The sequence below is a fragment of the Pseudomonas huaxiensis genome (assembly GCF_003231275.1).
Taxonomy (GTDB): domain Bacteria; phylum Pseudomonadota; class Gammaproteobacteria; order Pseudomonadales; family Pseudomonadaceae; genus Aquipseudomonas; species Aquipseudomonas huaxiensis.
The window spans coordinates 1-100,283 of the sequence record NZ_QKVL01000023.1 but is presented as its reverse complement, the minus strand read 5'-3'; the positions used below and the strand labels follow the sequence as shown (position 1 = coordinate 100,283).

Sequence of the window (100,283 nt, the reverse complement as noted above, 5' to 3'; positions counted from 1 at the left end):
ATGGCCCGCCGATATGGATCTGGAATCAAGAACGGCACCATGACAACCGCAACGTGCTCCAGCTCTCACCACGGCCGCGCCCAACCCCACCTCACAGCATCTTCTCCAACCCGACAGCCTTGGTGATCCATGCATTGAATCGCCGCCACAGGCCGCCGGGTTCGGTGGTCAGCACGCGCTGCTGGCCGTTGTCCTCGGTGACCCACACCAGCTTGCCGTCCTGCAATTTCACCTGATACGCCACCGCTGGCGCCGTGCCCTGGATCGCCAGGTCGCGGGTGTATTGCGCGAGCTCCGGGCTGTCCACCAGCACGCCGACTTCGGTGTTCCACAGCACCGAGCGCGGGTCGAAGTTGAACGAGCCGATGAAGGTCTTCTGGCGGTCGAAGACGATGGCTTTGCTGTGCAGGCTCGAATCCGAGCCGCCCCTGACGCTGTAGCGCGGTTGCCCAGGATCACCGGGCTGGCGCCGCAGTTCGAAGAGCTTCACGCCATGTTCCAGCAACGCCTTGCGATAAGGCGCGTAGCCACCGTGCACGGCGGGTACATCGGTGGCTTCCAGGGAGTTGGTCAGAAGGCTGACCGAGACGCCGGCGTCGGCGCGGCCGGTCAGGTACAGCAGGCCCGGCTCGCGGGGCACGAAGTACGCCGAGATGAGGATCAGCTCATGGCGCACGTTGTTGAGGTCCGGCGCCAGTTGCTGGCTCATCAGCAACTGCGGGTCCGGCTCGTCGTCGGCCAGCACCTTGCTCGGCGCATCCCACAGGGCCTTGCTGTGGGCCCAGATCAGTTCATTGCGCCAAAGGTCGAGGCGCGGCTGGGTCTGGTAGGCCATCAGCCGGTCGTAGAGTTGTTTGTGCTGCAGCCGCGCTTCGGCGAGTGACTGTTCCAGGCGCTGGCGGCTGGCGCGCAGGTCGTCGGCGTCCGGCTGGCGGTAGAGGAAGTCACCAATGGGCTGGCTCAGGGCACTGTTCCAGTATTGATCGAAGCTGTGCCCCAGTTGCTCGGCGACCGGGCCGACGCCCAGCAGGTCGATGTCGGTGAAGTTCAGGTTCGGCTCGGCGTCGAAATAGGCGTCGCCCAGGTTGCGTCCGCCGACGATGGCCATGCTGTTGTCCACCAGCCACAGCTTGTTGTGCATTCGCCGGTGCTGGCGCGAGAGGTTGAACAGCCGGCCCATGGCGCGGGTGACGCCGGTGCTGCGGCCCAGTTGCAGCGGGTTGAACACGCGGATCTGGATGTTCGGATGGGCGGCCAGTACGCCCATCTGGGTGTCCTGGCCATCGCTGGTGGTGTCGTCGAGCAGGATGCGCACCCGCACGCCGCGATCGGCGGCGGCCAGCAGTTCGTGCACCAGCGCGCGGGTGCTGAGGCCGTCGTTGACGATGTAGTACTGCAGGTCGATGCTGCTTTGCGCGTTGCGGACCAACTCGGCGCGGGCGCGGAAGGCTTCGTTGCTGTTGGGCAGCAGGCGGAAGCCGGAGCGCCCGTCATAGGCGGCGGCCTGGCGCTGCACCGAACGGCCGAACGGCGAGTCGCTGGCCGGCAGGGCCTGGCTGACATCGCGCGGCACGCTGACGCTGGCGCAGCCACTGAGGGCCAGTAGCAGGGTGAGCAGAAAGGGCAGGAGCCGATGACTGGTCAAATGAGGATTCCGTGGTCGCGGGGCAGTTGAACTGTAGACCGCGCGAAGCAGCGCAACGTTACCCGGCGATTACCTCCTCGGCCAGTAGACGAATGGCGGTTTCGCCGACGGTGCGCACCGCAGCTTCGATCGCCGGGCTCGGCCGGGCGGCGTAGTTCATGCGCAGGCAATTGCGGTATTTGCCGGAGGCGGAAAAGATGCTGCCCATGGCGATCTGTACGCCTTGCCCGAGCAAAGCGCGATTCAGGCGCAGGGTGTCGAAGTGCTCCGGCAATTCGACCCAGAGCAGGAAGCTGCCCTGTGGCCGGCTGACCCGCGTGCCTTTTGGGAAGTAGCGGGTGACCCAGTCGATCATCTGGTCACGGCCACGCTGGTACTGGCTGCGCATGCGCCGCAAGTGGGGCTGGTAGTGGCCGGCCTCGATGAAGTCGGCGATCGCCAGTTGCGGCTGCGGCGCGGTGCTGCCGGTGCTGATGTACTTCATGTGCAGCACCCGCTCGAAGTAGCGCCCCGGCGCGACCCAGCCGATGCGCAGGCCGGGGGCGAGGGTCTTGGAGAAGGAACTGCACAGCAACACGCGTCCGTCATCGTCGAAGGACTTGATGGTCCGCGGTCGTGGGTAGGTGTAGGCCAGGTCGCCATACACATCGTCTTCGAGGATCGCCACGTCGAAGCGCTGTGCCAGGCTCAACAGGGCGCGCTTGCGGGCCTCGGGCATGATGTAGCCGAGCGGGTTGTTGCAGCTTGGCGTTACCTGGATCAGCTTGATCGGCCATTGTTCCAGCGCCAGTTCGAGGGCTTCGAGGCTGATGCCGGTGAGCGGGTCGGTGGGGATTTCCATGGCCTTCATGCCCAGGCCCTTCAGGGTCTGCATGGCACCGTGGAAGCTCGGTGAATCCACCGCGACGATGTCGCCTGGTTCACACACGGCGCGGATGCTTGCCGACAACGCTTCGTGGCAGCCGGTGGTGATCACCAGATCAGCCGCGTTCACCGTGCAGCCGGAGTCGAGCATCAGCCGCGCCACTTGCTCGCGCAGGGCCAGGTTGCCGCTGATGGTGTCGTAGTAGAGGCCCGGCATGTCCTGGCGACGGCTGAGCTGGGCCAGGCTGCGCAGCAGCGGTTTCAGGGTCGGGCTGTCGACATCCGGCATGCCGCGCCCCAGTTGCACCACATCCTTGCGCGGCACGCTGCGCACCAGCTCCACCACGTGTTCCCACTGGGAGATATCCACAGGCCTTTGCGCCGGGCGACCGATCGCCGGCAGTGCCGGGAGGTTGCGATGTTGTGGCACGAAGTAGCCGGACTTGGGCCGCGGTGCCACCAGGCCGTTGTCTTCCAGCAGTCGATAGGCCTGCTGCACGGTGCTCAGGCTGACCCCGTGCTCAAGGCTCAGGGCGCGTATTGACGGCAGGCGATCACCCGGGCGGTACAGGCCCTGTTCAATGCGGGCGCCCAGCAGTTCGGCGAGGTTCAGGTAGAGGGTCATGAGCGTACTCCAGACAGATCTGTAGGACATAACCAGTACAGATGTCGGAAAAATACAGCATTCAGAGCGAATTTGGCGAAATCTGTATGGGAATAATAGTCGTTGGTTGGATCTGTAATGCTTTTCCCCGGACGCGCATCCTTTCTCTACGGTTTCCCACCCTGAACGGAGTGACGCGATGAACGGCCTGAGTGATGTGCGATTGAAGTTGTATGGCTGCGAGCTGGAGCAAGGCCAGCGCAAATCACTGATCAAGACGCCGACCGGCATGGGCCGCCTGGGTCTGATGCTACATCGCTGGCGCACCCGCCGGGCGTTGCTCGACCTGACGCCCGATCAGTTGAAAGACATCGGCCTGAGCCGCGAGGCTGCACAGGAAGAAGGGCTCAAGCCGTTCTGGCGCTCCTGATACGGATCAGGCCAGTGCCTTGAGCCGGTGCCAGAGCATGCCCAGCGCCAGCAATGGCGAGCGCAGGTGTTTGCCGCCAGGGAAGGTGATGTGTGGCACCCGGTCGAACAGATCGAAGCGCCCGCTCTGCTGGCCGCTGATTGCTTCCCCAAGTATCCGCCCGGCCAGGTGCGTGGCATTCAGTCCATGCCCGGCATACGCCTGCGCGTAATACACATTGGGCTGCTCACGCAGTCGCCCGATCTGTGGCAGGCGGTTGGCGCCGATCCCGATCATGCCGCCCCACTGGAAGTCGATGCGCACGTCTGCCAGTTGCGGGAATACCTTGAGCATTTTCGGCCGCATGTAGGCGCCGATGTCCTTCGGGTCACGGCCGGAATAGTGGCAGGCACCGCCGAACAGCAGCCGGTTATCGGCGGACAGGCGGAAGTAATCCACCGTTACCCGTTGGTCGCACACGGCCATGTTCTGCGGCAGCAGTTGTCGCGCCCGTTCTTCGCCCAGCGGTTCGGTGGCGATGATGTAGCTACCGGCGGGAAGAACCTTGCCGCCCAGTTCGCGGTTGAGGTCGTTGAGGTAGGCGTTGCAGCACAGCACCAGGGTGCTGGCGCGGACGCTGCCGTGCTCGGTGTGCACCGTTACCTGCGGGCCGTAGTCGATGCGGGTGACCGCGGATTCTTCGAAAATCTGTACACCCAGTTGCGTCGCCGCCGCCGCCTCGCCGAGGGCGAGATTCAGCGGGTGCAGATGGCCGGAACCCATGTCGATCAGGCCGCCGGCGTAGCGGTCCGAGCCGATTACGCTGTGCATCTGCCCGGGCGGGACCAGGCGCAGTTCGTGGCGATAGCCAAGGTCGCGCAGGGCCTGGGCTTCTTCGGCGAAATCGTCGAATTCGCCGGGCTTGTTCGCGAGGTCACAGTAGCCCCAGGTCAGGTCGCAGGGGATAGCGTGGCGCTCGACGCGCTGGCGGACGATTTCCACTGCTTCCAGGCCCATCAGCTTCATCTGGCGCACGCCGTCTTCGCCGATCACCGAGTGAAACTGTTCAAGGCCGTGGCCGACACCACGGATCAGTTGTCCGCCGTTGCGCCCACTGGCGCCCCAGCCGACCTTGCGGGCTTCCAGCAGGATCACGCTGAAACCGCGGTCGGCCAGCTCGAGGGCGGTGTTCAGCCCCGAGTAACCGCCGCCGACCACACAGACGTCGCAGCGCAGTTCGCCGGTCAGGCGCGGGTAATCCGGCCGTGGGACGCTGCTGGCGGCGTAGTAGGAAGCGGTGTGCGAGGTTGGCTGCTGAACGCGGGCGTTCATGGGGGTTATCCTGAGTCTGGATTCATATAAAGTCGACGCAGCATATGCCGCGCTTTCGTGGCCGGGCAACCGTCAGGCAAAATGGCCGGGTTTTTCCTTGCCCGTCCTTTCCGGTGCCCCCTTCGATGTCCTGTAACAGCCACAAGATCCGCTTCCTGCGCGACCAGATTCCTTCCTTCGACTGCGTCCCGGGTTGCCACGATTGCTGTGGGCCGGTGACCACCTCCAGCGAGGAGATGGCACGCCTGCCGCGCAAGAGCGCCGAGGAGCAGGAAGCCGCACTGGCCGAGCTCAACTGCGTGCACCTCGGGCCCCAGGGCTGCACGGTGTACGAGGAACGGCCGCTGATCTGCCGGCTGTTTGGCACCACCCCGCGTTTGCCGTGCCCACGGGGGCGCGGCCCGCAAGAGATGATCGATGCGGGAGCCGAGCACCTGGTTCATCAGTTCATCGCCAGCACCCGTCAGGTGCTGGTGTAGGAATCAGTCAGGAATCGGCAGGTTCAGGCTTTCCTTCACTTCTTCCATGACGATGTAGCTCTTCGACTCGCGCACGTGCGGCAGCTTCAGCAGGATGTCGCCGAGCAGCTTGCGGTACGAAGCCATTTCGGAAATCCGCGCCTTCACCAGATAGTCGAAATCACCCGAGACCAGATGGCATTCCAGCACGTGCGGCAGCTTGAGCACGGCGCGGCGGAATTCCTCGAAGGTGTCGCCGGACTTGTAGTCCAGGCTGATCTCCACGAACACCAGCAGGCTGCCCTTGAGGTGCTGCGGATTGAGGCGGGCGTTGTAGCCCATGATGATGCCTTCGCGCTCCAGGCGGCGGACCCGCTCGGTGCACGGTGTGGTCGAAAGCCCGACCTTTTCGCCCAGCTCGGTGAAGGAAATACGCCCGTCGGTCTGCAGGATGCGCAGGATATTCCGGTCGATCTTGTCCAGTTCACGCTTGCTTTGGTGCTGGGTTCTCATAGTGGATGCCCCTTTGTAAAAGCCGACTTTGCCGAGAATTCTCGCCAAATATAGGTTTTTATATAGTGAAATGCACTGCCTCGAGTTTTTTACACTGCGCGCATTCATGCCTTTCACAATAAATGTCGGCGGTGCGCCGCTTCGAGGGATACAACATGCGCGTTCTGGTACTTGGTAGCGGTGTGATCGGAACCGCCAGTGCCTACTATCTGGCCCGGCAAGGTTTCGAGGTCGTGGTGGTCGATCGCCAGCCGGCGGTGGCCATGGAAACCAGTTTCGCCAACGCCGGTCAGGTGTCGCCAGGTTATGCCTCGCCGTGGGCCGCGCCGGGCGTTCCGCTGAAAGCCATCAAGTGGCTGCTGGAGCGCCACGCGCCATTGGCCATCAAGGCTACGGGCGACGTCGATCAGTACCTGTGGATGGCCCAGATGCTGCGCAACTGCACCGCCAATCGCTACGCGGTGAACAAGGAGCGCATGGTGCGTCTGTCCGAGTACAGCCGCGACTGCCTCGATGAACTGCGCGCCGAAACCGGCATCGCCTACGAAGGCCGCTCCCTCGGCACCACCCAACTGTTCCGCACCCAGGCGCAACTGGACAACGCGGCCAAGGACATCGCCGTCCTCGAACAGGCCGGCGTGCCTTACGAACTGCTGGACCGCGAAGGCATTGCTCGCGTCGAGCCGGCCCTGGCCAATGTTTCCGATATCCTCGCCGGTGCCCTGCGTCTGCCGAATGACCAGACCGGCGACTGCCAACTGTTCACCACCCGCCTGGCGGAAATGGCGATCAAGCTGGGCGTCGAGTTCCGCTTCGGCCAGAACATCCAGCGCCTGGACTTCGCTGGCGACCGTATCAATGGCGTGTGGATCGACGGCAAGCTGGAAACCGCCGACCGCTACGTGCTGGCGCTCGGCAGCTACTCGCCGCAATTGCTCAAGCCGCTGGGCATCAAGGCGCCGGTGTATCCGCTCAAGGGTTACTCTCTGACCGTGCCGATCACCAACCCGGACATGGCACCGACCTCCACCATCCTCGACGAGACCTACAAGGTCGCGATCACCCGTTTCGACAACCGCATCCGTGTTGGCGGCATGGCTGAAATTGCCGGTTTTGACCTGTCGCTGAACCCGCGTCGGCGCGAAACGCTGGAGATGATCGTCAACGATCTCTATCCTCTTGGCGGCAACCTGCGCGAGGCCGAATTCTGGACCGGTCTGCGCCCGACCACGCCGGACGGTACGCCGATCGTGGGTGCCACACCGTTCCGCAACCTGTTCCTCAACACCGGTCACGGCACGCTCGGCTGGACTATGGCTTGCGGTTCCGGCCGCCTGCTGGCTGACCTGATTGCACGGAAAAAGCCGCAGATCAGTGCCGAAGGCCTCGATATTTCACGCTACGGACAACACCAGGAGACCGCCAAGCATGGCAATCCAGCGCCAGCTCACCAATGAGCGTATGAGTCAGATCGTCACCCACAACGGCACCCTGTATCTGGCGGGCCAGGTGGGCAACGACATGAACGCCGGGATCGAACAACAGACCCGTGAAACGCTGGGCAATATCGAACGCCTGCTGGACCTGGCAGGTACCGACAAGAACCGTCTGCTTTCGGTGACCATTTACCTGAAAGACATCGATGCCGACTTCCAGGGCATGAACGCGGTGTGGGACAAGTGGCTGCCCAAAGGCGTCGCGCCGGCCCGTGCCACGGTCGAAGCCAAGCTTTGCGAACCGGAAATCCTGGTTGAAATGTCGGTGGTCGCCGCACTTCCGTAAGACTCTCTCGTCCTCACCCGGTGCCGTTCAGGCGCCGGGTCTTTTTTCCTCAAACAGACTGCCAGAAGGCTGCCGTCATGCGTCCCGCCCGTGCCCTGATCGACCTGCAAGCACTCCGCCACAACTTCCAGATTGCCCGTCAACTCTCCGGGGCCCGCGCCCTGGCGGTGATCAAGGCCGATGCCTACGGGCATGGCGCGGTGCGCTGCGCCCAGGCGCTGGAAGCCGAGGCCGATGGTTTTGCCGTGGCCTGCATCGAAGAGGCGCTGGCGCTGCGCGAGGCGGGGATCAAGGCACCGGTGCTGCTGCTGGAAGGCTTCTTCGAGGCCGACGAACTGCCGTTGATCGTCCAGCACGACTTCTGGTGTGTGGTGCATTCGCTGTGGCAACTGGAGGCGATCGAGAAGGCCGCGCTGGCCAAGCCGATTCAGGTCTGGCTCAAGCTCGACTCGGGCATGCACCGGGTGGGTCTGCATCCGAAGGACTATCAGCCTGCGTACCAGCGCCTGCAGGCCAGCGGCAAGGTGTCGAAGATCGTGCTGATGAGCCACTTCGCCCGCGCCGACGAACTGGACAGTCAGGCCAGCAACGACCAGGTGGCCGTGTTCCAGGCCGCACGTCAGGGCCTGGATGCCGAAGTCAGCCTGCGCAACTCGCCGGGCGTGCTTGGCTGGCCACAGATTCCGAGTGACTGGGTGCGTCCGGGCATCATGCTCTATGGCGCCACCCCGTTCGAAACCTCGCACGCCCAAGCGGACCTTTTAAAGCCGGTGATGACCCTCAAATCCCGCGTCATCAGCGTGCGTGAATTGCCCGCCGGTGAGCCGGTGGGCTACGGCGCGCGCTTTGTCAGCCAGCGCCCTACGCGGGTTGGTGTGGTCGCCATGGGCTACGCCGACGGCTACCCGCGTCACGCCCCAACCGGCACGCCGGTGGTGGTCGCCGGCCAGCGCAGCCAGCTGATTGGGCGGGTTTCCATGGACATGTTGTGCATCGACCTCACCGACGTGCCACAAGCCGGTCTCGGCAGTCCGGTGGAGTTGTGGGGCAAGCGGGTACTGGCCAGCGAGGTGGCGGCGAAGGCCGATACCATTCCCTATCAAATCTTTTGCAACCTGCGCCGGGTACCGCTGATCTATACCGGAGAGTGACGCGCCATCACTGACGAGCTGCGGGTCGAAGTGTTGTAAATACTGAACGCTGTTGCGATGATGGCGCACATTTCGACCCCATACGTTCGTCAGGAGGGCTCCAGCATTGGACGTCGGTGAACGACTACAAGCCATTCGCAAGCTCAAGGGCCTGTCTCAGCGGGAACTCGCCAAGCGCGCGGGCGTGACCAACAGCACCATCTCGATGATCGAGAAAAACAGCGTGAGCCCGTCCATCAGCTCGCTGCGCAAGGTGCTGGGCGGTATTCCGATGTCGATGATGGAGTTTTTCTCCGAAGACCTGCTGCCGGAAAACCCGAAGCAGATCGTCTACAAGGCCCACGAACTGATCGACATTTCGGACGGCGCCGTGACCATGAAGCTGGTCGGCAAGGGCCATCCAAGCCGCGCCATCGCCTTTCTCAACGAGATCTACCCGCCAGGCGCCGACACCGGCGAAGAAATGCTCACCCATGACGGCGAAGAGACCGGCATTTTGCTCGAAGGTCGGCTGGAACTGGTGGTGGGCATGGAAACCTTCATCCTCGAGGCGGGCGACAGCTATTATTTCGAAAGCACCAAGCCGCACCGCTTCCGCAATCCCTACGATGAGCCGGCACGGCTGATCAGCGCAGCCACCCCGGCGAACTTCTGAAAAGAGGCTTGCGAACAGAGCGTGGCGCGGCTGATTGTCGCGGCTAAACCCCTTTAGTCTGTAGGGCTGTTTCGGTGCGGCGGGGTTCCCGCTATACTTGCGCCGCCTGCGAATCCGTGGCCGCGGGCGTGACTAGCCACCATGAGGGTGTACGTGTGAACCTAATCAAGAAAATGCTGGCCGTACCAGCTACCGTAGTGGCCCTTTGGGCAGTCAGTGCTCAGGCTACGACCAACGACGAGATCGCCAAGCGACTGGAACCCGTCGGCCAGGTCTGCGTCCAGGGTCAGGAATGCAAGGGAATGGAAGTGGCTGCCTCCGCTGCTGGCGGCGGTGCCAAAACCGCGGATGAAATCATCGCCAAGCACTGCAATGCCTGCCATGGCACCGGTCTGCTGGGCGCGCCGAAAGTTGGCGATACCGCAGCCTGGAAAGAGCGTGCCGACCACCAGGGTGGTCTCGATGGCATCCTCGCCAAGGCGATCACCGGCATCAACGCCATGCCGCCGAAAGGCACCTGCGCCGACTGCTCGGATGACGACCTGAAAGGCGCCATCAAGAAGATGTCCGGCCTGTAAGCCTCGCGAACCCCGCAACGAAGCCCGCCTTGTGCGGGCTTCGTCGTTTCTGGCTACCGTGCAGTAATTCGGACAGCCGCCCGGTCCAAGCTGTACTCACGGGCGCCACGGGGAGACGGCACAGTGCACAGGTATTCGATCGAGAACGCGGTGGAGCAGGTGCTGGCGCAATTGCCGGCGCATATTCACATGGGCTTGCCGCTGGGGCTGGGCAAGCCCAACCGGTTCGTCAACGCGCTGTATGCACGGGTGCGGGAACTGCCGGAGCGGCGCTTGACCATCTACACCGCGCTGACCCTCGGCCGCCCCGATCTTGGCGACGGCCTGCAGCGGCGCTTTCTCGAACCCTTCGTCGAGCGGGTGTTCGCCGATTACCAGGAGCTGGACTACCTCACCGACCTGCGCGCCAGCCGGTTGCCGGCGAACATCCGCGTCGAGCAGTTCTTCCTCCAGCCCGGCAGCCTGCTGCACAGCCCGCAGGCGCAGCAGGACTACGTCAGCAGCAACTACAGCCATGCCGCCCGTGACATCAATGCCAAGGGCCTGAACCTCATCGCGCAACTGGTGGCCGAGGACGACACCCGCCCCGATCACCTGAGCCTGAGCTGCAACCCCGACATCACCCTCGACCTGCTGCCGATGATCGCGCGCCGCCGCGCCGCCGGCGAAACCATCCTGCTGCTCGGGCAGGTGCACGCCGAGCTGCCGTACATGCCCGGCACGGCGGAGCTGGCGCGGGATGACTTCGACCTGCTGATCGACGCCCCGGAGCAGTGCCGGCTGTTTTCCACACCGAACATGCCGGTCAGCACCCAGGACCATCTGATCGGCGTGCACGCCAGCACCCTGGTGCGCGACGGCGGCACGCTGCAGATCGGCATCGGCGCCATGGGCGATGCACTGACCGCAGCGCTGCTGGCGCGACAGGCGGACACACCGGGGTATCAGGCGCTGCTGGGCGAGCTGGATCTGTCGCCGTGGCAAGGGCTGATCGAGCGGGAAGGCGGGGTCATGCCCTTTGTCCACGGGCTCTACGGTTGCAGCGAAATGTTCGTCAACGGTTTGCTGGCATTGCTCGAAGCGGGCATCGTCCGGCGTCCGGTGTATGCCGATGAAACGCGCCAGCAGGCGGCCAACGCTGGCGCGGCGGCGGACAGCGACGGCGTGTTGGTGCATGGCGGCTTTTTCCTCGGGCCGCGGGCGTTCTACCAGCGCCTACGCGAGCTGCCGATGGAGAGGCGCGCCCGGATCGCCATGGGTGCCATCAGCTTCATCAACGAACTGTACGGCCAGGAAGCGCTCAAGCGGTTGCAGCGCCGCGATGCCCGCTTCATCAACACGGTGTTCACCATGACCCTGATGGGCGCCGGTGTTGCCGACCAACTGGAAGACGGCCGCGTGCTCAGCGGCGTGGGCGGGCAATACAACTTCGTGGTCCAGGGCCATGCGCTGGAAGGCGCGCGTTCGATCCTGCTGCTGCGCTCCTGGCGCGAGGCGGGCGGTGAGGTGAATTCCAATATCGTCTGGGAGTACGGCCACTGCACCATTCCCCGGCACCTACGGGATGTGGTGATTACCGAATACGGCATCGCCGATCTGCGTGGTCAGACCGACGCCGAAGTCATCGCCCGCCTGCTGGCGATCAGCGACTCGCGCTTCCAGCCGCAGTTGCAGGCCCAGGCGCAGAAGGCCGGCAAGCTGGCGGAGGATTTCGTCCTCGATGCGCGCTTTACCGACAACACGCCGCAACGCCTGGAAGCGCTGCGCGCGCGGCATGGGCGGCTGTTCCCGGAGTATCCGCTGGGCTGTGATTTCACTGCCGAGGAGCGGGATCTGTTGCGGGCGCTGAACTGGCTGAAGAGCAAGTTCAAGCTGAGCGAGGCGCTGGAGCTGGGCAAGGCAGCACTGGATGCACCGGCGCCGGAGGCGTATCCGGCGCAATTGGCGCGGATGGGGCTGGAGAAGCCGGAGGGGTTGAAGGAGGAGGTGTATCAGCGGTTGTTGTTGGCGGGGTTGCAGGCGACGGCCGGGAGTTTTTCCGGGTGAGAGCAGGCCCATTTGGGGTTCATCGCGAGCAAGCTCGCTCCTACAGAGCACCGTAGGTGCGGGCCCCAAAAACCCGAATATTCTTATTCACTAAAGGTATTTAAATAATTTTTCTTATGCCTTTATAGTCAGTCCCCTGCGTACCCGCCGACCAATCGGCGCGCCGCACGAACACGAACCAACACGGCAAACCCGTGAGTTTCTTGATCGATGCGCGCACCTGTTGGGCGCGCTCTGTGTGGGAGTGAATCATGTCAGCGGCCTCTAACGTCTTGTCGTCCATCGACGGCGCGCAGCAACAAACCTTCGTAATACAGCCTTTCGACGGCGCAGTCGGCGCCGAGATCATCGGCCTCGACCTGTCCCTTCCGGTCAACGGTGAAGACTTCGCCCGCATCCACCGGGCTCACCTCGACCACCATGTCCTGGTCTTTCGCGACCAGCGCATAACCCCCGAACAACAGATCGCATTCAGCCGTCGTTTCGGCGTGCTGCAGATCCATGTGCTCAAGCAGTTCCTGCTGGCCAATCACCCGGAAATCCTCATCGTCTCCAACATTGTCGAGAACGGCCAGAACGTCGGCCTGGGCGATGCCGGCAAGTTCTGGCATTCGGACCTGTCGTACAAGGAGCTGCCGAGCCTGGGCTCGATGTTGCACGCCCAGGAACTGCCCAGCGAAGGCGGCGACACCCTGTTCGCCGACATGCACAAAGCCTGGGAAAACCTGCCGGAACACCTGCGCAAAGCGGTCGAAGGCCGCAGTGCGGCGCACTCCTACACTGCGCGCTACAGCGAAACCAAATTCGAAGGCAACTGGCGCCCGACCCTGACCGCCGAGCAACTGGCGCAGGTTCAGGAAGTCATCCATCCGGTCGTCCGCACCCACCCGGAAAACGGCCGCAAGGCGCTGTTCGTCAGCGAAGGCTTCACCACCCGTATCGTCGGCCTGCCCGAAGACGAAAGCCGGCAGATCCTCGCCGAGCTCTACGCCCACAGCGTGCTGGAGCAGAACATCTACCGCCATCAATGGCGCCCCCACGACCTTGTTTTCTGGGACAACCGCTCGTTGATCCACCTGGCCGCCGGCTGCCCGGCGCACCTGCGCCGCAAGCTGTACCGCACCACCATCCAGGGCGACGCCCCGTTCTGACCTGTCGAGGAATTCACCATGCGTAACTCATTCAGCCGCCTCGCGGCCAGTATCGGCCTGGGCGCCAGCCTGATCGCCGGCAGCCTTGTCGCACCGAGCGTGGCCCAGGCCGAAGGCGAAATCCGCATCGCCGAACAGTTCGGCATCGTTTACCTGCTGCTCAACGTCGTTCGCGACCAGGGCCTCATCGAGAAGCACGGCAAGGAGCAGGGCCTCGACATCAAGGTCGACTGGACCCAACTGTCCGGCGGCGCCGCGACCAACGACGCGCTGTTGTCCGGCTCGGTGGACATCGTCGGTGCCGGCGTCGGTCCGCTGCTGACCATCTGGGACCGCACCTACGGCCGGCAGAACGTCAAGGCCGTGGCGTCGCTCGGCAACTTCCCGTACTACCTGCTGAGCAGCAACCCGAACGTGAAGACCATCGCCGACTTCACCGAAAAAGACCGCATCGCCCTGCCGGCGGTGGGTGTCTCGGTGCAGTCGCGCTTCCTGCAATACGCCGCCGCCAAGCAGTGGGGCGACAAGGAATACAACCGTCTCGACAAGTACAGCCTGGCTGTCCCGCATCCAGACGCCACTGCGGCACTGCTGGCCGGTGGCACCGAGCTGAACGCGCACTTCTCCAATCCGCCGTTCCAGGACCAGGCGCTGGCCAACAAGGACGTCCACGTCGTGCTCGACACCTACGAGCTGCTCGGCCCGAACTCGCCGACGGTGCTGTTCACCACCGAGAAATTCCGCGCGGACAACCCCAAGACCTACAAGGCCTTCGTCGACGCGCTCGCCGAAGCGGCGGACTTCGCCCAACACGACAAGGCTGCGGCGGCAGACACCTATATCCGCGTGACCAAGGCCAAGATCAGCCGCGACGAACTGTTGAAAATCATCGACAACCCGAAGTACGAATTCAGCATCACGCCGAAGAACACCTATCCGCTGGCCGAGTTCCTGTACCGGGTCGGCGCCATCAAGCACAAGCCGGAATCGTGGAAGGACTACTTCTTCCAGGACGACAAGCCGTTGCAGGGGAGCTGAGTTAATGACCGCCCAATTGCAAGGCCACACGGCCAGCAAGCTGAGCCGCGTAGACACCCCACCGTTGTTGCAGGTGGATTCTCTCAGCCTGGAATACCGCACCGCGCAGCGCGTGGTGCGGGCCACCCACCAGGTCAGTTTCGACGTGGACAAGGGCGACCGCTTCGTCCTGCTCGGGCCGTCTGGCTGTGGCAAGTCGACCTTGCTCAAGGCCGTGGCCGGCTTCATCGAACCGAGCGAAGGCAGCATCCGCCTGCAAGGCCAGGCGGTGCATGGCCCCGGCCCTGATCGCATCGTGGTGTTCCAGGAGTTCGACCAGTTGCCGCCCTGGAAAACCGTGAAGCAGAACGTGATGTTCCCGCTGCTGGTGTCCGGCACCCTCAAGCGCGCCGAGGCCGAGCAGCGGGCGTTGCACTACCTGGAAAAAGTCGGCCTGGCAGCGTTCGCCGACGCCTATCCGCACACCTTGTCCGGCGGCATGAAAGCGCGGGTTTCGATTGCCCGGGCATTGGCCATGCAGCCGAAGGTCCTGCTCATGGACGAACCCTTCGCCGCGCTCGATGCGCTGACCCGGCGCAAGATGCAGGAAGAGCTGCTGGCGTTGTGGGAGGAGGTGCGGTTCACCCTGCTGTTCGTCACTCACTCCATCGAGGAAGCGCTGGTGGTGGGCAACCGTATTCTGCTGTTGTCGCCGCATCCGGGACGGGTGCGTGCCGAGATTCACAGCCATCAATACGACCTGCACAGCCTCGGCGGCACCGACTTCCAGGCCAGCGCCCGGCGCATCCACAACCTGTTGTTCGAAGACGGCCAGGCGCCGGCCGATGAGGTTGACCTGGGCTTCAACGACATTCGTATCGCCTACTGACCGGGAGCTTTCTCATGACTACTTCATCTTCCCCGCGTCAGGAATACGAGATCGCCCTGCAGCCTTGGGACGGCATCGCCCTGGAGCGCGAACTGCCGCTGGCCCAGCGCCTGTGGCAGCACCGTTGGCTGCGCAAGAGCGTGATCCTGATCGTGCTGGCGATCCTCTGGGAAGCCGCAGCCCGTTATCAGGGCAACGACCTTTTGCTACCAACCTTCCTGCAAACTGCCCATGCGCTGTACGACGGCCTGATCAGCGGCGAGCTGCTGGAGAAAGTCGGCGTGTCGCTGGTGGTGCTGCTCAAGGGCTATGTGCTGGGCATCGTCCTGGCGTTCGGCCTGACCAGCCTGGCGGTGTCCACGCAGATCGGCCGCGACCTGCTCGACACGCTGACCTCGATGTTCAACCCGTTGCCGGCCATCGCCCTGTTGCCGCTGGCGCTGCTGTGGTTCGGACTGGGCGAGAACAGCCTGATTTTCGTGCTGGTGCACTCGGTGCTCTGGGCCCTGGCGCTGAACACCTACGCGGGTTTTCTCGGCGTCAACGAAACCCTGCGCATGGCCGGGCGCAACTACGGTCTGCGCGGTTTGCGGCTGGTGGTGCACATCCTGGTGCCGGCGGCGCTGCCGTCGATCCTCTCGGGCCTGAAGATTGGCTGGGCCTTCGCCTGGCGCACACTGATCGCCGCCGAACTGGTGTTTGGCGCCACCAGCGGCAAAGGCGGGCTGGGCTGGTACATCTTCCAGAATCGCAACGAGCTGTACACCGACAAGGTGTTCGCTGGCCTTGCGGTGGTGATCCTGATCGGTCTGCTGGTGGAGAGTCTGGTGTTCAATGTGCTGGAGCGGGTGACGGTGCGGCGCTGGGGGATGCAGCGCTGAATCACTCGTCCTGATATTGCGCCGCCGCGCTGCTCAGGGTCTTGGCGATCAACTGGCGCAGCGCCGTTGGCTGTTCGACGATCAGTTCATCGCCCTGGCTGAGCAGCCACCAGCGCAGGCTCCAACTGTTGCTGACCGTGGCCTGGAGCCGGTGGCCATGTTCCAGGTCAGTCAGGGTCATGTCCGCTGACAGCGGCGTCTCGCGCACCAGCCGCGCGAGGTTGCTGCTAACCCAGGCGTGCAATTCAATCTTCTCGGCACTGCCGAACTGCAGGGCGTCGCTGCGCAGGTAGCTTTGCAGGTCGAAGGCGTCCAGGCCCTGGGCCGGACTGTCCAGCATGCTCAACTGGCGGAAGCGGTGCACCGCGAACTGACGGGTGTCGGTGAACGGTTGGGCGGTGGCGATCAGGTAGGCGACCTGGCCGCGCTGGATCAGCGCCAGCGGGTTGAGGGTCAGTTCGACGGTGCGGTCGGTGTGCGCCGAGTAGTACTGGCACTGCAACTGATATTCCTCAAGCAGGGCCTTTTGCACCGTTTCCAGAATGGCATCGGAGACCTCCGGGGCCTGCATGTTCATGTCCGGCCGCACGCTGGCGACCTTGTCGAGCCAGCGCGCTGCCTTGTTCTCCGACGAAAGGTGTTCCAGCTTTTGCCGGGCATGGCTGAAGCGCGCATCCAGCCCTTTGAGCATGCTGCCGGGGAGCAGGGGCCGCACCGCGTCTTCCACCAGCGCCAGGCTCAGCGCCTCGCCCACGCTGAGGCCGCGCAAGTCCACGTAGGCGTTCGCCGCCCAGTACCAACCGTAGGGAATACTGCGGTCGTTGCGCTCCAGCGGGAAGATCAGCGACAGCTCGTTGAGGTCGCGTTCGATGCTGCGCTTGCTGATGCTGAAGCCCGCGTCCTTGAGGCGCAGGACCAGCTCCGCGCTGGTGATGCCGGGGGAGCGGCTGGGGAGCTGGCGCAGCAATTCCCATTGACGGCTGAGGGTGGCGCGGGTGGTGGCGGAGGGCAAAACGGTCAGTCCTTGTCTAGGCTTGCGGCGAAAGCATGATGTCCAGCAGAAGGCATGGCAGTTTGCCATTAATTTACCCATTCAGGGATGAACCGTTGAATTGCCCCGACCAACGTGTCCGCGACAGGTTTTGTCGTGACGCCCAGCAGAATCACGCCTCAACGCCCGCGCAGAAACCAGGGAGGGCGGTTCAGTGAGGATGAACATGTCTGCTGCCAGCAATATCTACTCTCTGCTCGGGCGCCTCTTGCCCGAGCGTGTCGTGCCCGCGCCTGGCCGTCTGCGCGTGAGGCGGCTGTACACCGGCGTCGGCCTGCCGGCGCAGCGGGCGGCGCTGGGGGAGCGCTTCAGCCTGGTCAGCCTGCTGGATGAGGCTCCGGACTTGCTGGCGGTCTATGGCGATCTGCGTCGGCAGGCGCTGGAAGGCAGTATCACGGCGCTCAACGACCTGGGCTGGATCTGGCTCAACGGCCGCTACTGGCGCGCCGACCCGACGCTCGCCGGACACCTGCTGCGCATGGCGGCGTTACAGGGCAGTGCGGTGGCCTGGTTCAACCTTGGCCAGCAGCACTACTTCGGCAAGGGCGTGGAGATTTCCTATCTCAACGCCGCCGAGTATTACCGGCATGCCTTCGAGGCCGGGCTGGCCGAGGCTGCCGCAGCATTGGGCGATTTGTATGAAGAAGAGGTCTGCGATGGCGGCGGCAATCTCTGGTCGGTAGATCTGCAACAAGCCTACGAATGGTTTTTCCGTGGCGCCCAGCGTGGCGATGCGCGCTGCCGTTTCGAGGCGGGTTATCGCTTGCTGCACGGTCAGCAGGTCGCCGCCGACAGCCGTGCCGGGGTGTATTGGCTGGAGCTGGCGGCGGTGGCCGGGGTCGCGCAGGCGGCGGAAGAGCTGGCGTTGCACTTCAACACCAGCGGCAACGATCTACGTTATCTGTTCTGGCGCGACCAGGCCATCAGCCTCGGCAGCCCGCTGGCGCTGGCGATGAAACTGGAGGCCCAGTTGCGCATCTGATGTGGGGTCTGCGGCGCTCGACCGGCGCCGTGCCGAAAGGCTATTGACGCTCGGGGGCGTGATCGAAGAATATTGATAGTTAGCAAACTATGAATATGGTCACTACCGTTCCCATGAAACTCGACGCACTGCAAATGAACACCAGCAGCGGCATGGTCGCGGCCAGCCGCAACTGGCGGCGCATCTGCCAGACCACGCTGGCGCGCTTTGGCATTTCCGAAGCCTGCGCGGTGCCGCTGCTGATGATCCTGCGTCTGGGCGACGGCGTGCATCAGGTCGCGGTGGCGCAGGCGGTGGGGGTGGAAAGCCCGTCGCTGGTGCGCCTGTTGGACCAGTTGTGCGGCGCCGGTTTCGTCTGCCGCAGCGAAGACCCGGGCGACCGCCGGGCCAAGGCTCTGAGTCTGACGGACAAGGGCCGGGAACTGGCCGAGGCCATTGAAGGCGAACTGGTGCGTTTGCGCCGCGACGTGCTCAAAGACATTCCCGCCGCCGACCTCGAAGCCGCACTGCGCGTGATCAAGGCCTTCGAAGAGGCGGCCCAGCGCTCGCCGGGCCTGCCCCTGTGAAAGACTTCTTCAGCTCCATGCCTCCGGCGCGGGACTGGTTCTACGGCGTGCGCACCTTCGCCGCGTCGATGATCGCGCTGTACATCGCTCTGCTGCTGCAACTGCCGCGGCCTTACTGGGCGATGGCCACGGTGTACATCGTCTCCAGCCCGTTCGTCGGACCCACCAGTTCCAAAGCCTTGTACCGCGCCGTCGGCACGCTGATCGGCGCGGCCGGCGCGGTGTTCCTGGTGCCGATGCTGGTGCAGGCGCCGGTGCTGCTGACGATCGCTGTCGCGCTGTGGACCGCCACGCTGTTGTTCCTTTCGCTGCACCTGCGCACCGCCAACAGTTACACCCTGATGCTGGCCGGCTACACCTTGCCGATGATTGCGCTGCCGGTGGTCGACAACCCGCTGGCGGTGTTTGATATCGCTTCGTCGCGGGCCCAGGAAATCTGCCTCGGCATCGTCTGCGCGGCGGTGGTCGGCGCGGTGTTCTGGCCGCGCCGGCTGACCCCGGTGTTCGTCGGCGCCACCGGCAACTGGTTCGCCGAGGCGATCCGCTACAGCGACACCTTCCTTGCCCGCGACACCGCCGCCGACACGGTCGGCAGCCTGCGCGCCTCGATGGTCACCACCTTCAACTCGCTGGAAATGATGATCGGCCAGCTTTCCCATGAAGGCGCTCGTCCGCAGACGGTGAAGAACGCCCGCGAATTGCGCGGGCGGATGATCCACCTGCTGCCGGTGATCGATGCGCTGGACGACGCCTTGCTCGCCCTCGAAGCCCGCGCACCACAGCAGGCGCAAGCGTTGCAACCGCTGCTGGCGAGCACCCGCGAATGGCTGCGCGCCAGCGCCGATGACGCCTCGGTGGAACGCTGGTCGGCCCTGCGCGAACAGCTCGAGCGCCTGCAACCCAGCGTCGCCGAACTGGATGACCGCCCCGGCTTGCTGCTGTCCAACGCGCTGTATCGGCTCGGCGAGTGGATCGACCTGTGGCAGGACTGTTGCAGCTTGAAACACGCCATCGCCCGCGAAGACCTCTCGCCCTGGCGTGCCGTGTACCGGCACTGGCGACTGGGTCGGCTGACGCCGTTCCTCGACCGCGGCCTGATGCTCTATTCGGTGTTCTCCACCTTCACCGCGATCCTCGCCGCCACCGCCCTGTGGATCCTGACGGGCTGGGCCGATGGCGCCAGCGCAGTGATCCTCGCGGCGGTGGCGTGCAGCTTCTTCGCGGCGATGGACGACCCGGCGCCACAGATTTACCGGTTCTTCTTCTGGACCACGCTGTCGGTGGTGTTCGCCAGCCTCTACCTGTTCCTGGTGCTGCCGAACCTGCATGACTTCCCGATGCTGGTACTGGCCTTCGCCATCCCGTTCATCTGCGTCGGCACCCTGACCGTGCAGCCGCGTTTCTACCTCGGCACGCTGCTGACCATCGTCAACACCGCGTCGTTCATCAGCATTCAGGGCGCCTACGACGCCGACTTCCTGGCCTTCGTCAACGCCAACATCGCCGGGCCTGTCGGGCTGCTGTTCGCCTTCCTCTGGACCCTGGTGATGCGCCCGTTTGGCGTCGAGCTGGCGGCCAAGCGCCTGACCCGCTTCAGTTGGCACGACATCGTCGGCATGACCCGGCCAGCGACCCTCGCCGAACATCGCCGCCTCGGCGTGCAGATGCTTGACCGCCTGATGCAGCACTTGCCGCGCCTGAACCAGACCGGCCAGGACAGCGGCAGCGCCCTGCGTGACCTGCGCGTCGGCCTCAACCTGCTCGACCTGCTGGCGTACCTGCCGCGGGCGTCGGCGCAGCCTCGGGCGGCGCTGGAAAAGGTCATCGCGGAAGTCGGTGCGCACTTCCAGGCCTGCCTCGACGCCCGCGAGCGCCTGCACGCGCCGCCCGCGCTGCTGGGCAGCATGGAACTGGCACGCCGCGCCCTGAATATTGCGGCCATGGACGGCCACGGCGATGCCCGCCTGCACTTGCTGCACGCGCTCAGTGGTCTGCGCCTGGCGCTGCTGCCGGGTGTGGAAGTGGTGCTGGAGCCCGCCGACCGTCAACCGCAACTGCCTTATGGCATCGATGGAGCGCCCCTGTGATCGGTGAACTGGATATCAGCGGGGTGTTCCTGCCCACGCTGCTGGTGATGATGCTGCTGACCTATGTGCTGTTCCTCGCACTGCATGCCGTACTCAACCGCGTGCATTTCTATCGCCTGGTCTGGCACCGGGCACTCTTCAACGTTGCGCTCTACGCCGTGCTGCTCGGCACGGTGGACCACTTTTGCCGAAGCCTGATGCTGCCATGAAAAAACCTTTGTTGACCCTGGGCCGCGTGGTCCTGACGCTGCTGGTAGTGACCCTGGCGACCGTGCTGGTCTGGCAGATGGTCCTGTATTACATGTTCGCCCCCTGGACCCGCGACGGGCATATCCGCGCCGACGTGATCCAGATCGCCCCGGACGTCTCCGGCCTGATCCAGCAGGTCGAGGTCCGTGACAACCAATTGATCAAGCGCGGCGACGTGCTGTTCACCATCGACCAGGACCGCTTCCACCTGGCGTTGCGCCAGGCACAGGCGACCCTCGCCGAGCGCAAGGAAACCCTGGCCCAGGCGCAGCGCGAGACCAAGCGCAACAAGGGCCTCGGCAACCTGGTGGCGGCCGAGCAACTGGAAGAGAGCCAGTCACGCCAGGCCCGCGCCCAGTCGGCGCTGGATGAAGCCCAGGTGGCGGTGGACGCGGCGCAGCTCAACCTCGACCGTTCGGTGGTGCGCAGCCCGGTCAACGGCTACCTCAACGACCGCGCGCCGCGGGCCCATGAGTTTGTCAGTGTTGGCCGTCCGGTGCTGTCGGTGGTGGACAGCGAGTCGTACCACGTCGATGGCTACTTCGAGGAAACCAAGCTGTCCGGTATCCAGATCGGCCAGTCCGTGGACATCCGCGTGATGGGCGACAGCACCCGCCTGCGCGGCCATGTGCAGAGCATCGCCGCCGGCATCGAAGACCGCGATCGCAGCAGCGGCGCCAATCTGCTGCCCAACGTCAACCCGGCGTTCAGCTGGGTGCGGCTGGCGCAGCGGATTCCGGTGCGGATCGCCTTCGACGACGTGCCAGCGGACTTCCGCCTGATCGCCGGGCGGACCGCCACGGTGTCGATCATCGAGGACGCGCATCAATGAAAACGCTGTCGGTGCTGGGCGTCAGCCTGATGCTCTCGGCCTGCCAGATGGTCGGGCCGGATTACCACCTGCCGGAGAATGCGGCGGTCAACCGTGGCGACCTGCAAGGTGCGTTGCGCGCCGATGCCGACAGCGTGGTGTCGGCGCCGGTGCCGGGTGACTGGTGGCGGCTGTACCGTGACGGGCGGCTGGATACGCTGGTCAATCAGGCGCTGGCGGCCAACAGCGAGCTGCGCGTGGCCGCGGCCAACATCGCCCGCGCTCGCGCTCAGGTCGAGGAAGCCGAGGCCCAGGGTGGTTTCAATGGCGGCGTGAAGCTGGGGGCGCAGCGCTTGCAGGAGTCGGGGGAAGCGTTCCTGCTGCCGGAGAAAGTGCCGGTGGCGAATATCGGCGAGGCGATTCTCAGCGCGTCCTATCAATTCGACCTATGGGGCACCCTCAAGCGTGGTGTCGAGGCGGTCCAGGCCAATGCCGACGCCGCCCAGGCCGCGGCGGACACCGCGCGCATCACCGTGGTCGCCGACGTGGTTCGCGCCTACACCCAGGTGTGCGCGGCCAACGAGGAACTGCACATCGCCCGCGAGTCGCTGGATCTGCAAGAGCAGGGCGTCAGCCTGACCCAGCGCCTGCGCGATGCCGGCCGTGGCGACGAAACCCAGGTGACCCGCTCGGAAACCCGCTTCAAATCCCTGCGCGCCGAGCTGCCGCGCTACCAGGCAGCCCGCGAGGCTGGCCTGTACACCTTGTCGATGCTGCTGGCCAAACCGGTCGACCAGTTGCCTGTCGGAACCGCCGACTGCGCCGAGCTGCCGCACATCGCCCAACTGATTCCGGTGGGCGATGGCGCCGCGTTGCTCAAGCGCCGCCCCGATGTGCGGCGGGCCGAGCGCCAGTTGGCAGCAGCCACCGCGACCATCGGCGTGGCCACTGGTCAGTTGTACCCGGATATCAGCATCGGCGCGCAGGTCGGCACCATCGGCATCCTGGAAAACCTCGGCAAACCGGCGACCAACCGTTGGGGCTTTGGTCCGCTGCTGACCTGGACTGTACCGACAAACGGCTCGCGGGCGCGGATTCGTGAAGCAGAAGCCAGCACCCAAGCCGCGCTGGCGAACTTCGACGGCGTGGTGCTCAACGCCATTCGCGAAACCCAGACCAGCCTGGCCCAGTACAGCGCCTTGCTGGACCGTCGTGATGCATTGCAAGACGCGGAGCGCTCGGCGCGGCTGGCGGCGGATCAGACCCACCGCTTCTACCAGGCTGGCCGGGCGTCCTTCCTCGCCGACCTCGAAGCGACCCGCACCTACACCGACATGCGCGCGCAATTGGCGACGGCCAATACCCAGGTGGCGATGGGGCAGATCGGGTTGTTCCTGGCTTTGGGCGGAGGCTGGTAGTCCGCAATCGCTGGCAAGCCAGCTCCCACAGTAGGAGTGAACTGTGCAGAATCCTGTGGGAGCCGGCTTGCCGGCGATGAGGCTTAAAAGAACACCTAAACTTTCACTCCCCAAGGCGATCAATCCCTTAACCCCCCAGCCCAAGGAGTGCCCCATGGAATTGACCAATCATGAGTTTCACGAGCTGTTCAAGCAGCTTGGCCTGCCCGATGACCCCAAGGGCATCGACCAGTTCATCACCAGTCACTCGCCGCTGAAGAACGAAATCAAGCTGGTCGACGCGCCATTCTGGACGCCGTCGCAGCGGGAATTCCTCAAGGAACAGTTCATTCAGGACTCCGATTGGATCGTTATGGTCGACCAACTCAACGAGGCGCTGAGGCGTGAACGGCCACGCCAGAAATAAACGCTGAGCGGCACCCTATGTCCCCGGTTGGCGTTGCTATGCTCAGAAAAAAACAACAAGGGGACAGCGCCAATGAAAGACCCCTACGCCGTTGGCTTCTGGGCTGCCGTGACAGCCTTGGGCCTGCTGACCGCCGGTTATTTCTACGGAGTCAGGGAAGTCCACCAGCTCGATCAGGCCCGGCAGTTCCTCTACGGATCCGCCGGTCTGATTGCGGCCCTCGCCTTGAGCGCGCTGGCCTGGATTCGCTGGCAACTGCTCAAGGTGCGCCGACGCCAGTTGGAGCAGGGCCGGACGATGGTTGCCATCTGGAACACCAAGGTGGCGCTGCGTCGGGTCGAAACCGTGTTCGATCGCTATTTCTGGGGGAGTTATTGGCAACCTGGGCGGACCTTCCAGGAAGTCATGGGCGAACTCGAAGGCACGCCGCTCGAACGCAGCCTGGAAGCCCTCAAGGCGCAGTGCCAGGAGCTCGATCAGGAAATCCACGACCACCACCGTCACTGGCTGAACAACGCCCGCGAGCTGTCCAGTGTGGCAGCGGCCATGGCCCGCGAGCGCTACCAGCTCGACCTGTGCGATTCGCAACAGAGCCAGCGGCGCGGCGGTGCGGTGCTCAACCGCGACCTGGAAGTGCTGGTGTACACCTGGTCGGCGCGGTTGCGCAGCTTCGACCACCAGCTCGACGAGCTGGAGGGCGAATACCGCTGAAGGGCGCTCACTCGCCGCGGATGTACTGCTCCAACTGACGAATCAGGTCGGCCTGTTCGGCGATGGCTTCCTTCACCAGGTCGCCGATCGACAGCAGGCCGAGCAGCTCGCCGTTCTCGACCACCGGCAAGTGCCGCAGGTGACTGTCGGTCATCATGTTCATGCAGGTGTCGACATTCTGGTGGGAATCCACGGTGATCACCGGCGAACTCATGATATCCCTGACCTCTGTGCCGACCGAGGACCGGCCCTTGAGCACCATCTTGCGCGCATAGTCGCGCTCACTGACGATCCCCACCACGTTGCCGCCCTCGACCACCGGCAGCGCGCCGACGTTCTTCTCGGCCATCAGCATCAGCGCTTCCAGCACCGTCTGGTGAGGCTTGATGGTGTAGACCTGTTGAACGTGCTGGGACTTCAACTTCAATAGCTGTGCCACGGTTTTCATTGCGCGCCCTCTGCATGGGGGTTGGGTGTAGGAACGCCAGATACCCTCAAGAATCGTGCACGCGGGGCAAGGGGGCAAGGCCGAAAACGGCATGAACCCGATTGAAAAGCGTCATCGCCGGGTTTTTTGTCGCCTTACCCCCGCTGGATCAACTTTTCTGCACGATCACCTGGCTGCCCAGGTCATGAATCATCGCTTCCAGCGTCGGTTGCAAGGCGCGGAACATCTCCGGCGAGCAGACCGCTCCCGGGTTATGGAAGTCCAGGCGCCGGGTGACCACCACGGTGTTGCCCTCGCGGCGGTAATCGGCGCTGTAGTCGACATACTCGGCCTTGAGCGACACCGGCTTGGGCGTGGCAATGATTTCCACCTGAGCCGGGAATTCGAAACGGGCGACTTCCTCGGTCACCCCCGAAATGCAGGTGAACGCCTGGTTCCGTTCCTTCTCGGTGACGAAGCCGAACACGTTCTGCGCGATGCCGCCGGTAAAGCTGCTAAGGGTCGGCATGCCGATCGGGCCGGGCAGGTTGACCAGGTTGCGGGTATGACCGTTGATCGTCAGGGCGAAGTTGTAGCCCTGCTTGTCCAGTTTCTTGCCCTCGACGGTGCCGCTGCCGGACTGGCCGTAGGCGCTGAGGATGCGCTGCATGAGCATGTCGCGCTCGGCTGCCGGCATGTTGCGCAGGCCGTAGCGGTTCAGCTCGGCGGCCCAGCCCTGGATGGTCGAGTCATGCTTGAAGTCTGCCGCGCCACTGTCGTTGATGCTGAAGGTGGTGGTGCTTTTTACCAGGCTCGGTTGCACCGCCGGGGTGTGGCCGAGGGTGGCAGGGCCGGTCAGCACGGTTGGCTTGTCGAGCACCGGCACGGGCAGGAAACCGGCGGCGATGGCTTTCATCGTCGGGTCCAGGTACAGGTCCAGGCTCGGCACGTAGGTGATGCTGTGGTTGATCACCCCGAGGGTCGGTACTTTCGGCAACACGTAGGCGGTGCCGAGGTTCACCAGCGCCGGCGTGCCGTGGATATCCACCGCCTCCAGCAGGGCCAGCAGCAGCGCGACGTGGTCCTTGCAGTCGCCATAGCGATTGCTCAGTACGGTATCGGCGGCATGCGGCACCACGCCGCCGGCCCCGATATAGACGGCGACGTAGCGGATGTTCTTGCGCACCCAGTCACTCAGCACCAGGGCCTTGGCCCGCGGCTCGCTGACGTTGGCGGTGAGCGATTTGGCCAGTTCGGCGATGGCCGGGGTCACCTCCACCTTGGCTCGCGCCGCGTAGGCCCGGGCGAAGTCGGCGTAATCCTTGAAGGTCGACACCGCCAGGTACTGGCCGTAGTCGGCGTAAGCCACTGAGCCGATCTCCCGGCGCGGTTGCTTCGCGGGCTGATAGTCCCAGCGGTAGACCTTGCGCCCGGCCTCGGCTTTCGGGCTCGACGCCTTGAAGCCCTTGGCTTCGGCGTTCAGCGCGAGCCCGGCGGGGAGGTCGTAGATCAGGGTCAGTTGCTGGGTCGGGCTCAGTTCTGGGAACACCAGTTCCTCGAACTGGTCGGGGAACAGCGCCGTGTTGCGCTGGCGCGTGTAGGTCAGCACCAGCCGGTCGCCCACCGCCACCTCGGGGAAAATCACCACTTTGACCAGGCTGTCGAAGAACATCGGCGCATCGACTGAGGCCTGCTCCTGTTGTTCCTTGATCTGCTCGGCGCTGACCGCGACTTTGCGGCCATCGGGCTTCTGGGTGTACGCCTCGACCACATCGAGGGATTCCAGGGTGCGGTTGTAGGACAGCGACTGCTGGGCACGGGCCTTGATCGCACGCTCTTCGTTGATCAGGTAAACCTGCTCATGGCGCACCTCGAAACGGCCATCGGCTTCCACCCGCGTGGTGCGGATGTCTTTCTCCACGGTGATCGAGGTGTCGTTGCCGTCTTCGGCAGCGTGGGCCAGGTTCAAGGTGAACAGGCAAACCAGCATGCCCAGCCACTGTGCCGGGCGTGAAACGAACCACTTCATAGAGATCCTTCTTGCAAAAATTCCAGGGCTGACAGACGAAATGCGAATCAGTTGTAGGAGATTTTGCCTGAGAAGGCGGCCGTGATGAAATGTTGTCCCTCGTGGCTCAGGTGTCACGAGGCAATGACCGCATTCGCCACGTACCCTTCGCGCTTGCGCGCATCGCAGGTTAAATTGCCAGTATTTCCCGGCCGCCACCCGTGCCGCGGCACACCGAGCAAGGAGCAACAACCATGAGTCTGTGGGACGACCTGAAGAAAAAAGCCATCGACGCCAATCCGGAACTCGCCGCCAAGGCCGCACAGGCGCTGGAAAAGGCCAAGGAAATGGCGGTGGAAGCCGGTCAAAAGGCGGCGCCGATCCTCAAGGAGGCCGGCGGCAAGGCTGCGGCCTACGCCCAGGAAAAGACCCCGATCCTCAAGGCCCAGGCGCTCAAGGCGATAGACGATGCCAAGGTCAAGCGCGCCGAGCTGCGCGAGCAGGCCAAGCGTGACAAGGCGGCTCGCGCGGAAATGATCCGCACCATGTACGACATCACCCTGAGCCCGGGTGACGTCAACTTCATCGAAGAGCCTTTCCATCACTTCGATCGCCAGTTCGGCTTTTTCATGATCACCGGCCAGGTGCTCGACACCGAGAAACGCACCAGCACCCAGCTCAACGCCAGCCACCATCACAGCGGCGGTGGCGGCTATGTTTCCAATGGCTCCGGCTACATCAGCGGCAGTTCGTCGTCCATGCACATCAGCTCAAGCCGCCTGCAGGAGCATGAGTTCTGGGTGCGCCGGGACGACACCGGCAAAGAGTCGTGCTACCAGATCAACAACGCCGGCCTGCGGCTGCGCGAAGGCCAACAGGTGAGCATGGTCTTCATGCACCCGGCGGGCACCCAGACCGGGCAGATGATCGGGCTTTACAACCACAACGCCGAAGAGCACTTCGTCATCCACGACCCGGTGCAGATCAATCAGTTGTTCGGCATCTACCTGGAAGAACCGGGCTTCTTCAACCAGAACGAAGTCACCACCACCCGCAATCGCCTGTTGCAGGCGCTGGACGTTCGGCTAGGCCAGTTCGCCAGCTACATGGCGCTGCACGGCAAAGGCCCGGAGCGGCTGATCGAAGGCGAGCGGGTCGAGTGAACTACAGCGCTGCGTGCCACAGATGATTTCAAACCAGAAGGACCACCCTGTGTTTTACCCTGCGACCCTGAAAAAACTCATCGGCCTGCCGGCCGCGCTGCTGCTTGCGACGGTCTGCGCCAACGCGCAGGCGGGCGGCCTGATCGACCTCAAAGAGGGAGCGGGCAAAGACGTCGCGGCACGGCTGGGGATCACCAGCCATCGCTACATGCTCAGCACCGATTTCAGCGCGGCTCGACCGTACAGCTCCGTGGTGCTCAGCAATAGCGAGGGCATGGGCAAAGACACGGTGGTCCACAACGCCCTGGTCCACAGCTCGGAAGACGGCGCCCGCATACTGTTCAGCCGCTTCGCCGCGTGCGGCAAACCGCGGGTCGTGGAGAACGCCGTGATCGAGGTGAACAGCCAGCCCATCAGCGCGCTGTACGAATGCCGGATCGACGAGAAAGGCAATCCAGTGTCCATTTACCTGCCGACCTCGCCGGCGGCTCAGCAATTCATCGTTAAAGCCTTCATGACCCTCAAGCTGGTGCCGGTGGTGCTGGACAAGTACACCGTGGCGTTCGGCACCCAAGGGTTTGTTGAGGTGTGGCAGCAGAAGAGCAAGGCGGTGCTTTGATGTTTTGCGCAATAAAAAAATCGTGATTGCTCACGGGGCTTTTTAAAAGATGGCGCACTCGGCGAGATTCAAACCCAGGATACCTGCCGTCGGGATCTTAAAAATTGATCTTTAGAATCAACGTGTTATCGGAAAATTTCCGAAAAATCAGTGTGTTGTGTTAGCGGGTGTTAGTGAGCTTTCGCGCCGGTTGGGGAGGCGAGTGGGCCAGAATTGTGGCATCCTGCCTTTCTGTTGTTGACGCTCACTTAATAATTGCCTCGTTCGTGACCAAGAGTCTATCTAAGGGGTTGAAGTGTAAGAAGCGCAATATTAAAAAGCATAGGCTATTGGGAATGTTTAAGCGTTATTCAGTCACGGACGAGTCATTCTAAAAATGACACTAGAAATTTCCTATGCGGATAAAAAAATTCGCAACATTTGCGATAGTGAAGCTGTAGCTATTCGTAGACTTCCGGCAAATGTCGTCAAGGCTTTAATGCGCCGCCTCACGGATCTAAATTCGGCTTCTAATATCATGGATGTTCCCTTAGGGAATCCTCGGGAAATATCTGGCGATCCTCCTGGAGAATATCGACTAGACTTAGTCGATGGGTATTATTTGATGTTTTGCGCCGTTGATCTAAAAATGCCCATAAATGATAAAGATAAAGTAGACTGGCTGAAGGTGAGTCGTCTTAAATTGTTAAGGATTATCAAAGATGATGCTTGAAAATCATGTTTTTAAGCCTAGTCAGTTAATTCCGCCAGGCGAAACAATATCTGAGATTTTAGAAGAGCGCAAAATCACGACAAGTGACTTTGCACAGGGTATTGGAGTGCCTTATGAAGTTGCCAATAAGCTCCTCGTTGGTGATTTTATTATTAGCAAAGAGCTTGCAATTTCCCTGTCGGGGGTTTTGGGAGCATCACCTTCGTTTTGGTTAAGTCGAGAGGAAATTTATCGCTCCCAACTTAGCGAGATTAAAGCTCCACTTACCAGTGAAGAAGATAGCTGGTTAAAAGAACTCCCTGTATCGACGATGCAAAAAAATGGATGGATACCAAAGGTAGCCTATCCGGCGCAAAATCTACGGAACTGTTTACGATTTTTTGATGTTCCGGATGTTGGTAGTTGGAAGAAAATTTATGCGTCTGGTTCGGAGTTAGCTGCATTCAGAACATCACCTGCCTTTGATCCAAAGCTCGGAGCTGTAGCCGCATGGTTGAGGCAGGGAGAAATAGAGGCAGATTTTATAGATTGTAGCCCGTGGGACAAAGATAGGTTTTGTGCAGCATTAGAAGAAGCAAGATTTTTAACAACTCAGGCAGATCCCAATATTTTTATTCCTGAATTGCAGAAGATTTTTGCAAAATGTGGCGTTGCTGTTGCAATTGCTCGAACTCCAGATGGTTGCCAGGCCAGCGGTGCAACAAAATTTATTAGTGACGAAAAAGCGATGTTGATGCTCAGTTTTAGGCATCTATCGGATGATCATTTTTGGTTCACCCTTTTTCATGAGGCTGCACATCTCATACTTCATGGGGATGTGCTTTTTGTGGAAGTTGAGAACTGTTCTGATAGTGTGCAAGAACAAGAAGCTAATACATTTTCGGCCGATTTCTTGATACCGGTCGAATATAAGAGTGAGCTTAGGTCTCTAGGAAATGATATGCGTAAAATTATTAAATTTTCTAAAAGACTTGGTGTTTCCCCAGGCATTGTAGTCGGCCAACTACAACACCTAGGAATAGTGAAGCACTACCACTTGCAAAAACTCAAGGTAAGATACAAATGGGCCTGATTATTCATCCTCTGAATGCCTTGAACTTGCTTGGTGATTTTTGCCAATTACAAAGCGAGTCCTCAAGCACCTGCATTCCGACCTGAAGGTGTGAGTCTAAATCTAATAGCCATTTATCAAGGTCGTTTCGAGAAATTTGTGCAGTAGAAACTCCGGTGAATAGAAGTCTTGCACCATCAACGGGACCTGTTGCGGCGCCCATATATGCCGAGTCGGCTTCTATTTTTACGAGCCCGATTTTTGCCAGCATCGTTAAGTAATCGAATTTAGCCGTTCTGCCAAATCGGAATACTTTCATTGACTTATATAAGTGGCGAAAGGTTAGGCGAGGGTCACTGTTTGAATTTTTCAATGCATTTATGAATAGGTCCTTGTGTGAGCCACTGTCTAAAACCCAGTTAACGTAGCTTTTGATAACTAGGCCTGTAAAGTTGCTTTTTGTGGGGTTGATTGATTCGTACTTCCGGTGATTGCCAAAGCGATAGTTCGTATTGTTGAAATTTTGGTAGTTGTTTGCTAACCAGTCCGTAAATGCGTCTGGGTTGAAGCTAATGCGTTTCCAGTTCCAGAGGTATCCCTCGCCAAGAGCGTTGTACACGTCTCTGACGAAGCCCCAGCCTCCCGCGCTGCTTTTGCCGAAGTGAATAGCCAGAAATATCAACCAGCAAGCTTCCTCAGTATCGCCATTAGTCGCGTGAACTATTGCAGCTCTAATAGGATCAAACAAGTTTGAAGAAGAATCTGCTCTTAAACTACTAATTCTTCTTTGTCTGATTGCTTCTACGAATTTTATCCTCCGGATGCTATCAATCATTTGTTCAATAAGAGACTCTCTGTTTTCTGAAGGAGTAATTCCAGGCAGTTTTCTGTGCTTGTTACTATAAGCGTCAAGTTTTTTTCTTAAGTCGTCCGCCATTGCTTTATCGCGTGCTCTCAATTTTTTTGCTCCTGAATACACAGTGTTATCCATTCTTGGATAGATTTTCTGACCTCAGTAGTTACGCCAAAGCTACTTTGGATATTATGATTGAAGCCCAATATCTCGATGCTTCGCCCCAGATCTATACCGGAAACACTATTTATACACCCGCGGTATGCAAGTCCTGCGACCATTTTCCCGGTACTCCTTGGGAGAGACCACTGGGGAATAGATGTGACTTCAAATGCCGCGTCTGATATGCGAATTAAAGTGTCTACAACTGTTCTACCGTTCAGCACTACTGTTTTAATCGGTGAGTCTCTTAGTAGCTCGCCAAGGGCGCTCCCAGACACTTGTAGTAGTGCTGATTTTTGCCTAGAAGACAAGTTTGCCCATTTGCGGTATGTAGCATAAGGGACTAGATCTAAATGGCATGCGGGGAACAGAGGGCTATAGTACGATGAGTTGGTTCCGCTTATCAAAATATCTAGGGATTTAAACCACCCGTCATAAGGGTTATTTTGAAAATAGTTCGTACATTTTTTCCAGATTTTTTCAAGATGAGGTTCTGTAATTTCTGTCCATCTATTAATTTCGAGCGAGTTTAAGGAGTGAAACCTTCTCTGCCTCCCGATTAGTTCAGTTCCATCGGAGGTCATGAATTCACGATTGCTGGGGTTAAGCCCTAAAGTAGCGATAGTCGAGTTTTTTAGTTCTCCAAATACTGGGATGGGGCTACCCCACTCGATAATTTCAGAATTAATTAGTTCTTGACTGTGTATCAGTGAAATTAGTTTGCTCAAAGTCTCGTGCATCTCTTCTTCCTAGTTATTATTCGAATATTTCTAGTTGAGATGGATGCGGCTCAGTCGTAATTGCTTTTTCCGCCTTTCTCTTGAGTAAATATGATTTATAAACGTCGCTGATTATTTTTTCTAGCACGGAGTCGACTTTACTGTTCTCGCCTTCGTATTTTGTGAATCTGAAAAACTGCAATACTCGTATTAAATCCTTCCAGTATTCATCTAAAGCTAAAGCGTCAGGGTCTACACTTTCACCAAGTCTAATTTTTTGCTCGCAGTCGAGAAGTAAACTAAGGCTTTGCATTGGGTCACACAATGGCATTGGAGGCATTTCAGTTTGCTTTTGCCATCCACCATCAAGATAGCTCTTGGCTTGAAGAAAGTGAACTTCGTAAAGGTGTAAGCTGCCTACGTAGTGTTTATATTCCCCGATTTGACAATTTATCGAGTTAGCTACAAGCTCCTGTATCATAGTAAAAGCGAAAATATCATGAGGCAATCCCAGGAATGCGTCATTTGAGCGCATGGATGTGAACATATCCAGTTTTCGGTCTCTAACTATGAACTGCAAGGTGCAAGTGCAGGGTATGTCTTTGTGTGGTTTCAAAATGTCTTTTGCATCGAAAAGCTGAATAACCGCCTGCCGAGTTGTAGAGCGAGCTTTGAGTGTATTAATAACATTTAATAGTTGAGCATTTCGACCTTTACCACAGAGTCTTGGGCCATAAGCACCATATATAGTTTTTCGGTCATCTGAGCTTTTTTTATAATTTGGGATGTAATAGCTAATAAATTTTAGATCTTTAGATCCGGCCAAATACCAAGTTAGCTCACCTAAACAGCTAAAAAGCTTGCCCTTGCCTTCAGCTCTACTCAATCGGGCTCTGGGCTTTTTGAGGTGAAGTAAGATACCTGTGATTTCTTTGAAGCTGCCTTTGCTTGCTACTATCTTATTCCGCTTTTTTAGCAGTTTGGTATAGATTTTATTTAAGAGGTCGTCGAGCGTTTCCTCGCGTATATACATTGCTCCTCCTTGATCCGACGCTGCAGTTGCTCTAAAGGCCTAAATTTATATATGGTTAAGATTTGTCATAAGCATTGTTTTCGAAAAAAAGTGAAAGCTGTTGGGGAGCAGGCTTGTGCAATAGAGCTATTTGTTCGGCCTTCATGGCTTTGGCACAGCTGATTATTGTTCTCCGACAGCCTTGATGTGCGCCCAGATACAATGCTTTTTGTCGTACCTCTATAGTAACGTCATAATGTGGATAAGAGGCGGAAGCCTGGAACCATGAACGTTTCAGCCCAAGAGTACGTGCAAAGCCATGTAATTCTTCTAGAGAATCAGCAACTAGATGACACCATTCTCTTCCCTGCCATTTTATTTTTACGTTATCTACGTAAATAGCCATTTTCGATTTTCCATCCGAAATGCTTAAAAGCCTGATTTAAGTGCTTATGTATTGGATGAATTACTCAAGCAGAGTGTTCAGCCGATTGGGTATCAAACGTTTGCCCGGTAGTTAGCTAAGGAGCATTCTGTAAATGCCCCGTCGTTGATAATAAATAAACCTCTCTTCATCAGGGGCTCTCCCCGTCAGAAATAACCTTTTCTTAGACTTTTGGGAAGGTCGTGAGGTCAGTCTGGAGGAGGATACAGAGGCGACAGGTTGTACGATGTCTAACCGGCTGGCTACTCTCTCTAACGTCGCTCGTAAATGACGGCGGTTGGCCAAGGTCGCAGACCACTGTGCTTGAGTCATGCCCGCATACCTAGGGATTCTCCGAACGAGTCAGTGCAGACCATCTGAGCTGTGCTGAAATAGCCCACCCGTCAATTACCCTCCACAAGCCCTCCATCCCATGAGTCAGATGAGCCTCTCCGATTTCGAGTACGCCGGTAAGCGCAAGCAAACCCGTCGCGAGCGTTTCTTGGCCGAGATGGAGCAGGTGGTGCCGTGGAGCGGTTTGGTGGCATTGATCGAGCCGCACTACCCAAAGGCCGGCGGTGGTCGCAAGCCGTAGCCACTGGAAACCATGCTGCGTGCTCACCTGCTGCAGAACTGGTTCTCTTTGAGCGACCCAGCCATGGAAGAGGCGCTGTACGAGATCACTTCGATGCGCCAGTTTGCGCGACTGACGCTCAGCGCTCCGATCCCCGAAGACACGACGATCATGAATTTCCGGCACCTGCTGGAGAAACATCAGCTCGCGGCAGGGATTCTGGAAACCATCAACAACTACCTTTGAGACAAAGGCCTGTCGTTGCGCAAAGGCACGATTGTCGATGCCACCATCATCCACGCGCCCAGTTCGACCAAGAACAAGGAAGGCAAACGCGATCCGGAAATGCATCAGACGAAGAAGGGTAACCAGTATTTCTTCGGCATGAAGGCGCATATCGGTGCCGATGCTGAGTCGGGCCTGGTCCACCACGTCCACGGCACAGCGGCGAATGTGGCTGATGTAACGGAGGTCGCTCACCTGTTGCGTGGCGAAGAAAATGTTATCTGTGCTGATGCGCGTTATACCGGCGTGGAGAAACGGCCGGAGCATGGCGGCCGGCCGGTGATCTGGCAGATTGCGGCTCGTCGTAGCACCTACAAGCACTTGAGCAAGCGCAGCGTGCTTTACAAAGCCAGACGCAAGATCGAGAAGGTCAAAGCGCAGGCGCGAGCGAAAGTCGAACATCCCTTTCGCGTGATCAAGCGTCAGTTCGGTTATGTGAAAACCCGCTTTCCGTGGCTTGGCCAAGAACACGGCGCAATTGACCACGCTGCTTGCCCTGTCGAATCTGTGGATGGTGCGCCGGCAATTAGTACCTGCTGCGGGAGAGGTGCGCCCGTGAGGGCAGATAACCAAGGCTTTGCCTTGGTTATCCAATAATCGGCGGCTGAAAATTGGGCTTTTCGGCATCCCCAAGCCGCCCATTTTCGGCTGATGGGCAACTTGTTCGGAGTTTCCCTAGAGAGGCGCTGCCAAGTCATATCTGCGTTTTAAGATATCTGATTCACCGCATTGCCCTTGCACATATTCATGTGCTCGTCAGGGTAGCGGGCAATGCCGGAGGAGGTGAGGGTAGCGACGATACGCGTTGCCAGCGAATGACGTCTGAGCGCTTCGAGTCGTTTGATTTCCGAGCACGCCCTCCGTGTTTCAGGGCAATCTCGGAAATGGGGCGTTCAATGGGTTGATGACAAGCGGTACGTTCAGTCTCGACCCGAGAGGCGAAGATGCCTTGGCCGATTTCGCTTTCGATCATGCATGTCCAGGCTAGGGGCAACGGATTCGGTTTCAAAGGGTTGGCGCTGGGCAGATAGCCCTTACGACGGATTTGCGCTTCCACGGATGCTCGTCACAGTTTCTGACTGTCGCCATTTCGACCACATATAAGTGTGGCCAATTTGTGGCAAAAACGACTTTTAGGACTAGGACAGGTTTTCGGCAGAAGCGCCAACCCCTTGGAGCCAAGGGGAAAGAAGATGGCGCACTCGGCGGGATTCGAACCCACGACCCCTGCCTTCGGAGGGCAGTACTCTATCCAGCTGAGCTACGAGTGCAACGCGGGCGCCATGATACCCATCTGCCGGGGCGCCGTCCATCGCCAGAACCGCTGTGCTGTATTTCCAACGGAATGAAGGTTCTCTCTGGCGGTCTGTTTAATAAGAACGACACGCCTCGTCGCATTTTGTTCTTTTTTTCGAACGCCCTATTGTCCTTTTTCCTCGTTACTCCTAGGATTCGTTCGAGATTTCAAACGCTCTTGTCTGGTGCTGATACACACGAGCTGTTCTCTGTGGCTTGTGTCGTGCTTCGGCCCGGTGTGTGAATTCCTGACGGCAGCCCTCTCCGGGCTCCTTTTTCAAATCCAATAATTCGCTCCGTGCCAGCACGGTGCTGTTAAGGAAGCCGACATGCAGCTTAAAGACGCCCAATTGTTCCGCCAGCAAGCCTATATCAACGGTGAGTGGCTGGATGCGGACAACGGCCAGACCATCAAGGTGACCAACCCGGCCACCGGTGAAGTCATCGGTACCGTGCCGAAAATGGGCGCCGCCGAAACCCGTCGCGCCATCGAAGCGGCCGACAAGGCCCTGCCAGCCTGGCGTGCACTGACCGCCAAAGAGCGCGCTGGCAAGCTGCGCCGCTGGTTCGAACTGATGATCGAGAACCAGGACGACCTGGCTCGCCTGATGACCACCGAACAAGGCAAGCCGCTGGCCGAAGCCAAGGGCGAAATCGCCTACGCCGCTTCCTTCATCGAGTGGTTCGCCGAAGAAGCCAAGCGCGTCTACGGTGACGTCATTCCTGGTCACCAGCCAGACAAACGCCTGATCGTTATCAAGCAGCCAATCGGTGTTACCGCGGCCATCACCCCGTGGAACTTCCCGGCAGCGATGATCACCCGTAAAGCCGGCCCGGCCCTGGCCGCTGGCTGCACCATGGTCCTCAAGCCTGCTTCGCAGACGCCTTACTCCGCTCTGGCTCTGGTCGAGCTGGCTACCCGTGCCGGTATCCCGGCTGGCGTGCTGAGCGTGATCACCGGCAGCGCTGGCGAAGTCGGTTCCGAGCTGACCGGCAACTCGCTGGTGCGCAAGCTGTCCTTCACAGGTTCGACCGAAATCGGTCGTCAACTGATGCAGGAATGCGCCAAGGACATCAAAAAGGTTTCCCTGGAACTGGGCGGCAACGCGCCGTTCATCGTGTTCGACGACGCGGACCTGGATAAGGCCGTCGAAGGCGCGATCATTTCCAAGTACCGCAACAACGGTCAGACCTGCGTCTGCGCCAACCGCATCTACGTGCAGGACGGTGTCTACGAGGCCTTCGCCGAGAAGCTGAAAGCCGCGGTCGCCAAGCTGAAGATCGGTAACGGTCTGGAAGAAGGCACCACCACCGGCCCGCTGATCGACGGCAAGGCTGTTGCCAAGGTTCAGGAACACATCGAAGACGCCGTTTCCAAAGGTGCCAAGGTGCTGTCCGGCGGCAAACTGATCGAAGGCAACTTCTTCGAGCCGACCATCCTGATCGACGTACCGAAGACCGCTGCTGTCGCCAAGGAAGAGACCTTCGGCCCACTGGCGCCGCTGTTCCGCTTCAAGGACGAGGCCGAAGTCATCGCCATGTCCAACGACACCGAATTCGGTCTGGCTTCGTACTTCTACGCCCGTGACATGAGCCGCGTGTTCCGTGTTGCTGAAGCGCTGGAATACGGCATGGTCGGCATCAACACTGGCCTGATCTCCAACGAAGTCGCGCCATTCGGCGGGATCAAGGCGTCGGGCCTGGGCCGTGAAGGTTCCAAGTACGGCATCGAGGACTACCTCGAAATCAAATACCTGTGCATCAGCGTCTGATCCACGGTTAAGGCTTTACCTCTGCCAGCGGGGCGCGAGAGCGACGTCTCGCTGGCCTTTTTTACATAGATGCATCCGGCTACCGGGCCCCTGCACCAGTCGATCAACGAATGCTGACTGCAGTTGAATACCGGCGCCATCTTGAATCTCGCCACCACGCTGGCGAATTGAGGACTTTATGAGCAAGACCAACGAATCCCTGATGCAACGTCGTGTCGCCGCTGTTCCACGCGGTGTTGGCCAGATCCACCCGATCTTCGCCGAAAGCGCGAAGAACGCCACCGTTACCGACGTTGAAGGCCGCGAGTTCATCGACTTCGCCGGCGGCATCGCGGTACTGAACACCGGTCACCTGCACCCGAAAGTCATCGCTGCCGTTGAAGCTCAGCTGAAAAAGCTGACTCACACCTGCTTCCAGGTACTGGCCTACGAGCCGTACGTCGAGCTGTGCGAGAAAATCAACGCCCGCGTTCCAGGCGACTTCGACAAGAAGACCCTGCTGGTCACCACCGGCTCCGAAGCCGTTGAAAACGCCGTGAAGATCGCCCGTGCCGCCACTGGCCGCGCTGGCATCATCGCCTTCACCGGCGGCTACCACGGTCGCACCATGATGACCCTGGGCCTGACCGGTAAAGTCGTGCCTTACTCCGCAGGCATGGGCCTGATGCCAGGCGGCATCTTCCGCGCCCAGTTCCCGAACGAGCTGCACGGCGTGAGCATCGACGAGTCGATCGCTTCCATCGAGCGCATCTTCAAGAACGACGCCGAGCCACGTGACATCGCCGCGATCATCATCGAGCCAGTTCAGGGCGAAGGTGGTTTCCTGCCTGCTCCGAAAGAGCTGATGAAGCGTCTGCGTGCCCTGTGCGACCAGCACGGCATCCTGCTGATCGCCGACGAAGTACAAACCGGCGCTGGCCGTACCGGCACCTTCTTCGCCATGGAACAGATGGGCGTTGCGCCTGACCTGACCACCTTCGCCAAATCCATCGCTGGCGGCTTCCCGCTGGCCGGTGTGTGCGGCAAGGCCGAATACATGGACGCCATTGCCCCGGGCGGCCTGGGCGGCACCTACGCCGGTTCGCCGGTTGCGTGCGCCGCGGCCCTGGCCGTTCTGGAAGTGTTCGAAGAAGAGAAACTGCTGGAGCGCAGCCAGGCTGTTGGCGAGCGTCTGGTTGCCGGTCTGAAGCAGATCCAGGCCAAGCAGCCGATCATCGGTGACGTCCGTGCCCTGGGCTCGATGATCGCTGTTGAAGTCTTCGAGAAAGGCACTCACACCCCGAACGCCGCTGCCGTTTCCCAGGTTGTGGCCAAGGCGCGTGACAAGGGTCTGATTCTGCTGTCCTGCGGCACCTACGGTAACGTCCTGCGTATCCTGGTTCCGCTGACCGCTGAAGACGCACTGCTGGACAAAGGTCTGGCGATCATCGAAGAGTGCTTCGCTGAACTCGCGTAAACTGTGATCCGCTAGAAAAAAACCCGCTTCGGCGGGTTTTTTTTCGTCCCGGGGAACAGGTTGAGCGCTAAGGTTTCCATAGGAGACACCTTGGAAGGTGCGCCGGACTGCGTGCGATAGCTGTAAGGAGAACCTGATGACTGCTGTAGATCCACCCGCTGCTGCACCGAAGGTCTTGATTGCCGAAGGTGATCCGTGGGTGCGCGACATGCTCACGCAAATGCTGCTGAGCGTGCGCTGTGACGCCAAGGTGAAGGTCTGCGCCAATGGCAATGAAGCGCTGGAAGGACTGACCGGGCAACCGGACCTGATCATCGCTGCGCGTGAACTGCCGGGCCTCGACGGCCTCGACCTGCTGCGCAAGGTCCGATCGCGGCCGCGGACACCGGCACTGCCGTTCATCCTCATCAGTAGCCGTGCCGACGTGGCCAGCGTGCGCGAAGTCCTGCCGCTGGCACCCACGGCTTACCTGAGCAAACCGCTGAACCTCGACTCGCTGCGCCAGCGCCTGGAAGAGCAATTGCTCAAGCTTGGCGAGGCGGTCTCCTGCGAAGTGCCGCCGCTGCGCGCGGGGCTGACGCTGGCGCGCTTTATCGAAGAGCACCGCGCTACCGCCGATGGCGGGCCGTTGTTCGCCGACGTGCAGCAGGCGATCAAGCGTGCGCTGAACCCGCAGGGGCTGGACCTGCGCGTGCTGGAAGAAGAAGTGCGTTCCGATCCGCAAATCACCGCCGTGCTGATCGCCGCTGCCAACAGCGCCGCGCTGCACCGCGAGGGCGCCGTGCAGACCCTGCTGCAGGCGCTGAACAAGCTGGGCAGCACCCAGAGCATGAACCTCATCCTCGGCCTCGCGCTCAAGCGCAGCGCCCGTCTCAGCGACCCGGTGCTGGCGCGTTATGCCGAGCAGTACTGGAACCTGTCGCTGCGCACGGCGGAGTACGGCCGGACCCTGGCACAAATGCTCGAACTCGACCAGGAGCGCTGCTATTGCGCCGGGTTACTGCATTGCCTGGGCGACCTGGCGCTGCTGCGTTGCTTGCAGGAGTGGCGTCTGGCGGGTGGCGAGCTGGACGAAAATGAAATCGAACTGTCGCTGAGCCAATCCGGCGCGGGCTACGGCTCGGCGCTGCGTACGCGCTGGCGTTTGCCGCTGGAACTGCGTGAGTTGATCGCTGCGGTGTACCAGTTGGGCGGCGGGGTGTATTCCCGCGAAGACCTGGTGATGAACCTGGCCGGGCAACTGGCGCGGCTGGCGCCGGAAGAGGGGCTGGACGAGCTGGCGGCGGGGAAGACGGCGCGGTTGCTGAAAGTGGGGCGGGCGGAGTTGGAGCGGTTGCGCAAGGTGTGAGGTTTTTAGGGCCTCATAGCTGGGGTTCGGCGCCCCGACAAGCCAGCTCCCAGAGCGTCAGGTCATCGCAAACTGTGGGAGCGGATTCACCGGACGCCGGACCGCCGCGAAGGGCCGGCGTCCGGTGAATCCGCTCCCACAGGATCGCAAGGGGCTGACGGATTGCGATTGCCTGCGAGATGTGTAGATAGCGATGCAGCGATGAGGCCATTGAAATCACCCCAAAACAATCTGATTCTTGCCCTTGCGCTTGGCCTCATACATCGCCGCATCCGCCCGGGCAAACAGGTTATCGAGCACCTCATCGTCCTCGACCATGCCAGTCAGGCCCTGGCTGACGGTCACGCCATAGGTGTGCCCTTCATGGCTGAAGCTCAGCCGCTGAATCTCCCGCTGCAGCCGCTGTGCCACCTGCATCGCCATCTCTGGCGTGCAACCCGGAAACACTGCGGCAAATTCCTCGCCACCAATCCGCCCGAACAGGTCGCCCCGGCGTAGCGCCGCCTTGCCGCTGTCGGCGATGCGCTGCAATACCAGATCGCCCTCGGGATGGCCGTAGGTGTCGTTGACCTGCTTGAAGTCATCGATGTCCAGCAGCAGGAACGACAGCGGTGCGCCCTCCTGACGGGCTTTGTCGAAGGCCTGGCTGGCGCAGTCGAAGAAGTGCCGGCGGTTGCTGCTCTGGGTCAGCACGTCGGTGGTAGCCAGGCGTTGCAGCTCGCCTTCAAGCAGTTTCTTCTCGGTGATGTCTTCGGCCATGCCCACCACGATCAGCCGCTGGCCGTCGGCCTGCTGGTTGATGAAGCATTTGTCGCTGAGCCAGCGCACCTGGCCGTCGGCGGCGATGATGCGGTACTCGCGATCTTCCACCGCGCCTTTGACCAGCACTTCGGCAAGGCTGCGCTCGGCGTAGTCCAGGTCGTCGGGGTAAATGCTGTCGCGCCACTGGTTGTAGTCAGCCAGCAGCAGGTTCGCCGGGCGGCCGAAGATGCGCTCGTAGGCCGGGCTGACGTAAAGCATCTGCCGCGACTCCCAATCGAACGCCCAGAGCACGGCGTTGACGCTGTCGAGCAGGGAGCTGATCAGTTGTTCGCGCTCGCTCAGGCGGGCAACTTCGCCCTGAGCGTGCATGAGTGCCAGCAAAACCTGAGCTGCCTCGGGAGGCGGATTGAACGGTGGGGTGTTCTTGAGCATGTTCGCAGTACTTCTTGTAAGGCGGGGACGTGCGGCCACGACCCGACCCGCCAGGCGGGCGACATGCAGTTAAGAGCGGAATGCAGGGGGGAAGTTCCAGTCGGAGCGCCCGGCGGTGGGGCGCTCCGATCAATGGCCATCAAGCCAGGGCAGGGCGCAGCGAGTAGGTCTTCAATTGCGCGGCGAACTCACGCAGCGAGTGGATACCGCTGGCCTCGGCTTCGTGGACCCAGTCCTTGATCGCCGCGAGCATGTCGTGCCCGTTGGCGCTGGTGCGGGCCCAGATCTGCTGCAGCGCCAGGCGCTTTTCGTAGATGGTCTTGAGTGCCTGGCTGTGCTCGAGCATGGTCTGGATGCGCTGGTGATGACGATCTTCCAGCAGGCTGGTCTCACGCGAGAGCAGACGCTTGGCGCGGCGGAACTGATGGCGCACCGAGTCATCGACCCGCGCCAGTTCCTGCTTGACCAGCGGGCCGATCACCAACTTGCGGTACTGGGCCATGATCTGGAAGCGGTTGTTGAGGATCGCCATGGCGGTGTCCATGTCCAACTGGCCCTTGCCTTCGACCCGGTGGGCGATCGGCGCGACGCGTTGCACCTTGGCCAGACGCAGCCAGGTGAACAGCTTGATCCAGGCCCAGCCCATGTCGAACTCCCAGCGCTTGACCGACAGCTTGGCCGAGTTGGGGTAGGTGTGATGGTTGTTGTGCAGCTCTTCGCCGCCAATCACGATGCCCCACGGCACCAGGTTGGTCGCGGCGTCGCGGCATTCGAAGTTGCGGTAGCCCACCGCGTGGCCAAGGCCGTTGACCACGCCGGCAGCCCAGAACGGAATCCACATCATCTGGATCGCCCAGATGGTGATGCCGATGGTGCCGAACAGCAGCAGGTCGATCACCGCCATCAGCGCGATGCCGCCGAGCTTGTAGCGCGAGTAGAGGTTGCGCTCGATCCAGTCTTCGGGGCAGTTCTTGCCGTAGATGCGCAGGGTTTCCGGGTTCTGTGCTTCGGCGCGGTACAGCTCGGCGCCCTTGCGCAGCACCGTGGACAGGCCCTTGATCACCGGGCTGTGTGGATCATCCACGGTTTCGCATTTGGCGTGGTGCTTGCGGTGGATGGCGGTCCACTCACGGGTGTTCTGCGCCGTGGTCAGCCATAGCCAGAAACGGAAGAAATGCTTGAGGCCGGCATTCAGTTCCAGGGAACGGTGCGCCGAATAGCGGTGCAGGTAGACCGTCACCGCAACGATGGTCACGTGAGTCATCAGCAGGGTGACCGCCAGCAGTTGCCAGGCCGACAGGTCGAGTAAACCGTAGTACCACATAGGTGGATATGCCCTCTTAGAGCGGAAAAACAGCGATGAGTATTATCACTGGCATGTTAAATAAAACCAGTCGGCCTTTTTGATAGGAGGTCAACGAGGAATTCTGCCCTATAATGCCCCATCTTTTGATGTGGGCATCTGTGACCCTATGTCTGTTTCTGCACGAGACGCCCTGAGAATGGCCGCGTTTTACCTGGTGCTGTCAATTCTCTGGCTGGTGGTTTCTGATCAAATATTAAGCAGTGTTTTCGATGATCCGGCCCAGATGGCGCGCTGGCAGCTTATCAATGCCTACACGTGGGCCGCGTGCAGCGCCTTGTTGATCTTCGTTTCCCGTGTGCGTTTGCTCAATTTCATCGGCCTTGGTGCGCGCCTGCGCCGCGAAGACCGCGAACGCCTGCGCATGGCCGCGGCGGTGTTCGACAGCACCCTCGAAGGCGTGCTGGTCAGTAACGCCGACGGCATCATCGTCCATGTGAACCGCGCCTTCATGCGCATCACCGGTTATCAGAAGGACGAAGTTATCGGTCAGCGACCGAACAAGTTCAAGTCCGGCCGGCACGACCAGAAGTTCTACCAGCAGATGTACCAGACCCTGCACGACAAGGGCGAGTGGAGCGGTGAAGTCTGGAACCGGCGCAAAAGCGGCGAGGTGTACCCGCAGTGGCAGACCATTTGCGCGATCCGCGACGATGGCGGGATGTTGACCCACTATGTTGCGGTGTTCAGCGACATCAGCGTGATCAAGCACACCGAACGTGAGTTGGCCTATCTGGTCCACCACGACCCCCTGACCGACCTGCCCAACCGTTTGCTTTTCAACGACCGCGCCCAGCAGGCGCTGGCCACGGCGCAGGCCAACAAGCGTGGCTGCGCCTTGCTGCTGCTCGACCTGGACCACTTCCAGAGCATCAACGACAGCCTTGGCCACAACATCGGCGACCAGTTGCTCAAGGCCGTGGCCGACCGTCTCAAACTGGTGATCGATCCCGGTGTCACCCTCGCGCGCCTCGGCGGTGATGAATTCGCCATCCTCAGCGAAAACTGCCCTCAGGTCGGCCAGGCTGCGGACCTTGCGCAACTGATCGTCGACGTGCTCAAAGAACCCTACGAACTGGAAAATCACCGCCTGTTCAGCAGCGCGAGTATCGGCATCAGCCTGTTCCCCAGCGATGCGCAAAGCGCCGAGCAATTGCTGCGCAACGCCGATGCCGCGTTGTTCAAGGCCAAGAGCAACGGCCGTTCCGGCTATGCCTTGTACACCGAAGAACTTACCGCCCATGCCCAGCAGCGGGTCGAAACCGCCATCGAACTGCGTCGCGCGCTGGAGCAGGGCGAGCTGCGGGTCTACTACCAGCCGGTGCATGACCTGTTCAGTGGCCGGATGATCGGCCTGGAATCGCTGGTGCGCTGGCAGCATCCCGAACGCGGGCTGGTGCCGCCGGGGGAGTTCATCCCGATTGCCGAGCGCACCGGGCTGATCGCCGATATCGACACCTGGGTCATGCGCCAGGCCTGTTCGCAGATGGTGGAGTGGCTGGCGCAAGGGCGGGCGCTGGAGTTCGTCGCGGTGAACGTTTCCAGCCGGCTGTTCGCCAACCGCGACATGTACCAGCAGGTCGCCCGGGTGCTGGACGAAACCGGGCTGGAGCCGTCGCGGCTGGAGGTCGAAGTGACCGAAAGCGCGGTGATGGAAGACCCGGAAGTCGCCCTCGAACAACTGCATCGCCTGCGTGAACTGGGCTTGCGCCTGGCCATCGACGACTTCGGCACCGGCTACTCGTCGCTGCTGCGGCTCAAGCGCTTGCCGGTGCAGAAACTGAAGATCGACCAGGGCTTCGTCGCCGGGTTGCCCAATGATGACGATGACGTGGCGATTGTCCGGGTCATCATCGCCCTGGCGCGCAGCATGGGGATGCAGATCCATGCCGAGGGTATCGAGCAGTCCGAGCAGGCGCGCTTCCTGCTGGAGCACCAGTGCGACATGGGCCAGGGCTACTGGTACGGGCGGCCGGTGCCGCCACAAGACCTTCGTTTTTGAGCTTCAAGCGGCAAGTTACGCGCTGCAAGTAACAGCAGATCCCCGCCGTTGCCGCCGCTTTTTCTTGCCGCTTGCCGCTTCAAGCTCACAACTGATTTTTCAGTTATATAAACATTCTTAAATAGTATTTTTAAGAATATTCAGCCCTCTCTAAGATTGCTCCTACACCAGGCGCAGTCACCTTCCTAAACGCTGCTCCCGGGCCCCCTTATTCACAGGAGCACGAGCATGAGCGCATCTCTGCGTAGCGTTGACGGTCAGGACGAAGCCACCATCCTGCGTGAAATCCAGAGCGCATTGCGTGACCTGCGATTCGGCGCGGTGGAAATCACTGTGCACAACGCCCAAGTTGTACAGATCGAACGCAAGGAAAAATTCCGCCTGCAGAACTCCAGCAACAAACCAAGCTGAAGCGCTGCCAGCCGCACCAACACATTAGAAAAAAATGCCAATCGGGAGCTTCACCATGTCTATCCGCCGTTATGCCCTGGCTGCACTCGCCAGCGCCGTTTTTGCCGGTTCCGCCATCGCCAAGGACTACGAGCTGTTGAACGTGTCCTATGACCCGACCCGCGAGCTGTATCAGCAGTACAACGCCGAGTTCATCAAGCACTGGCAGCAGGCTCACCCGGACGACAAAGTGAAGATCCAGCAGTCCCACGGTGGTTCGGGCAAACAGGCCCGTGCCGTGATCGACGGCCTGCGCGCCGACGTGGTGACCCTGGCCCTGGCCGGCGACATCGACGAAGTCGCCAAGCTCGGCAAGACCCTGCCGGAGAACTGGCAGACCCGCCTGCCGGACGCCAGCACCCCGTACACCTCGACCATCGTGTTCCTGGTGCGCAAGGGCAACCCTAAAGCCATCAAGGACTGGGGCGACCTGATCAAGAAAGACGTTTCCGTCATCACCCCGAACCCGAAAACCTCCGGCGGCGCCCGCTGGAACTTCCTCGCCGCCTGGGCCTACGGCCTGAAAGCCGGCGGCAGCGAAGCCAAGGCGCAGGAATACGTGAAAGAGCTGTTCAAGCACGTACCAGTGCTGGATACCGGCGCCCGTGGCTCGACCATCACCTTCGTCAACAACGGTCAGGGTGACGTGTTGCTGGCCTGGGAAAACGAAGCGTTCCTGGCGCTGAAAGAAGACGGCGGTGCCGACAAGTTCGAAATCGTTGTGCCGTCCCTGTCGATCCTCGCCGAGCCGCCAGTGGCCGTGGTCGACAAGAACGCCGAGAAGAAAGGCAACGAGCAGATCGCCGAGGAATACCTCAAGCACCTGTACAGCCCGGCTGGCCAGAAGATCGCCGCCGACAACTTCTACCGTCCGCGTGACGCCAAGGTGGCCGCTGAATACGCCAAGCAGTTCCCGAAACTGGACCTGGTGACTATCGACAAAGACTTCGGCGGCTGGAAAACTGCCCAACCCAAGTTCTTCAATGACGGTGGCGTTTTCGACCAGATCTACACGGCGCAGTGAGTGTTGCCCGATAGAGCAGGAGCCGTTTCGTAGCCAGCATGGGCCCGGGCATAGTCCCGGGCTCAATGCGTTCAACCAAGGACCTTTATGTCTCGTCGTATATCCCCCGTCATACCCGGCTTCGGGCTGACGCTGGGTTACACCTTGGTGTACCTCAGCTTGATTGTGCTCATACCGCTGGGGGCCATGTTCGTGCATGCCTCCCAGCTCACCTGGGAGCAGTTCTGGGCCATCGTCAGTGCACCGCGGGTGCTCGCGGCACTGAAGCTGAGCTTCGGCACCGCCTTCTTCGCCGCCATCATCAACGGCCTGATCGGTACGTTGCTGGCCTGGGTGCTGGTGCGCTACACCTTCCCCGGCCGCAAGATCATCGACGCGATGATCGACCTGCCGTTCGCCTTGCCCACCGCCGTGGCCGGTATCGCCCTCACCGCGCTGTACGCGCCGTCCGGCTGGGTTGGCCAGTTTGCCACCGACCTTGGTTTCAAGATTGCCTACACCCCGCTCGGCATCACCCTGGCACTGACTTTCGTCACCCTGCCGTTCGTGGTGCGGACAGTACAGCCGGTGCTGGCCGACATCCCGCGTGAAGTCGAAGAAGCCGCCGCCTGCCTTGGCGCCAAGCCGCTGCAGGTGTTCCGCTATGTGCTGGCTCCGGCCTTGCTGCCGGCGTGGCTGACCGGGTTCGCGCTGGCCTTTGCCCGTGGCGTCGGCGAGTACGGTTCGGTGATCTTCATTGCCGGCAACATGCCGATGAAGACCGAGATCCTGCCGCTGCTGATCATGGTCAAGCTCGACCAGTACGACTACACCGGCGCCACTGCCATCGGCGTGCTGATGCTGGTGGTTTCCTTCATCCTGCTGCTGCTGATCAACTTGCTGCAGCGGCGCATCGAAACCCCTTGAAGGAGGCCTGAGCATGTCTGCATCTTCTGTTGGCGTAGCCGCTTCGGCCAATGCCGCCCGCCGTGGCAGCGCTTCGGCGCGGCGTATCCTGATCGGCCTGGGCTGGGTGATCTTCGGCCTGTTCCTGCTGTTGCCGCTGGTCATCGTGGTGTCCCAGGGCCTGAAAATGGGCCTGGGCACGTTCTTCGAGGCGATCTTCGAAGCCGACGCCCTGTCCGCGCTGAAACTGACCCTTATCGCCGTAGCCATCTCGGTGCCGCTGAACCTGGTGTTCGGCGTCAGCGCGGCCTGGTGCGTGAGCAAGTACAACTTCCGCGGCAAGAGCGTGCTGGTCACCCTGATCGACCTGCCGTTCTCGGTCTCGCCGGTGATCGCCGGTCTGGTCTACGTGCTGATGTTCGGCGCCCAGGGCTTCCTTGGCCCATGGCTGCAGGATCGCGACGTACAGATCGTCTTCGCGCTGCCGGGCATCGTCCTGGCGACCATCTTCGTCACCGTGCCCTTCGTTGCCCGTGAACTGATCCCGCTGATGCAGGAGCAGGGCACCCAGGAAGAAGAGGCCGCGCGCCTGCTCGGCGCCAACGGCTGGCAGATGTTCTGGCATGTGACCGTGCCGAACATCAAATGGGGCCTGATCTACGGCGTGGTGCTGTGTACCGCGCGGGCGATGGGTGAGTTCGGCGCGGTGTCGGTGGTGTCCGGCCACATCCGCGGCGTGACCAACACCTTGCCGCTGCACGTCGAGATCCTCTACAACGAATACAACCATGTCGCGGCCTTCAGCGTGGCCAGCCTGTTGCTGATCCTGGCGCTCTTCATCCTGCTGCTCAAGCAGTGGAGCGAGAACCGCATTAACCGTCTGCGCCAAAGCGCAGCGGAGGAATAATTCATGTCGATCGAAGTTCGTAATGTCAGCAAGCGCTTCAATGCCTTCCAGGCCCTGAACAACATCAATCTGGATATCCACAGCGGCGAGCTGGTGGCCCTGCTCGGCCCTTCCGGCTGTGGCAAGACCACCTTGCTGCGCATCATCGCCGGCCTGGAAACCCCGGACGACGGCAATATCGTGTTCCACGGCGAGGACGTTTCCGGTCACGACGTGCGTGATCGCAATGTCGGGTTCGTGTTCCAGCACTACGCCCTGTTCCGCCACATGAGCGTGTTCGACAACGTCGCCTTCGGCCTGCGCATGAAGCCCAAGGGCGAGCGCCCGAGCGAAAGCCGCATTGCCGAGAAGGTTCACGAGCTGCTGAACATGGTCCAGCTCGACTGGCTGGCCGACCGTTACCCGGAGCAGCTTTCTGGTGGTCAGCGCCAGCGTATCGCCCTGGCCCGTGCCCTTGCGGTCGAGCCCAAGGTGCTGCTGCTGGACGAACCGTTCGGTGCGCTGGACGCCAAGGTTCGTAAAGAACTGCGCCGCTGGCTGGCGCGGCTGCACGAAGACATCAACCTGACCTCCGTGTTCGTGACCCACGACCAGGAAGAAGCCATGGAAGTGGCGGACCGCATCGTGGTGATGAACAAGGGCGTGATCGAACAGATCGGCTCGCCGGGCGAGGTTTACGAGAACCCGGCCAGCGATTTCGTTTATCACTTCCTGGGTGATTCCAACCGCCTGCACCTGAGCGAGAACCACCACGTCCTGTTCCGTCCGCATGAAGTGTCGCTGTCGCGGCATGAAGTGGAAGGCCACCACGTTGCCGAAGTCCGCGACATCCGCCCACTGGGCGCCACCACCCGGGTGACGTTGAAAGTGGAAGGGCAGAGCGAGCTGATCGAAGCCGAAGTGGTCAAGGACCACGACAGCCTGACCGGGCTGGCGCGGGGCGAGACGTTGTTCTTCAAGCCGAAGGTTTGGCAGAAGGTCGAGAATATCTGACTGACTCAAGTGCCGTATCGCTGCGGTTCGGCGCCCCGACAAGCCAGCTCCCACAGTAGGAGTGAACTGTGCTGCCCCCTGTGGGAGCTGGCTTGCCAGCGATGAGGCCCTAAAGCCAAACCGCATCCCAATGCGAATACTCACCAAGCCGCTTCACCAGCCCTGCCCGCAGCGGATTGGCAACGATGTACCGGGCAACCACCACAACATCCTCGTCGCGGCGCAGCGCCCGGTCATGGAACCCTTGCTGCCACAACCGTCCATGACGTCCACTGGCCTTGTTCACCGCGCAAGTACTGCGGGATTTGACCCGGCGCATCAGGGTTTTCAAGGTCACGTCACCGAGTTCGATCAGCCAATGGAAATGGTCAGGCATGACGACCCAGGCCAGGGAAGTCACGGAAGCTTCGTGCTGCGCCTCGCGGAACTGATGTACGACCAGGCGAGCAAGAAACAGGTCCGAAAACAGCGGGACGCGCTGTTCGGTCTTGCTGGTCAGCAGATAGAGCCGGCCGGGTTCCGAGAACCTGCCGCGGCGCAGACGGTGGGAGGATGGACGATCCATGTCGGGCTCCTTGAATGGTGAAAACTCAAGGTAGCCATCGGACCGCTGAAAGGCCGTTCTGCATTGGGACTGGATGTTTCTGGACGGGCCTCATCGCCGGCAAGCCAGCTCCCACAGGTCCGGTGTACGCCGCCCCTGTGGGAGCTGGCTTGCCAGCGATGAGGCCCTAAAGCCAGTCACCAAACCCCAATCTTCACCACACTGTCCTCCCGCGGTTCGCCATACCTGAACCACTGCCCCCGCCGTTCGATTTCGGCATGGCTGATGGTGGTCCGGCGCTTCAACCCGCGCAGCCACTCCCACAGATACCCCTGATGTTCCTCGCGCACCGCCGCATACGCCGGATCAGCCCCAAGATCATTCAGCTCCCCAGGGTCTTTCTCCAGGTCGAACAACTGCGCCCTGAAACCGTCATACGCCAGGTATTTCCAGCGCTCGCTGCGCACCATGGTCATGCGGCAGCGGTCGATCGGCTGGCCCAGCCGCTCCCGCGCCGGTGACTGGAAGGCGTAGTCGTACTCGGCAATCGCGTAGCGCCGCCAGCGCTGTGCGGTGCCATTGAGCAGCGGCACCAGCGAACGGCCCTCCAGTCGGTGATCGGCAGACGGCAGGCCGAGGGCGTCGAGGAAGGTCGGGACGGCATCGATGGTTTCCACCAACCGCTCATCCACCGTGCCACGGGTGATATCCGCCTGCGCGCGCGGGTCGCGCACGATCAGCGGCACACCCACCGCAGGCTCCAGCAAAAACTCCTTTTCTCCCAACCAGTGGTCGCCCAGAAAATCTCCGTGGTCGCTGGTGAACACAATCAGCGTGTCGTCCCAGCGCCCGCTGCTCTGCAGTTCATCGAAGAGCCGGCCGAGCTGGTCGTCGATCTGCTTGATCAAGCCCATGTAGGTCGGGATCACCTTCAGCCGCACGTCGTCGCGGGAGAAGTTCACGCTTTCCTGATGCTGGCGAAACGCGGCGTACACCGGATGATCGCTGAGCTGCGCGCCCTCGGCGCGCACCGCCGGCTGCACCTGCGCGGCGCCATACAGCGCGTGGTACGGCGCCGGGGCGATGTAGGGCCAGTGCGGCTTGATGTACGACAGGTGCAGGCACCACTGGTGCTCGCCCTGTTCGCGGATGAAGTCGATGGCGCGGTCGGTGGTGTAGACGGTTTCGGAGTACTGCTCCGGCAGCCGGGTCGGCAGGTGGGCGTTGCGCATGTGCCAGCCGCTGAGCACTTCACCGTGCTCGTCCTCGGCGGCGTTGGCCCAGGTGTGCCAGGGGTTGTCGCCGTCGAAGCCGTGCTCGCGCAGGTAGCGGGTGTAGGGCGCGGTCTCGCGTTTGTCGCTGAACAGCGGATCGTCGGGGAAGATGCCGTCGTGCCGCACATAAGGCTCGAAACCCACCTCGTTGAGTTGCTCGACGGCAGCGCTGGCCGGGTCGAGGTGCAGGTGCTGCTGGGCGTCGAGGTTGGGTGTGGCGTGGGTCTTGCCCACCAGCGCGGTGCGGATGCCGGCCGGGCGCAGGTAGTCGCCGAGGGTCAGTTCTTCCAGCGGCAACGGTACGGCATTCCACGCGACCTGATGGCTGCTGACATAGCGTCCGGTGTACGCCGACATCCGCGATGGCCCGCAAATCGTGCCCTGGGTGTAGGCGCGGCTGAAGCGCACGCCCGCCGCCGCCAGGCGATCGATGTTCGGCGTGTGCAGGTGCGGATGGCCGTAGCAGGACAGGTAATCGCGACGCAGTTGGTCGCACATGATGTACAGCACGTTGCGCACGGGGGAGGGCTGGGGCATGGCAGTCACCGGATGAAAGGGCAGGCGACTGTTTTCGCCGCCACGGCGCCCGGCGACAAGCGCATTTGCCGAATACCGGCGATGCGTGCGACGCAACGCCTTACACGGCCAGGCGTTCCAGGGCGCCGGCGTCGAGGTCTTCGTCGTTCTGGTCGGTGCGCACAATCTGCTCGATCATCGCCTCGGCCAGCGGCGCCAGACGTTGCCGCGCGCGGCTGACGATGCCGTAGCGGGTGTAAAGCTCTTCACAATCGTCGTTCAGACCATCGATCTTCAGCCGCACCAGCGCGCCGGCCGCGCTGCGCAGGCTGTCGTTGTAGGTGCCGCAGATGCCGATGGCGTTGGAGTGCAGGACCACGGTGAGCAGGCTGTGGCTGTTTTCGCATTCGACATTGGCCTCCACGTCCGGGTGGCCGCTGAGGTCGGCGATGACCTTGCGCAGGTTCGGCGGGCGCAGCGTCACCGCCAGCGGGTACTGCAACAGTTCCTCGGCGCTGACGCTGGCGCGCGCGGCCAGCGGATGCCCGGCGCGGCAGCAGAAATACCAGCGGCGCGGTTTCAGGCGCAGGGTCTGGTAGGTGGGATCGGCCTCGAAGCTACGGGTATCGGCGACGAAGAACTCGAAATCCTCGGCCAGCAGACGGCGGTTCAGGCTCTGCCAGTCGTCCACCTGGAACTGTACCCGCGCCTTCGGATACCGCTCGATAAAGCCGGCGATGGCCCGTGGCACCAGTCCTGCAGCGGGCGCCGGGCCACAACCGAAACGCAGTTCACCCGCTTCCAGACCGTTGAACTGGCGAATCTCGTTGCTCAACTGGCACGCGCCGCTGACCAGCCGCCGCGCATGTTCCAGCACCACCAGCCCTTGCTTGGTCGGCGGCAATTCCTTGTTCGAGCGATCCACCAACTGACACCCGGCACTGTGCTCCAGCGCCTGGATGCTGCGGCTGAACGCCGATTGCGAAAGGTTCACCGCGCTCGCCGCGGCGACGAAGCTGCGGTGCTCGGCGAGGGCAATCAGATGGCGGAGTTGGCGAAGATCTATATGCATTTTTCACATAAAAAGTATCGGGCAAATGCATTTGCTCTGCCTCGGTTGCACTCCTTATAAAGGCAATCACTTATTCGGTAAACATATGTAAAAACATAAATAAATAACTTCAGGGAATAACGATTTCCTGAACAGGAGCCGCTCATGAGCCTGTCGTCTTCCGTTGCACCTTTGTCTTCACGGCGGCTCAAGCGCCTGCCCCTGGCCCTGCTGCTGGCGGGGAGCGCGCACTGGCTGCCGGCCCAGGCTGCTGATGCGAGCCGCGCCGAATCCACCCCTGCCGCCAAGTCCGACAGCCAGTTGAAGACGGTCACCGTCACCGCCCGCCGCCGCGAGGAAAGTGCTCAAGACGTGCCGACCCCCATGAGCGTGCTCGACGGTCAGGCTCTGGAAAGCCAGCGCATTTACCGCATCCAGGACCTTCAGCAGCTGGTGCCCAGCGTCAACGTCGCCTACATGCATGCACGCCAGTCCAGCGTGTCGATCCGCGGCCTGGGCAACAACCCGGCCAGCGATGGCCTGGAAGGCAGCGTCGGGCTCTACCTGGACAACGTCTACCTCGGGCGTCCGGGCATGGCGGTGTTCGACCTGATGGACATCGAGCAGCTTGAAGTCCTGCGCGGTCCCCAAGGCACCTTGTTCGGCAAGAACACCACTGCCGGCGTCATCAACATCAGCACCCGCGCGCCGAGTTTCACCCCGGAACGCAGCATCGAAACCTCGGTGGGCGAGGACGGCTACTTCCAGACCAAGGGCACGATTTCCGGCCCGCTCAGCGACACCCTGGCCGGGCGCTTCTCGGCCTACCGCACCCGCAACGACGGCGACATCAAGAACGAATACGACGGCCACACCCTCAACGGCGGCTCGCGCCAGGGCTTTCGCGGGCAACTGCTGTACAAGCCCAACGAGCGCTTCAATCTGCGCTGGATCGGCGACTACAACGAGGAAGACTCCAGCGCCGGTACTCGCGTGCTGTTCAGCACCGGGCCGACCATCAACGGCGTCAACCGCTACGAAACCCGCGCGGCGGCGGCAGGTGCAACGCTGGTCGACGGCAGCAAGCGCAAGGTCAACCTCGACAACGACCAGCACGTCACCGTGTTCCAGGGCGGCACCTCGCTGGAAGCCAACTGGACCCTCGACAACGACTTCACCCTGACCTCGGTCAGCAGCTACCGCTGGTGGGACTTCACCCCGCGCAACGACGACGGCCTCAACGTGCCGGCGGCCTACAACGCCGGCGTCTCGGTGCGCGACAAACAGTGGTCGCAGGAATTTCGCCTGGCCTCGCCCACGGGCGGCTTCTTCGATTATGTGCTCGGCGCCTACTACTTCGGCTCTGACCTGGATAACCGCTCCTTCAACTACTACGGCCCGCGCGCCGACATCTGGAACGGCACGCCGACCGGCGCCCTGGCCAACGTCACCACCATCGGCAAAGGCCATATCGAGACCGACAGCTTCGCGCTGTTCGCCCAAGGTACCTGGCACCTCAGCGACCGCCTCGATTTCACCGCGGGCGTGCGCGGCACCTATGAAGAGAAGAGCGCCTGGGTCAACCGCAACGCCCCGCAGGGCGGCGCGGCAGTCGCGGGGGCGGCGGCCACCGCGCGCCAGGGCCGGGTCGGCGCCTACGAGTCGGGCGACCTGAACCAGTACAGCTCCAGCCCGTCGGGGCTGCTCAACCTCAGCTATCGCTTTACCGATGACCTGCTCGGCTACGCCACCTTGTCCCATGGCGAGAAGTCCGGCGGGGTCAACCTGACGGTCGCCACCGCGCCCGTCGCCGGCGCCGACTCGCTGCTGGTCGGCACCGAGCGCGCCAACAACGCCGAACTGGGCTTCAAGAGCACGCTGTGGGACAAGCGCCTGCAACTCAACGCCAACCTGTTCTGGACCCAGGTCAACGCTTACCAGACCAACGCCTACGACGAAGCCAACCGTGTGCAGTACCTGACCAACGCCGGCTCGGTGCGCTCACGCGGGGTGGAATTCGAAAGCACCTTGGTGCCGGTGCGCGGGCTGACACTGAACGTCAACGGCTCCTACAACGACGTCCGCTACCTCTCCTACAAAGACGCCCCGTGCCCGCCGGAAGTGTCGCTACAACCGGGCGCCCCGGCGTCCTGCGACCTCACCGGGCACCAGGTGGTCGGCGCCTCGAAATGGATCGCCAACGCCAACGGCCAGTACCAGTGGGACCTCGCCAACGGCCTGCAACCCTACGTCACCGCCAGCTATGCGTTCCGCTCCAAAGCGGTGGGTGTGGTCGAGGACTCGGACTACGCGCGCATCCCCAGCTACGCCGTGGTCAACCTCTCGACCGGCCTGCGCGGCGATCTCGGCCAAGGCCAGTGGGATGTCTCGCTGTGGCTGAAAAACGCCTTCGACAAGACCTACTACACCACGCTGTGGAGCGCGGCCAACGGCGGCTATGAAGGCCTGCTCGGCACGCCACGAACCTTGGGCGTGACCGGTCGCTACGACTTCTGAGGCGGTTTCCCCATGCCTTTGAGGAATATTTTTTATGCCGCAAAAGCATGGCGAAATGCCCGCATCGCTACAGCCCTTTAAATCCGCGGGCTGTAGCGATTCGGCAGAACCGTATATTCGAACAAGTTCTATCCATAACTTTAAAGATTACTTTCAGAGATAAGCGTCTCGCCCCGATCATCCACCGCAAGCGAAGGCGCTTTTCCTCCATAACCGACCGCCTTCGATGGAAATGCATTGAACCCCCAGGAGTCTATCAATGGGTAATGTCCAGACCGCCGCCAGCGCCCTCGATGTGCTGTGGCGCCCGGCGCCGGGCGAACTGGTCGATCTCGGCCGTCCGCACCGTGTTCCGCTGGCGCAGCAGCGCTTGCAGCGTACGCCGCGCAGCGCCCTGAACCGTCGTGAGAAAGTCCTGCTTGGGGTGTTTGCCCTGGTGTTGCATGGCGCGGCCGCGTACTGGATCAGCCAGGCGCCGACCCCGGTTCTGCCGGTCGTGCCGCCAGAAATTCCACCGATGACCATCGAATTCTCCCAGCCGGCGCCGCCGGTGGTGGAGCCGCCGCCGCCCGTGGTCGTGCCACCGCCGCCGGTCGAGCCGCCACCACCCGTGGAAGACGAACTGGCCGTGAAGCCGCCGCCGCCAAAGCCAGTGCCCAAGCCGAAACCTGTGCCCAAGCCCGTGCCCAAGCCGGTCCCGCAGCCGCCGGTGCAGACACCGCCACCGACTCCGGCCCCGCCGGTCGCCGCGCCACAACCGCCGGCACCGCCCGCGCCCGCCCCGGTGACCCCGGCTTCGGCCAACGCGGCGTACCTGAAAAACCCGGCGCCGGAATACCCGTCGCTGGCCCAGCGTCGCGGCTGGGAAGGCACGGTGCTGTTGCGGGTCAAGGTGCTCGCCAACGGCAAGCCGGGCGAGATCCAGATTCAGAAAAGCAGCGGACGTGAGCAGCTCGATGACGCCGCGCTGGCAGCGGTAAAGCGTTGGAGCTTCGTCCCGGCCAAGCAGGGCGATGTCGCCCAGGAAGGCTGGGTGAGCGTGCCCATCGATTTCAAGATTCGCTAACCCAAATTCGCGTAACCCGAGAGAGAACACATCATGAGCGTATTGGCCTCCCCACTTGAATCCATCGAAAGCGCGGTGATCTGGCTGTTGGTCGGCTTCTCCGTCGTCACCTGGGGCCTGGCCCTGGTTAAGACCGTGCAGTTTGTCCGCCTGAAGAATCAGGACAAACGCTTCCACAAACAATTCTGGGCCGCATCCAGTCTCGATTCGGCCGCCGACCTGGCGCAGACCCAGCCAGGCTCTGCTGCCCGCGTTGCCCAGGCCGGTTATGCCGCCATCGCTGTTGGTGAGCCCGGCCATGCCGCTGACCTGAGCCAGTCGATCAACCACCAGGACCGCCTGGAACGCGCCCTGCGCCAGCAAATCGTGCGTGAGCGCCGCTCACTGGAAACCGGCCTGGCCGTGGTCGCCAGTATCGGCAGCACCTCGCCGTTCATCGGCCTGTTCGGTACCGTCTGGGGCATCATGGAAGCCCTGAAAGGCATCAGCGCCGCAGGCTCGGCGAGCCTCGAAACCGTGGCCGGCCCGATCGGTGCGGCACTGGTTGCCACTGGCGTGGGTATCGCCGTCGCGGTCCCGGCGGTGCTGGTTTACAACTACTTCCTGCGTCGCCTGAAACTGACGGCTGCTGACCTGGATGACTTCGCCCACGACTTCTACAGCCTCGCGCAGAAGAGTGCCTTCCGCGTCATCGCCCACCCAACGCTGCACAAGGCCAACACCCAGGCCGGTCAGCCCGTGAAAGAGGCGGTGTGAGATGGCTTTTTCGACCCAGGACAGTGATGAAGTACTGAGTGAGATCAACGTCACCCCGTTGGTGGACGTGATGCTGGTACTGCTGGTGGTGTTCATCGTGACCGCGCCGCTGCTGACCAACGCGATTCCGATCAACCTGCCCAAGACCGAGGCCGTGGCCCCGGTGGAACAGAAAGACCCGCTGGTGGTGAGCATCGACGGCGCAGGCAAGGTGTTCATCAACAAGGACGAAATCCAGCCGGATCTGCTGGAGATCAACTTGCAGACGGCCAAGGCCAAGGACCCGGATGTGAGGGTGCAACTGCAGGCTGATGACGGTGTGAATTACGGAGAAGTGGCCCGCGCCATGGCTTCCATTGAACGTGCGGGGATTACCAAGCTTTCGGTGATCACCGCCCGCTGAGCAACACGCAACTCAGGCAAACTTGAAGGCCGGTCCTGTGGCAGGGGCTGGCCTTTTTTTGTTTGGGATGTCGGGGAATGGCGGCCAGGTGTTAGTCGACAGATTTTCAGCGGTCACAAGATCGAGCGCCGCCCGCGCGGCGCATCGCGAGCAAGCTCGCTCCTACAACAGTTGTAACGTGCCATGGCCTGTGAGACTTGGGCTGGCAGCCCTTGGTGTTTGGCGATGGATCGCGGGGAGGCTGTTGAGGTCGACTCGATACCGCGTCGTACAAACAAGGCGGCCAGCCATGGCCTCACAGACATAGGTACGTTGCAACCTCTGTAGGAGCGAGCTTGCTCGCGATGCGCCGCGCGGGCGGCGCTCGATCTTGAGAGCGATAAAGATCTTTCGGCTAGCGCCTGGTGGCCCCGACGCGGCCTCCAGACAGGCCCATTCCAGACACCTGCAAACACAAAGTTTGTGGAACCAAAAAATCCTAGGACGTACCCTACGCGGTCTGTCGGTCCTAGCTTCCTTGCCCGGGAAACCCACACCTTCTAGGCTTGCCCGGTCGCTGAAAATTCAGCGACCGGGTGTGGAAACCCGAGCATTTTTGAGTAGCGACCGCTTTATGGCCGCTGTGCGCGGGAGGCTTTCGGGCCTGCCGGGTTCGCTATTCGCTCGGTTTTCCACCCCGCGTACAGCTGCCACCCTTTTGTGTGGAAACAGAGAGGTGGCGGCCCAACAGGAATAGCAAACCGATGAAAAAAATAGTCCCCGACCCACCCCTATCCCCCACCTGCACCCGCCACTTCGGCGAATGCCCCGCCGACCACCCTCCGCTGTTTTCCGTCAACGCCGGCATCGACCCCCACAGCACCCTGGTTCACGCCTCAATGTTCCTGCGCTGCGCCTACTACTCCGCCCAGGAAGCGACCGGACAAGACGCCGGCCGAGCCAACTTCGTCTGGCTGGCGATGCACGGCGTGGAAGCCGCCAAGGCGCTGATAGATGCGCTGATCGATGGCATGGAAAAGGCCGAATGGCAGCAAGCTGCCGACTAAACGCAACCGGGGCCGTACGGCGGTCCCTATCTATTTTTGGTTATTAACAAATAGCTTCTTATTCCTTTACGGATATAACCCCAGCGCTAATACTTGCCGGCATGCACGCAACCGCAGCAGGAGGCAATTCCCCATGCGCAACGAGTCGATCCGTTACCTGATTGTTCCCGGCTGGCAAGGTTCGCCAGACGAGCACTGGCAAAGCCATTGGCACAGCACGCTGCCCAATAGCGCCCGTGTCGAGCAGGCCGACTGGCTGACGCCGAAGCGCGAGGATTGGGTCGCCGCGCTGGAGCAGGCGATTGCCGCCGACGACGCGCCGGTGATTCTGATTGCTCACAGCCTCGGTTGCATCACGGTTTCTCACTGGGCCGCCCAGGCCAGCCCGGCATTGCTGCGCCGGGTACGCGGGGCGCTGCTGGTAGCGCCGGCAGATGTCGAACGCCCCGCCTGCGCGCCGGCCCTGCGTAACTTCGCACCGATTCCCATGCAACAACTGCCGTTCCCGAGCCAGGTGGTCACCTCGGACAACGACCCGGCCGTCAGCGCCCCACGGGCGATGCAACTGGCCCGCGCCTGGGGCGCCGAAGCCGGCGTACTCGGTGGCGCCGGACACATCAACGTCAAATCCGGGCATCGCCGTTGGGAACAGGGTTTCGCCTACCTGTACCGCCTGCAAAGCCGTCTGGAACAGGGCGCCCTTCGCCGCGCCTGATTCCACCGCACCTTTTTTCTTTTTACTGCTTAACGCCCGGGCCAGGAGTGCCCGGGCGGGAGTTTTGCCATGACTGCACAAGACACTTTCGGCCAGCCGCTGCTGACCTTCCCCGAACTCGACAAGAGCCCGCTGAGCATCCGCGCCAAGGCGCTGGTGTTCGTCGATCCGCGTTCGCGCCAGTTGCGCGAGGAGCTGGAGATTCTCGCGCCGCTGGCGCTACCCGTGCTGATCCGCGGCGAAACCGGTACCGGCAAGGAATTGCTGGCCCGGCAGATCCACCGCGCCAGTGATCGCGGCGGCCTGTTCGTCTCGGTCAACTGCGGGGCGATCAGCCCGACCTACGCCGATGCCGAGTTGTTCGGCTACGCCGCCGGGGCCCACAGCGGCACGGCCAGCAGCCGCGCCGGCTGGTTTGGCTCGGCCAACGGCGGAACCCTCTACCTCGATGAAATCGCCGACCTGCCGCTAGCCATCCAGGTCAAGCTGTTGGCGGCACTGGAGAACCGCGAGGTGACCCGCGTCGGCGCGCAGCAGGCTCATTCGGTGGACGTGCGCCTGGTCGCCGCCACCAGCATCGACCTGGCGCAGGCCGTGGCGGCCGGGCGCTTCCATCCGCGTTTGTACGATTACCTGCACGAAGGCCGCCTGGAACTGCCGGCCTTGCGCGAGCGGGTCGGTGACATCCTGCCGCTGGCCGAGTACTTCATCGGGATCTACAGCCCGCGGCTGAACCTGCCGGTGCCGCTGCTGAGCGAGGCGGCGCAGCGGGTATTGGAACTGCACGACTGGCCGGGCAATACCCGCGAGCTGGAGAACGTCATTCACTTCGCCCTGTTGCTGGGCAGCGGTGACGAGATCCTGCCGGAGCACCTGAATCTGCCGACGCCCCTTTCGGCGCTGGCCGAACGGCTGGAGCACATCAGCAAACAGGGCGACGCTGCGGAGCGTCGTGCGTTGCAGAGTCTGCTGGAGAAGACGCTGTTGCGCCTCACGCAAGCCGCAGGCTAGAGCGTTGCGCATCCTGCATAAAGGGGTGCGAACAAAAAGGCATAACCAGCTAAGCAAAAGATATTGTTACGGAATAAAAAATCTCGGTATTGTCCGCCTCACGCCGGGCAATACGGGCCCGGCCAACCAACACTTACCGAGGCCCACGAGGCGCGGATACCAATAAGGACTGCACATGAAAAAGACGTTGTTGATGACTGCCTTGGCCGCCGCGCTGTCGGTTGCCGGTTTTGCCCACGCCGGCGAAAAGCTGGTGGTCGCCGCGACTCCGGTTCCGCACGCTGAGATCCTCGAACTGATCAAGCCGACCCTGGCCAAGGAAGGTGTGGACCTGGAGATCAAAGTCTTCACCGACTACGTGCAGCCCAACGTGCAGGTTGACCAGAAGCGTCTGGACGCCAACTACTTCCAGACCCTGCCGTACCTGAAGAACTTCAATGAAGGTAAGGGCACCAACCTGGTGACCGTGATCGGCGTTCACGTCGAGCCGTTCGGTGGCTACTCGAAGAAGGTCAAGAGCCTGAGCGAGCTGAAGGAAGGCGCTACCGTGGCTATCCCGAACGAGGGCAGCAACAGTGGTCGCGCCCTGCTGCTGTTGCAGAAGGCTGGCCTGATCACCCTGAAGGATCCGAAGAACGCCCTGGCGACCCCGAAAGACATCGCCGAGAACCCGAAAAAACTGAAATTCCGCGAACTGGAATCCGCCATGCTGCCGCGTGTGCTGGACCAGGTGGACCTGGACCTGATCAACACCAACTACGCGCTGGAAGCCGGTCTGAACCCGGCGAAAGACGCGCTGGTGATCGAAGGCAGCGACTCGCCTTACGTGAACTTCCTGGTGGCCCGTCCGGACAACAAGGACAGCGACGCCATCCAGAAACTGGCCAAGGCCCTGACTTCGCCTGAGGTGAAAACCTTCATCGAGAAGAAGTACAGCGGCGCGGTACTGCCGGCGTTCTGATGTACTGAGGCGCCAAGAAACCGAAGCTGAATCGTAAAAACCGCCGTTGCGGCGTAATGCCTGTCAGTCAGGCATTACCCCAACGGCGGTTTTTTCATTGCCGGCGAAAACGCTCATTCGGAAGGAAAATACTTCTCGACCAGGGCGTACAGGATGGTCGCCGTTTCAGCATCCCAGCGATTTCAGTGATATTCATATTCGATAAAAGTATTTAAATAATTATTTTTATACCTTTAGAGTCTTTTCCCAATGAGGCTTACCCGCCTCGCACTTGTCGTCAGCATCCGCCCGTCTACCCTCGGGCCGGTTCGGAAAAGACCCCGCGTTCATGACCTTCGATATCCCTTTCATCCTCAGCACTTTGCCGGCGTTTCTCAAAGCCGTCGGCGTGACCCTGCAGGTTGGCCTGATCGCTATCGCCACCTCGCTGGTGGTTGCGGTGATCAATGCGGCGATCCTGCTGTTCCGCACGCCGGTCCTGCACCGCCTGGTTTCGCTCTACGTCGAGCTGGCCCGCAACACGCCGCTGCTGATCCAGTTGTTCTTCGTCTACTTCGCCCTGCCGACGCTCGGTGTAAAAATCTCCGGCTTCGCTGCGGCGATCATTACCATGACCTTCCTCGGCGGCGCCTACCTCACCGAGGTGCTGCGCGCTGGGGTCGAGGCGGTGCCGGCGGCGCAACTGGAATCGGGCCGCTCCATCGGCCTTTCCGAAGGCCAGTTGCTGCGCCATGTGATCCTGCCGCAGGCCGGCATCCTCAGCCTGCCGTCGCTGTTCGCCAATTTCATTTTCCTGCTCAAGGAAACCACCGTGGTCTCGGCGGTGGCGGTGCCGGAAATTCTCTACACCACCAAGAGCTACATCGCCCTCTACTACAAGACCTACGAAATGCTCGCGGTGATGACGCTGATTTGCGTCCTGCTGTTCCTGCCACTGTCGCTGCTGCTCAGCCGCCTGGAAAGGAGGTTGCAACATGGCCAGTTCGGGTCTTGAGCTGTTGCTGGTGTCTTTGCCGCAACTGGGCAAGGGCGCCGCGCAAACCCTGTCAATTTCGGCGTTGGGAATTGTTTTCGCGACGCTGGGCGGTGTGCTTTACGGCGTGCTGGCGACGCTCGGCAAGCGCAGTGTGAACGTGCTGCTGCGTATTTACCTGGAGCTGTTTCGCGCCATTCCGGTGCTGGTCTGGTTGTACCTGTTGTTCTTCGGGCTGCCGATCTTCCTCGGCATCAGCCTGCCGAGCTTCTGGTGCGCGGTGCTGGTGCTGGCGCTGTGGGGCGCCAGCGAGGTCGGTGAAGTGGTGCGCGGCGCGCTGCTGTCGCTGCCCCGTGGCCAGCGCGAGGCGGGGCTGTCGATCGGCCTGTCCGGCTGGCAGTTGTACGGTTACGTGCTGCTGCCCCAGGCGCTGAAGCGCATGACTCCGCCGACCATCAACATCTACACGCGGATCATCAAGACCAGCTCGCTGGCAGTGCTGATCGGTGTGGTGGATGTGATCAAGGTCGGCCAGCAGATCATCGAGCGCACCTATGAATCGGTACTGATCTACGGCGCGCTGTTCCTGTTTTTCTTCTTCATCTGCTACCCGCTTTCGGCGGCCTCCAGGGCCCTGGAACGACGCTGGACACACGCATGAGCGCATTGATCGAGTTTCAGGGCTTCAACAAATTTTTCGGCGAGCAGCAGGTGCTCAAGGACGTGGACCTGTCGGTGGAGACGGGCGAAGTGGTGGTCATTCTTGGCCCCAGCGGTTGCGGCAAGAGCACCTTGCTGCGCTGCCTGAACGGTCTGGAAAGCGCCCACAGCGGCAGCTTGCGGCTTGAAGGCCGCGAGCTGCTGAGCCCGAAGACCGACTGGCGCGAAATCCGCCAGCAGGTCGGCATGGTGTTCCAGAGCTATCACCTGTTCGGTCACATGAGCGTGATCGAAAACCTGCTGCTGGGCCCGCTCAAGGTGCAGAAGCGCGAGCGCCACGAAACCCTGGCCCAGGCCGAGGCGCTGCTGGCGCGGGTCGGCCTGCTGGACAAGCGCGATGCCTACCCGCGCCAGCTTTCCGGTGGCCAGCAGCAACGCATCGCCATCGTCCGTTCGCTGTGCATGAACCCACGGGTAATGCTGTTCGACGAAGTCACCGCGGCCCTCGACCCGGAAATGGTCAAGGAAGTGCTGCAGGTGATCCAGGGCCTGGCCCGCGACGGCATGACCCTGCTTATCGTTACCCACGAAATGGCCTTCGCCCGCGCGGTGGCCGACCGAATCGTGTTCATGGAGGCCGGCAGGATCCTTGAACAGAGTCCACCCGAGAGCTTCTTTACGAACCCGCGGACCGCACGCGCGCAGCAGTTCCTGGAGAAATTTTCCTTCGTAGAAAGCCTGCCAGAGAGACCTCAAAAGGAACTGTCATGAAAACTGCCAAAACCTCGAAACTGCTGCTGTCACTGCTCGGCCTGGCGTTGCTGGCCGGCTGCAACAAGGCCGAAGAGCCGCCAAAACCTGCCGCCGCCACGCCTGCGCCGGCCACCACCAGCTACCTGGAAACCATCAAGGCCCGCGACAAGCTGATCGTCGGCGTGTTTACCGACAAACCGCCGTTCGGCTTCGTCGATGAAAGCGGGCGTTATGTTGGCTTCGATACCGATATCGGCCGGGCGTTTGCCAAGTCGCTGCTGGGTGATGAGAACAAAGTCGAGTTCGTCGCCGTCGAGCCGGCCAGCCGCATTCCGTTCCTGCAGAGCGACAAGGTCGACCTGATCCTGGCTAACATGACCGTGACCCCGGAGCGCAAGGAGGCGGTGGAATTCACCAACCCCAACCTGCGTGTTGCCGTGCAGGCGCTGGTAGCGGACGGCAGTGCCGTGCAGAAGCTCGATGACCTGGCCGACAAGACCACCATCGTCACCACCGGCACCACCGCCGACATCTGGCTGACCAAGAACCACCCGGACTGGAAACTGCTCAAGTTCGAGAAAAACAGCGAGTCGCTGCAGGCCCTGGCCAATGGTCGTGGCGATGCTTACGCGCAGGACAACCTGATTCTGTTCAGCTGGTCCAAGCAGAACCCGGGCTACCGCGTACTGCCGGAAAAACTCGGTGAAGAAGCGCCGATCGCGCCGGCGGTGAAGAAGGGCAATATCGAACTGCGCGATTGGGTCAACACCGAGCTGGCGCGCCTGGGCGAGGAGAAATTCCTGCTCAAGCTGTATGACCAATACGTGCGCAAAGAGCTGAGTGACGACACCAAGCCGGAAAGCGTGATCGTGGAAGGGGGCAAGTGGCAGGGTTGATTTGATTCAGTGGGGTTGAGGGCCTCATCGCCGGCAAGCCGGCTCCCACAGGGGATGGTGTACACCGGACCTGTGGGAGCTGGCTTGCCAGCGATAGGGCCCTCAAATCCACCCCCTAATCCGGCCAATGCCACACCGGCTCATCCAGCATCCCCTGACCCACCACCCGGGTCTGCCCCAGTTCTTTTTCCAGCACGATGGAATTGCAGTTCGCATCGCCTTCCAGCGCTTCCATCAGCCCCGGAGAGTGCGACACCACCCACACCTGACAGTGCTGCGACGCGCGGATGATCAAGCGTGCCAGCGCCGGAATCAGGTCCGGGTGCAGGCTGGTTTCCGGCTCGTTGAGGACCATCATGGTCGGCGGCCGGGGCGTCAGTAGCGCCGCGACCAGCAGCAGGTAGCGCAAGGTGCCGTCCGACAGTTCTGCCGCACTCAGCGGTCGCAACAACCCTTCCTGATAAAACTGCACCGCGAACAAGCCACCCGGCACCGCGTCAATCCCGAGCCGTGCGCCGGGAAAGGCGTCAGCGATGGTGGCCTGCAGCGCCTCGGGATCGCCCACCTCACGGATGGTCTGCAACGCCGCCGCCAGGTCACGCCCATCGTGATGCAGCACCGGCGTGCGCGTGCCCAGTTGCGGGCGCCGCGCCGGGGCGCCGGCATCGGTGCGCAGGTGATCGTAAAAGCGCCAGCCACGGATCTGCTCGCGCAAGTACAGCACCTCGGGCGAGGAACGCAGGTTGCCGACCTGGTCGAACAGGCTGTCAGCGCTGGACACATGCTGCGCCAGCACGTCCCACTGGCGTCCCTCGCGGGCCTTGATCATCGGCCCCTGGCGATCCACCAGCAGGCTGGCCGGGCGGTAGCTTTCGCCGGCCCAGAGGCTTTCGCGCTTGATCTGCGGGTCGAGGAAAAACTGCGTGCGGCTGTCCGGCTCCGGCAGGCCGAGGCCGATGGCGTAACCAAAATCTTCCCCGGCAAAGCCCAGTCGAAGCCGCCTCACCCCTTTGCGCGGCCCACCCTCGATCGGCACTTCGCCACGGCTCATGCGCCGGCTGATCTGCTCGGGCCCGGCCCAGAAGGTCGACTCCAGCCCGCCTTCCGCCGCCAGCGCATTGACCACGCCACCGCGAGCGGTTTCGGCCAGCAGGCGCAGTGCCTTGTACAGGTTGGACTTGCCGCTGCCGTTGGGCCCGGTGATCAGGTTCAGGCGACCGAGGGGCAGCACCAGGCGGTTGATTGAGCGGTAATTGGCGACGGCGAGGGTGGTGAGCATCACAGGCGTCCCGTGGAAACTGGGTGAGCAGTATCGTCTATTCAAAGGGTTTTAGACGTTGTTCACGAATTATGTAGGCCGGTTCCGATTGTTGTGTGAGCAGCTAGGGAACCCCTGATCTACGCTAACAGTCGCATTCACCATGTCGAACCGGCGCATGCAAGGAGCCAGCATGAAGTGGTCGCGTTCTTATTCGCTCGGCTGCATGGGCCTGATGCTCGTGTTGGCGGGCTGTGGCGAGAAGCCTGCCGTGGAGCCGCAACGACCCAGGGTTGCGGTGCAGAAGGTCGAGCCTGGTGATTTCGCCGCCGCGGTGACGCTGACCGGCGACGTCCAGGCGCGGGTGCACAGTGACCTGTCGTTTCGGGTCGGCGGCAAGATCATTTCCCGCACGGTCGATGTTGGCGACCACGTCAGCGCCAATCAGGTGCTGGCGCGGCTTGATCCGAAAGACCTGCAGACCGGTGTCGATTCGGCCAATGCCGAAGTCCTCGCGGCGCGGGCGCGGGTGACGCAGAGTTCCGCCGCCTTTGTGCGCCAGCAGAAGCTGCTGCCCAAGGGCTACACCAGCCAGAGCGAATACGATTCCGCCGAAGCTGCACTGCGCAGCAGCCAGAGCGCGCTGAAGGCCGCCGAGGCGCAACTGGCCAATGCCAGGGAACAACTCAGCTACACCGCGCTGGTGGCCGATGCGGCCGGGGTGATCACCGAGCGCCAGGCCGAGGTCGGCCAGGTGGTGCAGGCGACGGTGCCGATTTTCAGCCTGGCCCGCGATGGCGGCCGCGATGCGGTGTTCAACGTCTACGAGTCGCTGCTGCTGGCGCCGGCCAGCGCCGAGTCGATCACGGTAAGCCTGCTCGATAACCCGAAAATCCAGGCCAAGGGGCATGTCCGCGAGGTCACGCCGACGGTGTCGGCACAGAGCGGCACGGTGCAAGTGAAGATCGCCCTGGACGAGGTGCCGGCCGGGATGGAGCTGGGCTCGGCGGTCAGCGCCACTGGCAATCCACGGGGACGGCCAGGGGTGGAACTGCCGTGGTCGGCGTTGACCAAGGACCTGCGCGAGCCCGCCGTGTGGCTGGTGGATCAGGACAACAAGGTACGTCTGCAAAAGGTCACCGTCGGCCGCTACCTCACCGGCAAGGTGGTGGTCAGCGACGGCCTGGAAAGTGGCGAGTCGGTGGTGGTGCGCGGCGGGCAGTTGCTGCACCCGGGCATGCTGGTGGAAATCGCCGATAACGGTAAAGCCGGGGTGCAGCCATGAAGCCCGCGATCCTGCTGTTGGGCTGCCTGTCGCTGGTGGCCTGTGGCGAAAAGAAGGAGGCGCCGGAGCCGATCCGCCCGGTGCTGTCGATGCAGGTCCAGACCCAGGACCAGCTCGACCTCGGGCGTTTTGCCGGGACCATTCAGGCCCGCTATGAAAGTACCTTGGGCTTTCGTGTCGGCGGCCGCATCGCCCGCCGCGCAGTGGACGTCGGCAGCACAGTGAAGCCGGGCGATGTGCTCGCCAGCCTCGATCCCACCGACCAGCGCAACCAGGTGCGCGCCGCTGAAGGCGACCTGGCGCGGGTCCAGGCGCAGTGGATCAATGCCCAGGCCAATGCGCGTCGCCAGCAGCAATTGTATGACCGTGGCGTCGGCGCCCAGGCGCAACTGGACATCGCCCAGACCGACCTGAAAACCACCGGCGCCAGTCTTGAACAGGCCAAGGCGGCGTTGCAGCAGGCCCGCGACCAGCTCGGCTACAGCGAGCTGCGCACCGATCACGGCGCGGTGGTCACCGAATGGAAGGCCGAGGCCGGGCAGACCGTTAGCGCGGGCCAGGCGGTCGTGACCCTGGCGCGGCCTGACGTGAAGGAGGCGGTGATCGACCTGCCGACCCGCCTCGCCGACGAACTCTCCGAAGGCGTGGAATTCCGCGTTGCCGCGCAACTGGACAGCAACCTGAATACCACCGCCCAACTGCGCGAAATCGAGCCGCAGGCCGACGCCAGCACCCGCACCCGGCGCGCCCGGTTGACCCTGCACGAAACGCCCGAGGGCTTCCGCCTCGGCACGTCCATCAGCGTCACCCTCAGCTCGGCGGTGAAGCCGCGTAGCGAAGTGCCGGCCAGTGCCATTCAGGAGGTGGACGGCAAAACCCGGGTGTGGATCGTCGATACCCAACAAAAAGTGGTCAACCCGCGAGACGTGAACGTGCTCGAACGAGGCCCGGATGGGGTGCTGCTGGCCTCGGGGGTGCAGCCCGGTGAGCGGGTGGTCACCGCCGGCGTCAACAGCCTCAAGCCGGGGCAGAAGGTTTTGGTCGATGAGGACGAGTCCCGATGAAAGGAAGCTTCAACCTGTCCGAATGGGCACTCCGGCACCAATCCTTCGTCTGGTACCTGATGTTCGTCGCCTTGCTCATGGGGGTGTTTTCCTACCTCAACCTGGGCCGTGAAGAAGACCCGTCGTTCACCATCAAGACCATGGTGATCCAGACCCGCTGGCCGGGTGCGACCCAGGACGAAACCCTGCTGCAGGTCACCGACCGCATCGAGAAAAAACTCGAAGAGCTGGACTCCCTCGACTACGTGAAGAGCTACACCCGGCCCGGTGAATCGACGGTCTACGTCAACCTGCGCGACACCACCAAGGCCGGCGACATCCCGCAGATCTGGTACCAGGTGCGCAAGAAGATCCAGGACATTCGCGGCGAGTTTCCCCAGGGCATTCAGGGCCCCGGTTTCAACGATGAATTCGGCGATGTGTTCGGCTCGATCTACGCCTTCACCGCCGACGGCCTGAGCATGCGCGAACTGCGTGACTACGTGGAGCGGGTGCGCGCGGAAATCCGCGAGGTGCCGAACCTGGGCAAGGTCGAGATGATCGGCACCCAGGACGAGGTGCTTTACCTGAACTTCTCCACCCGCAAGCTGGCGGCGCTGGGCATCGATCAACGTCAGGTGGTGCAGGCCCTGCAGGCGCAGAACGCGGTGACGCCAGCGGGGGTGATCGAGGCCGGGCCGGAACGGATTTCGGTGCGCACCAGCGGCCAGTTCGCCTCGGAAAAAGACCTCGCCGAGGTCAATCTACGGCTCGACGACCGCTTCTACCGCCTGGCCGATATCGCCGAGATTCGCCGTGGCTACACCGATCCGCCGACGGTGCAATTCCGCTACAACGGCCAGCAAGCGATTGGCCTGGCCATCGGCATGAAGTCCGGCGGCAACATGCAGGTGTTCGGCCAGGACCTGCGCAAGAAGATGGACAGCGTCATTACCGAGCTGCCGGTCGGGGTCGGGGTATTCACCGTGTCCGACCAGGCGGTGGTGGTGAAGGAGGCGGTCGGCGGCTTCACCAGCGCGCTGTTCGAGGCGGTGGTGATCGTGCTGCTGGTGAGTTTCGTCAGCCTCGGTCTGCGCGCCGGGCTGGTGGTGGCCTGCTCGATCCCGCTGGTGCTGGCGATGGTCTTCGTGTTCATGGAATACAGCGGCATCACCATGCAGCGGATTTCCCTGGGTGCGCTGATCATTGCGCTGGGCCTGCTGGTGGACGACGCGATGATCACCGTCGAGGTGATGGTTACGCGCCTGGAAATGGGCGAGAGCAAGGAGCAGGCGGCGACGTTCGCCTACACCTCGACCGCCTTCCCGATGCTCACCGGCACCCTGGTGACCGTGGCCGGGTTTGTGCCGATTGGCCTCAATGCCAGTTCGGCGGGGGAGTACACCTTCACCCTGTTCGCGGTGATCGCCGTGGCGCTGCTGGTGTCGTGGATCGTCGCCGTGCTGTTCGCCCCGGTGCTGGGCGTGCACCTGCTCAACATCAAACCCAAGGTGCATGAAGAAGAGCCGGGCCGGGTTGGCCGCGCCTTTGCCGGCGGCTTGCTGTGGAGTATGCGTCACCGCTGGCTGACCATCGGCGGCACCATCGTGCTGTTCGCCCTGGCGATTTTCTGCATGCGCTTCGTGCAGAACCAGTTCTTCCCGTCCTCGGACCGTCCGGAACTGCTGGTGGACATCAACCTGCCGCAGAACGCCTCGATCGAAGAAACCCGCAAGGTGGTTGATCGCCTCGAATCCACCTTCAAGGATGACCCGGACATTGCCCACTGGAGCACCTACATCGGCCAGGGCGCGGTGCGTTTCTACCTGCCGCTGGACCAGCAACTGCAAAACCCCTACTACGCGCAATTGGTGGTGGTGAGCAAAGGCCTGGAGTCCCGCGAAGCGCTCAAGGCGCGCTTGCAGAAACGCCTGCGTGACGAATTCGTCGGCATCGGCAGCAACGTTCAGTCACTGGAAATGGGCCCGCCCGTTGGGCGGCCGATTCAGTATCGGGTCAGCGGCAAGGACATCGATCTGGTGCGCAAACACGCCATCGAGCTGGCGACCTTGCTCGACAGCAACCCGCACATCGGCGACATGATTTACGACTGGAACGAGCCGGGCAAAGTGCTGCGGATCGACATCGCCCAGGACAAGGCGCGGCAGCTCGGGTTGTCGTCGGAAGACGTGGCCAATGTGATGAACAGCATCGTCAGCGGCGTGCCGGTGACCGAGGTGCACGACAACATCTACCTGATCGACGTGGTGGCCCGCGCCGAAGACAGCGAGCGCGGTTCGCCGCAGACGTTGCAGAACCTGCAGATCGTCACCCCCAACGGCACCTCGATTCCGCTGCTGGCGTTCGCCACCGTGCGCTACGAACTGGAGCAACCGCTGGTGTGGCGGCGTGACCGCAAACCGACCATCACCATCAAGGCCTCGGTCCGCGACGAGATCCAGCCGACCGATCTGGTGGCCCAGCTCAAACCGAAGATTGAAGAATTCGCCAGCAAGCTGCCGGTGGGTTACGAAGTGGCGACGGGCGGCACGGTGGAAGAAAGCAGCAAGGCCCAGGGCCCGATCGCCAAAGTGATACCGCTGATGCTATTCCTCATGGCGACGTTCCTGATGATCCAGTTGCACAGCGTGCAGAAGCTGTTCCTGGTGGCGAGCGTGGCGCCGCTGGGGCTGATCGGCGTGGTCATCGCGCTGGTGCCGACGGGGACGCCGATGGGTTTCGTGGCGATCCTCGGGATATTGGCGCTGATCGGCATCATCATCCGTAACTCGGTGATCCTCGTGACCCAGATCGACGAGTACGAGGCCCAGGGTTACACGCCGTGGGATGCCGTACTGGAAGCCACCAACCACCGCCGCCGCCCGATCCTTCTCACCGCTGCGGCGGCGAGCCTGGGCATGATCCCGATTGCCCGGGAAGTGTTCTGGGGGCCGATGGCCTACGCGATGATTGGCGGGATTATTGTCGCGACCTTGCTGACGCTGCTGTTTTTGCCGGCGCTGTATGTGGCCTGGTACAAGATTCGGGAGCCGGAGAGGGCTTGATCTGGGGTTGATGGTGTTTTTTAGGGCCTCATCGCTGGCAAGCCAGCTCCCACAGGGGCAGTGCAACTCTCAAGACTTGTGCTGAACCTGTGGGAGCTGGCTTGCCAGCGATGAGGCCAAAATGATCACCGCTTATTCAACCGCTGCGCCAACCGGTCCCCACTCACCTGAATCAACGCCACCAGCACCACCAGCATGACGATCACGGTCAGCATGATCTGGGTATCGAAGCGCTGGTAGCCATAGCGGTAGGCGATGTCGCCCAACCCGCCTGCGCCGATGGCGCCGGCCATGGCCGAGGAGTTGATCATGGTCACCAGGGTGATGGTGAAACCACCCACTATTCCCGGCAACGCCTCGGGCAACAGCACATGCCAGACGATATGCCAGCGCCGGCAACCCATGGCCTGCGCCGCTTCGATCAGGCCGTGGTCGACTTCGCGCAGGCTGACTTCGGCAATCCGGGCGAAGAACGGTGTAGCGGCAATAGTCAGTGGTACGACCGCCGCCCACACGCCGTAGGTGGTGCCGACGATCAGCCGGGTGAAGGGGATCAGCGCGACCATCAGGATCAAGAACGGAATCGAGCGGAACAGGTTGACGAACACGCCGAGCACGCGGTTCACGTTTGGCGCTTCGAAGATGCCGCCCTTGCCGCTGGTGACCAGGATCACCGCCAGCGGAATGCCCGCCAGCAGCGCGATCAGTGAGGACACGCCGACCATCAGCAGGGTGTCGACGACGCCCTGCAACAAACGATCAAACCACATAGCCAAGTACCTCTACCTGCGCGGCCCAGTCGCGGGCCCGTTCGATGATGCTGTCGTGGGTGTGGGGCGACCCCGCGACCGAGATCACCAACTGGCCGAGGGCACGGTCCTGGATCGGTTCGATGCCGCCCTGCAACAGGCTGACTTTGCCGCCAAGGGCCACGAACAGCGCCGACAGGTCCGGCGCTTCGCGGTCCTGGCCGCTGACCCGCAAGCGCAGAACCAGCGTCGCCCGCGCGTCCGGTGCGGTGGGCAGCAGACGCTCCAGCAGCGCTGACGGCAAGGCCGGCTGCAACGGCGCTAGCAGGGTTTTGCTGACGTCGTGCTGCGGGTCGCCGAACACTTGCCAGACTTCGCCCTGCTCGACCACACGCCCGCGCTCCAGTACCACCACGCGGTGGCAGATATCGCGGATCACCGCCATTTCGTGGGTGATGAGGACGATGGTCAGGCCGAGGCGCTGGTTGATGTCGCGCAGCAGGCCAAGGATCGATTCGGTGGTCTCCGGGTCGAGCGCCGAGGTGGCTTCGTCGCAGAGCAGGATCGCCGGGTCATGCACCAGCGCGCGGGCGATGCCGACGCGCTGTTTCTGCCCGCCGGAAAGCTGCGCCGGATAGACGTGATGCTTCTCCTGCAACCCCACCAGCTCCAGCAGTTCGGTGACCTTGCGCTGGCGCTCGGCCTTGGGCACGCCGGCCACTTTCAGCGGCAGCTCGACGTTCTGCCACACGGTCTTGGCCGACATCAGGTTGAAGTGCTGGAAGATCATGCCGATGCGTCGGCGCAGGGCGACCAGCTTGTCCTCGTCGTACCCGGCGATGTCCACCTGGTCGATCAACACGCGGCCGCTGCTGGGTTGTTCCAGGCGGTTGATGGTGCGGATCAGCGACGACTTGCCGGCGCCGCTGCGGCCGATGATGCCGAAGATTTCGCCGTGCTGGATGTTCAGGTCGATATCAGCCAGGGCCGGGGCGTCCTGCCCCGGGTAGGTCTTGTTGAGGCTGACGAAGCGCACATGGGCGCTGTTCAGTTCAGGATGCAGCGCCCGCTGCCGGGTCTGCCGGGGTTCCGACAGGCTCGGCGAGTCCAGCGCCACACGGGCGTTGGCGGTGCTCATCTCAGCTCTCCCAGCCCGGCTGGTACAGCTTGCCGTGGGCCTTGTCGAGGGCGGCGCGAACCACCGGCGAGTGCTGGTAGATGTCGATGAACTTGGCCAGGCGCGGGTCGTCCTTGTTTTGCGGCTTGATGACGAACTGGATCACGTATTCCTTGTGATCGATGCCGTCGAACAGCAGCGCGGAGCCGGCATCGAAAGTGTTGGCCAGGCGGATGTAGTGCGGGTAGCCCTGGACCAGGTCGGCGTCTTCATAGGCGCGAACCAGTTGCACCGCTTCGACCTGAAGGATCTTGATCTTCTTCGGGTTGCCGACGATGTCGTCCTCGGTGGCCTTGTAGCCGACACCCGGCTTGAGGCTGATCAGGCCGGCCTTGGCCAGCAGTTGCAGACCGCGACCGCCGTTGATCGGGTCGTTGGCGATGGCCACGGTGGCGCCTTCCGGCAGCTCGGCGAAGCTCTTGTACTTCTTCGAGTAGAGGCCGACGTTGTTGATGATGCCGGGGGCGTAGGGCACCAGGTCGAAACCGGCGGCGGACTTGGCGTTTTCCAGGAACGGGATGTGCTGGAAGTAGTTCACGTCGATGTCGCCGGCGGCGAGGCTGACGTTGGGCGCGATCCAGTCGCTGAACTCGATCAGCTCGACGTTCAGCCCCTGTTTCTTCGCTTCGCCGACCGCCGCTTCCAGCGGGATGGCGAAGGCGGCGGTGGTGCCGACTTTCAGCGGGGCATCGGCGGCGTGGCTGGTGCCGATCAGGCCGAGGGTGAGGGCGAGTGCCGCGACGGGGCGGCCGAAAAGGGTCTTAAGCATGCTGTAGCGCTCCGGTCGGTTGGGCGGTCGTGGTCGGTTGGGCGTTGTGGCGATAGCCGGCGCCAGGGTGGTCGGCAGGCAGGTGGGCAGTGCCCTGCGGGAACAGCTTCTGTCGCAGTGGGCCGTTGTCGTAGGCGGTCTTGTACGAGCCGCGGCGTTGCAGCTCGGGGATCACCAGGTCGATGAAGTCTTCGTAGCTTTCCGGGGTCACCGTGCGGGCCAGGTTGAAGCCGTCCAGGCCGGTTTCGGCGATCCAGCTTTCCAGCTCGTCGGCGACCTGCTCGGGCGAGCCGATCAGGGTGATGTAGCGCCCGCCGAGCGCGTGTTGGTCGAGCAGGCGGCGGCGTGTCCAGTCGTTGTTTTGCAGGTGCTTGGTCGCGGACTGGATGGCGTTGCTCTTCACGTACTGGATCGGTTCGTCCAGCTCGTATGCCGAGAAGTCGATGCCGGTGGAGCTGGAGAAATGCGCGACGCCGGCTTCGGCGCTGGCATGGCGCTGGTATTCGGCGTGCTTGGCACGGGCCAGTTCTTCGGTCGCGGCGACGATCACCGTGATGCCCATGAACACCTTGATCGCGTCACCCTCACGCCCGGCGGCGACAGCAGCGGCGCGCACCTTGTCGACCTGGGCACGGGTCGCGGCCTTGGTCTGGCCGCTGATGAACACGCACTCGGCGTGGTTGCCGGCGAAGGTCAAGCCACGCTCCGACGCACCGGCCTGGAACAGCACTGGCGTGCGTTGTGGCGACGGCTCGCTGAGGTGATAGCCCTCGACCTTGTAGAACTCGCCGTGATGGCGAACCTTGTGCACCTTGTCTGGCTGGGCGTAGATGCGCTGTTCGCGGTCGTTGAGCACCGCGTCGTTTTCCCAACTGCCTTCGAGCAGTTTGTAGAGCACTTCCAGGTATTCGTCGGCCTGGTCGTAGCGGCGGTCGTGTTCGGGTTGTGCGTCGAGGCCCATGGCCTTGGCCGCACTGTCCAGGTAGCCGGTGACGATGTTCCAGCCGACCCGGCCACGGCTCAGGTGGTCGAGGGTGGAAAGGCGCCGGGCGAACAGGTATGGCGGCTCATAGGTGAGGTTGGCGGTGAGGCCGAAACCCAAGTTGCGGGTGACTGCGGCCATGGCCGAGACCAGCAGCAGCGGGTCGTTGACTGGCAACTGGATCGACTCTTTCAGCGGCACTTCCACCGACTGCTGGTAGACGTCGTAGACGCCGACGATATCGGCCAGGAACAGCCCGTCGAACAGCCCGCGTTCCAGCAGTTTTGCCAGTTCGGTCCAGTATTCGAGGGTCTTGTACTCGCTGGAGGTATCCCGCGGATGGGTCCACAGGCCGTGGTTGATGTGGCCGACGCAGTTCATGTTGAAGGCGTTGAGCAGAATCTTTTTCTTGGCCATCAGATGGTCCCCCGCAACGGTGGGTTCTGATCGTTGAGGTAGTAGTTGCCGATGGCGTGGTACTTCCAGCGCACCGGGTCGTGCAGGGTGTGGGTGCGGGCGTTGCGCCAGTGGCGGTCCAGGCCGTGTTCGGCGAGGGTGGCCTGGCTGCCGGCCAGTTCGAACAGGGTGCTGCCGGCGGCCAGGGAAATTTCGGTGCTGAGGGCGCGGGCTTCGGCCACGGCGATGGATGCGGCGGCAACGGTGTCGGCGTTGGGGTTGGCCTGGGCGCGGTCGAGGAATTCGCCAGCGCGTTCCAGCAGGGCTTCGGTGGCGTGCAGACGGATCGCCAGGTGGCCGAAAGTCTTCAGGCTCAGCGGGTCTTCGGTGGCTTTGTCGCTGCTGGCGTCGATCCACGGCCGGGTGCGGGTGCGCACGAAGTGCAGGGCATCTTCATAGGCGGCGCGGGCGATGCCGGTGTCGATGGCGGCGTGGAGAATCTGCGCCAGCGGACCGACCGGGGTCGGCCGCTCGAACGCGCTCTGGAACGGCACCACATCCGTGGCCTCGACCCGGACGTTATCGAACACCACCGAACCGCTACCGGTGGTGCGCTGGCCGAAGCCGCTCCAATCATCGATGACCTTCAGTCCGGCGCTGTCGGCGGGGACGAAGGCCAGTTGCTGCACGCCGTGTTCATCCACCACCGAGGTGGGAATGCGCTGAGCATAGATCGCGCCGGTGGCGTAGAACTTGCGGCCGTTGATGCGGTAGCCGTCACCGTCGCGGGTCAGCGCGGTGGTGCGGACGTTGGCGGTCTTGGTGCCCAACTCGGCGAGGGCGTTGCCGAAGCGTTTGCCGGCCAGCACTTCGGCGTACAGGCGTTGCTGTTGCTCCGGAGTGCCGTTCACGCGCAGCACTTCCAGTCCGTAGAAATGGTTTTGCGGAATCTGTCCCAGCGACGAGTCGGCCTGGGCGATGCGGGCGACGACCTTGGCCAGGGTGACGTTGGATACGCCGGCGCCGCCGAAGGCTTTCGGCACGCTGATGCCCCACAGGCCGGAGCGGGTGAACAGCTCCAGTTCCGGGCGTGGCAGGCGCCGTTCACGGTCGCGCAGGGCGCTGTCGAGTTGCAGTTGGCCAGCGATCTGCTCGGCGATGGCCAGCGCCTCGGCGTCATTGGTGATGACTGCCACGGCGTCGTGCGGTTGCGAATGAAGGCTCATTAGGGGCTCCAGTGGTCTGGTCAAATCCAGGAGTGCCGGGCGGGCAGGGTTCCGTTGAGGTGGTAGGCGCCGACGGCGTGGTATTTCCAGCGCACCGGGTCGTGCAGGGTGTGCACCCGCGCATTGCGCCAGTGCCGGTCGAGGTTGAACTCGGCGAGGGTGGCGCGGCTGCCGGACAGTTCCAGGAGCTTCTCGCTGGCCAGCAGGGAGATTTCGGTGGTCAGCACCTTGGCCTCGGCCACGGCGATGGAGGCGCGGGCGGCAGAAGCGGCGTCGATCGGCGAGGCGTTAACGTCATCCAGCACCCGCGCGGCTTTCGTCAGCAGGGCCTGGGCGGCGTGCAGTTCGAGTTTCAGGCGACCGATATCGGCGATCACATAGGGGTCGTCGCTGGCGCGCTCGACACCGGCATCGACCCAGGGCCGGGCCTTTTCGCGGACGAAAGCGATGGCGTCTTCCACCGCGGCTTCGGCAATGCCGGCGTCGATGGCGGCCTGGATCAGTTGCGAGACCGAGCCCTGGATATTCGGGGTGTCCGCGAGGCGCCAGCTTTCCACGACCAGCTCGGCGTCCACCGGCACTTCGTTGAGCAACACGGTGCCGCTGGCGGTGGTGCGCTGGCCGAAGCCGGACCAGTCGTCGACGATGCGCAGGCCCGGGGTGCCACGACGAACGAAGGCCAGCACCGCGCGGCCTTCGTCGTTCAGCGCCTTGACCGCCACCCAGTGGGCGAACAGCGCGCCGGTGGAATAGAACTTCTGGCCGCTGATGACATAGCCATCGCCCTGACGGGTGATCCGGGCCTTGAGTTCGAGGGTGTTTTTGGTGCCGCGTTCGGGGCCGGCATTGCCGATCCGCCAGCCGTCGATCACCGAGCCGAACAGCACTTCTTTCTGCCGGTCGTTGGCGGCGCCGCGCAGCAGTTGCAGCAGGCCGAACTGGTTTTGCGGGATTTGCCCCAGCGCCGGGTCGGCCGCACTGATGATGCGGAACACCTCGGCAATGGTGACGAAGGAAAGCTGTGGACCGCCGTATTCACGCGGGATGCTGATACTGCCCAGGCCGCTGCGGGTGAACTGCTCGACTTCGGCCCAGGGCAGCTTGCGCTGCTGGTCGCGTTTGCCGGCTTGTGGGCGGGCGGCGGCGGCCAGTTCGTGGGCGGCTTGCAGGGCCTCGGCATCGTTGCGCAGGACCTTGGCGGGGAGCAGCAATGGCGCGTGATCCAGATCGCTGTGGACGGCGTTATTGGCAAGACTGGACATGACCTGACCTCATCTATGGAAACGTCGCGTGCGTGCAGCGACTGAAAATACGTGGGGTCCGGTGGTCCGGTGCATATACCGTAATCGTTTATAAAAATTTAATGAACTAACGATTGGGAATATGGATAGACAGAGGAGTGTTGCTGTTGCAACAGGGGATCAACAGTTTGTGGGTGGGGGGATTTGTGGTGCTCTTGAGGGCCTCATCGCTGCGGTTCGGCGCCCCGACAAGCCAGCTCCCACAGGGTGCTGTGCACGCCGACCTTGTGGGAGCTGGCTTGCCAGCGATGAGGCCCTCAGATGCTCAGACCGACCCAAGAATTTTGCCGAGAAACTGCCGCGTCCGCTCATGCTGCGGATTGGCAAACAGCGCCTTAGCCTCGCCCTGCTCGACGATCACGCCCTTGTCGAAAAAGATCACCCGATTGGCGACGTCGCGGGCGAAGTTCATTTCGTGGGTGACGATGATCATCGTGCGCTTCTCTTCGGCCAGGCCGCGAATGGTCGCGAGCACTTCGCCCACCAGCTCCGGGTCGAGCGCCGAGGTGGGTTCATCGAAGAGGATCACTTGCGGCTCCATCGCCAAGGCGCGAGCAATGGCGACCCGCTGCTGCTGACCGCCGGAGAGGCGGCGCGGATAGGCATCTTCCTTGCCCGCCAGACCGACCTTGGCCAGCAACGCGCGGCCCAGGGCTTCGGCCTTGTCGCGGGGAGTCTTCTTCACCACCACCGGGCCTTCGATGACGTTTTCCAGGGCGGTGCGATGGGGGAACAGGTTGAAGTTCTGGAAGACGAAACCGACCTGCTGACGCAAGCGCCGGATCAGCCCGGTCTGCTGGCTGAGCGGACGCCCGCCATCGATCTCGATATCACCGACGCGGATCACGCCGCTGTCGGGGGTTTCCAGCAGGTTAAGGCAGCGCAGGAAGGTGGTCTTGCCTGAGCCGCTGGGGCCGATGATGGCGATGACCTCGCCGGGCTCGACGGTCAGGTCGATGTCCTTGAGCACGGTCTGGCCGTTGAACTGTTTGTTCAGCCGTTGTACCTGGATCATCGTCGCGGCTCCTCGTCATGACGGTTGACCCGCGTTTCCATGCGGTGCTGAACGTGGGCGAGGACGCTGCAGAGAATCCAGTAGATGACCGCCACCGCGAGGTACATGGTGAAGACTTCAAAGGTGCGTGCGGTGATCAGTTGCGCCTGGCGGAACAGTTCGGGCACCTGGATAGTGGCCGCCAGGGCGGTGTCCTTGACCAGCGAAATGAAGCTGTTGCCCAGCGGCGGCAAGGCGGTGCGCAGGGCTTGTGGCAGGATCGCCCGGCGCATCGCCTGGGTACGGGTCATGCCGATGCTGGCCGCCGCTTCCCATTGGCCGCGGTCGATCGACGAGATTGCTGCGCGCAGAATTTCGCAGATGTACGCAGCCATGTTCAGCGACAGGCCGATCAATGACGCCGGGATCGGATCGAGTTCGATACCGATCTGCGGCATGCCGAAATAGATCACGAACAACTGCACCAGCAGCGGCGTACCGCGAAAGAACGACACGTAGATCCGCGCCGGCCAGTCCAGCAGCGGTGTCTTCGACAGGCGCATCAGTGCCAGGGCAAAGCCGAGCACCAGGCCGAAGAACATGCCGCCGACACTGAGCAGCACCGTGTAGCCAGCGCCCTTCAGCAGGAAGGGCGTGGAGTCGGCAACGAGTTGCAGGCTTTCAGCGATCATTGGGTGACATCGGCACCGAAGTATTTCTCCGACAGCTTGGTCAGCGTGCCGTCAGCCCGCAGCGTGTCCAGCGCTTTGTTGATGGCGTCGAGCAGTTCCGGCTCGCCCTTGCGCAACGCGACGCCCGACTCCAGACGCGAGAAGGCGGCGCCGGCGAGTTCGGTGTCCTTGGCTTTCTGGGCGTATTCGAGGGCGGCAAGGCGGTCGATCAGGATGGCGTCGATGCGGCCGTTGCGCAGGTCGGCGAACTTGCTGGGGTCATCCTCGTAGGTGCGCACGTCGGCCTTTGGCACGTCCTGCTTGACCCATTGTTCGTAGTTGGTGCCCAGGCCGACGCCGACTTTCTTGCCGGCCAGGTCGGCGGCGGCATTGATATTCAGTTCCGCAGCCTTTTTCTTCAGGATCAGCGCCTGGATGCCGGACACGGTGTAGGGCTTGGAGAAGTCGTATTTTTTCTTGCGCTCTTCGGAGATCGTCACCTGGTTGACCACCACGTCCAGGCGCTTGGACTCCAGGGCGGCGAGGATGCCGTCCCATTTGGTTGGCTGCACCTTGGCCTTGACCCCCAGTTGCTTGGCCAGGGCTTCGGACAGTTCCACCTCGAAACCGGTGAGCTTGCCGTCGGCATCGACGAAGCTGAAGGGCGGGTAGGTGCCTTCCAGGCCGATATTGATGACACCCTTGTCCTTGATGGTCTGCAACTGCTCGCCGGCGATGGCCTGGCTGAGCACGCTGGCGCCCAGAACAATGCCGGCGCCGATACCCAGAATGCGCTTGGTGAAAACGGAAATCGTCATGCCCTGTCCCCAGTCTTGTTGTGAAAGTGGTGGTGACTATAGGGCGCGATTCATAGAGTCAAAAATAATAAAAAAGCATTTTCCTATAGCGGTTTGACCTATAAACCGACGCCTGTTTCAGCGTTTACAGACATCAGGGTAGGCGAATAATGCCGGGGCTCCGCCGGTGTGCAGAAAAATCAGCGGACCGTCATCGAATCGCTGCCGGGCGATGCCGTCCAACAGGCCAGCCATGGCCTTTGCGGTGTAGACCGGGTCGAGCAATAGCCCCTCGTGGCTGGCCAGCAATCGGATGGCCGCGAGGCCGCCGGCATTGGCTTCGCCATAACGTGGAGCGTAGTACTCGTCCCACAAACGCACCTTGAATGCGTCCGGCAAACGGACGCCCAGCAACTCGGCGGTGCGTTCGGCGAGGCCCTGGACCTTGGGCAGTTGCGCCTCTTCACTGCGCGACACGGTGATACCGATCACCGGCAGGTCCGGCAAGCGCTCGGCCAGCGCCAGGGCCAGGCCGCTGTGGGTGCCGGCACTGCCCGAGGCGAGCACCACACCGGCGAAGGTCTGGCCGCTCTGTTCTATCTGCTCGGCCAGTTCCAGGCCGGCGCGCACATAACCCAGGGCACCGAGCGGGTTGGAGCCGCCGATGGGCACCAGATACGGCTTGCGACCGCTGGCGTGCAGGCGCACGGCGAGGGCTTGCAGCAGGTCGTCAGCGTTGTCGAGGTTGTCCACCAACTCGACCTTGGCGTCGAACAGGTCCAGCAGCAGGCGGTTGCCGTTTTCCAGGTAGCTGGCCGAGTCGGTGCCGATGGGGTTTTCCAGCAGTGCCACGCAGCCGAGGCCGAGGCGAGCGGCGAGGGCGGCGGTCTGGCGCACGTGATTGGACTGGATCGCACCGGCAGTGATCAGCGTGTCGGCGCCCTTGGCCAGGGCATCGGCAGCGAGGTATTCGAGCTTGCGCAGTTTGTTGCCGCCGAGGGCCAGCGGGGTGAGGTCATCGCGCTTGATCCAGATCTCGCGCCCGGCCCAGTCGGAAAGCCGCTGGAGTTTTTCCAGCGGGGTGGGCGCGGCGAGCAGTTCCAGGCGATTGAAGCGGGCGAGGTGTCGTTCGATCATGGCGGAAGTCGGTTGTAGGAAAATTCGAGCATAGGCAGGCATTCGGGCATGGGCAACTGTGTCTGGCAGCAGCACTGGATGAATTCTGTAGGAGCGAGCTTGCTCGCGATGGCCGCCTGAGGCAGGCCCAATCGGCTTATGCCATCTATATAGCCAACCGGCATAAACCATTATTTTTTCCGCCCCCGTGTCATGTCGTAGAGTGCGTTTCAAGAGAGCGGCCTTCCCCTTCCAGTCCCACGCCGCCAAGCAGGAGAAACAACCGTGAGCGACAACGCGCAATCCGGGTATTGGCAACTTCAGTCCATCGTCGGCCAGCTTCGTTCGGCCCGCGATCAGTGGCGCACCCGCAATGGCCGCAGCAGCGGCGAGCAGGGCGGGCGCGAATTGCCGTCGCGTGAGGCTGTACGACAGATCCTTGAGCAGTTGTGTGGCGCGTTGTTCCCGATGCGTCTGGGGCCGGTGGACCTGCGCGAAGAGAGCGAAGACTTCTACGTCGGCCACACCCTCGACGCCGCATTGACCTCACTGCTGGCCCAGGCCCGCCTGGAACTGCGCTACGCCGCGCGGCACGGCCAGGCCGAGGACGCCGATGTCGACGCCACCGCCCTGCGCCTGATCCAGGAATTCGCCGCCGCCTTGCCGGCCATGCGCGTCCTGCTCGACACCGACGTTCTGGCCGCCTTCCACGGCGACCCGGCAGCGCGCAGCGTCGATGAAGTGCTGCTGTGCTATCCGGGTGTGCTGGCGATCATCCACCATCGCCTTGCCCACCACCTGTACCGCGCCGGCCTGCCGTTGCTGGCGCGGATCAGTTCGGAACTGGCGCACTCCGCGACCGGTATCGACATCCACCCTGGCGCGCAGATCGGCCCGAGTTTCTTCATCGACCACGGCACTGGTGTGGTGATCGGCGAGACCGCGATCATTGGCGAGCGGGTGCGCATCTACCAGGCCGTGACCCTCGGCGCCAAGCGCTTCCCCGAAGACGAATGCGGCAAGCTGCAGAAGGGCCACCCGCGTCACCCGATCGTCGAGGACGATGTGGTGATCTATGCCGGCGCGACCATCCTCGGGCGGATCACCATCGGCAAGGGCTCGACCATCGGCGGTAACGTCTGGCTGACCCGCAGCGTGCCGGCGGAGAGCAACCTGACTCAGGCGAATCTGCTGCAGCATGCGGATGGGGCGCAGAAGTAAGAGGTCGCTTGGAGGCCTGATCGCGAGCTCGCTCCTACAGGGGGTGTGATAAGCGCCCGATTTGTAGGCGCGAGCTTGCTCGCGATCAGGCCCCAAAAAACCAACGTTAACGGTCGGCTATCGGTCGCTTCAAATTCGTATCCATGTTTAACTTGAACGCTTGTTCAAATTAAACGCTGGTGAACTGCCGGTGTTCATCAGGAGGATTAGCCTTTGCTGAACCCGTTCAATCCAACCACTTTCCCGCCTTGCGAGGTGCACCGCCCATGAGTGCGCCGTCAAACAATTCCCGCGACAAAATCCGCATGAACCCACCGGTGTTCTACTTCGCCGCCGGTTTCATCCTGCTCTTCGCCCTGATCGTGATCGCCAACCCGCAAGCCGCGGGCGAGTGGCTGCTGGCCGCGCAAAACTGGGCGGCGCACACCGTCGGTTGGTACTACATGCTGGCGATGACTCTGTACCTGGTGTTCGTGGTGGTCACCGCGCTGTCCGGCTACGGCAAGATCAAGCTCGGCGCCGACCACGATCAACCCGAGTTCAGCTACCTGTCCTGGGCCGGCATGCTGTTCGCCGCCGGCATCAGCATCACGCTGTTCTTCTTCTGCGTTTCCGAACCGCTCACCCACCTGATGCAACCGCCGCAGGGCGAGGCTGGCACGGTGGAGGCGGGGCGCCAGGCGATGCAGTTGCTGTTCCTGCATTGGGGCCTGCATGGCTGGGGCGTGTTCGCCTTCGTCGGCATGGCCCTGGCGTATTTCGCCTACCGTCACAACCTGCCGCTGGCGCTGCGTTCGGCGCTGTACCCGCTGATCGGCAAGCGCATCAACGGGCCCATCGGCTACGCCGTGGACGGCTTCGGCATCATCGCCACGGTGTTTGGTCTTGGCGCCGACATGGGCTTCGGCGTGCTGCACCTGAATTCCGGTCTCGACTACCTGTTCGGCGTCCCCCACAGCCAGTGGGTGCAGGTGGCGCTGATCGCGCTGATGATGGGCGCGGCGGTGATGGTGGCGGTGGCCGGGGTGGAGAAGGGCGTGCGGGTCATGTCCGATATCAACCTGTTCCTGGCCTGCGCGCTGCTGCTGTTCGTGCTGTTCGCCGGGCCGACCCAGCACCTGTTCAACACCCTGATCCAGAACCTCGGCGACTACCTCGCCGTGTTGCCGCGCAAGAGCTTCGACGTCTACGCCTACACCCAGGCCAACGACTGGCTGGGCAACTGGACGGTGTTCTACTGGGCCTGGTGGATTGCCTGGGCGCCGTTCGTGGGGCTGTTCATCGCGCGGATTTCCCGCGGACGGACCATCCGCGAATTCGTCTTCGGCGTGTTGTTGATCCCGCTGGGCTTCACCCTGGCGTGGATGTCGATCTTCGGCAACAGCGCCCTGAGCCAGGTCCTCGACCACGGCATGACCGCGCTGGCCGACTCGGCCATCGAGAACCCGTCGATGACCCTCTACCTGCTGCTGGAAACCTACCCGTGGAGCAAAGTGGTGATCGCCGTCACGGTGTTCATCAGCTTCGTGTTCTTCGTCACCTCGGCCGACTCCGGCACGGTGGTGCTCTCGACGCTCTCCGCCAAAGGCGGCAGCACCGACGAGGACGGACCGAACTGGCTGCGGGTGTTCTGGGGCGTGATGACCGCGCTGGTCACCAGCGGCTTGTTGTTCGCCGGCAGCATCGACTCGCTGAAGTCTGCGGTGGTGCTGACCTCGCTGCCGTTCTCGCTGATTCTGCTGGCGATGATGTGGGGGCTGCACAAGGCGTTCTACCTGGAATCGCAGCGACAGATCGCGCAGATGCACTCGCTGGCGCCGTTCGCCGAGTCGCGGCGCGGTCGCGGCGGCTGGCGCAAGCGCCTGAGCCAGGCCGTGCATTTCCCGTCACGCGATGAGGTGTACCGCTTCATGGACGACGTGGTGCGCCCGGCGATTGCGGAAGTGACCGAGGTGTATGCCGAGAAGGGTCTGAACGTCATCACCCAGGAAGACCCGAGCCATGACAACGTCAGCCTGAAGATCGGTCACGGCGAAGAACAGCCGTTTATCTACCAGGTGCAGATGCGCGGCTACTTCACCCCGTCCTTCGCCCTTGCCGGGCTGGGCACCCAGGAGCAGAAGAACCGCCGCTACTATCGCGCCGAAGTGCACCTGAGCGAAGGCAGTCAGGACTACGACCTGATGGGCTACAGCAAGGAGCAGATCATCAACGACATCCTCGACCAGTACGAACGGCATTTGCAGTACTTGCATCTGGTGCGTTGAGGGCACGAGTTCGCGGGGTGGTCGCTGGGCCATCCCGCGAACTTGCTAATTTTCCCTTAGATCTTTCAGAAACGTCTCACAGACGCTGCCGTGTCACCTCTCTAGGCTGCGAACTCCAACCTACAAGGAGTTCGAGCATGGCCAATCACAGCTACCTGAGCATCACCGGCAAAAAGATGGGGCTGATTTCTGCCGGGTGTTCCACCCAGGCCTCCATCGGCAACAAGTGTCAGGTCGGGCACACCGACCAGATCCTCATACTGGCGCTGAATCATGCGATGACCAGTGTCAGCAACCTCTAGTTCGCCTACGCCAAGATGGGTAAAGGTGCTCTTTTTCTAGATTCGCTCGCAACAGGTTTGACGATGAAAAAGCTGCATGAAGATGTGAACAAGGATTCAGAGGAGTGATGGTCTTTCTGTTTTTTCTGCTTGCGCTAGGTAGTGTGTCGCTAGCTTATTTCTTAAGAGGATGTTTTTCCGGTGAAAATCTAAAGCTTAGATATTCTGTAATCTGTCTTGTCTTTAATTCAGTGCTTGGCTTTTTTTACTTGGAGTTGGCAAAGCAAAAATGTATTTCATTTTACGGGTGCTTTCCGGAGTTTATCGATAAGCACCCAATTGTTTTTTGGGTGGCTCTGGCGTGTCTATTTCTGCATGCCTTCGCTTTTCCCGTGAACGTTAAGGTTAAGCGCTGGGTTTTTCGTACGCCAAATAAATTTTCCGCCAAGTGATATTTATAATTCTAGGGTTCTTGATTGATTTATCTTGATCTGGCTATTTTGAGCTTTTTAAGCTTGGCGAGTCTCAGGATGCTGCGGGATTACTATTTCAGCGGGTGGAAAAGTAATGGTCGGTATTTTGTTTTTTTCATTTTTAATGTGGCGGTGTCCTCTTTCTATTCGATTTCTTATGAAATCAGTTGTGGAACACGTGTTCCCTGTCCTGGAGAAGTTACCGTGGGGGAGACATTTATGGCGTCATTTCCAGCATTTGTTCATCTTGTCGCTGGTATTCATGCATTAAAGGCCACACGATGACGTACCTTCCATTCTTGTTGCTTGTCTTTGTAAGCCTGATACTGGCTCACTGGCTAAAGAGATACTATGAGCACTTTCGCTATGCTACATGGAAGTATGTTTTAGCCATTTTTGTAAATGGGGTGTTTCTCTGCATTTATACGAGCGTGGCTGAAACCGGTTGTCTGGTGCTCTGGTGGTGTATGGACAGGTGGCGCGACGGGTACAAGGTCATCGAGTGGGCGGCTATTGCCGCAGCCATGATTCACGGGGTCGGGATGGGATTTGCGACCTTGTCCAAACGAAAAAACGATTGGTAGTTCTCTTCAAGCACTCTCTCGCCCAACCACCAAACACTCCAACAAATTCAACTGCTCCGCTTCCCCCTCGATCACCCCCAACTGCTGCAACACCCGCTCAGCCGCCAACACCCCCATCTGCAACGCCGGCGGCTTTACCGTGGTCAGCCCCGGCATCAGCATGGCGGCGAACGGGTAATCGCCAAATCCCATCACCGCGCAGTCTTCCGGGATTTTCAGCCCCGCGCGCTGCCCCGCCAGTAACGCGCCGGCCGCGAGGTTGTCGTTGGCGAAGATGATCGCGTCGGGGCGTTGCTCGGCGTCCATCAGTGACAGCATCGCCTGTTTGCCCGCCTCGAACGGCGCCAGGCCCGTGTCCGGTGCGAATACCTGCGGCTCGCCACCCAGGCTCTTCAGCGTTTCGATATAGCCGTCACGCCGCTCCAGCGCGCTGAAGTCGCCGGCCGCGCTGTTCTGCACAAAGGCGATGCGCCGGTAGCCCTTGTCGTGCAGGTAGCGGGTGGCGACAACGCCGACTTCATGGTGGGAAAAACCGATCTGGATCGGCGTTCGCTCCGGGCGGTAGTCCCAGGTTTCCACCAGCGGGATGTCGGCCTCGGCGAGCATCTTTTCCGTGGCCGGGCTGTGGAAGTGGCTGGTCAGCACCAGTGCCGCCGGCGACCAGCCGAGGAACGCGCGCACGGCGTTTTCTTCCTGTTCGGTGGAGAAGTAGCTGGAGGCCAGCAGCAGTTGGTAGCCGTGGCGGCTGAGGGTGTCGCTGAAGCCCTGAATGGTGTCGGCGAAGATCGGCCCGGAAATGTTGGGGATGACCATGCCGACGATGCGCCCCCGCGCCGAGGCCAGTCCGCCGGCCACGAGGTTGGGCACGTAGCCCAGTTCTGCGACCACTTCGGCGATGCGTTCGCGGCGTTCCGGGGACACCGACTCCGGCTGGTTGAAGTAGCGCGACACGGTGATCGCCGAGACGCCAGCGGCCCGGGCCACCGCCTGCAGGGTCACGCGGCCGGCGCCGCGACGTTTGCGGACGGGGGCTTTTTCATCGCTCACTGCGTCAGTCCTTAAAAACCAGAAGGCATATAAAAGTAATTTTTCATTATTGGACGATCTATTCGACGCCCGATGATACTGGCGATGTTAGCGCTAACAAAGTGGTTTGTCTGCTACTCGCACGAGCGAATGCCCAAGGACCCCGCGCTGACGTTTCATCAGGGCGCCGCGGTCAGTAATCGCGGTGGACAGGGCATTCTTCGAGTAGCAAATCATGCAAAGCCTCGCCGCATTCGTACCCGCAACTTCCCCGTTGGCCCAGGCCATCCGTCGTCAACGCCTGAGCCTCGGGCTGGTCGCGCTGAGCGCCTTGCCGTTCGCGCCTGCCATGGCCGCCGATACGGCGCCTGCCGTGCAGAACGACAGTCCGACCCTCAAGGCCGTGACGGTCACCGCTACCCGCCGCGAAGCTTCGCTGCAGAAGGTGCCGGTGGCGGTTTCGGTGGTGGATGGCGAGCAACTGGAGCGGGAAAACCGCAACAGCGTGGCGAGCATCGTGCAGCAGGTGCCGAGCCTGAATTTCCGCACCGGCGCGTCGAACAAGGACACCTCGCTGTTCATTCGCGGCGTGGGCACCATTTCCACCTCGCCGGGCGTCGAGCCGACGGTGGCGACCGTGATCGACGGCGTTGTCTTCGGCCGTCCCGGCCAGTCCACCCTCGACCTGCTGGATATCGAGCGCCTGGAAGTGCTGCGCGGTCCGCAGGGCACGCTGTTCGGCAAGAACGCCTCGGCCGGCGTGCTGAACATCACCACCCGCACACCGACCGAAGAAACCCATGGCTTCGTCGAGCAGTCGTACTTCAGCGGCAACGAAAGCCGCACCCGTTTCGGCATTGGCGGCGCGCTGATCCCGGACACCCTGAAGGGCTCGATCACCACGCTGTTCGGCAGTTACGACGGCAACGTCGACAACAAGGCCAACGGCCAGGAAGTTAACGGCTACAACCGCAAGGGCGTGCGCGGCAAGCTGGTATTCACCCCCAGCGACGACCTCAGCCTGACCCTCGCTGCCGACTACCTGCAATCCCATGACGATGCGCCCAACGGCGTGGTCAGCAAGTCCCTGCTGCCGGCGTTCTCCAACGCCCTGGCGCCGGTGCGCGCCGACAGCGACAACCGCGATATCGTCAGCGACTACCGCAGCCATGTCGAAGACGTTAACAAGGGCCTGTCCGCTCAGCTCGACTGGAACCTCGGCGATTACACCCTGACATCCATCACCGCCTGGCGCGGCTGGGACAACACCCAGTGGCAGGACGGCGACCGCCTTTCGACCATCAGCGCGGCCTTCCCTGGCATCGAGGACAAAGGCGAACTGGCCTACGACCAGTACTCCCAGGAGCTGCGCCTGGCCTCGCCGAAAGGTGAGTTCCTCGAATACGTCGGCGGCCTGTTCTACATGCACGGCAAGGATGAAGAAACCTACCGCCGCACCCTGAAGACCACCACCGTCACCCAGCAGGGCATCGCCGACTACAGCACCACCAACGACAGCTACGCGGTGTTTGGCGAAAGCACCCTCAACTTCACCTCGAAATTGCGCGGTATCGCCGGCCTGCGCTGGACCCACGACGATCTCGAATACGACCACCGCCGCGTTTCCACCTCGACCGTGGCGGTCAACGGCATCCAGCCCGGCACCCGCAGTTCCGGTTCGGTGGATGAGGACGGCTGGTCCGGCCGCCTGGGTCTGCAATACGACCTGACCGACGACATCACCAGTTACCTGACCTACTCCCGCGGCTACAAGGGCCCGGCCTACAACGTGTTCTTCAACATGCAGCCGCGTGACACCGACGCGCTCAAGCCGGAGACCTCCAACAGTTGGGAAGCCGGCCTCAAGGCCAGTCTGTGGAATAACCGCCTGACCACCAACGTCGCGGTGTTCCATACCGAGTACGAAAACTACCAGGCGAACTTCTTCGACAGCGTCGCCGGGCAAGTGGTGACCCGCCTGATCAACGCCGGCAGCGTCACCAGCGAAGGCGTGGAACTGGACTTCGCCCTGCAGGCCACCTCGCAACTGAAATTCTCCGGTGCCGTGGCCTACACCAAGGCGCGGATCGACGAATTCGCCTGCCCGGCGGGCGCTGCCGCCTCGTGCAACGTCAACGGCAAGCCACTGCCTTACAGCCCGGACTGGAAGAGCTACGTGCGCGCCGACTACAGCATCCCGCTGGACAACGGCCTGGATATCGAACTGGGCACGGACTTCAGCTGGCAGAGCGAAGTGCAGTACGACATTTCCCAAAACGCCGACACGGTTCAGGGCGCTTACGGCATCTGGAATGCCAGCGTCGCCCTGGCCGATTACAACGAAGGCTGGCGCGTGGCGCTGCTGGCCAAAAACCTTGCGGACAAATCCTACTCACCTCTCCTGGCCACCGGGGGCAACTACGTCTACCGCGCAGTCCCGCGCGATGACGAACGTTACTTCGGCATCCAGCTTCGCAAGGACTTCTGACATGAGCACAACCCCACGGCAAATGAGTCTGGGCGCCTTTTTGATGGCAACAGGGCATCACGTAGCTGCCTGGCGTCACCCCGATGTTCCGGCAGATGCCGGACTGGATATCCAGCACTACCGGCACCTGGCCAAGGTCGCGGAAGGCGCCTGCTTCGATGCGATTTTCGTCGCTGACAGCGTTGCCGCCGCCGAAGGTGAAATTGCTAGCCGAATGGCACGCTCCGACCACTTCGAGCCCTTGACATTGCTATCCGCTTTGAGCGGGGTCACGGAACACATCGGATTGGTGGCCACAGCGACTACAACGTACAACGAGCCATACCATGTAGCACGGAAATTCGCTTCGCTTGATCATCTGTCTGGAGGGCGGGCAGGCTGGAATCTGGTGACGTCCGACGCAGCTGCCGAAGCGCTGAATTTTGGCCGAGACGAGCACGTTGGCCACGCAGATCGGTACGTTCGCGCCAAAGAGTTCCATGCAGTGGTTGTCGGGCTGTGGGACAGTTGGGCCGACGATGCCTTCGTTCGCGACAAGAAATCCGGTACGTACTACAAGCCTGATTCAGTACGATTGCTCAATCACCAGGGCGAACACTTCAAAGTCAGGGGCCCTTTGAATGTAGCTCGCACTCCGCAAGGCCGCCCGGTGGTGGTCCAGGCCGGTTCATCGCCGGCCGGGCTCGACCTGGCGGCGCGCACCGCCGACGTGGTGTTCACCGCGCAGACGTCGCTGGCCGCAGCGCAAGCGTTCTATGCCGACCTCAAGGGTCGCCTGGCCGCCTACGGGCGTAGCCGCGATTCGCTGAAGATCATGCCGGGTGCCTTTATCGTGGTCGGCGAGACCCAGGCTGAAGCCGAGGATAAGTTCGCCGCGTTTCAGGAATTGGTTGAGCCGCAGGTCGGCATCGCGTTGCTCGGGCGCATGCTCGGCAACTTCGACCTGTCCGGTTATCCACAGGACGGCCCGCTGCCCGAGCTGCCGCTCACCGACAGCGGCCAGCGCAGCCGCCAGCAACTGCTCAGCGAACTGGCGGTGCGGGAAAACCTCAACCTCGCCCAACTGGGACGGCGCATTGCCGGCGGTCGCGGGCACCACAGCCTGATTGGCACCCCGACGCAGATTGCTGATCAATTGCAGGAATGGTTCGAAAACGAAGCCGCCGATGGCTTCAACGTGCTGGTGCCGCATCTGCCGGGCGGCCTTGAAGACGTCGCCCAACACCTGGTGCCCGAACTGCAGCGGCGCGGCCTGTTCCGCACCCACTACGAAGGGCGCACCTTGCGCGAGCACCTCGGCCTGAGCCGGCCGAACAACCCCTATTTCTCCTGAGGAAGACACCGATGACCTACGTCGCTGCGGAAAACCGCAACACCTCCATTCCCTATCGTCGCGTGGGCCGCAGCGGCCTGGTGCTGCCGGCGCTGTCGCTGGGCCTGTGGCACAACTTTGGTGACAGCACGCCGCTGAGCGATCAGCGCGCGCTGTTGCGTACGGCCTTCGATCTGGGGATCAACCACTTCGACCTGGCCAACAACTACGGCCCGCCCTACGGCAGCGCCGAGATCAATTTCGGACGCCTGTTGCGTGAAGACTTCAAGGGCTACCGCGACGAGCTGATCATCTCCAGCAAGGCCGGCTGGGACATGTGGCCCGGCCCTTACGGCCAGGGCGGCGGCTCGCGCAAACACATCCTCGCCAGCCTCGACCAGAGCCTGTCGCGTTTGGGCGTGGACTATGTGGATATCTTTTATTCGCACCGCTTCGACCCGGACACCCCGCTGGAAGAAACCGCCAGCGCCCTCGCCAGCGCAGTGCAGCAGGGCAAGGCGCTGTACGTCGGCATCTCGTCTTACTCCGGGGCCAAGACCCGCGAAATCGCGCGCCTGTTGCAGGAGTGGAAAGTCCCGCTGTTGATCCACCAGCCGGCCTACAACCTGCTCAACCGCTGGGTGGAAAAGGACCTGCTGGACGTTACCGATGAGCTGGGCGCCGGCGTGATCGCCTTCACCCCGCTGGCCCAGGGCCTGCTTACCGGCAAATACCTCAACGGTGTGCCGCAGGACGCGCGGGTCAACAAACCGGGCGGTGGTTCGCTGCTGCCGTCGCACCTGTCCGAGGCCAACCTGGCCCATGTCCGCGCCCTCAACGAAATCGCCATCGCCCGTGGCCAGAGCCTCGCGCAACTGGCGCTGGCCTGGACCCTGCGCGACCCGCGGGTGACCTCGGCGTTGATCGGAGCCAGCCGGCCTGAGCAGATCATCGAGAACGTCGGTGCGCTGAACAACCTGACGTTCAGTGCGGAAGAGCTGGCGCTGATCGACCGTCATGCCGTCGAAGGTGGCATCAACCTCTGGGAAAAGCCCTCGCTGGCGGAGTGACGAATGAAGGCGATTGCAATGCTGAGCGCCGGCCTGGCCCTGTTGGGCCTGGCGACGGCAGCGGTCGCCGATCCGCAGGAACTGCGTATCGGCTACCAGAAGGGCTCCATCGCGTTGGTGCTGGCCAAGGAGCATGGCCTGCTGGAGAAACGCTTCGCCGGGACCAAGGTGCAATGGATCGAATTCCCGGCCGGGCCGCAGATGCTTGAAGCACTGAACATCGGCAGCCTGGACGTGGGTTCGACCGGTGATATCCCGCCGCTGTTCGCCCAGGCGGCGGGTGCCGATCTGGTGTACATCGGCGCCGAGCCGGCCAAGCCGTCGGCGGAAGTGATCCTGGTGCGCAGCGACAGCGCGTTGCAGCAAGTGACCGATCTCAAAGGCCGCAAAGTGGCGCTGCAGAAGGGCTCAAGCTCGCACAACCTGGTGCTGCGGGCGCTGAACAAGGCGGGCTTGAGCTTCAAGGATATCCAGCCGGTGTACCTGACGCCGGCGGATGCCCGCGCGGCGTTCGAGCACGGCAGTGTCGATGCCTGGGCGGTGTGGGATCCGTATGTTTCGCTGGCGTTGAGCGAAGGGCACAGCCGCAAACTGGCGGATGGCGAAGGGCTGGGATTATCCGGTCCGGTGTACACCGCGCGGCGCGACTATGTGGTGCAGAACGGCGAATTTATCCACAGCCTTCTGGACCAGCTCACCGCTGCCGAAGACCTGACCCGCAGTGAACGGGACGCGAGCCTGAAGGTGCTGAGCAACTCGATGGGCTTGCCCGAAGCGGTGGTCGCCCGCTATGTGGATAACCGCCCGCCATCGCCGGTGCTGCCGATTACCGATGAGGTGATCAAGGCACAGCAGGCGACGGCGGATCTGTTCTATGAGAACCGGTTGTTGCCGAAGAAGCTGGATGTGAGAAAGGCGCTGCCCTGATCTTGTGGGAGCTGGCTTGTCGGGGCGCCGAACCGCAGCGATGTGTGGCGGCACAGGCCCCATCGCTGCGGTTCAGCGCCCCGACAAGCCAGCTCCCACAAGGGTGAGGTGAGGCACAGAACCTGTGGGAGCCGGCCTTGCCGGCGATGAGGCCATCACCAACAGCAGGGCCTTCAGAGCGATCCACAGTCCATGGGCTGTGGATAACCCATCAGAACGGCACATCCCCCAGAATGGTCGCCCGATGCATCACCCGCCGCGCCGGCCGGTAATCATCCACCGCGTAATGCTGGGTCACGCGGTTATCCCAGAACGCCACGTCGTTTTCCTGCCAGCGCCAGCGAATGGTGAACTCCGGCCGGGTCGCGTGGGCGAACAGGAATTTCAGCAGCGCCTCGCTTTCCGCTTCGCTCAGTTCGTTGATGCGGGTGGTGAAGCCGTCGCTGACGAACAGCGATTTGCGTCCGCTCACCGGATGCGTACGGATCACCGGATGGGACAGCGGCGGGTTGGCGCGGCGGGTGGCTTCCCAGCGTTCCAGGTCTTGCGGCGTGGAACCGAAGCGCGCCAGCGGGAACGACTTGGTGAAGTCGTGGGTCGCGGTCAGTCCGTCCAGCAGGGTTTTCAACGGCGCCGACAGCGCTTCGAACGCGGCAATACCGCTGGCCCACAAGGTGTCGCCACCGTAGGCCGGCAACTGTTTGGCGGCCAGTACCGCGCCCAGTGCCGGGGTCGGCAGGAAGGTCACGTCGGTGTGCCAGATGGCGTTGTCGCGCACGTCGGTAACGGCAGTGTCGAGCACCAGCACTTGCGGTGTTTCCGGCACGTTGGGGTAGATCGGATGAATGTGCAGGTCGCCGAATTGCGCGGCGAAATTCGCCTGCTGCTGCGGGTTGATCGGCTGTTCGCGGAAGAACAGCACCTGGTGGATCAGCAGCGCTTGCTCGATGGCATCGCGTGCCTCGGCGCTGATGTCGCGGCTCAGGTCAACGCCACTGATTTGGGCACCGAGCGCGGGGCTCAGCGGGGTAATGATCAGGCTCATGTCTGTCTCACTAATACGGTTGTTCAGTGGCTCTGGCCGTGCCAGGGCACCAGCTTGCGTTGCAGGGCGCGCAGGCCCATTTCCAGGGCGAAGGCGATCAGGGCGATAACCAGAATGCCCAGCACGACCACGTCAGTGACCAGGAACTGTGCCGCCGACTGGACCATGAAACCGAGGCCGCTGGTGGCGGCGATCAGCTCGGCGGCGACCAGGGTCGACCAGCCGACACCGAGGCCGATGCGCACGCCGGTGAGGATGTCCGGCAAGGCGCTCGGCAGGATCACGTGGCGAATCAGCTGCACCTTGCTCGCGCCCAGCGAAAGCGCTGCGCGCAGCTTGGCCGGGTCGACGGTGCGCACGCCGGTCGCGGTGGCGATGGCGATCGGGGCGAAGATCGCCAGGTAGATCAGCAGCACTTTCGACAGCTCGCCGATGCCGCACCAGATCACGATCAGCGGCAGGTACGCCAGCGGTGGAATAGGGCGGTAGAACTCGATCAGTGGATCGAGAATGCCGCGGGCGATGCGGTTGCTGCCGATGGCAATACCGACCGGGATCGCGGTGAGAATCGCCGCACCCAAAGCCAGGCCGATACGGCCCAGGCTGGCACCGAGGTGCTGCCACAAGGTCGATTCCATGTAGCCCTGGGTCAGCAGCAACCAGGCCTTGCCCGCCACCGCTTCGGGCGAGGGCAGGAACAGCGGCTCGATCCACTCCGCGGCCGTCACCAGCCACCACACCAGCAGCAGGCTGGCGAGGGTCAGGCCGCTGATCCAGCGGGTGCTCAGGGAACGCCGCACCTTGGTCGGGTGCGAAGTGATGGAAGGTTTGGCCGTCACCGGCAGGTCCAGACTGCTCATGCGAACTCCTGCCGCCCGGCGGCGCTGCGTTGAGAGAAGACCCGCGACAGCACGTGCTCGCGGGTTTCGATAAAGCGTGGATCGGACTTGATCGAGCGCGCCGATTCACCGGCCGCATAGCGTTGGCCGAAGTCCAGGTGCAGGCGCTCGACCACACGGCCGGGGTTGGGCGCCAGCAGGATCAGGTCGGTGGCGAGGAACACCGCTTCTTCGATGTCATGGGTAATCAGGAACACCGGCTTGGCGGTGCGTTGCCAGACCTGCAACAGCAGCTCTTGCATCTGTTCGCGGGTGAAAGCGTCGAGGGCGCCGAAGGGTTCGTCCATCAGCAGCACCCGTGGATCGGCGGCCAGCGCGCGGGCCAGGCCGACGCGCTGTTTCTGGCCCCCGGACAACTGCCAGATGCGCCGCGCGGCGAAATCGGCGAGGTCCACCAGGGCGAGCATTTCCCGGGCCTTCTGCTCCCGCTTCGCACGGGACACGCCGGCCAGTTCCAGGCCGAAGCCGACGTTGGCCAGCACATCCTGCCAAGGCAACAGGGCGTCGTCCTGGAACACCACGCCGCGCTCGGCGCTCGGCCCTTGCACCGGCACGCCGTCGAGGGTGATGCGCCCGGCGCTCGGGCTGACGAAGCCGGCGATCAGGTTGAGCAGCGAGGTCTTGCCGCTGCCGGACGGGCCGAGGGCCACCAGCAATTGCTGGGGGCCAAGGCTCAGGGAGATGTCGGACAGCACAGGCTCGGCGGCGCCGGGGTACTGTGCGCTGATGCGCTCCAGTTGTAACAGGGCCATGACGACTCCGTGACTCAGTTGGTGATGAACGACGCGCTGACGTACGGCGAGTAATCCGGCAGCACGGCTTCGACCTTGCCTTGTTCCTTGAGGAATTTGGCGGTGTCGGTGATGGCCTTGGTGGTCGGCGCGCCGAGGGCGGCGACCTGGTCGGCGGCCAGCGGGAACACGTTGCCTTGCAGCAGGGCCGGGATGTCACTGGCCTTGGCGCCGGACAGCTTCACCAGCTTGTCGACGTTGCTCTTGTCCGCCAGCCAGGCTTGCGGGTCTTTGCGGTAATCGGCGTAAGCATCGAGGGTCACTTTGGCGAAGGCCTTGACCACTTCAGGGTGCTTGGCGGCGAAGTCCTTGCGTACGATCCAGGCGTCGAAAGTCGGTGCGCCTTTCTTCGCCAGTTCGCCGGAGGTGATCAGCACCTTGCCGTTTTCCTTGGCCACGCCCAGCGCTGGGTCCCAGACGTAGGTGGCATCGATGTCGCCGCGCTTCCAGGCCGCGGTGATCGCCGGTGGCGCGAGGTTGAGGATCTGCACCTTGGCCGGGTCGATGTTCCACTGCTTCAGCGCGGCCAGCAGGCTGTAGTGACCGGTGGATACGAACGGCACGGCGATCTTCTTGCCGACCAGGTCCTGCGGCGAGTTGATGCCGGCGCCATCGCGGGCGACCAAGGCTTCAGCGGCACCGATTTCGGTGGCGATCAGGAAGGTTTCCACCGGCAGTTTGCGGGTAGCGGCGGCGGCCAGCGGGCTGGAACCGAGGTAGCCGATCTGCACGTCGCCGGAGGCTACGGCGGTGATCACGTCAGCGCCGTTGTCGAATTTGCGCCAGTCGATGCTGGCCTTGCTGGCTTGCTCATAACGGCCATCGACCTGGGCGACTTTGGCTGGGTCGACGGTGGTCTGATAGGCGACGGTAAGGTCCGCGGCCTGGACGAAAAACGCAGCGCCGGCCAGAGCCAGGGCGGAGAACAGGCGCAGTGGGGCAAAGAAGGTCATGTTGAACTCCTGGTCAGGCGGAATAGGGTGGGAAGTGGTTAAAGACTAATTGATCTAAGAAATCGTAAATAAATAACTTTTTCGAATTAGCTTAGGAGACAAAGGAAGGGAGGCTTTAGAACGAGGGTGCCAGACCTTGTGGAAGCGGCTTTAGCCGCGATTGGGCGCGTAGCGCCCACAAAACCGGTATCCCAGGTGTATCAGTCTGAGCGGGGATTCAGGTTTTACGACGGCTTCGCCGCCGTTCGCGGCTGAAGCCGCTCCCACAGGGGAGTGAGCAATCTTTCAGATTTTGAGCAAGGCAGGTGCGAGGCCACCGAAGCTACTGCACGAACTTCGCACTCACGAACGGCGAATAATCCGGCAGCACCGTCTCAACCTTGCCTTGCTCCTTGAGGAATTTCGCCGTCTCGGCAATGGCAGCAGGCGTCTGGCTTTGCAGCAGCGCCGGTTGTGCCTGGGCATCGGGGAACGCTGAGCCGGCCAGCAACTCAGGAACGTCCGCCGGGTTGGCGCCGGTCAGCTTGGCGATCTTCTGCACCGGCAGGGAATCGGGTGTCCATTGGGCCTTGTTGGCGGTGTAGTCGGCAAAGGACTGCAAGGTGACCTTGGCGAACTTGGCGACCACGTCCGGATGCTTCTCGGCGAAGTCCTTGCGCGCGACCCACACCTCGAACGTCGGCGCGCCCCAGCCACCCACTTCGGCGGCGTCGGTCAGGGTCTTGCCGGTCTTGCGGATCTCGCCCAGCGCGGGCGACCAGACGAAGGCGCCGTCGATGTCGCCGCGCTTCCACGCCGCGGCAATTTCCGCGGGTTGCAGGTTCACCACTTTCACCTGGCGGGTATCGAGGTTCCAGTGCTTCAACGCGCCGAGCAGGCTGTAGTGCGAGGTGGACACGAACGGCGTGGCGATGGTCTTGCCCACCAGGTCCTGCGGGCTGTTGATGCCGCTGCCGTTGCGCACCACCAGCGCCTCGGCGGCGTTGATCTGCGCCGAGACGATAAAGGCCACGATCGGCAGTTTGCGCGACGCCGCCGCTGCCAGCGGGCTGGAGCCGAGGTTGCCGATCTGCACGTCGCCCGAGGCGATGGCGGTGACCACTTCCGGGCCACTGTTGAAGCGCCGCCAGTCGATTTTCTCGCCGATGGCCTGCTCGTAGGCACCGTCCGCCTGGGGGACTTTGCTGGGGTCGATGCCGGTCTGGTAGCCGACGGTGATCCCGGCGGCGTGGCTGACCAGGGTCAAGCCGGTGAGGGCGAGGGCGGTGAATAATCGGAGCGGGAGCGAGGGCTTCATGGTGGCCGGTTCCTGGGAGGGGAAAGCCATAAAACTAATTGATCTAAGCGTGTCAAAATAAATACATTTTGGTAATTAGCTTATGTGCGAATGATTTGTGAAAATTTTGTGAGATATTCCGAAAAAATCTTAAAAAAACACAAATAATTCTTTTTGGATTTATCAAATTGTCATTATCCTTCGACCCCAGCGCGGCGCATTAGACCAAAGTCGCGAAACGACTAGTTACGATTGACTTGGTGGTCACCCTTTGGTGCTAATCGCCCACCGGCGGTGAGCAGGGCATCAGATCCTGCCGCCAACGAACCACAAGAATTAGAAACAAACTGAGGAGCAATTCATCTATGAAGAAGTCGACCCTGACTCTTGCCGTGGCCCTTGGGGTTCTGGCCCAGCAAGCAGGCGCTGCCGGTTTTATTGAAGACAGCAAAGCTACGTTGAAGCTGCGTAACTTCTACTTCAACAACGACAACCGCAACAGCACTGCCAACGCCAATTATCAAGAAGAATGGGGCCAAGGCTTCCAGCTGGACTACACCTCCGGCTTCACCGAAGGCACCGTAGGCTTCGGCGTCGATGCGATTGGCCTGCTGGGTATTCGTCTGGATTCCGGCAAAGGTCGTCACGGTAACGCGAGCAGCGACGCCTATGGCGGAGCGGTGTTCCCGACCGATAGCGATGGCCGTGCCGTCAATGACTTCTCCAGCCTGGGCGTTGCCGCCAAGGTAAAAATCTCCCAGACCGAACTGCGCTACGGCACCCTGCTTCCGAAGAACCCGGTCATCTCGTACAACGACGGCCGCTTGCTGCCGCAAACCTTTGAAGGCGGCCAGATCGTCTCGAACGAGATCAAGGACCTCACCCTGACAGCTGGCCAGATCGAGCACGTCAAGGGCCGTAACTCGTCGAACACCGAAGGCCTGTCCATCGCCGGTGCCAACAAATCCACCGACTTCCGCACCGGCAAGTACAGCAACCAGTTCCGCTATGCTGGCGCCGACTACAAGCTGACCAAAGACCTGCTGGTTCAATACTGGTACGGCGGCCTGGAAAACTTCTACAACCAGCATTTCCTGGGTGCCGTACACAACTGGGCGATCGGTCCGGGCGTACTGAAATCTGATTTCCGGTACTTCCACAGTACCGATGACGGAAAAATGGTGATACCTCTGCCTGGTACACCAGCGGCTACTACCCGAATCAGACCAACAAGACTAGCGGCAAGGTCGACAACGACCTGTACAGCGCACTGTTCTTGTACACCGTTGCAGGTCACACCTTTGGTGGCGGCTATCAAGTCAGCAACGGCGACAGCGACTTCCCTTGGCTAAACCAGGGTGACGGCTCGTCCAACTACACCATCACCGACTCGCAGATCCAGAAGTTCGGTCGCGCCGGTGAGCGTACCTGGCAGGCTCGCTACGCTTACGACTTCGCCAAGGTCGGCCTGCCTGGCGCTACCGCCGGTGTCACCTACCTGTACGGCGACAACATCGAAACGACCACCAATGACCGCAGAGAATGGGAACGCGACATCACCTTGGCGTACGTGGTACCGGAAGGCACTCTGAAAGGCCTGGGCGTCATGTGGAAAAACGCCGTATGGCGTAGCGATCTGAGCGCTGCCAACCACGCTCAAGACGAAAACCGCCTGATCCTGAGCTACTCCATCCCGCTGCTGTAACCCGCCGCGAGATACACCAACGCCCGCCCGGCTTCATGCCGCGCGGGCGTTGTTTTGTCTGCAATTCGTTATTTCTTTCAGGTCTAAATAAATCAATATTTATTCTTTTTAATTCGGCGCAACCACAGGCACAGTGAAGCCATCACGCACTTAGCCCAAGGAGCCGCACCATGAGCCTCAGACTCGGCGATATCGCCCCCGACTTCGAACAGGATTCCAGCGCCGGCAAGATCCGCTTCCACGAGTGGCTCGGCGATAGCTGGGGCGTGCTGTTCTCGCACCCGGCCGACTTCACCCCGGTGTGCACCACGGAACTGGGCTTCACCGCCAAGCTGAAAGAGCAGTTCGCCGAGCGCGGCGTCAAGGCCATCGCGCTGTCCGTCGACCCGGTCGATTCCCATCACCGCTGGATCGAAGACATCAACGAAACCCAGAACACCACGGTCAACTTCCCGATCCTGGCTGATGCCGATCGCAAAGTGTCCGACCTCTATGACCTGATCCACCCCAACGCCAGCGACACCCTGACGGTGCGTTCCCTGTTCGTGATCGATCCGAACAAGAAGATCCGTCTGACCATCACCTACCCGGCCAGCACCGGCCGCAACTTCCACGAAATCCTGCGGGTGATCGATTCGTTGCAGCTCACCGACAACCACAAGGTTGCGACCCCGGCCAACTGGCAGGACGGTGATGAAGTGGTGATCGTGCCGTCGCTCAAGGACGAAGAAGAGATCAAACGCCGCTTTCCGAAGGGCTACCGCGCGGTCAAGCCATACCTGCGCCTGACCCCACAGCCCAACCGCTGACAGACCGTTTTCATCGTAGTGCTTTAGCCATCGCAGGGATTTTCGGGCCGTTTCGACGGCCCTTTTTTTTGCCTGAAGAAACCAATTGAGGCCCATCGCGAGCGAGCTCGCTCCTACAGAGACGGTGATGAACCTGTAGGAGCGAGCTTGCTCGCGATTGACCCCAATTAGTTTCTTACTTGCCAGCAGTCAGCGCGTTATAGCTGGTCATCAGATTCCGGTAATCCGGA

The 100,283-nt window shown here is 62.0% G+C and carries 89 protein-coding genes, 1 tRNA gene and 2 pseudogenes; 58 read left to right on the top strand and 34 right to left on the bottom strand.

Annotation, left to right across the window (positions count from 1 at the left end; genetic code table 11):
* Window positions 1-91: 91 nt before the first annotated feature.
* The gene (locus DM374_RS21575; protein WP_110971721.1) at window positions 92-1,645 is read right to left on the bottom strand and encodes a phospholipase D family protein; all 1,554 of its coding nucleotides are present in this window, start codon (window positions 1,643-1,645) and stop codon (window positions 92-94) included.
* Window positions 1,646-1,703: 58 nt separating this feature from the next.
* Window positions 1,704-3,134, bottom strand: a complete 1,431-nt coding sequence (locus DM374_RS21570; protein ID WP_110971720.1) for an aminotransferase-like domain-containing protein — start codon at window positions 3,132-3,134, stop codon at window positions 1,704-1,706.
* A 178-nt stretch (window positions 3,135-3,312) separates the two neighbouring features.
* On the opposite strand from DM374_RS21570, the gene DM374_RS21565 reads away from it, so the two are divergent.
* Window positions 3,313-3,543 (top strand): DUF1127 domain-containing protein, encoded by a 231-nt coding sequence (locus DM374_RS21565; protein ID WP_110971719.1) that lies wholly within the window; start codon window positions 3,313-3,315, stop codon window positions 3,541-3,543.
* 6 nt (window positions 3,544-3,549) lie between these two features.
* Here the strand turns inward: DM374_RS21565 and DM374_RS21560 are convergent, their stop codons facing one another.
* Window positions 3,550-4,854, bottom strand: a complete 1,305-nt coding sequence (locus DM374_RS21560) for an NAD(P)/FAD-dependent oxidoreductase (RefSeq protein ID WP_110971718.1) — start codon at window positions 4,852-4,854, stop codon at window positions 3,550-3,552.
* A 125-nt stretch (window positions 4,855-4,979) separates the two neighbouring features.
* Between DM374_RS21560 and DM374_RS21555 the strand changes: the two genes are divergently transcribed.
* Complete coding sequence (locus tag DM374_RS21555) at window positions 4,980-5,333, top strand: YkgJ family cysteine cluster protein (protein ID WP_110971717.1); 354 nt, start codon at window positions 4,980-4,982, stop codon at window positions 5,331-5,333.
* A gap of 3 nt (window positions 5,334-5,336) precedes the next feature.
* Here DM374_RS21555 and dadR read toward each other — a convergent pair whose 3' ends face one another.
* Entirely contained in the window at window positions 5,337-5,825 is a 489-nt protein-coding gene (gene dadR / locus DM374_RS21550; protein WP_042121505.1) for a transcriptional regulator DadR, read from the bottom strand.
* A 155-nt stretch (window positions 5,826-5,980) separates the two neighbouring features.
* On the opposite strand from dadR, the gene dadA reads away from it, so the two are divergent.
* The 10 genes from dadA (at window position 5,981) to DM374_RS21500 (ending at window position 15,975) form a co-directional block, all read left to right on the top strand.
* The gene (dadA, locus tag DM374_RS21545) at window positions 5,981-7,282 is read left to right on the top strand and encodes a D-amino acid dehydrogenase (protein WP_110971724.1); all 1,302 of its coding nucleotides are present in this window, start codon (window positions 5,981-5,983) and stop codon (window positions 7,280-7,282) included.
* Window positions 7,254-7,607 carry a RidA family protein gene (locus DM374_RS21540; protein WP_095158986.1) on the top strand — a complete coding sequence of 118 codons (354 nt, stop codon included), beginning with the start codon at window positions 7,254-7,256 and terminating at the stop codon, window positions 7,605-7,607. Before dadA ends, DM374_RS21540 begins: the two co-directional genes overlap by 29 nt.
* Before the next feature lie 77 nt (window positions 7,608-7,684).
* The gene (gene alr / locus DM374_RS21535) at window positions 7,685-8,758 is read left to right on the top strand and encodes an alanine racemase (RefSeq protein ID WP_110971716.1); all 1,074 of its coding nucleotides are present in this window, start codon (window positions 7,685-7,687) and stop codon (window positions 8,756-8,758) included.
* A 106-nt stretch (window positions 8,759-8,864) separates the two neighbouring features.
* A complete protein-coding gene (locus DM374_RS21530; RefSeq protein WP_110971715.1) occupies window positions 8,865-9,413 on the top strand; it encodes a cupin domain-containing protein in 549 nt (182 codons plus the stop codon).
* Between the two features lie 173 nt (window positions 9,414-9,586).
* Window positions 9,587-9,991, top strand: coding sequence for a c-type cytochrome (locus DM374_RS21525; RefSeq protein ID WP_110971723.1), 405 nt, complete (start codon window positions 9,587-9,589; stop codon window positions 9,989-9,991).
* Window positions 9,992-10,114: 123 nt separating this feature from the next.
* The gene (locus DM374_RS21520) at window positions 10,115-12,037 is read left to right on the top strand and encodes an acetyl-CoA hydrolase/transferase C-terminal domain-containing protein (RefSeq protein WP_110971714.1); all 1,923 of its coding nucleotides are present in this window, start codon (window positions 10,115-10,117) and stop codon (window positions 12,035-12,037) included.
* Between the two features lie 251 nt (window positions 12,038-12,288).
* The gene (locus DM374_RS21515; protein ID WP_110971713.1) at window positions 12,289-13,188 is read left to right on the top strand and encodes a TauD/TfdA dioxygenase family protein; all 900 of its coding nucleotides are present in this window, start codon (window positions 12,289-12,291) and stop codon (window positions 13,186-13,188) included.
* An 18-nt stretch (window positions 13,189-13,206) separates the two neighbouring features.
* Window positions 13,207-14,226, top strand: a complete 1,020-nt coding sequence (locus DM374_RS21510) for an ABC transporter substrate-binding protein (protein WP_110971712.1) — start codon at window positions 13,207-13,209, stop codon at window positions 14,224-14,226.
* A 4-nt stretch (window positions 14,227-14,230) separates the two neighbouring features.
* The gene (locus tag DM374_RS21505; RefSeq protein ID WP_110971711.1) at window positions 14,231-15,094 is read left to right on the top strand and encodes an ABC transporter ATP-binding protein; all 864 of its coding nucleotides are present in this window, start codon (window positions 14,231-14,233) and stop codon (window positions 15,092-15,094) included.
* 14 nt (window positions 15,095-15,108) lie between these two features.
* Entirely contained in the window at window positions 15,109-15,975 is an 867-nt protein-coding gene (locus tag DM374_RS21500) for an ABC transporter permease (RefSeq protein WP_110971710.1), read from the top strand.
* A 1-nt stretch (window position 15,976) separates the two neighbouring features.
* Here the strand turns inward: DM374_RS21500 and DM374_RS21495 are convergent, their stop codons facing one another.
* Window positions 15,977-16,987 (bottom strand): helix-turn-helix transcriptional regulator, encoded by a 1,011-nt coding sequence (locus DM374_RS21495; RefSeq protein WP_110971709.1) that lies wholly within the window; start codon window positions 16,985-16,987, stop codon window positions 15,977-15,979.
* Window positions 16,988-17,192: 205 nt separating this feature from the next.
* On the opposite strand from DM374_RS21495, the gene DM374_RS21490 reads away from it, so the two are divergent.
* From DM374_RS21490 to DM374_RS21455, 8 genes are all read left to right on the top strand, one after another.
* Complete coding sequence (locus DM374_RS21490) at window positions 17,193-18,008, top strand: tetratricopeptide repeat protein (protein ID WP_110971722.1); 816 nt, start codon at window positions 17,193-17,195, stop codon at window positions 18,006-18,008.
* A gap of 113 nt (window positions 18,009-18,121) precedes the next feature.
* Window positions 18,122-18,574, top strand: coding sequence for a MarR family winged helix-turn-helix transcriptional regulator (locus DM374_RS21485; RefSeq protein ID WP_110971708.1), 453 nt, complete (start codon window positions 18,122-18,124; stop codon window positions 18,572-18,574).
* The gene (locus tag DM374_RS21480) at window positions 18,571-20,661 is read left to right on the top strand and encodes an FUSC family protein (protein WP_110971707.1); all 2,091 of its coding nucleotides are present in this window, start codon (window positions 18,571-18,573) and stop codon (window positions 20,659-20,661) included. Before DM374_RS21485 ends, DM374_RS21480 begins: the two co-directional genes overlap by 4 nt.
* A complete protein-coding gene (locus DM374_RS21475) occupies window positions 20,658-20,870 on the top strand; it encodes a DUF1656 domain-containing protein (protein WP_095158997.1) in 213 nt (70 codons plus the stop codon). The genes DM374_RS21480 and DM374_RS21475 overlap by 4 nt, the downstream gene beginning before the upstream one ends.
* Window positions 20,867-21,742 (top strand): efflux RND transporter periplasmic adaptor subunit, encoded by an 876-nt coding sequence (locus DM374_RS21470; RefSeq protein WP_110971706.1) that lies wholly within the window; start codon window positions 20,867-20,869, stop codon window positions 21,740-21,742. The genes DM374_RS21475 and DM374_RS21470 overlap by 4 nt, the downstream gene beginning before the upstream one ends.
* Window positions 21,739-23,139 (top strand): efflux transporter outer membrane subunit, encoded by a 1,401-nt coding sequence (locus DM374_RS21465; protein ID WP_110971705.1) that lies wholly within the window; start codon window positions 21,739-21,741, stop codon window positions 23,137-23,139. Before DM374_RS21470 ends, DM374_RS21465 begins: the two co-directional genes overlap by 4 nt.
* 154 nt (window positions 23,140-23,293) lie before the next feature.
* Complete coding sequence (locus DM374_RS21460) at window positions 23,294-23,545, top strand: DUF2789 domain-containing protein (protein WP_110971704.1); 252 nt, start codon at window positions 23,294-23,296, stop codon at window positions 23,543-23,545.
* A 72-nt stretch (window positions 23,546-23,617) separates the two neighbouring features.
* The gene (locus DM374_RS21455; RefSeq protein ID WP_110971703.1) at window positions 23,618-24,256 is read left to right on the top strand and encodes an NADH:ubiquinone oxidoreductase subunit N; all 639 of its coding nucleotides are present in this window, start codon (window positions 23,618-23,620) and stop codon (window positions 24,254-24,256) included.
* A 7-nt stretch (window positions 24,257-24,263) separates the two neighbouring features.
* On the opposite strand, the gene DM374_RS21450 is transcribed toward DM374_RS21455, so the two are convergent.
* Both DM374_RS21450 and DM374_RS21445 read right to left on the bottom strand, forming a co-directional pair.
* Window positions 24,264-24,704, bottom strand: a complete 441-nt coding sequence (locus tag DM374_RS21450; protein ID WP_110971702.1) for a CBS domain-containing protein — start codon at window positions 24,702-24,704, stop codon at window positions 24,264-24,266.
* Window positions 24,705-24,852: 148 nt separating this feature from the next.
* A complete protein-coding gene (locus tag DM374_RS21445) occupies window positions 24,853-26,712 on the bottom strand; it encodes a DUF3857 domain-containing transglutaminase family protein (RefSeq protein ID WP_110971701.1) in 1,860 nt (619 codons plus the stop codon).
* A gap of 233 nt (window positions 26,713-26,945) precedes the next feature.
* Between DM374_RS21445 and DM374_RS21440 the strand changes: the two genes are divergently transcribed.
* The 4 genes from DM374_RS21440 (at window position 26,946) to DM374_RS21430 (ending at window position 30,257) form a co-directional block, all read left to right on the top strand.
* The gene (locus DM374_RS21440) at window positions 26,946-27,854 is read left to right on the top strand and encodes a hypothetical protein (RefSeq protein WP_110971700.1); all 909 of its coding nucleotides are present in this window, start codon (window positions 26,946-26,948) and stop codon (window positions 27,852-27,854) included.
* A 49-nt stretch (window positions 27,855-27,903) separates the two neighbouring features.
* Window positions 27,904-28,473: a hypothetical protein gene (locus DM374_RS21435; RefSeq protein WP_110971699.1), complete on the top strand. Its 570-nt coding sequence runs from the start codon at window positions 27,904-27,906 to the stop codon at window positions 28,471-28,473.
* A 376-nt stretch (window positions 28,474-28,849) separates the two neighbouring features.
* On the top strand, window positions 28,850-29,185 hold the full coding sequence (locus DM374_RS33235) for a type II toxin-antitoxin system RelE/ParE family toxin (RefSeq protein WP_157969732.1): 336 nt from the start codon (window positions 28,850-28,852) through the stop codon (window positions 29,183-29,185).
* Window positions 29,175-30,257, top strand: a complete 1,083-nt coding sequence (locus DM374_RS21430) for an ImmA/IrrE family metallo-endopeptidase (RefSeq protein WP_110971698.1) — start codon at window positions 29,175-29,177, stop codon at window positions 30,255-30,257. The genes DM374_RS33235 and DM374_RS21430 overlap by 11 nt, the downstream gene beginning before the upstream one ends.
* Before the next feature lie 4 nt (window positions 30,258-30,261).
* Here DM374_RS21430 and DM374_RS21425 read toward each other — a convergent pair whose 3' ends face one another.
* From DM374_RS21425 to DM374_RS21410, 4 genes are read right to left on the bottom strand one after another with little or no spacing between them, the layout of a single operon-like run.
* Window positions 30,262-31,194 (bottom strand): alpha-glutamyl/putrescinyl thymine pyrophosphorylase clade 3 protein, encoded by a 933-nt coding sequence (locus DM374_RS21425; RefSeq protein WP_225422555.1) that lies wholly within the window; start codon window positions 31,192-31,194, stop codon window positions 30,262-30,264.
* Entirely contained in the window at window positions 31,191-31,991 is an 801-nt protein-coding gene (locus tag DM374_RS21420; RefSeq protein ID WP_110971696.1) for a hypothetical protein, read from the bottom strand. The genes DM374_RS21425 and DM374_RS21420 overlap by 4 nt, the downstream gene beginning before the upstream one ends.
* A 16-nt stretch (window positions 31,992-32,007) precedes the next feature.
* Window positions 32,008-33,003: a thymidylate synthase gene (locus tag DM374_RS21415; RefSeq protein ID WP_110971695.1), complete on the bottom strand. Its 996-nt coding sequence runs from the start codon at window positions 33,001-33,003 to the stop codon at window positions 32,008-32,010.
* Window positions 33,004-33,058: 55 nt separating this feature from the next.
* Entirely contained in the window at window positions 33,059-33,388 is a 330-nt protein-coding gene (locus DM374_RS21410) for a DUF4031 domain-containing protein (protein WP_110971694.1), read from the bottom strand.
* Between the two features lie 451 nt (window positions 33,389-33,839).
* Here DM374_RS21410 and DM374_RS21405 point away from each other — a divergent pair.
* A pseudogene (locus DM374_RS21405) lies at window positions 33,840-34,824 on the top strand (IS5 family transposase).
* A gap of 635 nt (window positions 34,825-35,459) precedes the next feature.
* On the opposite strand, the gene DM374_RS21395 reads toward DM374_RS21405, so the two are convergent.
* Window positions 35,460-35,536 (bottom strand) — tRNA-Arg (locus DM374_RS21395).
* A 354-nt stretch (window positions 35,537-35,890) separates the two neighbouring features.
* Between DM374_RS21395 and gabD the strand changes: the two genes are divergently transcribed.
* The 3 genes from gabD (at window position 35,891) to DM374_RS21380 (ending at window position 40,137) form a co-directional block, all read left to right on the top strand.
* Complete coding sequence (gene gabD, locus DM374_RS21390; RefSeq protein ID WP_095159436.1) at window positions 35,891-37,333, top strand: NADP-dependent succinate-semialdehyde dehydrogenase; 1,443 nt, start codon at window positions 35,891-35,893, stop codon at window positions 37,331-37,333.
* A 178-nt stretch (window positions 37,334-37,511) separates the two neighbouring features.
* Window positions 37,512-38,789: a 4-aminobutyrate--2-oxoglutarate transaminase gene (gabT, locus tag DM374_RS21385; protein ID WP_110971693.1), complete on the top strand. Its 1,278-nt coding sequence runs from the start codon at window positions 37,512-37,514 to the stop codon at window positions 38,787-38,789.
* Window positions 38,790-38,925: 136 nt separating this feature from the next.
* Window positions 38,926-40,137 carry a response regulator gene (locus DM374_RS21380; RefSeq protein WP_110971692.1) on the top strand — a complete coding sequence of 404 codons (1,212 nt, stop codon included), beginning with the start codon at window positions 38,926-38,928 and terminating at the stop codon, window positions 40,135-40,137.
* 216 nt (window positions 40,138-40,353) lie between these two features.
* Here the strand turns inward: DM374_RS21380 and DM374_RS21375 are convergent, their stop codons facing one another.
* Window positions 40,354-41,331, bottom strand: coding sequence for a GGDEF domain-containing protein (locus DM374_RS21375; protein ID WP_110971691.1), 978 nt, complete (start codon window positions 41,329-41,331; stop codon window positions 40,354-40,356).
* Window positions 41,332-41,470: 139 nt separating this feature from the next.
* Window positions 41,471-42,655 carry a delta-9 fatty acid desaturase DesA gene (gene desA / locus DM374_RS21370; RefSeq protein ID WP_095159440.1) on the bottom strand — a complete coding sequence of 395 codons (1,185 nt, stop codon included), beginning with the start codon at window positions 42,653-42,655 and terminating at the stop codon, window positions 41,471-41,473.
* Window positions 42,656-42,803: 148 nt separating this feature from the next.
* On the opposite strand from desA, the gene dibA reads away from it, so the two are divergent.
* The 6 genes from dibA (at window position 42,804) to DM374_RS21340 (ending at window position 48,955) form a co-directional block, all read left to right on the top strand.
* On the top strand, window positions 42,804-44,696 hold the full coding sequence (gene dibA, locus DM374_RS21365) for a phosphodiesterase DibA (RefSeq protein ID WP_110971690.1): 1,893 nt from the start codon (window positions 42,804-42,806) through the stop codon (window positions 44,694-44,696).
* Between the two features lie 228 nt (window positions 44,697-44,924).
* Window positions 44,925-45,107: a sulfur starvation response protein OscA gene (gene oscA / locus DM374_RS21360; RefSeq protein WP_095159442.1), complete on the top strand. Its 183-nt coding sequence runs from the start codon at window positions 44,925-44,927 to the stop codon at window positions 45,105-45,107.
* A gap of 55 nt (window positions 45,108-45,162) precedes the next feature.
* Window positions 45,163-46,170: a sulfate ABC transporter substrate-binding protein gene (locus DM374_RS21355; protein ID WP_110971689.1), complete on the top strand. Its 1,008-nt coding sequence runs from the start codon at window positions 45,163-45,165 to the stop codon at window positions 46,168-46,170.
* Between the two features lie 87 nt (window positions 46,171-46,257).
* Window positions 46,258-47,076 carry a sulfate ABC transporter permease subunit CysT gene (gene cysT / locus DM374_RS21350; protein WP_110971688.1) on the top strand — a complete coding sequence of 273 codons (819 nt, stop codon included), beginning with the start codon at window positions 46,258-46,260 and terminating at the stop codon, window positions 47,074-47,076.
* 13 nt (window positions 47,077-47,089) lie between these two features.
* Window positions 47,090-47,962, top strand: coding sequence for a sulfate ABC transporter permease subunit CysW (gene cysW / locus DM374_RS21345; RefSeq protein WP_110971687.1), 873 nt, complete (start codon window positions 47,090-47,092; stop codon window positions 47,960-47,962).
* Between the two features lie 3 nt (window positions 47,963-47,965).
* Complete coding sequence (locus tag DM374_RS21340; protein WP_110971686.1) at window positions 47,966-48,955, top strand: sulfate/molybdate ABC transporter ATP-binding protein; 990 nt, start codon at window positions 47,966-47,968, stop codon at window positions 48,953-48,955.
* Window positions 48,956-49,064: 109 nt separating this feature from the next.
* On the opposite strand, the gene DM374_RS21335 is transcribed toward DM374_RS21340, so the two are convergent.
* The 3 genes from DM374_RS21335 to DM374_RS21325 all read right to left on the bottom strand — a co-directional run bounded on the left by DM374_RS21335 (window position 49,065) and on the right by DM374_RS21325 (window position 52,361).
* Window positions 49,065-49,520, bottom strand: coding sequence for an REP-associated tyrosine transposase (locus DM374_RS21335; protein ID WP_110971685.1), 456 nt, complete (start codon window positions 49,518-49,520; stop codon window positions 49,065-49,067).
* 176 nt (window positions 49,521-49,696) lie between these two features.
* Window positions 49,697-51,310 carry an alkaline phosphatase family protein gene (locus DM374_RS21330; protein WP_110971684.1) on the bottom strand — a complete coding sequence of 538 codons (1,614 nt, stop codon included), beginning with the start codon at window positions 51,308-51,310 and terminating at the stop codon, window positions 49,697-49,699.
* A gap of 100 nt (window positions 51,311-51,410) precedes the next feature.
* Window positions 51,411-52,361 (bottom strand): LysR family transcriptional regulator, encoded by a 951-nt coding sequence (locus tag DM374_RS21325; protein ID WP_110971683.1) that lies wholly within the window; start codon window positions 52,359-52,361, stop codon window positions 51,411-51,413.
* 144 nt (window positions 52,362-52,505) lie between these two features.
* On the opposite strand from DM374_RS21325, the gene DM374_RS21320 reads away from it, so the two are divergent.
* The 12 genes from DM374_RS21320 (at window position 52,506) to DM374_RS21265 (ending at window position 64,097) form a co-directional block, all read left to right on the top strand.
* On the top strand, window positions 52,506-54,857 hold the full coding sequence (locus tag DM374_RS21320) for a TonB-dependent receptor (RefSeq protein WP_110971682.1): 2,352 nt from the start codon (window positions 52,506-52,508) through the stop codon (window positions 54,855-54,857).
* A 259-nt stretch (window positions 54,858-55,116) separates the two neighbouring features.
* The gene (locus DM374_RS21315) at window positions 55,117-55,923 is read left to right on the top strand and encodes an energy transducer TonB (protein WP_110971681.1); all 807 of its coding nucleotides are present in this window, start codon (window positions 55,117-55,119) and stop codon (window positions 55,921-55,923) included.
* 33 nt (window positions 55,924-55,956) lie between these two features.
* Window positions 55,957-56,679: a MotA/TolQ/ExbB proton channel family protein gene (locus DM374_RS21310; protein ID WP_095159425.1), complete on the top strand. Its 723-nt coding sequence runs from the start codon at window positions 55,957-55,959 to the stop codon at window positions 56,677-56,679.
* Between the two features lies 1 nt (window position 56,680).
* Window positions 56,681-57,082 carry an ExbD/TolR family protein gene (locus DM374_RS21305; RefSeq protein ID WP_095159424.1) on the top strand — a complete coding sequence of 134 codons (402 nt, stop codon included), beginning with the start codon at window positions 56,681-56,683 and terminating at the stop codon, window positions 57,080-57,082.
* Window positions 57,083-57,825: 743 nt separating this feature from the next.
* Complete coding sequence (locus tag DM374_RS21300) at window positions 57,826-58,128, top strand: DUF3077 domain-containing protein (RefSeq protein WP_110971680.1); 303 nt, start codon at window positions 57,826-57,828, stop codon at window positions 58,126-58,128.
* 133 nt (window positions 58,129-58,261) lie between these two features.
* Window positions 58,262-58,843 carry an alpha/beta hydrolase gene (locus DM374_RS21295; RefSeq protein ID WP_095159422.1) on the top strand — a complete coding sequence of 194 codons (582 nt, stop codon included), beginning with the start codon at window positions 58,262-58,264 and terminating at the stop codon, window positions 58,841-58,843.
* A 69-nt stretch (window positions 58,844-58,912) separates the two neighbouring features.
* Window positions 58,913-59,854 (top strand): sigma 54-interacting transcriptional regulator, encoded by a 942-nt coding sequence (locus DM374_RS21290; RefSeq protein ID WP_110971679.1) that lies wholly within the window; start codon window positions 58,913-58,915, stop codon window positions 59,852-59,854.
* A gap of 175 nt (window positions 59,855-60,029) precedes the next feature.
* The gene (locus DM374_RS21285) at window positions 60,030-60,815 is read left to right on the top strand and encodes a MetQ/NlpA family ABC transporter substrate-binding protein (protein WP_110971678.1); all 786 of its coding nucleotides are present in this window, start codon (window positions 60,030-60,032) and stop codon (window positions 60,813-60,815) included.
* 328 nt (window positions 60,816-61,143) lie between these two features.
* Complete coding sequence (locus tag DM374_RS21280; protein ID WP_110971677.1) at window positions 61,144-61,809, top strand: amino acid ABC transporter permease; 666 nt, start codon at window positions 61,144-61,146, stop codon at window positions 61,807-61,809.
* Entirely contained in the window at window positions 61,790-62,449 is a 660-nt protein-coding gene (locus DM374_RS21275; RefSeq protein ID WP_110971676.1) for an amino acid ABC transporter permease, read from the top strand. The genes DM374_RS21280 and DM374_RS21275 overlap by 20 nt, the downstream gene beginning before the upstream one ends.
* Window positions 62,446-63,219: an amino acid ABC transporter ATP-binding protein gene (locus tag DM374_RS21270; RefSeq protein ID WP_110971675.1), complete on the top strand. Its 774-nt coding sequence runs from the start codon at window positions 62,446-62,448 to the stop codon at window positions 63,217-63,219. Before DM374_RS21275 ends, DM374_RS21270 begins: the two co-directional genes overlap by 4 nt.
* The gene (locus DM374_RS21265; protein ID WP_110971674.1) at window positions 63,216-64,097 is read left to right on the top strand and encodes a transporter substrate-binding domain-containing protein; all 882 of its coding nucleotides are present in this window, start codon (window positions 63,216-63,218) and stop codon (window positions 64,095-64,097) included. Before DM374_RS21270 ends, DM374_RS21265 begins: the two co-directional genes overlap by 4 nt.
* Before the next feature lie 115 nt (window positions 64,098-64,212).
* Here the strand turns inward: DM374_RS21265 and DM374_RS21260 are convergent, their stop codons facing one another.
* Window positions 64,213-65,376 (bottom strand): AAA family ATPase, encoded by a 1,164-nt coding sequence (locus DM374_RS21260; RefSeq protein ID WP_110971673.1) that lies wholly within the window; start codon window positions 65,374-65,376, stop codon window positions 64,213-64,215.
* A 172-nt stretch (window positions 65,377-65,548) separates the two neighbouring features.
* On the opposite strand from DM374_RS21260, the gene DM374_RS21255 reads away from it, so the two are divergent.
* The 3 genes from DM374_RS21255 to DM374_RS21245 are packed head-to-tail and all read left to right on the top strand — an operon-like array spanning window position 65,549 to window position 70,748.
* Window positions 65,549-66,640, top strand: a complete 1,092-nt coding sequence (locus DM374_RS21255) for an efflux RND transporter periplasmic adaptor subunit (RefSeq protein WP_110971672.1) — start codon at window positions 65,549-65,551, stop codon at window positions 66,638-66,640.
* Window positions 66,637-67,704, top strand: coding sequence for an efflux RND transporter periplasmic adaptor subunit (locus tag DM374_RS21250; protein ID WP_110971671.1), 1,068 nt, complete (start codon window positions 66,637-66,639; stop codon window positions 67,702-67,704). Before DM374_RS21255 ends, DM374_RS21250 begins: the two co-directional genes overlap by 4 nt.
* Window positions 67,701-70,748, top strand: a complete 3,048-nt coding sequence (locus tag DM374_RS21245; RefSeq protein ID WP_110971670.1) for an efflux RND transporter permease subunit — start codon at window positions 67,701-67,703, stop codon at window positions 70,746-70,748. Before DM374_RS21250 ends, DM374_RS21245 begins: the two co-directional genes overlap by 4 nt.
* A 125-nt stretch (window positions 70,749-70,873) precedes the next feature.
* Here the strand turns inward: DM374_RS21245 and DM374_RS21235 are convergent, their stop codons facing one another.
* The 10 genes from DM374_RS21235 to DM374_RS21190 form a co-directional block, all read right to left on the bottom strand.
* On the bottom strand, window positions 70,874-71,518 hold the full coding sequence (locus DM374_RS21235) for a methionine ABC transporter permease (protein ID WP_095159000.1): 645 nt from the start codon (window positions 71,516-71,518) through the stop codon (window positions 70,874-70,876).
* The gene (locus DM374_RS21230; protein WP_110971669.1) at window positions 71,508-72,635 is read right to left on the bottom strand and encodes a methionine ABC transporter ATP-binding protein; all 1,128 of its coding nucleotides are present in this window, start codon (window positions 72,633-72,635) and stop codon (window positions 71,508-71,510) included. Before DM374_RS21230 ends, DM374_RS21235 begins: the two co-directional genes overlap by 11 nt.
* 1 nt (window position 72,636) lies before the next feature.
* Window positions 72,637-73,443, bottom strand: coding sequence for a MetQ/NlpA family ABC transporter substrate-binding protein (locus DM374_RS21225; protein WP_110971668.1), 807 nt, complete (start codon window positions 73,441-73,443; stop codon window positions 72,637-72,639).
* Window positions 73,436-74,842, bottom strand: coding sequence for an LLM class flavin-dependent oxidoreductase (locus DM374_RS21220; RefSeq protein ID WP_110971667.1), 1,407 nt, complete (start codon window positions 74,840-74,842; stop codon window positions 73,436-73,438). The genes DM374_RS21225 and DM374_RS21220 overlap by 8 nt, the downstream gene beginning before the upstream one ends.
* Window positions 74,842-76,047 (bottom strand): SfnB family sulfur acquisition oxidoreductase, encoded by a 1,206-nt coding sequence (locus DM374_RS21215; protein ID WP_110971666.1) that lies wholly within the window; start codon window positions 76,045-76,047, stop codon window positions 74,842-74,844. The genes DM374_RS21220 and DM374_RS21215 overlap by 1 nt, the downstream gene beginning before the upstream one ends.
* Window positions 76,048-76,067: 20 nt before the next feature.
* Complete coding sequence (locus DM374_RS21210) at window positions 76,068-77,309, bottom strand: SfnB family sulfur acquisition oxidoreductase (RefSeq protein WP_110971665.1); 1,242 nt, start codon at window positions 77,307-77,309, stop codon at window positions 76,068-76,070.
* 304 nt (window positions 77,310-77,613) lie between these two features.
* A complete protein-coding gene (gene tcyN / locus DM374_RS21205) occupies window positions 77,614-78,363 on the bottom strand; it encodes an L-cystine ABC transporter ATP-binding protein TcyN (RefSeq protein WP_110971664.1) in 750 nt (249 codons plus the stop codon).
* The gene (tcyL, locus tag DM374_RS21200; RefSeq protein WP_110971663.1) at window positions 78,360-79,034 is read right to left on the bottom strand and encodes a cystine ABC transporter permease; all 675 of its coding nucleotides are present in this window, start codon (window positions 79,032-79,034) and stop codon (window positions 78,360-78,362) included. The genes tcyN and tcyL overlap by 4 nt, the downstream gene beginning before the upstream one ends.
* Window positions 79,031-79,825: a cystine ABC transporter substrate-binding protein gene (tcyJ, locus tag DM374_RS21195; RefSeq protein WP_371929331.1), complete on the bottom strand. Its 795-nt coding sequence runs from the start codon at window positions 79,823-79,825 to the stop codon at window positions 79,031-79,033. The genes tcyL and tcyJ overlap by 4 nt, the downstream gene beginning before the upstream one ends.
* A gap of 123 nt (window positions 79,826-79,948) precedes the next feature.
* The gene (locus tag DM374_RS21190; RefSeq protein WP_110971661.1) at window positions 79,949-80,947 is read right to left on the bottom strand and encodes a D-cysteine desulfhydrase; all 999 of its coding nucleotides are present in this window, start codon (window positions 80,945-80,947) and stop codon (window positions 79,949-79,951) included.
* A gap of 264 nt (window positions 80,948-81,211) precedes the next feature.
* On the opposite strand from DM374_RS21190, the gene epsC reads away from it, so the two are divergent.
* The 3 genes from epsC (at window position 81,212) to tssD (ending at window position 84,716) form a co-directional block, all read left to right on the top strand.
* Complete coding sequence (gene epsC, locus DM374_RS21185) at window positions 81,212-82,147, top strand: serine O-acetyltransferase EpsC (RefSeq protein WP_110971660.1); 936 nt, start codon at window positions 81,212-81,214, stop codon at window positions 82,145-82,147.
* 266 nt (window positions 82,148-82,413) lie between these two features.
* Complete coding sequence (betT, locus tag DM374_RS21180) at window positions 82,414-84,414, top strand: choline transporter BetT (RefSeq protein WP_095159452.1); 2,001 nt, start codon at window positions 82,414-82,416, stop codon at window positions 84,412-84,414.
* 137 nt (window positions 84,415-84,551) lie between these two features.
* Entirely contained in the window at window positions 84,552-84,716 is a 165-nt protein-coding gene (tssD, locus tag DM374_RS21175) for a type VI secretion system tube protein TssD (protein ID WP_110971659.1), read from the top strand.
* A gap of 1,042 nt (window positions 84,717-85,758) precedes the next feature.
* Here tssD and DM374_RS21165 read toward each other — a convergent pair.
* Window positions 85,759-86,799, bottom strand: a complete 1,041-nt coding sequence (locus DM374_RS21165; RefSeq protein ID WP_110971657.1) for a LacI family DNA-binding transcriptional regulator — start codon at window positions 86,797-86,799, stop codon at window positions 85,759-85,761.
* A gap of 214 nt (window positions 86,800-87,013) precedes the next feature.
* Here DM374_RS21165 and DM374_RS21160 point away from each other — a divergent pair, with 214 nt between their 5' ends.
* Genes DM374_RS21160 through DM374_RS21145 form a run of 4 tightly spaced genes read left to right on the top strand, consistent with a single transcriptional unit; the run spans window position 87,014 to window position 92,575 of the window.
* A complete protein-coding gene (locus tag DM374_RS21160) occupies window positions 87,014-89,266 on the top strand; it encodes a TonB-dependent receptor (protein WP_110971656.1) in 2,253 nt (750 codons plus the stop codon).
* A 1-nt stretch (window position 89,267) separates the two neighbouring features.
* Window positions 89,268-90,599, top strand: coding sequence for an LLM class flavin-dependent oxidoreductase (locus DM374_RS21155; RefSeq protein WP_110971655.1), 1,332 nt, complete (start codon window positions 89,268-89,270; stop codon window positions 90,597-90,599).
* 11 nt (window positions 90,600-90,610) lie between these two features.
* The gene (mgrA, locus tag DM374_RS21150) at window positions 90,611-91,648 is read left to right on the top strand and encodes an L-glyceraldehyde 3-phosphate reductase (protein ID WP_110971654.1); all 1,038 of its coding nucleotides are present in this window, start codon (window positions 90,611-90,613) and stop codon (window positions 91,646-91,648) included.
* A 3-nt stretch (window positions 91,649-91,651) separates the two neighbouring features.
* Window positions 91,652-92,575 carry a sulfonate ABC transporter substrate-binding protein gene (locus DM374_RS21145; RefSeq protein WP_110971653.1) on the top strand — a complete coding sequence of 308 codons (924 nt, stop codon included), beginning with the start codon at window positions 91,652-91,654 and terminating at the stop codon, window positions 92,573-92,575.
* A 211-nt stretch (window positions 92,576-92,786) separates the two neighbouring features.
* On the opposite strand, the gene tauD is transcribed toward DM374_RS21145, so the two are convergent.
* The 5 genes from tauD to tauA (DM374_RS21120) form a co-directional block, all read right to left on the bottom strand.
* Window positions 92,787-93,620, bottom strand: coding sequence for a taurine dioxygenase (gene tauD / locus DM374_RS21140; protein ID WP_110971652.1), 834 nt, complete (start codon window positions 93,618-93,620; stop codon window positions 92,787-92,789).
* 23 nt (window positions 93,621-93,643) lie between these two features.
* Window positions 93,644-94,480 carry a taurine ABC transporter permease TauC gene (gene tauC, locus DM374_RS21135; RefSeq protein ID WP_110971651.1) on the bottom strand — a complete coding sequence of 279 codons (837 nt, stop codon included), beginning with the start codon at window positions 94,478-94,480 and terminating at the stop codon, window positions 93,644-93,646.
* Window positions 94,477-95,271: a taurine ABC transporter ATP-binding subunit gene (gene tauB, locus DM374_RS21130; RefSeq protein WP_110971650.1), complete on the bottom strand. Its 795-nt coding sequence runs from the start codon at window positions 95,269-95,271 to the stop codon at window positions 94,477-94,479. The genes tauC and tauB overlap by 4 nt, the downstream gene beginning before the upstream one ends.
* 14 nt (window positions 95,272-95,285) lie before the next feature.
* Window positions 95,286-96,263, bottom strand: coding sequence for a taurine ABC transporter substrate-binding protein (tauA, locus tag DM374_RS21125; RefSeq protein WP_110971649.1), 978 nt, complete (start codon window positions 96,261-96,263; stop codon window positions 95,286-95,288).
* A 322-nt stretch (window positions 96,264-96,585) separates the two neighbouring features.
* Window positions 96,586-97,560 carry a taurine ABC transporter substrate-binding protein gene (gene tauA, locus DM374_RS21120; RefSeq protein WP_110971648.1) on the bottom strand — a complete coding sequence of 325 codons (975 nt, stop codon included), beginning with the start codon at window positions 97,558-97,560 and terminating at the stop codon, window positions 96,586-96,588.
* Window positions 97,561-97,904: 344 nt separating this feature from the next.
* Here tauA (DM374_RS21120) and DM374_RS21115 point away from each other — a divergent pair.
* Both DM374_RS21115 and DM374_RS21110 read left to right on the top strand, forming a co-directional pair.
* Window positions 97,905-99,244 (top strand): annotated as a pseudogene (locus tag DM374_RS21115) (OprD family porin).
* A gap of 170 nt (window positions 99,245-99,414) precedes the next feature.
* A complete protein-coding gene (locus DM374_RS21110; RefSeq protein ID WP_095159464.1) occupies window positions 99,415-100,053 on the top strand; it encodes a peroxiredoxin in 639 nt (212 codons plus the stop codon).
* The last annotated feature ends 230 nt before the right edge of the window (window positions 100,054-100,283 follow it).

What these genes read in the sequence shown, in the direction of transcription:
- DM374_RS21570 (WP_110971720.1), bottom strand. Translation starts at nt 3,134, where the DNA reads ATGACCCTCTACCTGAACCTCGCCGAACTGCTGGGCGCCCGCATTGAA.
- DM374_RS21565 (WP_110971719.1), top strand. Translation starts at nt 3,313, where the DNA reads ATGAACGGCCTGAGTGATGTGCGATTGAAGTTGTATGGCTGCGAGCTG.
- DM374_RS21560 (WP_110971718.1), bottom strand. Translation starts at nt 4,854, where the DNA reads ATGAACGCCCGCGTTCAGCAGCCAACCTCGCACACCGCTTCCTACTAC.
- DM374_RS21555 (WP_110971717.1), top strand. Translation starts at nt 4,980, where the DNA reads ATGTCCTGTAACAGCCACAAGATCCGCTTCCTGCGCGACCAGATTCCT.
- dadR (WP_042121505.1), bottom strand. Translation starts at nt 5,825, where the DNA reads ATGAGAACCCAGCACCAAAGCAAGCGTGAACTGGACAAGATCGACCGG.
- dadA (WP_110971724.1), top strand. Translation starts at nt 5,981, where the DNA reads ATGCGCGTTCTGGTACTTGGTAGCGGTGTGATCGGAACCGCCAGTGCC.
- DM374_RS21540 (WP_095158986.1), top strand. Translation starts at nt 7,254, where the DNA reads ATGGCAATCCAGCGCCAGCTCACCAATGAGCGTATGAGTCAGATCGTC.
- alr (WP_110971716.1), top strand. Translation starts at nt 7,685, where the DNA reads ATGCGTCCCGCCCGTGCCCTGATCGACCTGCAAGCACTCCGCCACAAC.
- DM374_RS21525 (WP_110971723.1), top strand. Translation starts at nt 9,587, where the DNA reads ATGCTGGCCGTACCAGCTACCGTAGTGGCCCTTTGGGCAGTCAGTGCT.
- DM374_RS21515 (WP_110971713.1), top strand. Translation starts at nt 12,289, where the DNA reads ATGTCAGCGGCCTCTAACGTCTTGTCGTCCATCGACGGCGCGCAGCAA.
- DM374_RS21510 (WP_110971712.1), top strand. Translation starts at nt 13,207, where the DNA reads ATGCGTAACTCATTCAGCCGCCTCGCGGCCAGTATCGGCCTGGGCGCC.
- DM374_RS21505 (WP_110971711.1), top strand. Translation starts at nt 14,231, where the DNA reads ATGACCGCCCAATTGCAAGGCCACACGGCCAGCAAGCTGAGCCGCGTA.
- DM374_RS21500 (WP_110971710.1), top strand. Translation starts at nt 15,109, where the DNA reads ATGACTACTTCATCTTCCCCGCGTCAGGAATACGAGATCGCCCTGCAG.
- DM374_RS21490 (WP_110971722.1), top strand. Translation starts at nt 17,193, where the DNA reads ATGTCTGCTGCCAGCAATATCTACTCTCTGCTCGGGCGCCTCTTGCCC.
- DM374_RS21485 (WP_110971708.1), top strand. Translation starts at nt 18,122, where the DNA reads ATGAAACTCGACGCACTGCAAATGAACACCAGCAGCGGCATGGTCGCG.
- DM374_RS21470 (WP_110971706.1), top strand. Translation starts at nt 20,867, where the DNA reads ATGAAAAAACCTTTGTTGACCCTGGGCCGCGTGGTCCTGACGCTGCTG.
- DM374_RS21465 (WP_110971705.1), top strand. Translation starts at nt 21,739, where the DNA reads ATGAAAACGCTGTCGGTGCTGGGCGTCAGCCTGATGCTCTCGGCCTGC.
- DM374_RS21460 (WP_110971704.1), top strand. Translation starts at nt 23,294, where the DNA reads ATGGAATTGACCAATCATGAGTTTCACGAGCTGTTCAAGCAGCTTGGC.
- DM374_RS21455 (WP_110971703.1), top strand. Translation starts at nt 23,618, where the DNA reads ATGAAAGACCCCTACGCCGTTGGCTTCTGGGCTGCCGTGACAGCCTTG.
- DM374_RS21450 (WP_110971702.1), bottom strand. Translation starts at nt 24,704, where the DNA reads ATGAAAACCGTGGCACAGCTATTGAAGTTGAAGTCCCAGCACGTTCAA.
- DM374_RS21445 (WP_110971701.1), bottom strand. Translation starts at nt 26,712, where the DNA reads ATGAAGTGGTTCGTTTCACGCCCGGCACAGTGGCTGGGCATGCTGGTT.
- DM374_RS21440 (WP_110971700.1), top strand. Translation starts at nt 26,946, where the DNA reads ATGAGTCTGTGGGACGACCTGAAGAAAAAAGCCATCGACGCCAATCCG.
- DM374_RS33235 (WP_157969732.1), top strand. Translation starts at nt 28,850, where the DNA reads ATGACACTAGAAATTTCCTATGCGGATAAAAAAATTCGCAACATTTGC.
- DM374_RS21430 (WP_110971698.1), top strand. Translation starts at nt 29,175, where the DNA reads ATGATGCTTGAAAATCATGTTTTTAAGCCTAGTCAGTTAATTCCGCCA.
- DM374_RS21420 (WP_110971696.1), bottom strand. Translation starts at nt 31,991, where the DNA reads ATGCACGAGACTTTGAGCAAACTAATTTCACTGATACACAGTCAAGAA.
- DM374_RS21415 (WP_110971695.1), bottom strand. Translation starts at nt 33,003, where the DNA reads ATGTATATACGCGAGGAAACGCTCGACGACCTCTTAAATAAAATCTAT.
- DM374_RS21410 (WP_110971694.1), bottom strand. Translation starts at nt 33,388, where the DNA reads ATGGCTATTTACGTAGATAACGTAAAAATAAAATGGCAGGGAAGAGAA.
- gabD (WP_095159436.1), top strand. Translation starts at nt 35,891, where the DNA reads ATGCAGCTTAAAGACGCCCAATTGTTCCGCCAGCAAGCCTATATCAAC.
- gabT (WP_110971693.1), top strand. Translation starts at nt 37,512, where the DNA reads ATGAGCAAGACCAACGAATCCCTGATGCAACGTCGTGTCGCCGCTGTT.
- DM374_RS21380 (WP_110971692.1), top strand. Translation starts at nt 38,926, where the DNA reads ATGACTGCTGTAGATCCACCCGCTGCTGCACCGAAGGTCTTGATTGCC.
- DM374_RS21375 (WP_110971691.1), bottom strand. Translation starts at nt 41,331, where the DNA reads ATGCTCAAGAACACCCCACCGTTCAATCCGCCTCCCGAGGCAGCTCAG.
- desA (WP_095159440.1), bottom strand. Translation starts at nt 42,655, where the DNA reads ATGTGGTACTACGGTTTACTCGACCTGTCGGCCTGGCAACTGCTGGCG.
- dibA (WP_110971690.1), top strand. Translation starts at nt 42,804, where the DNA reads ATGTCTGTTTCTGCACGAGACGCCCTGAGAATGGCCGCGTTTTACCTG.
- oscA (WP_095159442.1), top strand. Translation starts at nt 44,925, where the DNA reads ATGAGCGCATCTCTGCGTAGCGTTGACGGTCAGGACGAAGCCACCATC.
- DM374_RS21355 (WP_110971689.1), top strand. Translation starts at nt 45,163, where the DNA reads ATGTCTATCCGCCGTTATGCCCTGGCTGCACTCGCCAGCGCCGTTTTT.
- cysT (WP_110971688.1), top strand. Translation starts at nt 46,258, where the DNA reads ATGTCTCGTCGTATATCCCCCGTCATACCCGGCTTCGGGCTGACGCTG.
- cysW (WP_110971687.1), top strand. Translation starts at nt 47,090, where the DNA reads ATGTCTGCATCTTCTGTTGGCGTAGCCGCTTCGGCCAATGCCGCCCGC.
- DM374_RS21340 (WP_110971686.1), top strand. Translation starts at nt 47,966, where the DNA reads ATGTCGATCGAAGTTCGTAATGTCAGCAAGCGCTTCAATGCCTTCCAG.
- DM374_RS21335 (WP_110971685.1), bottom strand. Translation starts at nt 49,520, where the DNA reads ATGGATCGTCCATCCTCCCACCGTCTGCGCCGCGGCAGGTTCTCGGAA.
- DM374_RS21330 (WP_110971684.1), bottom strand. Translation starts at nt 51,310, where the DNA reads ATGCCCCAGCCCTCCCCCGTGCGCAACGTGCTGTACATCATGTGCGAC.
- DM374_RS21325 (WP_110971683.1), bottom strand. Translation starts at nt 52,361, where the DNA reads ATGCATATAGATCTTCGCCAACTCCGCCATCTGATTGCCCTCGCCGAG.
- DM374_RS21320 (WP_110971682.1), top strand. Translation starts at nt 52,506, where the DNA reads ATGAGCCTGTCGTCTTCCGTTGCACCTTTGTCTTCACGGCGGCTCAAG.
- DM374_RS21315 (WP_110971681.1), top strand. Translation starts at nt 55,117, where the DNA reads ATGGGTAATGTCCAGACCGCCGCCAGCGCCCTCGATGTGCTGTGGCGC.
- DM374_RS21310 (WP_095159425.1), top strand. Translation starts at nt 55,957, where the DNA reads ATGAGCGTATTGGCCTCCCCACTTGAATCCATCGAAAGCGCGGTGATC.
- DM374_RS21305 (WP_095159424.1), top strand. Translation starts at nt 56,681, where the DNA reads ATGGCTTTTTCGACCCAGGACAGTGATGAAGTACTGAGTGAGATCAAC.
- DM374_RS21300 (WP_110971680.1), top strand. Translation starts at nt 57,826, where the DNA reads ATGAAAAAAATAGTCCCCGACCCACCCCTATCCCCCACCTGCACCCGC.
- DM374_RS21295 (WP_095159422.1), top strand. Translation starts at nt 58,262, where the DNA reads ATGCGCAACGAGTCGATCCGTTACCTGATTGTTCCCGGCTGGCAAGGT.
- DM374_RS21290 (WP_110971679.1), top strand. Translation starts at nt 58,913, where the DNA reads ATGACTGCACAAGACACTTTCGGCCAGCCGCTGCTGACCTTCCCCGAA.
- DM374_RS21285 (WP_110971678.1), top strand. Translation starts at nt 60,030, where the DNA reads ATGAAAAAGACGTTGTTGATGACTGCCTTGGCCGCCGCGCTGTCGGTT.
- DM374_RS21280 (WP_110971677.1), top strand. Translation starts at nt 61,144, where the DNA reads ATGACCTTCGATATCCCTTTCATCCTCAGCACTTTGCCGGCGTTTCTC.
- DM374_RS21275 (WP_110971676.1), top strand. Translation starts at nt 61,790, where the DNA reads ATGGCCAGTTCGGGTCTTGAGCTGTTGCTGGTGTCTTTGCCGCAACTG.
- DM374_RS21270 (WP_110971675.1), top strand. Translation starts at nt 62,446, where the DNA reads ATGAGCGCATTGATCGAGTTTCAGGGCTTCAACAAATTTTTCGGCGAG.
- DM374_RS21265 (WP_110971674.1), top strand. Translation starts at nt 63,216, where the DNA reads ATGAAAACTGCCAAAACCTCGAAACTGCTGCTGTCACTGCTCGGCCTG.
- DM374_RS21260 (WP_110971673.1), bottom strand. Translation starts at nt 65,376, where the DNA reads ATGCTCACCACCCTCGCCGTCGCCAATTACCGCTCAATCAACCGCCTG.
- DM374_RS21255 (WP_110971672.1), top strand. Translation starts at nt 65,549, where the DNA reads ATGAAGTGGTCGCGTTCTTATTCGCTCGGCTGCATGGGCCTGATGCTC.
- DM374_RS21250 (WP_110971671.1), top strand. Translation starts at nt 66,637, where the DNA reads ATGAAGCCCGCGATCCTGCTGTTGGGCTGCCTGTCGCTGGTGGCCTGT.
- DM374_RS21245 (WP_110971670.1), top strand. Translation starts at nt 67,701, where the DNA reads ATGAAAGGAAGCTTCAACCTGTCCGAATGGGCACTCCGGCACCAATCC.
- DM374_RS21235 (WP_095159000.1), bottom strand. Translation starts at nt 71,518, where the DNA reads ATGTGGTTTGATCGTTTGTTGCAGGGCGTCGTCGACACCCTGCTGATG.
- DM374_RS21230 (WP_110971669.1), bottom strand. Translation starts at nt 72,635, where the DNA reads ATGAGCACCGCCAACGCCCGTGTGGCGCTGGACTCGCCGAGCCTGTCG.
- DM374_RS21225 (WP_110971668.1), bottom strand. Translation starts at nt 73,443, where the DNA reads ATGCTTAAGACCCTTTTCGGCCGCCCCGTCGCGGCACTCGCCCTCACC.
- DM374_RS21220 (WP_110971667.1), bottom strand. Translation starts at nt 74,842, where the DNA reads ATGGCCAAGAAAAAGATTCTGCTCAACGCCTTCAACATGAACTGCGTC.
- DM374_RS21215 (WP_110971666.1), bottom strand. Translation starts at nt 76,047, where the DNA reads ATGAGCCTTCATTCGCAACCGCACGACGCCGTGGCAGTCATCACCAAT.
- DM374_RS21210 (WP_110971665.1), bottom strand. Translation starts at nt 77,309, where the DNA reads ATGTCCAGTCTTGCCAATAACGCCGTCCACAGCGATCTGGATCACGCG.
- tcyN (WP_110971664.1), bottom strand. Translation starts at nt 78,363, where the DNA reads ATGATCCAGGTACAACGGCTGAACAAACAGTTCAACGGCCAGACCGTG.
- tcyL (WP_110971663.1), bottom strand. Translation starts at nt 79,034, where the DNA reads ATGATCGCTGAAAGCCTGCAACTCGTTGCCGACTCCACGCCCTTCCTG.
- DM374_RS21190 (WP_110971661.1), bottom strand. Translation starts at nt 80,947, where the DNA reads ATGATCGAACGACACCTCGCCCGCTTCAATCGCCTGGAACTGCTCGCC.
- betT (WP_095159452.1), top strand. Translation starts at nt 82,414, where the DNA reads ATGAGTGCGCCGTCAAACAATTCCCGCGACAAAATCCGCATGAACCCA.
- tssD (WP_110971659.1), top strand. Translation starts at nt 84,552, where the DNA reads ATGGCCAATCACAGCTACCTGAGCATCACCGGCAAAAAGATGGGGCTG.
- DM374_RS21160 (WP_110971656.1), top strand. Translation starts at nt 87,014, where the DNA reads ATGCAAAGCCTCGCCGCATTCGTACCCGCAACTTCCCCGTTGGCCCAG.
- DM374_RS21155 (WP_110971655.1), top strand. Translation starts at nt 89,268, where the DNA reads ATGAGCACAACCCCACGGCAAATGAGTCTGGGCGCCTTTTTGATGGCA.
- mgrA (WP_110971654.1), top strand. Translation starts at nt 90,611, where the DNA reads ATGACCTACGTCGCTGCGGAAAACCGCAACACCTCCATTCCCTATCGT.
- DM374_RS21145 (WP_110971653.1), top strand. Translation starts at nt 91,652, where the DNA reads ATGAAGGCGATTGCAATGCTGAGCGCCGGCCTGGCCCTGTTGGGCCTG.
- tauD (WP_110971652.1), bottom strand. Translation starts at nt 93,620, where the DNA reads ATGAGCCTGATCATTACCCCGCTGAGCCCCGCGCTCGGTGCCCAAATC.
- tauC (WP_110971651.1), bottom strand. Translation starts at nt 94,480, where the DNA reads ATGAGCAGTCTGGACCTGCCGGTGACGGCCAAACCTTCCATCACTTCG.
- tauB (WP_110971650.1), bottom strand. Translation starts at nt 95,271, where the DNA reads ATGGCCCTGTTACAACTGGAGCGCATCAGCGCACAGTACCCCGGCGCC.
- tauA (WP_110971649.1), bottom strand. Translation starts at nt 96,263, where the DNA reads ATGACCTTCTTTGCCCCACTGCGCCTGTTCTCCGCCCTGGCTCTGGCC.
- tauA (WP_110971648.1), bottom strand. Translation starts at nt 97,560, where the DNA reads ATGAAGCCCTCGCTCCCGCTCCGATTATTCACCGCCCTCGCCCTCACC.
- DM374_RS21110 (WP_095159464.1), top strand. Translation starts at nt 99,415, where the DNA reads ATGAGCCTCAGACTCGGCGATATCGCCCCCGACTTCGAACAGGATTCC.